Below are 110,981 nucleotides of genomic sequence, written 5' to 3' on the forward strand. Positions count from 1 at the left end.
GGAAATCGCGGCCGATGCCGGTCTTGGAGACCCGCTGGAGTTGCTGGCCTTCATCGATGAATCGAGTGCGCCCGCGATTCTGGCACGCATTGCAGTGCTGCGCGAGGAACGAGCAAAAGCATTGGACCGAGACATCCGAATCAAGGAATTGATGGCACGGGAAGCACCCAAGGCGCGGAGTCGGACCGGGTTGTCGGAAGTGCAGTTGGCGAAGAATTTCGGTGTGCAGCGCACCGTGTTGCGGAATTGGCTCGGCAAACCCGTCGTCTGGTAGCGCCGAATATCATTCCTGGACGGGCGATAGAACGCCCGCGGCTACGCGTCCAGGCTCAGTTGCCCAGAGCTGGGCGCAGTTCTCCGATGTCGCGGCCGTTTCACTCCGCGCCGACGATTTTCCATCAGGGCACGCCGTACGGCTCTCAACTCGTCACGCCTGTACATCCATACGCCTGCGCGCCGTTTGGCTTTCAGGAGACCTGCGAGACGCCAGTCTCGAAGGGTCCAGCGCGATCGATTGACGAGTTTGCACGCGTCGGGTTCATTCATCCATTCGGGAATGATGGACGGGCACGAATTGATAGTTGAGATGTCTTGGTCGGCTATTTCGCGGAGGCGCGTCAGCGCATCAAGCATTGTGGTCGCCCTTGGGTGGTCGAATCGCTAGTAATTCTATTTCTAGCTATTCCCTGAGCGCTTCCCTTCGGGGCGCTCCGGGTGTTCCTGCTCAGCGATGCCGCCGAGTGTTCGAGTGGAAAGCGTTGCCCCCTCCCCCTCGGTTCCCCCAAGTTAGCCGACAGGGCTTCACAAGACACCTGCGACTGTGAGTCGCAGTCCTGTGCTGATCAGCAGAAACACGTAATTTGTGATTTTCGTCACCATGGAGTGTCGGTGTGTGATCAGACGCGTTCGCGGTCGGGCATCGGCTCGTGCGCTTTGGCGTTGTGGCTCGCCAATCCGGCGCAGGCGTAGAGGATGATCGCAATCGCGGTCAGTGGCCAGGAGATGGCATCGTGAGTGTCTGCGAGGAGTTCGGGCGCGAAGTGGTCCGATGCCCTGTGTGCGCCAACGACCAGGCCGACGAGCGCCCCCGCCATCAGTAGCGACATATCGATTTCCTTGCGGGCGAACGCAGTTGAGACGAGTACGGCGACGTTCGCCACGATCACCGCCAGTGCCGCGATGTAGGAGTACAGCTCGGCCCACCCTCCGAGGTGACCGATGTAGGTGGTGTCGGTGTATGGGGCCTCGGAGATCGCGTAGAGCGTCGCGAGGGTCGCGCCGAGCGCGAGAGTTGCCCGCGTGACGATCGGGGTGAGCCATCGCGCACCCCACGCCTGGGCGGCATGCGTGCAAAGTCCCCACGCCGCAACGCATCCGGAGAGATCGCCGAGCAGATCGGCCAGATTGTCGAGTCCGGTCAGAGCGCGGATTCCGTCGTTGATCCATACGTTGCCGATGCTCGGATGGCGCAGGACCGCATAGGTTGCCAGTGAGCCGAAGGTGATGGTCATCGGCCGGGATGCGGCGCGGACCCATGATGGTCGGCGCACTCGCACTACTGCCAGTGATGCCACTACGGCGATGGCGAACAGAGCATCGATCAGTGTCATTCTCGGAGCCCCCGCGTGAGTCGTTCTCGGCGTTGCCTTTTCGTGTTCTGCTTCGATGCCGCTGGGGCTTCCGACGCGACTTGCGTTGCCCCCCTGGCTGTCGTGGGACTCATAGTAGGGGCGGTCTGCGACGTACCGGACGCGTCATCGAAAGGGTCGTCTGCTTCTCCCGCGCTTTCGAGTTCACGCCGGTATATCTCGGCGGCGAGTTGCAGACTGGTTGCCAGCCGCAGTGCGCGCGGTACACGAATCGCGCTGGCCTCGTCGGCGGTCAGCAGACCGGCCTCCACCAGCCCCTCCAGCGGGTCGGCACCGTAGGCGCGCGCGAGGAGTATCACCGTTTCGGCCACCGGCGGCACCGAATACAGATGCCTGGCGACTTTCGTGTTGTCCATCCCGAGTCGTCTACCGATGCCGCGGTCGCTGTCGCCCCCTGATATGGCGTCTTTCCAGCGCTCGAATCTGTCGTCCATGCGGGGGATTGTGCCTCATTTCTGTGTCACCTTCAAACGTTTGACCAGGGTAGATGCTGGGTAAGTGACGCGATGATGTGACACGATTCTGTGTCACTCGTTGTATTTTCGCATCACCCCGTGGCAAGCTGCTCACCGCAGGGACGAAAAAGTAAGCGAGGGGAGGGGATACGGGGCATGGCGACGACACTGCGAATCAAGCGAGGTGTGCTCGACCAGGTGCGTACGCGCCTGAAGTGCACTTCCGATCGCCAGTTCGCCGATCTGCTCGGCGTCAGCCGGGAGACATTGCGGAGGATGCGCAGCGGCCAGCCGCCAAGTGCGGAGTTCATCACCGCACTCGCTGTGGCTTCCGGATGGCCACGCAACCTGAACAAGGTGATCGAGATCGTGGAGCAGCAACGAGCCGCATGAGCGCGGCCGCAGCGGTCTCGCACTCTCGAAGCCCCTGTATGACGCAGTACCGGCTCGAGTCGGGATAGGGGCACGACAGCCGAATATCGGGTCTGTCCAATCGCATTCGCCTCCTCAGCCCGCATTGGTGGGCCGGTCGAGCACGTCTCGAAATGGCCCCGCCGATTTCGGGGTGGGCGAAGCCTTGCCCAAATCGGGCGTAGTTGTTCTTTGAGAACTTCATAGTGTGGATCACTTTCAATAGAGAGGAGAACCATTTGGAAATGGTGGAACAGGCGCTCGCCTACGCGCGGGCCAATATTCCGGTGCTTCCGCTCTCCGGGAAGATCCCTCGTACCGAGCACGGGAAGGACGATGCGACCACCGATCCGCGCGTGATACGTGCGTGGTGGCGTCAGTTCCCGGATGCCAATATCGGGGTGCGTCCACCGACGGGCGTCGCGGTGTTGGATGTGGACCCGCGCAATGGCGGCACGTTGGATTCGTTGCGCCCGTATCCGGAAACGCGCATGGCGCGAACAGGTTCCGGCGGGTGGCATCTCTGGTTTCGGTTTGACGGCGAATCCCGCGGACGCCTCGGCGGTGGCCCCGGTGTGGATGTGAAGACCCATCGCGGCTACCTGGTCGCACCGCCCTCCGTCCACCCGGAGACGCACCAACGCTATACCTGGTCGAATTCCGCGCCGATTCAACCACTACCGGCACATCTTCGGGCGCGCATCCGCCCGGTCCACCACCCAATACGAGTCGCAGCCGTCCCGGGTGGCGACGGATCGGGGCTGGTGAAAGTTGTTGCGGCAGCGCGTGAAGGGGAGCGCAACAACCTTTTGTTCTGGTCATTCGTGACCGCGATGGAGGAAGGCGCGGACCCACAACTACTCGCGGATATCGCGGGCGCAGCGCGTTCCATCGGGCTATCGGAATACGAAATCGAACGCACATTGCGGAGCGCTGAGCGCCACCGCATCTAGAAGGGGAAAGAATGGACGACACCCAGATCAATCCAGTCGTGGTCAAGTTGATCGACATCCTGAACGATGTGACCGCACTTCATAATTCCCTGTGGGCCGAGATTCAAGCGGCGAGAAGGTCTGTCATTGTGCTTCACCTACCGCAGCTTTCGGATACACAGGATCACACGCCCACCGTCGAACCCGAGCCTGCCCCAGAGGCCGAACCACATATCGGCAAACGCATGTTCGTCACTGGTGCCGACGAGCCCGAAGACGTGCGCTGGGTCTCCACCGAAGACGGAGACCTGTACGTCCGTCGAGAGGCGGGCGATTGGCGCTACTACGTCACCGACGACCAGGGCGAACGGTGGGGGATACTGCCGCACACCTGGTATTCGCTGTTGAACGAGTACCAAAATCTTTGGGAGCACGAACCAGCGGAACCGGAGGAAACAGCGGACCGGCCATTGTCGCTGTCGGATACCGCAGGCATATTGCGTCAGTACGGATTCCGGACCGGGCAACGGAGACTGAAAGCCCACCTTGCGGCAATCGGGTGGACGGACGAATTCAACACCCCCACCGAGCAGGGCACTTCCTTTCTGATGGAGGTCGAGCCGGCGAATTCGGAGACCATGCGGAGCGCGGTGGTCCGGGTTACCCCGGCCGGTATCTCTCGACTGATCGAGCTGCACAAGCGGGGTGTTCGATGACCGACTATCGCGTCCAGCGCGACCGGTGGGGACGCCCGCTGTTGATCCCGAAGGGCGAGACCGAGCGCGAACCCTACACGCGAGCATCAACGTTGGCGAAAGCCCTGGACGACGGGGCGGGGCTGATGAACTGGAAAGCCGCCATGGTCGCGCTCGGCGTGGTGCAGGACCGCCCGCTATCGGCCCGAGTAGCTGCGCTGCTGTCCCGAGACGGTCACCACGCCTACGCCAACAACAAGAGCGCGATGCGCGATATCACCGAAAGGGCCATGGTCGCAGCGGGTTCGGGGCGTGCCGCCGACAGCGGGACCGCGCTGCACGAGCTGGCCGAGGTCGTGGATGCCGGGCGCTGGCCCGCAGTCATGCCGCCTGAAGCGGAAGGGCCGATGCGCGCCTACGCCGAGACCATGACCGCCGCCGGAGTCACGGTCCTGGATTCCGAACCCTTTCTAGCAGTCGATGACATCCGCTCCGCCGGGTCCATGGATCGACTGATCAAACTGGACGGCAAGGTGATGTGCGCCGACATCAAATCAGGTACCAACAACAGCAAGTACCCGTTGGGCGTGACGTGTCAGACCGCGATCTACGCCCACGGCGAGCGATACCACATCGAGGACGACAGCCGGACTCCATTGCACCCGGATATCGAACTCGCTACGGCGGTGCTGATCGAAATACCCAGGGAACCCAACAAATACGGCAAGTACGAGGTGCCGCTGTACGCACTCGACATCGAATACGGTTGGGACGCCGTACAACTCGCGCTGCGTCTGCGCGAGGTCCGCAAAATTCCCGCGCTGAGGCGGATCGCCTGATGGTGGTCGAAATCGTCGTGTGGGTCTGTCTCGCGCCATGCATCGCGGCCGGTCTCGTACTCCACATCGCGTTGTTGATGGCTGTATTCGACTGCGCACGTACATATTTCATTCCACAGAGTTTCGTTCGACCGGGGAGGGGATAGCCCGATGGGTTACGAGAAGAACAACGACTACGTCGAAGTCAACGAACGACTTCTCAGTTTCCGCACCAAACATCCGGAAGGCTCGCTACAGCCACGGAATCCGGACCGCCCCTACACGGTGGAAGAGATCGGCGGCCAGATCTTCATCGTGTATGTGGCTGCCGCGTATCGGACGCCAGACGATCCACGGCCCGGTATCGGCGTTGCCCAGGAGTCTTTTCCCGGCAAGACGCCCTATACGCGCGGCTCGGAGATCCAGAACGCCGAGACATCCGCATGGGGGCGCGCCATGGTCGCCGCATTGGCCGCTGATACGAAACGCGGCGTCGCCTCCGCTGCCGAGGTCCGCAACCGCCAGGCCGAACAAGACGCGCTCGAACAGCTTCAAGCCGATGTGTTCGAGGCATACAAGGAATCCGGTTTGAACCGGGACCGACTGATGGCCCTTTTCGGCCAGTGCGGTGGGGAGGGCAAAGTGTCGGACTGCACCGATCACGCGGTCCTGACAGCCCTGCTGTCCGCAATCAAGTCCGCGGATGCGACGGGGGCCGTGTGAGCGCCGATGAAACCCGCCGATAGCGGCTGGCGCGATCGTGCGGCGTGCGCGGGCCAGGATCCGCGTCGCTGGGATGTGGAGAACCTACCGGCCGATGATCCGGACGGCGCGGCGGCCCGACTGTGCGCGAACTGTCGCGTACAGGTCCAGTGCGCCCGCGATGCGCTCGTGCCGGTGGACATCACCCGCATCGTGGGCACCGGGCATCTGGAGGCCCCCGACCTTGTGGAGCTATCTGGCACGGTCCGGGCAGGGATCATCACATGACCGCGTTCGACCGGCTCGCGGCCATCGCGGGCGTGGGGCCGGAAGCGGCCGAATCGGTGGCTGGTGGGCGGCTCTGCCGGGATTGCCGCCGCCGGACCGAACGCTACCGTTCGGCGCGATGGCACCCCGGTATGCCGGTCTATCGCGGACGGGGGCTGTGCGACTGCTGCACCAAACGCAGGACCCGCCGTGGCGTTCCACTACCCGACCTGATCGAGCCGGCGAAATCGTTCACATACCACCGAGATTCGCGCCTTCCCGGCTTCCGGTTCAAACCACTGGGTGACTGCGCGGTGTGCCATGAGCAGATGGCGACCAAGCGGGCGGTGGCGACCGGACATCCGGGACGGATTCATGCCGCGCACGGGATTTGTCGGCGATGCGCGGCAAACACCTACAACAAGACCAAGAGACGGAAACGGGCGAAGGATGGCAGCAAACGACCCCAGTGACCCCTACGCAGAAAGGCAACTGATCGGGCTCGCCCTCGTACATGCCGACCAGGCGCGGGTGCGAGAGGCGTTCCAGAGCGTGCGGTCCGGGGACTGGACGATCACACGTCACACAGATATCGCGGCCGTGCTGTCGGACATGCTGCGCGACGGGATTCCGGTCTCCGCGGTCACGGTCCACGGGGAACTCGTACGCCGTGGCACGACAACGGTTCCGCAGGACTGGTTGACCGATATCGCCCAGGAAGCGTGGCAGCCGGAAACGGCCCCGAAGATCGCGGAGACGATTCTGCGGCATTCAGCCAACCGGACACTCGTGAAGGGACTGCGCGCCGCGCTGGCCGACCTCGAATCCCCCGAAGGCACGACCGTCCACAAAGTCAGCGCCCAACTCCGCGCCTGGTGCGAACGCGCGGAATCGACGGCCGCACCCGCGTCGCCCGCCGGGCCGACCCCGATGGGTGAATTCCTTTCCGTCGCCACCCGATACGACTGGCTTGTAGCCGGACTGCTCGAACGCGGCGAGCGCCTGGTCCTCACCGGCTCCGAAGGCGGCGGAAAAAGTGTGCTGTGCTCACAGATAGCCGCGTGCATCGCGGGCGGAATCCATCCCTTCACCGCCGAAATCTTTTCCGGCACACCAGAACATCGAGTACTGGTGATCGACTGCGAGAACTCTGCGGCGCAGTCACGCAGACGGTACGGGTGGATCACCCGCCGAGTGGACCAGGCACGCCAACAAGTCGGCGCCGACCGGGTGCCGTGGTCGCAACGCACTGCGATCGAGGTCCGACCCGCCGGTATCGACCTGCTGAACGGTGCGGATGTGGCCTGGTTGGAAAGCCACATCTCCGCATGGCAACCGGACGTTCTGGTACTCGGTCCGCTGTACAAACTGCACCATCAAGACCCATCGAGCGAACCGGCCGCACGTGAAATCGCCTGGGTGATAGACGGATTGAGAGAACGCTACCAATTCGCGGTGATCACCGAAGCGCACTCCGGCAACGGGACCGATACCACCGGGCGGCGCAATATGCGCCCGATCGGAAGTTCTCTTTGGCGCAGATGGCCCGAATACGGGTTCGGGCTCGCACCGAAACAGGGTGCGGCGCAAACGAATGGCCGCGATCAGGATGTGGATGTGGTGGCCTGGCGCGGCAGCCGCGAAGAACGCTGCTGGCCGAACGAATTGCGCTGGGGCGAAACCCTGCCCTGGCGACCCGAAGACGAATACTTCGACAGAGCAAGCGAATGGAGCAACAATCAATGACAACCACATTGGACACCACCGGCACCGGTTTCATCATCGCCGAAATAGAACTTAAATTCACCCCGGCCGGTCAAGCCGTTGCCAACTTCCCGATCTCGTTCGGGCGCAACGTGAAAGACCTTGCTGGCGAATGGGAGAAACGCGACACTATCCTTGTGCGGGCCACCGCATGGGGATTGCTCGCCGAATTCATCGCCGAGAACTTCCAGGCGAAAGCCGAGATCGAGGTATCCGGACCGATTTTCGAGCAGTCGTGGACCGACAAGGACGGCAACGAACGCAAGAGCCTGGCCATGCGGGTACGGCAGGCATCCGGACCGATCCAGAAACGCGAATACAGCAACTCCGGTAGCGACGCGGCAAAGCCCTCGAAGCGCGGCAATGGCAAGAAGGCGTCACCTTGGGATAGCGACGACATCTAGCCCGGCAACACCATATCGCTGGCAGGGCATCCAATTCGACCGATGCTCTGCCTTTTTCATACCCGAAAGAGAAGCCTATGAAGATCAGCGAGCTAATCGATCACCTCCGCGATATCCAGAGTCGTGACGGCAACCTAGACGTCCGATTGCCTGACCCCGGCTGCGGATGCTGCTCGTCGAGCACACATGCCGTAGCCATCGTCGACGTTCTCACAGTGGGCGGTGACGACTACGAGTACGTGCGAATTCTCGACCAGGAGGCCGAGCCCCATCATGTCCCGCACGAAATCGGCGCGTATTCCCAGATCCAAAAGAAGTGGATCAAGTCGAGAAGCTGAGCACACCACCAGCCAGAGTGATTCGAAACCGGAAGAGGTACAGCGTGTTTCAACTCCTGGTCGCACTGTCGACCAGTGGTTGCGGTCCGGTGAGTTCCTGACCCCCTCCACAGCCGAGACGATCGCACGCCTGCATGAAATACCCTGCGACCAAACGGATTAGAGGCATCCACCGATGAATACTCCATACTCCACCAATCATAATGAGTTTCAACACCCGTGGCGCAAAGAGCTGGCCACAGACGACGAACTGACGGCGATCGGAACAACCATCAGTTTCGCGGAACGTCGCGGCTTGACCACGCTCGCGACCATCCTCACCGATCTCCGCCCCCATATGCGGGCCGAGCGCCGCATGGTCGAACAGGACCCACGAGCGGAGCGGGAAAGGGCTGAGTTGGCCGCGTTGGGTGGTGTCGAAGCCGCGCGCCGAGGCTGGTCGGCCCTTCGCTCCGCGAATCCCAACCACTACAGCACCACAGGCACGAAGAAGGTGGACAAGTTCGAAGACCTCCCACTTCGCCTCCAAGTCCAGTACGCGCAATTCGCCCACGGCGTTCTGACCGACGTATACACCGCATACATCGGCGACAACGGGCTGCGAGTGATCTACCGCGACGGCAAGGTCTGGAGCGCACCCGATGCCTAGCCCGCAGAAACGCAAGGGTGATGAGTTCGAGCGCACCGTATGTGATTACCTGCGTCACAACGGATTCCCGTACGCCGAACGCACCAGAGCGGGCTACCAACGTGATACCGCCGATATCCACTTGGACCCGACAGTTGGTCTCGCTCCTGGCGCGATCGGGCAAGCGAAGAAAGTTCGGACCCCTCGATGGCGCGAATGGATTACCGATCTCCGAGAACAGATCAACAACGCCCGCGCCGATGTTGGATTCCTGATCTGGAAACTCTGGGGCGTCGGCGACCCCGGCGAACAACTCGCGATCATGCCGCTCCGCGAATACGTCGTGCTGCTGCGCCGCGCTGGATACGGGACACCCTTGCAATGGCATGAGCAGTGCGAGAACTGCGGTGCCTCGATCACCTGGATAGCCTGCCCGACAGGCGGTTGGTGGACGCACGACAACCACCCTGCCGACAACCACGACGCGATCACTCAAGTACAGCCGCCGGAGGACGTAGACGACCGTGGCCATTGGATTACGCCACGCAACCTGAAAGGTGTGGTTGCCCACCGAGCGGAGCAAGTGTGAAACCTTACGCACCTGCCACCCTGCGATGCGGTATGCACCCCACCAGCTCGGACCCCATCCTGGTCCGGGCTGCCGGGGTGTGGCTGTGCCGGCAATGCCGGGAACGACTCGAAACCCTCATCGCAACCACACCCCACGTCATCGATTGGGTACGCGCCAACGTGATTCGCGGAACCGCGGTCCGACGCGAAGGATCGAACCCGAACCGTACCGGCTCGGTCGCACCCTGCGATCTGGACGCGATCGACCAGGCCGACAACGAGGTAGCCGTATTGGCTCGCTGGTGCGCCCACGCCGGACTGCGGACCCTTCCCGGACCGGTCCATCGTGACTACTACGGCGTCGCCCGCGCCATCGCACAGGGCGACACGGCAACCGTCCACCACGCGGCACGCTGGCTGCTGGACAATCTGACCGCCCTCGAAAGACAGGCGTGGGTGGTGGACATGCTGGCCGATCTCGACACGGTACGAGGTGAAACGCTGCGCCGATTCCCGCTCCGTGAACTTGTTGAGCACGAAAGCGCTGAACCGGTCCAAACGGCGCTGTTCGGATAGGGTGGCCGCAGCGAGGGGTCGGCACCGCCAGACACCAGAACTGGCCCGACACCCCGGTTACCCCCAAACGATGTAGCCCCCAGAACTTCTGGGGGCTACTCGTGTTTCTGGCTGGACATCGGATGGGATACTGCACGGCGAGGGGCCGGGACGAATACGCCTCGTCCCGACCCCTCACCATACTCACGCCACCAGCGTGGAAGTGTCGCCCATCTCGGGGCCTACCGGGTGCGGTTCCAGCCACGCGTTCCACTTCCGCGTCGGCTCGACCGGCGTAGCGGGCATCTTCCGCCGCCACCGGCCCACAGTCACCGCAGTAACCCCCAACCGTTCGGCGAGAGCCTTGTCCGTCGCGCCAGGGTCATCGGTGATCGCCTGCCACACCCGACCCGACTGCGAACGACTATCGGACTTTCGACGTTCCATCTCCACCGAGAAATACGGGATACCGTCACGCTCCGAAGGATCATCCACCCGAACAATCAACGGGTAGGTACCTTCAATGATCAGTCGGATACCGGCATCGGTGATCGCCTTCTGTACCACCGCCCAATCCTCGGACTCCCGGAAAAGATCACCCCACGTTTTACCGGTGTCCTCGGTGACATATTGGCCCTTGGCCACGATCCCTTCGGATTCGATTTGTTCCCGCTTCGCGATGAGAGCATCCATTTTCGCCTCGTACTCGGCTTCATCACCCTTGTAGTACCCCTTCTCAGAATTTCTTCGCATGGCCCGGATGCTCTCCTGCACCTGCTCGTATTCTTCGCTGCGGTCGCTACCCGGAACCCACCTACGATGCGTGACGGCTCTGCTCGCCAAGTGGCCTTCCAAGAAGAAATCCCGAACGGCCGAGTCCAAGATGTCGTTGCGGACCGTGCGGCCCTTGCACGCATGCCCACGCCCTCTCGAGCAGCGGTAGTAGTAATAGTCCTCACCCCCACCGGGCGAGCGGCTGAAAGCGGCACCACAGTCACAGGCCACGATGCCCGCGATACGATTCGTCCACTCGGTTCTGCGCCTCGGCGCAATCGTCCGCTCGGCTACACGGGCTTGGATCTTGGCCCAGGTCTCCGCATCGAACGTGGCATCGGCCATGCGGATCGGCTCACCCGTGGTCGGGTCCGTCGCGACCTGATAGTCGGTATCAACCCACTTCTGCCGCTTCTCCGGGTCGGGCTGCATGTTGACCACTTTCAGGCCCTGAGTCGCCGGAGAGGTCAGGAGCCTTTTCACCGTCACGTCCTGCCAAGGCCGCGTCGAAACAGATTTGCCGCCCTTCTGTCGAGCCGCAGCCTGATTGGAAAGCACCCCGCTGTCGTTCAACCAACCCGCGAGCCGACTGTACGACCAACCGTTATTGACGAACAATCCCGCGAGCTTGTGCAACACCTCTTGCTGATCGGCATCCTTCGCCAACCGTCGCCCCCCGGAAGGATGATCAACAATCGCGAAACCGAACGGCGCAGCTCCACCCGCCCAACGATCGGTATTCTTCAACACCCCGTGCGCATCCAACGATCGCTGTATGAACCGCTCGCCCTCGATCTGCGCGAACATACTCAACAGGAGCATGAACATATCGCTGACCGCCGATTGAAAATCGCCCTTCTTCCGACCATTGCGGTAATCGAATTCCAGGCCGTCATCAACGAAGACCACCCTTTTGCGGTGATCCTCCGCCCAATGCATGAAATTCAGACCATCCCGCATCGAGCGCCAAGCTCTATCCACTTTGGCCCAGGCAATCGTGTCCCACTCTTCGGCGCGGTCCTCGGTCAGCCAGCTACCCAGGTCGGGCCTGTCGAAGGTGTTGACCTTGATAGCCGACACGCCCAGATCCTCGAAGTCGGCCACCACGTCGGCATCGGCCCGCTTGCACCAGTCGTGTGTAGTCACTCCCTGCGCGTCGTGGGACACCTTGCGGTCGGTGTAGACGCTAACCCGCTTGCCCACCAGGGCTTTTGATCGCATGACCCAAATCTAACCGACTTGTGTAGGTATGCTTTTCCCTGCAAGGCGGAGGAGTTCCCGATACCGGTGTTGTATCGGGGACGACGACAACGCGGCCAGGCGGCGAGCTGGGCCGCGGAGGCGCCGGATGAGACTCCGACACAGGCCCAAGGGCCTATGCCTCGAGGCGACTCAGTGTTATCGGCAGTCCGTCGGCCGGGGTCGGACCGGTGGTGGAGATCAACGGCACCCGATAGTCCGCGGGCACCGACCAGCGGTAGCGCAGCAGCATCTGATGCAGTACCGCCTTCACCGTCATACCGCCGAAGTACATCCCGATGCACTTGTGCGCGCCACCGCCGAACGCGGCCCACGCGAAGCGCGCCGATTTGTCCTCGCGGCGCGGCTCGGCGAACCGCTCCGGATCGAATTCGGCGGCGGCGGGCCAGAATTCGTCCATCCGCATCATGGGATAGGCGCCGACCAGGATCAACGTTCCCGCGGGCAGGTAGTGGCCGAGCAGGTCGGTGTCGGCGGTGGTCTCGCGAACCTGCTGCGCCACTGGCGAATACAGTCGCAGCACCTCCCGGAAGGCCAGATCCAGCGACGGCAGCCGGTCAAGATCCGCATAGTCGAGTCGATCCTTGCCCAGTGCGCGCGATTCCGCGCGCAACCGCTCCTGCCACTGCGGATGGCGGGCCAGCTCGTAGCAGAGCATGGCGGTGGCGATGGTGCTGGTGTCGTGCGCGGCCATCATGACGAAGATCATGTGCTCGACGATCTCCGCATCCGAGAACGTATGTCCCGCCTCGGATTCGGCCCGGCACAGCACACTGAACAAATCCGCGCCCGACCCGGCCCGCTTGGCGGGCAACTCGCGGCGGAAGTACTCCTCGAGCACCCGCCGCCCGCGCAGTCCGCGCGCCCACACCCCGCCGGGCACATTCGTCCGGACCAGCGCCTGCCCACCGCGCACCGCATCCTCGAAGGCACGCTCCAACCGCGCGCCGTCCCGCCCGAGATCCGCACCCGCGAACACCTCGGTGGCCTGTTCGAGCAGCAACTGTTTGATGGCGCGGTAGACGCGGAAGTTCGGACCGGGTCGCCAACCGGCCACACCGGCGACGACACGCGGCGTCGTCAGCTCCAGGTAGCCGATCAGGCGCGTCCTGGTGAACGCCTGCTGCATGATCCGCCGATGGAACAGGTGCTCGTCGAAATCGCGCAGCAGCAGACCGCCGCGGAAGAACGGACCGATCAGGAACTCCCAACCGCGCCGCGCGGAGAGCACCTTCTTCCGGTCGAGATAGACCGCCTCCAGCGCCTCAGGACTCGCGACCACGACCACCCGCCGACCGAGCACACCCATCCAATGCACCGGACCGTAGCGGGCGACCCGCTCGCGACCGAAGGGCACCGGATCGGTGAGCGCGTGCAGGGTGTAGCCGATACCGGGCGGCCCGAAATCGCCGAGAACCGGTCGCAAACCACTGCCCGGCGGCGGTTCGGCCAAAGCCCGAGTCAGTACCGGATAGTGCCCGGCCGCCGCGGCCCCCACCCGCTGCACCTCCCAGGCGAGCCTCGCGCGGGCGGCCCTCGCGGTGCCCGCCAACTCATCGATCGACTGCGGCACTGTTCCGCCTCTCCGTGATTCTTGCTGGTCCGCCTCTCCGGGGATCTTGCCGGTCGTGGCTGCCTCGGCTGTTGGCAATCGGACCTGCGGTTTGGGTGTTTCCGGGGTTTGGGCGTCCCCGATAAGTTACCCGGATCTTGCGAGATCAGTCATCGCGTCTTTCACTGCCGCGCAAGCACTCTGACACACAGGCTGAACGCTGCGCTCATTCCGGCTGAACGCCCAGCACCTCGCGCCCGATCTCGCCCGCCAGCACCTCGGTGGAGTACGCCATGAGTTGCCCGGCCTCGGCATCGCGCAGATGGCGCTGAATCGGTGATCGCTTGAGGTATCCCGAGGCGCCACCCACCCGCACGCCCAACTGCGCCACTTCTACCGCCACCTTGTTGGCCAGATACTTGGCTCGCACCAGCGTGGGAAAGGAGGCGGGCAAACCCGCGTCGGCCTGGGTGAGGCCGCGTTCGTAGAGTGCGTGCGCGGCGGCGAGTTTGGTCTGCACGTCGGCCACCTCGTGCTGCACCCACTGCTGATGCGTGAGCGGCTTGCCCAAGATGACGCGCGAACGGGCGTGCGCCACCAGAGCGTCCAGTGCGGCGTCCGCGATGCCGAGCGAGATCGCGGGCAATCCGGCCGGAATCACGGCGAAATCGCCGGGACCCGGTGCGCGACCGCGGAATTCGGTGCGCAGCACCGTGTCGTCGAAATCCAGCAACTGGCTGCGGGTGGCGCGCAGGCCGAGGGTGTCCCAGATCGGGACGACAATGACCGAATCGTCGGGCACCACGCCGAAGAAGGTCGGCACACCGTCCACCAGCGCATTCACCAACAGATAGTCGGCGATCTCGGCCCCGGAGACGAAGCGCTTAGCCCCCTTCAGCGTCCAACCCCCCTCGACGGCGTGCGCCTCCTGCTGCGGATTCAGGAACCGATTGCCGCTCGCCGGTTCGGACAGCGCGTTCGCGAAGCGCCGTCCTGCCAGGAATTCCGCCGCGAAGAACGGGCCGAGGGTATCGGCGGTGAGTTCGGCCAGCGCCACACCGGCGCCGACGTGCATGGTCCAGATTGTCGCGATCGACGGATCCGCCTTGGCAAGCATGCGCACGAGTTCACCGAAGGCCCGGTAGCCGAGCCCCCCACCGCCCACCCGCTCCGGCAGCGCCGCGCGATCGGCCCCCGCCGCGTGCAGCGCCTCGAGATGGCCGACCGCTATTTCGGCGCGCTCGTCGTATTCGGCGGCAGCCGCAGCGAAATCGGGGAGTAATTCCGCTACCCGCGCCATCAGCGCGCCCTCGGCCGTACGATCCGAGATCGAGAACTCGGTTCCAGTCACGAAATACCCTCCACTCGAATGGGATTCGAAACCTCACTCGGTTCCGACCAGCCTACGGACCCGGCCGGCTGCCCTGCATCAGTATTGGGAAAGCAGGCGGCAAAGTCGCGGCGGACCGCGGCGAGCCTCATTCGTAGCGTGCGCGGGCGGCGGCGAGTAACGTGACCACTGATTTCGCGAGATCCGGGTAACTCATCGGGCACGTCCAAAACTTCAGAAGAACCTAACCGCAGGCCCGATTGCCGAGAGTAGAGGCACCCACGACCGGCAAAATCGCGGAGAGGCGGAAAAGCCTACCTAATCCAGGAAGGACACACCATGCCCACTCGTGACACCGCTTGGCCGCAGGGCACACCCTGCTGGGTCGACTGTCAGGTCGACGACACCGGCAAGGCCCGCGAGTTCTACGCGAACCTCTTCGGCTGGGAGATCATGGACAGCCCGCCGGAAGCGGGCGGATATCTGATGGCCATGCGCAACGGCAAGGCCGTGGCGGGCATCGGCCCCAAGCCCGAGGGCATGCCCATGCCTTCGGCGTGGACCACCTACCTCGCGGCGGAGAAGGCCGATGACATCGCGGGCAAGGTGAGCGCGTCGGGCGGCCAGACGTTCATGCCGCCTTTCGACGTGATGGATGTGGGCCGGATGTTCGTGGCCGCCGATCCCACCGGCGGCGTCTTCGGCGTGTGGGAGGCCAGGGCGCATACCGGTGTGGGCGTGTTCAACGAGCACGGCACCATCTGCTGGAACGAACTGCACACCGTCGGCTACCAGCCCGCGCAGGAGTTCTATCGCAAGGTGTACGGCTGGTCCTATACCGAAATCGGCGACGAGAACATGGGCTACAGCGTCTTCACCCCGCCCGACGTCGATCACCCGGTCGGCGGCGTGATGGATTCCAGCAAGATGCCGGGTGAGGAGATGTCCTACTGGATGACCTGGTTCCAGTACGACGGTGTCGACTCCGGCGGCACCCGCGCCGCCGAACTCGGCGCGTCGACCCTGATGGGTCCCAGCGACAGCCCCTTCGGCCGCATGATCGTGGTGCGCGCACCGCAGGGCGAGGTGTTCGGCCTGATCGACACCAATGTGAAGGTCGGCGAACCGCCCACGGGCGCATAGCGTTTCATTGCAGGGCGGCGCGGATCCGCTTCCGCGCCGCCCTTGCGCGTCAGCGACCCGAGGTCCAGCCCGCGAAGAATTCGCGCACCTCCAGCGGGGAAGCGGCGATAGCACCAACGTCGGGTGTGGCGGCCGTCATCGTCGGCAGATGGATAAGGGCGTCGTAGGCCGCGAGCGCATCCACCTGCACATAGTGGAAGCCGACACGCTGCTCACCGGCACCCTGGACGGCGGCGCGGTCCGCTGCGGACAATCCGCGCAGGTTCACGCCGAACAGTCCGTCGTGGGTGGCGGTCATGAGCGCGTCCAGGCAATCCGGCCGCGCCGGTTCGAGGTCGAAGAAGATCTCGCCCGCACCACAGGGGCGGCCATTGGCGAAGGTGCGTCCGGAGCCCATGGTGGTGCCAATGGGCACATAGTCCGCACCGAACCGGTCGACCAGGTGTAGGCCGAGCATGGTACTCGACGGGGTATCGGCAATGGCCGCCCGACCGCGCAAGATGTGCGCATTGTGCGCGGCGACGGCAACGCGCCGCCGGTCCTTCAGGATCAGTTCGACCGTATCGGCCATGGCGGCGTCGCGTGCGAACAGCACACTCGTCAGCCCACCTCCGCGCGCCGAGTCACGGAAGATGGCGTCCACGGTCAGCGCCTGAGCCAGCGCGCGTCGGGCGCGGTCGAACGCCGGGACGGAGGTGCGCTCGACATAGTTCAGGCGCAGGCTCGTGAACCGGATCGTCAACTCCGCGAGCCCGGCGGTGAGGGCATCGCGCCGCTCGGTCGGTAGCTCCGCATAAGTGGTCAACGCCGCAGCCAAGGAGAGCACCGAGGGTGCGCCGAAGGCGGTGGCGATCTCACGCAGGGCCGGGTCGACCTGGTAGTCCGGATCGGCGACCGCCAGATAGGCGAGTGCGGCATCGAGCGCGGGCAGCGCCGAGACATTCGACCCGCCCAGATCGATCCCGTCGAAGCTGACACCTGAACGCTCGCGCAACCATTCGATCAGGCCGCGCGTCTCGGTCCACAGACCCATGAACGATGAAATGCCCTGAGCCAACAGCTCATCGAGCCGCGCCGTGCCGCCGCGGACCCAGTCGTCCACGGATCGCCCGTCGGCGAAACCGCTTTCGATGGCCACCGCGTCGAATCCGTGCCGCTCGACCAGGTAGCGCACCAACCGGTGCCGCCAGAGCAACGCCTCGCGATTGAGGTGGGAGCTCTCGCCGATCCCGACGATGCGCGCCTGCCCCACCACCTCGTCCAGCCATGCCAGATCCGTCAGTGGCGCGGTCGGGTCCAGGGTGGTCAGCGGATGTACCGCCGCTGCGCTCAACCCCGACACCACAGTGTGTCCAGCCAAGGTAAATCCCTCTCGCTCAGTGCGATCCGGTCAACGCCGAACTGTTCGTACGGCACCGGACTCCTCGGTTCCGACCAGTATTTTTCAAACCGATCGGTACTATTTTGGAACAGGTTCCAAATGTCCGAATCATAGGAGCGCGGAGGTCGCGTAGGGAACTCCTGACCCAAAACTGGCTGAATCACGGCTGCGTCCGGTGCGGCTTCGCCTTGTGCACGCCGTAGGCCGACGGTCAGCGAACCACGTACGGACGCATAGCGTTTCATCGCGTGGCGACGCGGATCCGATCCGCGCCGCCACGCACGTCAGCGACCGGACCAGGCCGCGAAGAATTCGCGCACTTCCGGCGGGGCAGCGGCGATCGCGCCCGCGTCGGGAGTCGCGGCCGTCAGCGTCGGCAGATGGATAACGGCGTCGTAGGCCGCGGCAGCGTCCACCTCGGCGTAAACGTTGCCGAAACGCTGCTCACCCGCCGCCCGGACTGCGGCGAGGTCCGCCGCAGACAGTCCGCGCAGGTTCACACCGAACAGACCATCGTGGGTGGCGGTCATGAGCGCGTCCAGGCAATCCGGCCGCGCCGGGTCCATATCGGTGAAGATCTCGCCCCTATAGAACCCCTCGCCCGCGGTGAGGGTGCGGCCGGAGCCGATGGTCGTGCCGATGGGCACGTAGTCGGCACCGAACCGGTCGGCCAGGTGCAGACCGAGCATGGTGCTCGGCGGCATTCCGGGAAACGACAGCCGGGCGCGCAGAATGTGACCGTTGTGCGCGGCAACGGCGATGCGCCGCCGGTCCTTCAGGATCAGCTCGACCGTATCGGCCATGGCGGCGTCGCGGGCGAACAGCGCGCCCGCGATATTCCCCCGCGCCGTATCACGGAAGACGGCGTCCATGGTCAATGCCTGGGCCAGTGCGCGGCGGGCACGGTCGAAGGCGGCGACGGAGGTGCGTGCGACATAGTCCAGACGCATGCTGGTCAACCGGACCGTCAGCTCGCCCAGCCCTGCCGTCAGGGCGTCGCGCCGCTCGGTGGGCAACTCCGCGTAGCCGGTCATCGCCGCGAGCTGCGACAGCGCCGAAGGCGCCGCGAAAGCGGCGGCAGTCTCGCGCAGGGCCGAATCGACCTGGTAGTCCGGATCGGCCACCGCCAGATATCCGAGCGCGACATCGAGCGCGGGCAGCAGCGAGACATTCGACCCGCCCAGATCGATCCCGCCGAAGCCGACGCCCGACCGCTCACGCAGCCATTCGATCAGGCCGCGCGTCTCGGTCCACAAACCCATGAGCGACGAAATCCCTTGGGCTAGTATGTCATCCAGCCGCGCCGCGCCGCCGCGCACCCAATCGTCGACGGATCGCCCCTCGGCGAATCCGCTCTCGATGGCCAGCCCGTCGAATCCGTGCCGCTCGACCAGGTAGCGCACCAGACGGTGCCGCAAGAGCAGTGCCTCGCGGTTGTAGTGGGCGCTCTCGCCGATCGCGACGATCCGCGCCTGCCCTACCACCTCGTCCAGCCAAGCCAGATCCGTCAGCGATGCGTTCGCGTCCAGGGTGGTCAGGGGGTGGGCCGCCGCCGCGCTCAACCCCGGCACCACAGTCTGTCCAGCCACGGTAAATCCCTCTCGATCAGTGCGATTTCGTCGGACCGAGCCGTTCGCCCGGCATCGGTCTCAGTGGTTCCAGCAATTGATTCCATTTTTGGAAACAATACCAACTATGGGACCATAGGAGCATGGCCGCCGCAAAGGGAACCTCCGCATCCAGCCCAATCGAACTGCTGCTGCACCCGGTGCGGCTGCGGATCGTGCATGCCATGGCCGACGGTCAACCGAGCAGCACCGCCGAACTGTGCGCGACCCTGCCGGAAATCCCCAAGACCACGGTCTATCGCCAGGTCGGCCTACTGGCCGACGGGGGCATCCTCGACGTGGTGGACGAGCGTCGGGTGCGCGGCGCGGTCGAGCGCTTCTACCGACTGAGCCGCGCCTCGGCACGCATCGATGCACGAGCGGGCGCGGACATGTCCATCGAGGACCACCGCCAAGCCTTCGCCGCCGCCATGCTCACCCTGCTCGGCGAGTTCAACGCCTATCTCGATCGCCCCGGCGCGAACCCATACGCCGACCGCGTCGGCTACCGACAGGGCGTGCTGTGGCTCGACCAAGCCGAGCACGGCGCACTGGGCGCGGAACTGCGCGCCGTCTTGGCCCGCTACCTGGACAACACCCCCACCGCAGCGCGCACCCCGTATCTCACGAGCCTGATCTCGTTCCCGAATGCCCGTGTCGCCGAGACGGATTCGGCACAGGATCAGGCCCCCAGCTGATCGGCCAGATCCAGGAAGTCGCGGGCGTTGATATCGAATTCGTCGGAGAATTCCGTATCGGCCAGCGCGGGATCACCGAATTCGCGCGGGCGCGCGACGAACGCGGTGCGCAGTCCCAGGCTCGCGGCGGCCCGAATATCGTATTTGTGACTGGCCACCATCATGATTCGGTCCGGCGCGAGCCCGAGATAGCGGGCGGCCAGCAGATAGCAGGCCGGATCGGGTTTGAAGGCCCCGACCATCTCGGCGGTGAAGACCGCGTGCCACGGCAGATCACCGCGCGCGGTGATATTCACGACCGAGGACACATCGGCATTGGACAGCGTCGCGAGCACGAAATGCTCGCGCAGCCGATGCAATCCGGGCACGGTATCCGGCCAGGGCGCGAGCTCGCGCCATGATGCCGTCAGTTCCTCGCGACTCGCCTCGGTCAACTCGATACCGTATTCGCCCAGCAGTTCGTCCAACCCGGCACGATAGATGGAATGCACGGTGCACCTGAGGCGCCCGGATCCATCGGACAGTTCTGCGGTCAAGGTCCGGCGTGGATTGCGGTGGTGTCGCGTTCGATGCGGTATCCGATCTCGACGCGGTCGGCGGGCAGGCTGATGGCATTGACCTCGCAGACGAGTCCGCCGGGGTCGGTGCTGGTGCGGATGAGCCTTTGCACGGGCACTCCGGCTCGGAGCCCGAACGCCTCGGTTTCGTGCGCGCTCGCCGCGCGGGCGGTCAGATACTCGTGCCAGGTCAGGGGTCCGTGGCCGGCTTCTTCGAGGCGGTCGTAGATGCCACCAGGGCCGGTGTCGGTGGCTTCGAGAATCGGGAGTTCAGCGACCAGGGCCAGGGGCAGATAGCTGGCGGTGAGTTGATGAACGGTGCCGGTGCCGGGGTCACCGATGACGCGGTCGCGAATGAGCACTTCGGTTCCGGGTTCGATGCCGAGCAGTGGCGCGACGTCCCAGGGGGCCGGGACGCGGGCGATGCGTACGGGGCCGAGGGCGCGCCAGTTCTGGGCGGCGGTATCGAAGAAGTATCCGATTTCGTCGCGGTATGCCTTGCGATCGCGGGTGATAAGGCGGCGGGGCGGGTTGATGCGTACGCGGGTGCCGCCGCGTCGTACGGCGTCAGCGAGCCCTTCCTGGGCGAGCAGCCGGTGGACCTTGGAGGCGGTTTCCCTCGAGATGCCGTGGCGGCGGGACAGTTCCTCGCCGGAGGGCAGTAGATCGCCGGGCCGGTAGTCGCCCCGGTAGATGGCCTCGCGCAGTTCGTCGGCGATCTCACGGTATCGGGGTGCCACTGGAGGGCTCCTCCTTTCCTGGAGTCTGTCGGCCTGCCGTATGCCGACAACATTATTCCTAGGTCTATTTCTTAGTGCCTGCGGCAACGAATCTGCGATAATAATCCTAGTATTATTCGATGTTCGTGGCGGGGGTCGCCACGGATGAGGGGAGTCCGTCCATGAGCCTTCTCGCTATCGGCGCCCATCCCGATGATGTCGAACTCGGTTGTGGAGCCACCCTGCTGCTCGCCCGCCGGGCGGGACTGCCCGTCACGGTCGTCGTGATGACCGACGGCTCGCGCGGTCCCGGCGGCGTCGGCGTCCGCGCGGCCGAACAACGGTGCGCGGCAACGCGACTCGGGGCGACGCTGATCATGCTCGGGTATCCGGACGGGCGGTTGGCGGCCACCACCGAGGTGATCGGCCGATTGGAGGCGATCATCGCGGTCGCCGCCGCGCGGATCGTGCTCACGCACGCCCGTGAGGATTCACACCAGGACCACCGTGCCGCGGCGGAAGCGACGGTCGCGGCGGCCCGCGCGCATTCGCAGGTGCTGCACTACGAGTCGCCCACCACGCTCGGATTCGCGCCAACACTCTTCGCCGAGGTGACCGGTGTGGTGGCCGACAAGCTGGATCTGTTGCGGGAGCACCGATCTCAGGTGCTCGGGTCGGCGCGCGTGGATCTGGCGGCGATATCCGCGCTGGCCACGGTGCGAGGCGCGCAGGGTCGTGTCGGGGCGGCCGAGGCGTTCGTGCCCACCCGCGCCCGGCTGGCGCTGCCGGACATCGCGGACCTGACCGATATCGCTGGTGCCCGCGTCGCGCTGCCGGTGGTAGGACCGCATCTCGATCAGGAGGCCGCCCGATGAATGCTCTCTCTTTCCGGCACCGCTCGGTCCTGTGCACGCCCGCCACGGCTACGGGCCGATTTGCGCGAGCGGCGCGCGTGGGAGCCGATATCGGGCTGGTCGATCTGGAGGACTCGGTGCCCGCTGTGAGCAAAGCGTGCGCCCGTGCGAGCGCCGCCCGCTTTTTCGCCGCAGACACGGCGGACGGCGCCGGTCGGGCGATCCGCATCAACGCGCCGACCAGCCGCGACGGCTTGCGGGATCTGCTGGCGGTGGCGGCCTACGCCCCGCGCCCCGATATCGTGCTGGTCCCCAAAACCGAATCACGCGCGGATCTGGCGCTGGTAGCGGCGGTATTGGCGGAAACAGGTCCACCGGTTCAGCTATGGGCGCTGGTCGAGACACCGCGTGGCCTGGCGGCCCTGGCCCGGATCGCCGACCACCCGCAGGTGACCGCATTGTGCTTCGGCGCGGCCGACTACGCCCGTGCGACCGGCTGCGCCCGGACGTGGGAGCCGCTGCTGTTCGCCCGATCACAGATCGTGACCGCCGCTGCCGCGCGCGGGATCGTGGCCCTGGACTCGCCGTTCTTCGACCTGCCCGACATCGACGGCCTTCGCGCCGAGGCGCACGCGGCGCGAGTGCTCGGATTCGGCGGCAAGATCGCGGTCCACCCGACCCAGGTACCGGTGATCAATACCGTGTTCTCCCCAACAGCGGAGGAACTGGCCCACGCGCGCACCGTCGCAGAGGCCGCGGACGCTGGTGGCGACCGGATTGCCGTGGTGGATGGGCAGATGGTGGGTCCGCCGTTCTTCGCCGCCGCCCGCGCGCTGCTGGCTTCCTTCGCCGAGCCAGCAGCAACATCCGCGCCCGACTCCACATCCCGCGACACCACGACCGCCGACACAGGAACCGCCCGATGAACGATCCTGCCTCCGCACGCCCCGTAGAGATCGCGGCCCCGCCCGCGTTCCGTCGGCTGAGCTCGAACCGGTTCCGGGAGAACATCGGTGGTGGTGTCACCGATTTCATGCCGGGGATGATCCTCGAGCATCGCCCCGCCCGCACCGTCACCGACGCCGATGTCGTGCTGATGGGCACGTTCATCGGCAACCAGGTGCCCATACACCTCGATCACGAATTCGCGCGGTCCTCCCAATGGGGCCAACCGCTGGTGTGCAGCCTGATCACGCTGTGCCTGATCGGAGGCATGTCCACCCGATTCACCTCGGGGCTCACCGTCGCGAATCTGGAATGGCGGCACATCACCCTGCCCGCCCCCGTCTTCGTAGGCGACACCCTGCACGCGGAGTCGGAGATCCTGAGCGCACGCCTGTCCGGTTCCCGCCCGCACCTGGGCGTGATCACATGCGCGACACGAGGATTCAAACAGACCGGTGACTGCGTGCTGCGCTACGAGCGCAGCTTCCTCGTCCCCGCCGACCCCGGTGCCGTGCGCGCGGCCGCCGACTATTGAACCGAAGGACACTGCCACCATGAGCGATGTCGAGTTCACAGCCCCCAGCGACACTCAGCGCCGCGACTACACCACGCTGGTGATCCGCTGCTTCGGGCACCCCGTGCCGGATATGGCAATGTCCGCGCGCCACGCGGTGACCCGCGTCGCGGTGCGAGACGGTCGAGTGATCGCGGGCGGGCTCGGATGGGCGGTCCCCCAGTTCTTCGGCGGACGACCTGTTCCCGCAGCCTGTCTGGGCGTGGGCTGTGTCGCTCCCGAGGAACGCGGCACCCGGCTCGCCGCCGAACTGATGTCCGCACGCCTGGACGCCGTGCGGGCGATCAACACCGCCGCTGTCGCGACGATCTGGACGACATCCAACCGCTACGCGCGCCACTTGGGCTGGCAAGCGCCCACCGAGGTCACCGCCCACCAGGTCGCCACCGACGACCTGCGCGCCTCCTACACCTCGGGCAACGGCTACGACATCGTCCACGCCACACCCGTCACCGCTGCCGCGACCCAGGCACAGCACCGACTGGCCGCCGCATGGAACGGTCCCGTATGCCGGCCCGGCTGGTGGTGGGAATGGAAACACACCCACCTCGACCTGATCAGCTACCAGTTCCATCGCCACGACAGCACCCCGCACGGGCTGTTGTCACTCGCCTTCGACCAGCACTCACAACGCGGATCCGTAGCGGTGGTCCACGAATTCTGGGCTGCCGACACCTCGGCCGCGCACGCGATGCTCGCCTTCCTGGGCAGCCATCACAGCCGCTGCGACACTGTCGTCTTCAGGCGAGGAGTACTCCCGCACCACCGGCTGCTACTGCACGGACTGCACCGCTACCGCGTCGACCTCACCTGCGCCCCTCCCTGGATGCTGCGCTTGCTAGACCCGGTCGCCGCCGTCTCCCAACGCGGATGGCCCCACAATCACGAACTCGACGTCGTGCTCGCGCTTCCGGATCACCCGCACCAGCAGGGAGACCGGTACCGGCTGGAAGTCGCGGGCGGCACGGCCGTGCTCACCCCCACCGAGGACCCCGCCCACCTGTGTCTCGACGCCCGGCAGATGGCAATCTGGTACGCAGGTGGCTACCGCAGCGTGACCACCGCCCGCTTCGACGGTCTGCACACCGACGACCCGCCGCTGCTGGCGGCCGTGCTCGCGATCACCGCCGACCATGAACCCTGGCTCCCCGACCTGTTCTGACCATCCCGCTCCCGAGCCGAAGCCGGGCGTTCACGCGATCGTCGCCACCGGACCGAGCACATCGTCGATGCGCTTGCGCATCACCGGATGCAGATCCAGACCCGCCAGGTCACCGGGGTCCACCCACCGCACCTCGGAAGTCTCCTCGCCGTCGGCATGGGCGCTACCGGAAACGTGGCGAGCATGCAGGCACACCGAGAACTCCTGCAACGCGACCATCCCTGCCGGGCCGTTGTCGTAAACGATGACATGCCCCGGGTCGGTGTAGATTCCGGCGAACCCGGTCACCGTGACCCGCACCCCGGCCTCCTCCCACACCTCCCGCACCGCTGCCTCGGCGATCGTCTCCCCCAACTCGAGCTTGCCGCCGGGCAGCACCCACAGACCGTTGTCACAGCGGCGAGTCAGCAACAACCGTCCCACAGCGTCCCGCACCGCCGCCACAACGCCGGGGCTGCGCCCGGTCGCGGCGGGCGCGTTCTCGTCATCGAAGTAGTCGACTCTCGGCACCCGCACGATTGTGGTCCCACCTCGCCCGCAATGCGACACCTTTCGTCGGAAATCGACTATCAGTGCACGTTGAGCAAAATGCTCTGCCGCCACGGCACGGGCCACCTTGCCCGGCCCTTTGGTGGCCGGTCGCGGAGCCGGAACATCGCGTTCATTCAGATCAGTCAGGATTTGCCCGTGTCGCCGACGCGGATTCGGCGCAGGATCAGGCCCCCAGCTGATCGGCCAGATCCAGGAAGTCGCGGGCGTTGATATCGAACTCGTCGCTGAATTCCGTATCGGCCAGCGCGGGATCACCGAATTCGCGCGGGCGCGCGACGAACGCGGTGCGCAGTCCCAGGCTCGCGGCGGCCCGAATATCGTATTTGTGACTGGCCACCATCATGATTCGGTCCGGCGCGAGCCCGAGATAGCGGGCGGCCAGCAGATAGCAGGCCGGATCGGGTTTGAAGGCCCCGCCCATCTCGGCGGTGAAGACCGCGTGCCACGGCAGATCACCGCGCGCGGTGATATTCACGACCGAGGACACATCGGCATTGGACAGCGTCGCGAGCACGAAATGCTCGCGCATCCGATGCAATCCGGGCACGGTATCCGGCCAGGGCGCGAGCTCGCGCCATGATGCCGTCAGTTCCTCGCGACTCGCCTCGGTCAACTCGATACCGTATTCGCCCAGCAGTTCGTCCAACCCGGCACGATAGATGGAATGCACGGTGCGCCATCCCGACTCCGGCACCGGCTCGCGCAGCGCGGCGGAATAGGCGCTCCGCCAACGGTTTACGAACTCCGCGCGATCGAATCCGGCCCGGTCGCCGATGATCCGAGCCGTCGCCTCCCCTACCGTGCCGAAGAAATCCGTCGCCGTTCCCTGTACATCGAACAGCAGTGCCGCAGGCCGCATCCACGGATTATCGCCGAACCGCGCCCGTCCCGCCGAACAGGTCTTCGTCACAGGACTTCGCTCAGATTCACGGCGTCATCGCTACCGCCCTTCGCGTGATTCAAGTCACGAACCTGGCTCGCCACCTCCCCTGCCGGTTGGACTATGCTCACCAATAGATGCGTACATGCGCATATATTGAGACCGGGACGCGGCACACGAGGACAGGAGCAGGCGCGCCATGGGACACGACCACGGGCACGATGAGCACGGGCACGACCACGGCCACAGCCACGGCGTCTCCGCCGATGCGGACAAGCGCTGGCTGACCATCGGCCTGGTGCTCATCACCGGGTTCATGGCGGTCGAGGTGGTCATCGGCATCCTGGCCAATTCGCTGGCGTTGATCTCCGACGCCGCGCATATGCTCACCGACGCGGCCTCGATCGTGCTCGCGCTGACCGCCATCCGTCTCGCCGCCCGCCCGGCCAGGGGCAAGTACACCTACGGCTACAAGCGGGCCGAGATCCTGTCGGCCCAAGCCAACGGGCTGACGCTGCTGCTGCTCGCCGCCTGGCTGACCTACGAGTCGGTGCGCAGGCTGATCTCCCCGCCCGAGGTCACCGGCGGGCTGGTGGTGATCACCGCGCTCGCGGGCATCGTGATCAATGTGCTGGCCAGTTGGGCATTGAGCAAGGCCAATCGGTCCAGCCTGAATGTGGAGGGCGCGTTCCAGCACGTGCTCAATGACCTGTACGGCTTCATCGCCACCGCCGTGGCGGGCGTCGTCGTCCTGCTCACCGGATTCGCCAGGGCCGACGCCATCGCCTCGCTGATCGTGGTGGTGCTCATGGTGAAGGCGGGCTACGGTCTGGTCCGCGAATCCGGTCGAATCTTCCTGGAGGCCGCGCCCGCGGGCGTCGACCCGGACGCCGTCGGCCGCAAGCTGGCCGGTATCGAGGGTGTGGACGAGGTGCACGACCTGCACATCTGGCAGATCACCTCGGGCAGCCCGGCCCTGTCGGCCCATGTGCTGGTGCGCAGCCACGCCGACTGCCACGGTCTGCGGCAGCGCTTCGAGGACATTCTCGAGCACGAATTCGGCATCACCCACACGACACTTCAGGTCGACCACACCGACGAGGCGGCGACCGAACACGAGCGCGACGAGCACTGCGCCGAGGCGCACGGGCCGGTGCACCGCATCGGGCAGCACTGAACCAACGCCATTCGTCGGCCAGGCGGGCAACCGGCGGGGCGGCACCGGATTCCGGCGCCGCCCCGTCGGCGTTCAGGCTTGCGCCACATCCGGAAATGCCTGCTGCTGATAGCCGCCGCGCAGCGTGCCCTCCAGATACGCGGCCCGGCACGCGCGGCGGGCGATCTTGCCGCTCGAGGTGCGCGGAATCGATCCGGCGGGGACCAGCAGCAGGTCGCGCACGGTGACCCCGTGGCGCACCGCGATGGCCGCGCGCACCGTGTCGGCGATCGGTCCCGGATCCAATTTGCCCGCGCCCGTGCCCCGTTCGGCCACCATCACCAGTTGTTCGGAGGTGTCGCGCGGATCGAAGCGCAGCCCGGAGTGGCTGCCCTGTTCGAAGACCGAGGACGGCAACTGGTTGGCGGGCACCGAGAAGGCCGCCACGAAACCGGGCCGCAGCGCGGTGCTCGATTCCTGTGCCGACAGCTCCAGATCCTGCGGATAGTGATTGCGGCCGTCCACGATCACCAGATCCTTGACCCGACCGGTGATGTACAGCTCGCCGTCGAGATAGCAGCCGTAGTCGCCGGTGCGCATCCAATTCGCCTGCGGATCGGCGCCCTCGGCGTGGCTGTGTTCCTGACGGGTCCGCAATTTCGCCCGGAAGGTGGCCTCGGAATCGACCGACCTGCCCCAATATCCGCGGCCGATATTCTTGCCGTGCAACCAGATCTCGCCGACCTGCCCGTCGGGTCGCTCGACCCCGGTGGCCGGATCGACGATGGCGGCCCACTGCGACAGCGACACGTATCCGCACGACACCTGCGCCACCGCGGCTTCCGCGTGCTGATCGACCTCGACCATGCGCCCGGCATTGAGCCGGTTCCGGTCGACGTAGACGAATTTCGCCTCGTCGTCGCGTTTCGTGGCGGAGACGAACAGCGTCGCCTCGGCCATGCCGTAGCAGGGCTTGATGGCCGTCTTGGGCAGACCGTAGGGTGCGAACGCCTCGTTGAACTTCTTCATCGAGGCCACCGACACCGGCTCGCTGCCATTGATCAACCCGATCACATTGGACAGGTCCAGGGTGGCCCCCGCCTTGGGCATTCCGCGCGCCGCCGCATGCTCGTAGGCGAAATTCGGTGCGGCCGAGTAGATCTCGGCACCGTCGGCCTGCGCCGCCAACTCCCGGATCCAGCGCGAGGGCCTGCGCACGAAGGCGCTCGGCGACATGATGGTGATGAATTTGCCGCCCATCATGGGCAGGATCACGCACAGCAGACCCATATCGTGGAACATCGGCAACCAGGTGACCCCGCGCGCCTTCTCGGTGATGCCGATGGCGTCGATCATCTGCAGCAGGTTGGTGCCCACCGCGCGGTGGGTGATCTCCACCCCGGCCGGAACCCTGGTGGATCCGGAGGTGTACTGCAGATAGGCCACGTCATCGATGTCGATGTGCGGGCGCACGTACCCGGCGCTGACGCTGTCGGGCAGCGCGTCGACCGCGATGATGCGCGGCCTGCGCGTGGCAGGTAGCTGCCGGAACAGGTCCCGTACGCCACCGGCCGCAGTGCCCACCGTGAGGATGGCCGTCGGGGTGCAGTCGCCGAGCACCGCGTGCAGCCGGTCGGTGTGGCCCGCCTCGTCCGGATCGAACAGCGGGACCGCGATATTGCCCGCGGCCACCGCCGCGAAGATGGACACGACGTAGTCCAGGCCCTGTGGCGCGAGGATCGCCACCCTGTCGCCCGGTGCCGCCACCTGCTGCAACCGGGCCGCGACCGCGCGCAGCCTGGTGCTGAACTGATTCCAGGTGAGGTCGAGGTATTCGCCGTCGCGCTCGCGGGAGTAGTCGATGTAGCGGTACGCGAGCTCGTCACCGTTTTCCGCGGTGTGCTTGTCCAGGAAGTCGATCAGGGTTTGACCACCAGGGATCCTGATGTTGCCCGTCTCGTCAAGATAGTCATCGAAGGTCTCGCCGATCATTCCTTATCCCTTTTCAAGGCATTCCAGATGTAGCGGCCGAAGTGTCCGCGGGCTTCTCGGGTTCTCGCGCGGCGGTCCGCTGGGTAGCGGCCGAAGGCGATTCAGTACCGGCCGAAGGCGATGGCGACATTATGGCCGCCGAAGCCGAATGAATTGTTGATGGCGTAGTCGATCCGGCCGGGTCGCGCGCTGCCGTGCACGACGTCGAGTTCTATTCCGGGATCCTGTTCTTCCAGATTCAGTGTCGGTGGGACGATTCCGTCCCGGATGCTCAGCACCGTGAGCACCGATTCCAGCGCGCCGACCGCGCCGATGGAGTGGCCCAACGCCGATTTGGGCGCGTAGACCGAGGGGTGGGTGCCCACCGCCGCCCGGATGGCCAAAGCCTCGGCGGTATCGCCGATGGAGGTGGAGGTGGCATGGGCGTTGATATGGGCGATATCGGATTTCGCCAGGCCCGATTTCTGCATGGCCCTGGTCATGGCGCGGGCCGCGCCCTTGCCCTCCGGATCCGGCGCCACCAGGTGGAATCCGTCGGAGGTGACGGCCGCGCCGAGCAGCCTGGCGTGGATGGTCGCGCCGCGCGCCTTGGCATGCTCCTCGGTCTCGATGGTCATCAGCGCGCCCGCCTCGCCGAAGACGAAGCCGTCGCGGTTCTTGTCGAACGGGCGCGAGGCCGATTTCGGATCGTCGTTGCGGGTGCTCATGGCGCGCATCATGGTGAACGCGGCGATGGGCAGCGCCTGGATGGTGCCCTCCACGCCGCCGGTGACCACCATGTCGGCATCGCCCATGACGATCATCCGCCAGGCATTGGCGATCGCCTCCGAACCCGACGAGCACGCCGAAACCGGGGTGTGCACACCGGCCTTCGCGCCGAGTTCGATACCGACCAGGGCCGCCGCGCCATTGGGCATGATGGCCTGCACGGCCAGCGGCGAGACCTTGCGGTAGCCACCGTTCTCCATTTTGAAGCGCGAGTCGACGATCATCTCCGCGCCACCGAGTCCGGTGCCGATGGATACGGCGAGCCGGTTGCGGTCGACGGTCGGGCTGCCCGCGTTCTTCCAGGACTCGCGGGCCAGGACCAGCGCCATCTGCTGCACGTAGGCCAGGCGGCGCACCTCCTCCTTGGGCAGGCCCACCGAGGGGCTCACCTTCAGGTGCCCGCCGATGCGCACCGGCAGCTCGTATTGGTCGAGGAACGGGTCATCGATGGCATCGATGCCGCTCTCCCCGTTCAGCAGACCCTTCCAGGTCGAGTCGACATCACCCGAGATCGAGGTCGTTGCCGCGACACTGGTGACGACGACATCGGGAAAGCTCCCGTTCCGCTGGCCAGAACTCGCCATTCTTCGCTCACTTTCCGTTATGTGGGTACATCCGGAAACACTGATCGAGATCGCGCGCAGGAGTCGGGCCGTTCGAACGGACCCGGCGTGACCGGCAAAAGCTACATTATCGAAGCGGTCCGGGTGCCGCCGGTCGGGTGGCACCCGGTGGAAGTGAGAATAGCGAGCGTTGCGCGAATATCACTATTCCCGTCCGCGGCGGGCATTCCGCGACGACCAGAGCCCTTGTCGGCCAGCAGTTTTACCATGGGGGCGCAGCCTGTCCGATTCGTCCCTTGGGATAGCCGTTCGGCTGCTGATACCCGCGCGACCGTCGTGCGGCCCCCTCCAAAGTCCGCACGACGGCCACCGGTTGGTGTCCGTCGCGGCCGCCTCGTTGCGGGTCGCGTCGAACCGGCAATCGAAACACGGATTCCATTGTGGCGCAACCCCGGACGACGATTCGGGGGCGCGGACCCCAATTCCGGCGGCTGTCGCATCGCGTCCGGCGCCACTAGCCTGGGCGCGGGGTCCGCTTCATCGACCCCCGGTGCTCGCGGGAGTGCCCGCCGGCACGCACGGGGCGCACCTGATGTTCCGCATGGCATGGGAGCGCCCGCCGGTGCGCGGCATCCCGCCCGATGCCGGGACCGCGCCCGCCGCCCGGCCTCCACCGGCCGGCGGGCGTCGGCATCGCGCTGCGAGCCTGCCGATCAAGCCGTTGACACGCCGCGCCGTGCCAACGCGGGCATGCCGCCGACCTGTGGTGGAATCGAGCGGCTCGGTCCACCATCGGCGCGGAGGGAGACGGCTTGTTGCGGTCGCTGATTCGATGGGCCGTCGTCGCCACCGTCGCGGTCGGCTCGATCGGATGCGCGCGAGACGACCGGCACGTCGATGCGGCGACGGCGGGTATCGCGGTGCGAGCGGGCGTCGATGGTCTGCTGCTGCACGGGCAGCGGTGGTGGCCTTCGGGATTCAATGCGCCGCAGTTGGGCACCCGCTACTCGATCAATGTCGGCTGCGGCGCGGAGACCGATGCGGACGCCTATTTCGAACGGCTGCCACCGAATTCGCTGACCAGGTTCAATCTCTTCCAGGCCCTCGCCGTCGACAAGACCAACAACACCATGAACTTCCAAGCGGTCGACGCCGTATTCCGGGCCGCCGAACGAAGCAGGCAGTTGGTGCTGCCGGTGCTCGCCCCGCAGGACGGTGGCTGCGACGACGACCGATTCAAACAGCACGACTGGTACATCGATGGCTGGACCGCCACCGAGCCGGTGCCGGGCCGGGCGGTGCTGAGCTTCCGCGACTGGGTCGCCACGGCCGTGGACCGCTGGAAAGACGTTCCGGTTCTGGCAGGCTGGGAATTGATGGGTGAGGCCGAGGCCAGTGTGTGCGGCGATGCCGAATGCAGCGCGGCGCGGCGGACCTGCCCCGCCGACGCAGCCAGGGTGCTGCGTCAATTCATGGACCGGGCGGGCGGCCTGGTGCGCGAGCGCGATCCGGGCCGAATCATCTTCGCCGGGTTCGCCGGCGGGGGCCAGTGCGGAACGGCGGGCGAGGACTACCGCTATGTCGGGGCCTCACCGAAACTGGATGTGCTCGACTACCACGACTATTCGCCGGATCTGACCACACTGCCCGGCAATAGCTGGGACGGGCTCGCGGTGCGGCTGCGGCAGGCGCGCGAACTCGGCAAACCGCTGCTCATCGGCGAGGTGGGCGTGAAGGCCGGTGGCTGCGAGAGTTTGGCGGCCCGACGCGTCGATCTGGGGCGCAAACTCACCACTCAGCGCGATGCGGGCGCGGCGGGTGCGCTGCTGTGGGCGTTCGTTCCGGATCCACGTTCGAGCGAGTGCACCTGGGATATCGGACCGGAAGATCCGCTGTGGGGGCTTGTCGCCGAACGGATCACGCTGACGCCGCAGTAGTCAATTCGCGCCGAGGACATGGTAGAGACGCCAATTCGGCTGCCCCGCACCATCATTTGGTACTTCCAACGCCAATGTCGCCACACCGGCACCGTTCTCGTAGATGGTGGGGTATCGCCGATTCACCGCGTCGGAGGTCCCGCGCCCCTCGTTCGGCACGGCCAGAATGTATTTCACGCCCCGTTCCGCGGGCCGGTTCAGCACCCGGACGAAATCGCGATCGGACGGAATGACGAATTGATCGGGTCGGCGCGAGGCCGCCGAGACCGCGAATCCGTAGACGGTGTCCATCAGGATCGCCCCGCGCGGCAGGCGCAGATCGTCGAGGTAGTCGGCCAGTTTGCGCTCGGTGGAGAAGGTGGCCGCGATACGGCGCTGATCGGCGTTGTAGGGCGTGGCATTGTCGGGTTCGGGAAACAGCACCTCTTTGAGCGCGTACTCCTGCACTGCCATGGTCTGGCTGGTCATCCCCCAACCGGTGAGCGGGACCGAAGCCGCGATCAGCAGCAAGGCCAGTGCCATCACGGCCGCCGCGGGTCCCATCATCGGTCGGGCGGCATGTCGGCCCGAGGGGAAAGCCCGTGCGGGAGCGGACAATACGGCGTTCTTGCCCGGACGACGACTCGGCGGCAGCGCCCGCGCCGCGGTCAGCTGCATGGCCAGGACCACCGCCAAGGGGATGGCCGCCACATAGAACCGCAGGAAGGCGAAGGTCGACCCGCTCGCGTAGCTGAACGCCTGGAACGCGAGCACCGCACCGCACAGCAGCAGCGGCACCAGCACCGCAGCGTCGCGCCTGCGCCAGCCCAACGCGGCGGCGATGGGCACCAGGATCGGCAGTGCCGGACCAAGAATCAGCGTCGCGGCGAGCGCGTACTCCAGCGCCGGGCCGAACTGCGATTGGGTCTGCCCGCCTTCCTGAGCCAGGATCGCGGTATTGCCGTACTGGGAGGTGAACTGCTGGAACGCCTGTCCGGTGATGAGCCAACTGGTGAGCGCCCAGACGAAGAAGGCCAGCGCACCCGGCACGCCGATCAGCACCAGATCCATGATCGCCGAGTACCAGCGGTTGCGCTGCCCCCGACCGCGCCGGTAGGTGATGACGAAGACGAGCACACCCGCCGCGACGGCAGGCGCCACCGCGTCGTAGCGGGTCAGGTAGGCCAGCCCGAAGGCGACCCCGCAGGCGGTGAGGTCGTGCGCGTCATCGGTGCGCACCCAGCGGATCAGTCTGCGGATCGCCCAGCACAGGCAGAACAGGAATGGCGCCTCGCTCATCCCGTTCGCGCCGTAGAACACCACCATCGGGTTGAGCGCGAAAGCGGCGGTGACGCCCGCGATCATCCACCACGGCAGTCCGCGATCGGTGCCGATACCGAAGATCATCAGCACCGCGCCGCCCATGAACAGCGCCGACATGATCACGCCCGACAAACCCCAGTGCGTCAGCCAGGGCAGCCACGGCGAGAACGCGACGAAGGGCAGTTGGGCCAGTGAGGTGAGCGGGGTGAAGACGAATCCGATGGCCGACAGGTGCGGGTCGCGACTGAACAGCGCGGACTCGGTGGCCTGTACCCGGCTCAGCGCATCGCCCATCAGGAAGCCGTGGCCCACGCTGAGCAGGACACCGAAGGCCAGGTACAGCAGTGTCGCCGCGCCGAAGACCGCCCAGCGCATCCGCACGGGCGGCTCCGCCGCGCGTCTCGACGACGCCTCGGCGGCGAACCGACGGGTCGGTGGCGCGGGTTCGATCAGTGCGGTCACTTCTCCCCCTCGGTCGCCGCGGCCGTGCCGAGGCCGTGAAAGGTCTTCTCCCAGTAGGAAGGTTGGCGAATGAGCTGATAGCAGCCCTTGGTCGAGGCGATACTCATCATCACCCAGTACAGCGGCACCGTCAGGCAGGCCCAGATCAGGTCGGGGCGGTTGTTCTCCCGGCAGGCCAGCAGATTCATGTAGATCGTCGCGGAATTGCCGAGGATCAGGGCGATCAGCGCCGGGAAGTAGACGACCGACGGGAAGAGATGCCCGATCACGCTGGGCTGCCCCAGAATCCAGGACAGCGAGATGAACCAGAACACCAGGTTCAGGCAGGCGATGACGGGCGTCCCCGCCAGGAACAGGGTGAATCGGATGAAGCTGACCGGTCCGATCCGCCGCCACAGCTGGATCGGCCGCCGGGTGTGCACCAGCCAGGATTGCAGATAGCCCTTGTACCACCGTGATCGCTGCCGCACCCAGTTGATCGGATCCGGATTGGCCTCCTCCAGGGTGGTCGAATCCAGTACGGCCGTCGAATATCCCACCGCCGCCAGCCGCACGCCGAGGTCGGCGTCCTCGGTGACGTTGTACGGGTCCCAGGCCCCGATATCCTCCAGGATGCGCCGCTGGAAGTGATTGGAGGTGCCGCCCAAGGGAATCGGCGCCGCGCTGCGCATCAGCCCCGGCAGCAGATAGCCGAACCACAGGCCGTAGTCCATGGTGAACCACGCGGTCAGCAGGTTCTGGCGGGCATTGTGGAAGGAGAGTTTGGCCTGCACGCAGGCGACCGTGTCGGGCAGATCCGCGAAAGCCGCGACGACCCTGCGCAATTGGAGCGGATCGGGAATGTCCTCGGCGTCGTAGATGGTGACGATATCCCCGGTGGCCAGGTGCATACCGTAGTTGCATGCCTTGGGTTTGGTGCGCGGTTGCGCCTCGGGCACCAGAACCATCGTCACGTAGTCGATCTCGCCGCCGATCCCGGCAGCGCGGGCGGCCTCGATGGTGGGTTCGTCGTCCTCCTCGAGCAACAGCAGCACCTGCATTCTGTCCCTCGGGTAATTCAGCCCGCTCAGTGCGCCGATCAGGTCGCCGACGACCTCCGGTTCGCCGTAGGCGGGCACCAGGATGGTGTAGGGCGGCAGATCGGCGTCGCCGAGGGCGAGGGCGCGCTCGTCGGAGACCGTCATGATGGCGTCGCGGGGCAGTCCGCGCTTGAAGATCAAGACCCGGTCCAGCATGCCCGCCAGGTAGATCAGCGTGCACAGGCCGACGAGCACCGTGCAGGTGCCCATCGGGCGTATCGCCGCGCACACCGCGATCAGCAGCACGCAGCCGATGGCGGTATTGCGCTGCCACGGCAGGAAGGCCACCGACGCCGACATCATCGGATCCTGCTCGCGCAGACCGTCCACCGCGAAGTGCAACGCGCGAGCGGAGGCGGGATCGAGTTCGCGGCTCATGCCGGACTCACCCCCGCGCGAATGATCTCCTTCGCCAGCATGGTGACCAGTTCCCGGTCCTTGGGTTTGGTGTCGTCGTCGAGCGCCTTGGGGTCGGAGTCGAGCACCACGGCACTGCCGCGGAAGAAGATGTTGACCACATTGTCGAAGACACCGACCAAACTTGGCTGCGACAGCGGGAATTCGGCGGTGGGCAGGTGATTGTCGGCCGCGATGACGCTGATGCGCTCGGCCCGATTCCCATCGCGCCAGTTCCAACTCAGCCAAGTCCAGCTCAACAGTTTGCGATCGTCGAGCACCACATTGAGTCGGGCGGTGACGCCATTGCCCAGATCCAACCAGGTGGCCGGGCCGATGCGCGGCTGGCTCAGGTTGTAGATGACGAATTCGGGCAGCCGGTCGATGGCGTAGCCGTCGGGGGCGTCGACGACGTCGATGACCACGCGGCGACGGCGGGATTCCTTGTCCCACATCGGATTCGGCTCGTCGGCGCGAATCGTGCTGCGGCGCAGCGTGCTCGCGCTGCCGAAAAGTCGATGCGCCCATGGGTTGTCCTGCTCGTCGAGCAGGGTCCAGCCCGGCGGGACGACGTGCGAGCGAGTCAGATCCAACCCGGCGATGAGCGGGAACTGCGTGTCGTAGCCCGGCGGAATCGTCAGCAAGACCTGCGCGAGGCCGACCACCATCACCAGCGCCGCCGCATTCCGAACCTGCTGGGCCTTCAAGGTTTCCAGCGATCTGTCGATCGGCCGATAGGAACCGCCGCGCCGCCGCACATCGAAATACATCACCAGACCCATCACGAACACCGCGAGCACCGCGGGGATGGCCTGATAGGCGAACACCGGCGCACCCGGCGCGAAGAAACGGATCGCCACCAGCACCACCGCGCCGAGCACGAGCGCGCCGACCGCACCGATCAGCGCGCGAATTCTGGTGCGCCCCATCGCGATCGCGGCCGCGAAGGCCGCCAGGGGCAGCATGGCGATCCCCGCGTCGATGCTGTCGCCGCCGACGGCCGTGCGCAACATCCGGTACGGCACCGGGAACGCGGCGAGCAGCAGCAGCCACGTCGGCCAGAACCGGGCCGTCGGCCGCAGCCCGAACAGCAGCACGCACGAACCGAACAGGAACAGCCACACCGCGATCAGATCCAGGTGCAGCATCTCGTACAGGTACCGGTAGCGCGGCAGCAGCAGCCCCTGCACCGAAAGCGCCGCCGCCAGCGCCATGATCCCGACGATGATATCGGTCTGCCGGTCGTGGATCGGCAGCTCCCGGCGCGGCCGCAGCATGGTGCCGGTCGCGGCCAGCATGGCCAGCACGAACACCACGTACACCTGTCCGATATCCGAACCGTGGCTCGCATCGCGCACCAGCCGCAGCCAGGTGTCCCACCAGCCCACGCCGGCCGCCGCCACGATCAGCAGCAGGCGCACGGAGATGCGCAGGATGGTCCCGCGGGCGTGGCTGCGGGTTTTGGCGGGCGTCGCGGCGGGCGCGGACACGGCTACCGGTTGCCGCGCCGTCGCAGCAGCAGGACGACACCGGCCAGCACGGCGACGGCGGCCACCACCGATCCTGCGATGACCAGCTTGTGCGCGACCGATATCTCGTGCGCGGACTTGCCCGGCACCGGTGCGCCGAGGGCAGCGGTCGGATCGAAGAACTCCGGCTCGCGCTCCCCCGCCTGATACAGCGCCGCGCCGTGCAGTTGCTGCCAGCGGTCGAGATCGGCGTTGAGCCAGCCGAGGGCGCGGTCCAGATGGCCGGGCGCGTTAGTCGAGGTGGCCACGACCACGGTGCGCCCGCCCGCGTAGGTGGTCTGCAACGAGCCGAACGGGGTGGTCGGATCGATCTTCACGATGGCGGTGCGTCCGTCCGGCGCCGTCTCGGTGACGGTCAGTTCGTCATTGTTCGGATCAAGCGGCAGGGCGATATCCCTGGGCACCTCACCCGTCGCGGCGATCAATACCGCGGGCGATTTACTCTTGGCCGCGGTGTCGAAGGGCACCACCTCCGGCCGCATCGGCACCACCGAAAGGCGTTGCAGGCCGGTCAGAATGGTCACCGCGCGCACGGTGTCGGCGAGGCCCGGCTGCTTCATACCGACCTGCACCCGAGGTTGCAGCGCCTGCGGCAGCGCGTCGAAACCGCCCGGAATCGGCGGGACGGCGGATTTGCTGGTGACCTCGGTGCCGGGATCGATGGTCAGCGTGACCGGACGCTCCAGACCGCAGCCCTGGGTCAGGCCGGTCTGGTGCAGGCTGACCGAAATGGTGCTGAAGCGGGTCAGCGCGTCGTTGGGGATATCGATCCAGCGGTCGATGCGACCACCGGAGTCCACCGGCCAACCATCCACGTATTTCCCGTTGACCTCCACGATGATCGAGCCGCTCATGGTGTCCGGCAACGGGGTGTAGGTGCCGAGCAGGCGCGCCCGCACATCGCGGGCGGGACGGCCGATGCGCGACTGGTCGACACCGAAGTCGACCCGCACCTGACCGATCGAGGTGGCACTGAGCTGGGTCTGCCCCAGTTGGGACAGGGTCACGCTCTCGGGAGCGATGCGCGGGGCCTCGGGCAGTGCCACCGCGACCGCGCCGGAGGAGATGGCAATGCGCGACAGGTCGCTCACCAGCAACCGGATCTGATCCGGGAGGGTTTTGCGGTCTCCGCTGACCCGCAGCACGGGGGACGGTCCCGGATTGACCAGCCGCAGACCGGCTTCCGCGGCTTCGGCAATCACCACCTGCCGCTCGAGGAAGGCTGGTGGGTGATCCGGCGCCTGCGCGTCGCCTGTCAGGCCGCGGACATCCACGACCACCGGTTGGCCGCTGTAGCGGGCCACGACGGCGGTGCCGAGGGACAGGGCCGCCGCGCTCTCGGTATCGGTCGGCTTCGCGGGGAGGTACATGGTGAATCGGTGCAGCACCGGTGGCAGGAAGTCGGCGACGGTGCTCGGCTGCGCCTCCTCCCCGCTGTAGACCGCGGCGGCGTCGGCCAGCGTCAGCGGGCGGCCCCACCAGTCGGTCACGCACCAGCCGGGTTCCGGCAGCAGCGACGAGGTCAGGGTGAGGGAGACGGCATTGTTGCGGACCGGAGCGCCCGCCAGCGATAGTCGGATCGGGGCGGGTGCGCCGATGGGTAGCTCCACCCGATCGATCAGTCGGTCACCCGAGGCCACTTCCAGGACGCCGCGCGCGACATGCGGCGGCAATTGGATGGTGCCGGTGAGCGCGGTGGGCGCCAGACCGGGCAGGACCGGCAGCACCAGCGAAACCTGATGCTGCCCACCCGGAAAGCTCAGCGATTTGCCCATGCCCAGCGTGGGCAGCGCCATCGAGACATCGCCCGCCGCCGCCACGACCGGCCCCGGCGCCACCGCGCCCGGCAGGGCGGCGACTACGAGCGCCGCGCCGAGCGCGAGGACCATCCGCAGCGGCGCGGCGCGATGCCGACCGGCCGCCGTCCCGGATAAGCGACGCGAGCGCAAGGTCATGGCAGTCTCCTGGTGTGTGCCGCAGCGAAGGCCCGAGCACGGGGTCCGACCAGCACCGCGCATATGGAATTACCTGACGTACCGGCGCGATGCTATAGCGAACACGAATTGTTTCTCCGCAAGACACGCCCGGCATCCGGCAGGGTCGGCAATGGATTCGAGTCGAATTCGCAATAACGCCGTGTTTAACAAACGGGCCGACCGGAACGAAAAATCCGGCGGAGGACCAACATGACGACTGCTACCGTCATTCGCCCGCTCGCGCCCAGTGAGGAGATCTTCGCTCCCAGTGCGGTGTATGTGGGTTACGGCATGCGAATCTCGGGCCGACCGCAATGGGCTGCGCTGGCACAGGCGTTCGAGGCGCTGGTGCGCGCCCATCCCGTGCTCGGCGCGCACATCGCCGATACCGAACTCGGCCACGTGCTACTCGAATCAAGCTGTACAACACCGGAATTCACACTCACCGACGGCGATCCGGAGCGGCTGCTGACCGGGGCTTCGATCGATCAGCGCGCGGCACTTGGCACCCTGTGCGCCGTGCGCGACGGCGAACGAGCGAGTATCACCCTGGCGACCCACCACAGCATCGCCGACGCCACCCATTCGCTGGCATTGCTGCGCGAATTATGGGAGTACTACCGGGATTTGGTTTCGGGCCGCCCGATCGAGGCGCGTCCGCACGAATATCCGCGTCCGGTGGAGGATCTGCTCGAAGAACGCGGTATCGAGAAGATCCCCAATCCCGATCCGGTTCCGCGCGCGACCATTCCCGAATCCGATCAATGCGAGGCCGCCGAATACGTGCTGCCACGCGCGACCCGCATTCATCTCACCCCCGCGCGGACCGCGGCGCTGCGCGAGGTCGGCCACCGCGCGGGCGTCACCATCAATTCCCTCGTCGCCGCGGCCGTCCTCGCCACCGAATCCGTGCTGCGCGAACTTCCCCTCAATGAGCTGATCCACTCCTATTCGGTGGATCTGCGCACCCGCCTCACACCGCGGGTCGGCCCGACCGAGGGCAGCAACGTACTCGGATTCACCAGCTATGCACCGGCTTTCGCGCAGCCGCCGACGCTGCTCGGACTCGCCCGCGATATCCACCACCACCTGCGCGCCGAACTCGCGGCCGGAGTGGTTCAGCAGAGTCCCCTGCACCTTCCGGATATCGCCGCCGCCGGACCACCCCGCATACCCGGCGTCGTACTGACCACCAATTGGGGCCGGATTCCGGTGCCGCCCACCCCACCGGGCCTGCGCTGCACCGACTTTCGCTCCACCATGATCGCCAAACCCGACCGCACCGGACGCAGGCCCGACAAACCCGACGAGGGCACCTGCATCATCAGCACCTTTCGCGACCGACTCAGCATCGAACTGCACCACCCGGAGTCGACCACGCCGCGACATCTGCGGCGGGCGCAACTGCTCGAGAGCCACCTATTGGGACTGCTCTGAGCCTCAGCGCGGCCGATTGCGGTGCCGAGACTTGTCGCGATACATGGCCGTATCGACCGCGTGCAGCAGCTCGTCCACCGCCGTCGGCCGATCGGTGACGTAGGTGGTGCCGATACTGGCGCCCACCGCGACCAGCACCGAGGACACCGCCATCGGCGGAGCGATGGCCGCGCAGAGTTCGTCGGCGATGGCGGTCAATTGATCCGGACCCGAACACTTCTCGATCAGCACGATGAACTCGTCACCACCGAGCCGCGCCACCAGCCCGGTGTACGGGTCGACGGCCGCCCGCAACCGCTCGGCCACCACGCGCAGCACCCGATCGCCGACCGCGTGCCCCCAAACGTCATTGATCTCCTTGAACCCGTCCAGGTCCAGGTAGCACACCCCAACGGGCGGAACGGCATTGGCGAGCCGATCGAAGAACAGTCCGCGATTGGGCAATCCGGTCAGCGAATCGTGGTTCGCGTCGTGCCAGAGCCGATCGGCCAACTGTTTGCGCTCGGTGACATCGACCGCGATCCCGATCAGGAAGCGGACCTCCCCATCCGCGTCGCGCACCGCCGACATGGACAGGTCGATGCTGGCCATACCCCCGTCCGGGCGCAGATGGTCTGTCTCCAAACGGAATTGCTCGATCTGCCCCGCCAACAACTGCTCCAGTTGCGAGAAGGCGCGACCGATATTGGCCGGGCCGAGCAGTTCGGCCACCAGCCGACCCGGCATGTAATCCTGTGGGATGCCGAGCATTCGGGCCATGGCGGCATTCACATCGAGCACATGCCCGGTGATGTCGACGGTCCCGATCCCCACCGAGGCCCCGGCGAAGACCGCCGCGAAACGGGCCTCCGAGAGTTGGCGACGCGCCTCGGCCTGCTGGGCGGCGACCAGCGTCGCCGCCAGGGTCGCCTCCTGCTCGGAAAGAGCGACGCGGCGCAGGTAGTAGGTGAATGCCACCGCGAATTCCGCGGCCAACGCCAGCGCTCGCTCGCGCAGCGGCCCCGCGTACTCTTCGTCGGCATGCGCCGCGGTGCCTCGCGGCTGTTCGCTGCGGATATCCGCGACGACCTCCCCGCAGATCACGCCGATCGTGCGGCCCACGGCGATCGGATCGCGATAGTTCGCGCGGACCAGAGCCGCGGCCGTGCGGCGCGCGACCGCGGTGTAGTCGGTGCCGTCCGAGCCGCTCGACGCGGCGGTGCCGTCCTGGCCGCTCGACGCGACAGTGCGATCTGAGCCGCTTGACGCGACAGTGCCGTCCTGGCCGCTTGACGCGGCGGTACCGTTCGAGCCGCGCACGGCGGCAAGCAGATCCGCCGCGAGGTCGGTGAGCAGATCCTCGATCCGATCCCGCGTCAGCGTGGGCGCGACGACACCGTCGAGCGCATCGGCCCAGCGCACCGCGACCTCGCGGGCTCCCACCTTGTCAGCCACCCCCTGCAGGCGCCGGACTCGATTCGGGTCGGTCCGGGGTCAGCTCTTGCGGCCGACACCCGCGAGCCCGAGCGAGCGGCCCGGTTGTTCGTGCCGGTCGCGCTCGGATTCGGGCCGCCACAGCGGCAACTCGACGACCCCCGGCTCGACCAGGTCCCATCCCTCGAACATAGCCGTGATGCCGCGCCGGTCCCGGAAGTGGATGCCGACACGGCTGACATTGGCGGCGTTGGCGCCGAGGCGGGCCGCGTCCTCGGGCCGCGAAGCCGAGGACAGGTGCGAGATGGCGACATGGCTGCCTGCGGCGAGTTCGGCGCGCAACTCGGCGACGCGTTCGGCGGGGGAGTCCGCATCGGAGAGCAGATGCAGCACCGCGACCAGCAGCAGACCCACCGGCCGGGTGAAATCGATCAGTCCGGTCGCACCCACCTCGGCGAGCAGTTCGCTCGGCCTGCGCAGATCGGCCTCCAGCGCGGCCGCGTTGGCATTGCCGCGCAGGATGATCGCCGAATGCGCGACGGCCACCGGATCGATATCCACGTAGAGCACCCGGATATCCGGGTCGATGGCCTGGGCCACCTCGTGCACATTGCCTGCCGTCGGAATGCCGGAACCGATATCGAGGAACTGCCGAATACCCTGATCGGCCAGGTAGCGCACGGCCCGACGCAGGAAGGCCCGGTTGCTCAGGGCCAGGCGCGGTAGATCGGGCACCAGTTTCTTGCCCATTTCGGCGGCCTTGCGATCGATCTCGAAATTGTGCGAGCCGCCGAGCAGCGCGTCGTACATGCGGGCCGGGCTCGCGTGCCGCATATCGACGCCCTCTGGCGCCCAAGGCGGTCTGTTCATCCACACCCCTTACCCCTAGGTCCTGCGATACTAGGCGCTGACCGGTCGCCGACGCGGGCCAGGGTCTGCAGCGGATCGGTGAGAACTTCCGCGAAAGCCAACTCCGCCGCCCCGATCAGGGTGGCGTCACCGGCAAGCGCCGAGGTGCGCAGCCGCACCCGCTCGCGCACCGCCTGTAAGCCCTCCAGGGCGACCCGGCTGCGGACCTGCGCCGCGGCCGCCAGATAGACCTGACGCAGCACGCCGCCGAACACCACCATCGACGGATTGAAGATATTCACCAGGTTGGCCACGCCGCGCCCGAGCCAGTCACCCACCTGATGCAGCGCGTCGCGCGCGGTGACATCGCCGTAGGCCGCCGCCTGCACGATCGCCGCCACCGCGGCCCGACCCGAGAGGTCGGCGCGGCCCGCCGCCGCGATCAGCGCCAACTCCCCCGCCTCGGCCTCGAGACACCCGCGCGAACCACACGCGCACGCCCGCCCATTCGGGTTGACGATCATGTGCCCGATCTCGCCGCCGTATCCGCCCTCGCCACCCAACAGGTGCCCCCCGACGACGATCCCGCCACCGATTCCCACATCGCCGTGCAGATAGATCAGATCTCGCAGGCCGAGGGCGACCCCGCGCTCGCATTCGGCCAGCGCGCCGAGGTTGGCATTGTTGCCCACCGAGACCCGCAGTTCCCCACCGAGTCTCGCCGCCAGCTCGGCCCCGAACGGCACATCCACCCAACCGATATTCGGACCGAAGCGGACCACGCCGTCGCTCTGGCGCACCATGCCGCAGAATGCGACGCCGACGCCCAAGCAGTGGGCGGCATCATCGGAAACCTCCGCCGCCATCGCGGCCAACATCGCGATCACCTCCGCCGGGTCGAAAGTATCGCCGCTGCGGGCGGTCTCGACCCGATCCAGGACCACACCGCCCAATCCGACACGGGCCGCCGCCAATCTGTCCGCCCCGACATCCAGGGCCAACACATGGAACCGCTGCGACTGCGGACGCACCACCAGCGAGGGCCGCCCCGCCCGACCCGTCTGGCCCGGCAATTCCTCCCGGACCAGTCCGGCGGCCACCAGATCGGCGGTCAGGGCCAGAATCGTGCTGCGGTTCACGCCCATCCGCTCGGCCAGCGTGGTGCGCGAGACCGCACCGCCGCGGTGCACGTGACGCAACAGGACGGCCAGGTTCTGCCTGCGGATCTCCTCGGGCGACGGTGCGGCGCGCATGACATCCCCTCTCGGCGCGATGGTCGAATCCGTTGCCGCACCGGCGAATTCGGTGGGGCGCTCTAGCCTTGCTGCCGGGTCCGCCTGCGCGAGAGGGCGTCGACTCCGGCGGCCAGCAGCAGAACGAATCCTGTCACAACGAATTTCGTGCCCGCGCTGTAGCCCATCAGGCCCATTCCGTTGTTGATCACCGCGACCACCGCCGCACCCAGCACCGCGTCGCGCATCCGGCCGCGCCCGCCGAACAGGCTGGTGCCGCCGATGACCGCCGCGCCGACCGCCGTCAGCAGCACATCGCTGCCACCGGTATTCGGATCCACCGAGTTCGCGCGCGAGGCCGCGATCAATCCGCCCACCGCGGCCATGGTCGAGCACAGAACGAACGCGGTGATCCGGATCCGGTCCACCGCGATACCGGCCCGGCGCGCGGCCTCGGCATTGCCGCCGACGGCATAGATATGTCGGCCGAATTCGGTGCGGTTCAGCACGAATGTCCCCACCAGCAGCAGCACCGCGATAAGCGGCACCACGATCGGCATCCCCTTCAGCGAATGCAGTTCCGGATTGCGGCTGCGCTCCCCATTGAGGACCAATACCGCCACCGCGGTGACCGCGGCGACAATGGCGACGCGGGCGATCACCACCGCGCCCGTCTCGCCGACGAGCCCGAGTCTGGTGCGTGCCAAGTACTTTCGATACTGGATCGCCGCGAATCCGGCGACCAGCACCGCCCACAGCACCCAGCCGAGCGCGGGCGGGACATTCTTGTTCGCGATGGCCAGGATCGTGCCGTCGTGGATGGAGATATTGCGACCGTTGTCCATGATCTTCAGCGCCACACCCTGCAGGGCCAGGAAGGCGGCCAGGGTGACCACGAACGACGGGATGCCGATCTTCACCACCACCGCACCGACGCACAGACCGATCCCGACCCCCACCAGCAGCGAAACCCCCACCGCCGCATACCAGGGCCAGCCCTGATCGGTGAGCAGCACGGCCAGCACCGCCGCGCAGACACCGCTGGTGAATCCGGCCGACAGATCGATCTCGCCCAGCAGCAGCACGAAGATCAGCCCCATGGCGATCACCGCGATGGCCGCGCCCTGAGTGAACAGATTCGCGAAATTGCCCTGTGAGATGAACACCGGACGGGCCACCCAGAACACCGCCGACAGCGCGATCAGCGCCAGCACCGAGGGCAGCGCGCCCATATCGCCGCTGCGCAGCCTGCCCAGGTAGTCGTGCAGCACATCCGAAGCGGGGGTGGACTTCTCGGTCGCGGTGGCGGTCATCGCTCGACTCCATTCCCGCTGCGGCCCGCCGTGATCAGTTCCACCACTTGGGCATAGGTCACGTCGGCGGTGCGGACCTGCGCCGCCATCCGTCCCAGATACAGGGCGGCGATGCGGTCCGACACCGCGAAAACATCGTTCATGTTGTGCGAGATCAACACCACCGCCAGCCCTTTGTCCGCGAGGGTGCGCACCAGTTCGAGCACCTGCTGGGTCTGGGCCACCCCGAGCGCGGCGGTCGGTTCGTCGAGGATCACCACCTTGCTGTTCCACAGCACGGCCTTGGCGATGGCCACCGTCTGGCGCTGACCGCCCGACAGGCTCGAAACCAGTTGCCGCACCGATTTGAGGGTGCGAACCGATAAGCCCGCCAAGGTCTTTCCGGCCAACTCCTCCATGGCGTACTCGTCGAGCACCAGGCCGCGCCTGCGCTCGCGGCCGAGGAACATGTTCTGCACGATATCGAGGTTGTCGCACAGCGCCAGGTCCTGATAGACGATCTCGATGCCGAGATCGGCCGCCTCGCGCGGATTGCGGATCTGCACCGGATTTCCCTCGAACACGATCTCGCCCCCATCCACCGGATGGGTGCCGCCGATACACTTCACCAACGTCGACTTGCCCGCGCCATTGTCGCCGACCAGCGCCGTCACCTCCCCCCGATACGCGGCGAAATCCACGTGGTGCAGCACCTGTACCGGGCCGAAACTCTTTTCGATACCGCGTAATTCGATGACGGGCCGATCAGTCATCACACGCTCAGTTCACGCCGTTGTCCGCGCAGAGCTTGGCGAATTCGCCCGCGCACAGCTCCGCCTTGGCCACGAAACCATCCGCGACGACCTCCTTGACGTTGTCCTTGTAGATGGCTTTGGGTTCCAGAAGCACCGAGGGCACATCCGCTTTGGATACGGGATCATTCACCGTGCCATTGGTCTGACCCTGCTGCCCTTTCACCAAGCCGATGGCCAGTTGCGTCGCCGCCTCGGCTTCCTTCTTGATCGCCTTGTACACGGTGACGCACTGATCGCCCGCCAGCACATTCTGCAAACCCTGCACCGTGGCGTCCTGACCCGTCACCGGGACTTGACCGTTGAGCTTCTGCTTCTTCAGCACCGCGATGGCCGCGTTGCCGAGTCCGTCATTGGCCGCTACCACGCCGCCGATATTCGGTGTGCCCGTCAACATCTGCTCGAAGATGGTGCCCGCCTTGGTGTTGTCCCACTCCGGCACCGCCTGATCGGGTCCCTTGACGTACTCGCCCGCGTCGAACTTGGGTTTGAGCACCGAGTCGTATCCGGCCTTGAACATGGCGGCATTGTTGTCGGTCGGGCCGCCATTCAGATATGCCACAGTGGGTTTCGGAATGTTCTTGTCCGCCAAACACTTCGACACCCCCTCCCCCATCAACTTGCCGACCTTCACGTTGTCGAAGGACACGTAGTACTGCGCGCCGCCACCCAAAGTCAGCCTGTCGTAGTCGACTACGGTCACCCCCTGCGACTTCGCCTTCTCGATGACCGCCTTGCCGGTCCCCGAATCCAGATTCGTGATCATCAGCACCTTCACGCCGCTGGTGATCATCTGATCCGCGATCGTCTGAAACGCCTGCTTATCCCCCTGCGCGTTCTGAATATCCGCCTTCACCCCCGCCCCGTCGAAAGCGGCCTGCAAATACTTCCGGTCCGCGGTCTCCCACCGCGCCGAAGTCTTGCTGTCCGGCAGGATCACCCCCACATCGGCCTTCCCCCCACTCCCTTTGGTCTCGCCGCCGCATCCGGCGACCGAGGCCACCACCCCGACCGCCACCACAACCCCGACCACGCCCTTGCGCATAACTGGGCCTTTCGAACTACCACCCCGGCCGAGCCGGAGCCGGATCAATTGTTGTTCGCCACAACATACGTCAGCTCCGGTGCTGCCACACCGGTTTCGGATTTATTTTGTTGTCCGGCATAACAATCGGCTCCCAGCATCGAAAATCCCTGTTCATCAACGGTTTCGGTGCCACTACTCAGCGGTGAATGCGCCCGAGAGCACACGGGCGGGCGCGGTCGAGGTCGGTGATGTGGATGATGTAGCGCAGGAAGATCGCACCGAACGTGTCGGGCGCGCGAGTGAAGATGGTGATGGCGCGGTCGACAGTCCAGGAGGAACCTCACTCCTGGCCTGCCCAACCGATGCTGGTAGGGGACGATACAGCCGCATCTATCGCAGCCGAGTCATCACGTGTCAACGACAGATCGATGGCTGCAATGTTCTCGTAAATGTGTGCGCTGCAACGACTTCCTGGGATTGCGGCTATCGCATGGGAGTGGTGCAGTAGCCACGCCAGCACCAATTGGGCCGGTGTCGTCCCGTAGCGGACGGCCAACTTGCCGAGCGCACGAGAGCTGGTGAGTGCGCCTGTCGCTAGCGGAGCGTACGGCACAAAGGTTATGTCGTTCGATTCGCAGTGTCGGAGAATATTTTCGGAGTGCCGGTCGGCGATGCTGTATTTGTTTTGGACGGCCGCGACGGTGACGAGGCGGCTGGCTACGCGGAGCTGCTCAGCGTTCACTTTGGATACTCCGATGTGCCCGATTTTTCCCTCGGTTTGCATGTCGGAGAGCACGCCGAGCTGGTCCGCGACTGGTACAGCAGGGTCTATTCGGTGCAGGTAGTACAAGCCGATCCGGTCTATCTGTAGCCGTCGCAGGCTCATTTCCACGCACTGACGCAAGTACTCGGGTCGCCCGCACGGTGCCCACTTGTTCGGGCCTTGGCGGGTGAGACCGCCTTTCGTGGCGATGAGCAGGTCATCGGGGTAGGGGTGCAGGGCTTTGCGGATGTACTTCTCTGCGGTGAAAGGCCCGTAGGCGTCGGCGGTGTCGATATGCCGCACGCCCGCGCTCACCGCGTCCCGGAGTACCCGGATAGAGTTTTCCGGGTCGTCCGCCGCTCCCCAGTGACCGGATCCTGTGAGCTGCATCGACCCAAAGCCGATGCGGCCCAACGTTTTCAGTATCATGACTGTTCCTGTGCAGTCAGGCACGCCAGGGCGGGGCCGGTGACGGTTTCGGTAAGTTCCCGCGCCGACACCCCGATCGGCCCGTTGGACGGTTCAGCCCTGGCGGACCCGGTTTCCCCTGCTGCGACGAGCATTTGCGCGAGGTGTCGCACGATGGTGGATTTACCGGCGGTGCTCGGCCCGTTCACCGAAAGGAACAGGCTGCGCTCGTGCTCAGAAAAGGGCCGCAGTGCCATTGCCGTCATCCCTTGCCGCTGGGGTGTTGCGGAGTTCTTCGAGTGTCAGCGGGCGCGTGTCCGACCCTTCCACGAGCCGGACGAACAGTCGCGCGGTGACCAGCGCGTCATAGGTGGCGCGGTGCAGGGTGAGACCGTCGGGAAGGCCGTCGGCCAGTTTCAGAGTTGTCACGAGCCCGCCGAGTTTGTAGCTGTCGGCACCCGGCAGGAGGCGGCGGGCGAGTTTGAGAGTGTCCAATACTTCCGGACATTCCCATTCGCCGAGCTTGCGCTGCAATACCCCGACATCGACATGCGCGTTGTGCGCGATCAGACAGTCCATGTCCAGCGCGTCGCGTACCTCCGCGGCGATCGTGCCGAAATCGGGCGCGCTGGACACCATCGCGTTGGTGATGCCGTGTATCCGCAGGGCGATAGGCGTGATCGGTGTTTCCGGCTGCACGAGCCAGCTGACAGGGCTGCCGATGACGCCGTCGGTGATCGGCACCGCCGCGAGCTCCACCAGGTCGGGTGGTTGTTGCCCGTTGCCTTCCACGTCCACTACGACGTAGTTCAGGTTTGTCCAGTCACTCATTGCCGGGTGCGTCCTTCCATCCGATATCGGCGCGTCCGTGCCGGTTGGCGTGGTGCGGGTGCGCTGCGTCGTGGACCTGAAAACCGAGAGCGTGTTGCAGGTAGTAGCGCGGCTGTTCGGTGTCGAGCCCGGCCACCACGGCGGCCTGCTCGCTGACCTGCACCACGTTCAGCCCGGCCGCTTCCGGCAGTGGCGCGGCGGCGGCGCGGAGCTGGTCAGGTGTCGGCATACGATGTGCGCCCGCGCAGAGCTCCAGCTGACTCAGTGGACAAATATCGCACAGTTCCCGGATGCCGTAGTGCCCGTTGTAATCCGGGAGCCCGTGCGCGTAGGACACCGCGCACGAGGTCTTGCGAAACAGTGCGGCTGATGTCGAGAACACTGACAGCACACGCTGTTCCAGCGTTTCGGGAACGATCTTGCGACGTGCGGTCTCGCCGTAGGGTTCGGGCAGCCCGTTCGCCTTGTAGTAGGCGGCGATCTCGTCGCGGTAGAACAGGCCGGTGAACACGGTGGCGTCCGCGAGCTGCCCCAGCTCGAACGCCCGCACCAGATGCTCGTCCGAGTCGTTCAGTCCGGGCACCAGCGGACGCCAGTACAGGATCGTCCGGTACCGGCGCGGCGCGGGAGCGCTCATCAACTCCAGCGACGCGGCGGCTACAGGTGAGGGGTAGGGCTCGATCTGCTTGTTGTCGATACCCGAAAAGGTGAACAGCAGAGTGAGTTTGATGTGCCGAAGCTGGTTGAGCCTAGCCACGTCATCCGGCTTCATCTGATGCCGGGTGATGACCAAAACATGATTGGTCAACCCGCGCCCGTCGAGGTCTTCCAGGACCGCGAACGTGTGCGGTCGGACAGCGGGCAGGAACGGATCGGTAGCCCGGTTGAACACCTGAACCGGAGTTGTGTGCGGCTGGAAGTAGCGGTGTCCCACCAGCGCGTTCACCGCGTCGGCGTTGGACATCAGGGCGCGGGGCCTGCGCTGGTCCCACAACCCGTAGGTGTGTCGGATGCAGTACGCGCAATCGAGCGGGCAGCCCTGAATATGGTTCAGGCTCAGCCCGCTTTTGCGGTACTCCACCACGTCGCGCGCCCGCTCGGGCAGCCGCTGAAGCTGTCCACTGGTCAGCAACGGAACGAATGTAGCCATGTGATCCTCCCCTGGACTCAGCCGCCGAAACGGCAGTGAAAGGGAGGGTAGGCACCAGAAAACCCCAGCGCAAGAATTATTCTCGAATATTCTCGAAAATTCCGAGCGATTCTAGGGCCGAGAATCCTGTTTGTTCGCGGAATCTTCCTCGCTCGCGAGGGCTTCGGCTGCTCGCGCGATGATCGCCCTTGCGGATCGCCCGTAACTTGCGATCGCCGCGAACTGCTCGAACACCTTGCCGTAGAGGGCGATTTCGTGAGCCTGTACGAGGTTCAACTCTGCGGAATATGTCTCGACCAATACTCGTTCGGTGTCTCTGATGGAGAATCCATGCCACGGCCCAATAACGTATTGCGCTGTAGAGTCTATTATTCCCAGCCGGATGTTCGGAAGCGTCGAAAGCGACATCAGCCGGTCGAGCTGGCCGAGCATGACCTCCGGACCGGATAAGCGAAGCCCCAACACGGACTCGGGGACAACGAAATGGAATCGCTTATCCGGGCGGTAAAGCAATTCTTGCCGTTGCAACCGGGAGCGCACGGCGTCGTCGATGTCGTTGTTGGCGTTGAACAAGATCACACCCTGCGCGAGCCGGCTCCTCGCGTACTCGCCGGTCTGGAGAAGTCCAGGAATGACGGTGGATTCGAATATTCGGAAGACCTTCGTCTTCGAATCGAGCTCGGCGAGCTTCCGCTGATGGGGTTGCAAGCCGGGATGCAGGACGCGCTGCCATTCCGCGTGCTGCGCTTCAAGTGTGCGCAGCGCTGTCAGCAATTCGTCGGTGTGCGCCTCGCCGCCCGTGGCGCGGGTCCAGGCCCGAATGTCGCCCTCGCTGGGGGATTGCCGAGCGGTCTCGATCTTCGAGACTTTGGATTGCGGCCACGACAACGACTCCGCGAGCTGCGTGCCGGTCAGTCCGGCTTGCCTGCGCAGCTCACGGAGTCGGACGCCCATCGCCGCCCGCGCCTCGTGGACGTCAACAGCGATGGGGCTGTTCCTTGGTGGCAAAGCTATCCCGCCTTAGGGCGTAGTGCCAAGCAACATCGCGCCAATAATTGTGCTGAACGATTTCCGAGTTGTCGTCGATGATATCGCCGCCCGCGAAACGGTCCTCCTCGTCGTAGTTCATTATCACGAGTTTCCGCGAGTCGAACAGCCAGTAGTCACGGTGTGGTAGTCCGGCGTCTTGCGCCCCCTCGCGGACAAGATATCGAATATCTTCACCGGCCGCGATATTGTGCCGCGCAACAGCAAGCCCCCAGCGGTTGTAGTCGCTGAGCGGAGTATCCACAACACGCACCCGCTCGTACCGCAGACCGTTGCTCGTGGCTTCGCGAACCATCGAAAACCATTCCTGCGCCCACGGCAGATCATCCGGCTCGCCGGCCAGAAACTTCTTGAACGACTCCAACTCATATGATGGCGCGTAAGAGGCTCTGACTTCCAAACGGAATGCGGTGTGCTCGAATGTACGAAAGAGCCGACCGAAGTCGGTGCCGGGCTCAATTCGCTGATTCAGCGCTCTCCCTCCTGATACCGGCGGGCATAGAACTTCAAGACTTCTTCGGGAATCTCGATGATCGCTTCGCCGTCGGGGATCGGCCCGACATCAGCGAGAACTTGCGAGTCCGTAACTTTCCAACCCTGGGCTATGTAGGTTATACGGTCCGCACGATCCGTCGCGAACAGGGTGGGTGATTCCCCCACATTGGATGCGGGGTCTTTTCCGAGAAACCGAGCGCGCATGACAGCTCCTAGAATATTCGAGAGTATTCCTACAGGCCATCGTGACCCATGCTTCACGGCACGTCAACAGGCGCGCGGCCGCCCGCAGGCCGCCTGATCGGTATGACAGGAATGTGTCACTTTGGTACTGCCGAGCAACCGCCCAGGCTCGACGGTGATGACCCCAGGTGGTCACTGGCACCACAGGTGCCGCAACATCCTGTTCGACAGCAACGACTACCACGCAGCATCGTCGTGCTCCACACTCGCCGCATCGTTCGGCAAAGACGCCGCAGCCCATGACCTCTGGGCCTGCGCACTCACCAGACACCCCTACTCTCCGCATCCACAACCACGAATACGGGCAGTGCTCGCCCTCCTGGAATCCGGCAACCGGATTGCTCGACTGGGCGATCCTCAATCGACTATCCGTTATTGGGTGAAAGCCGTTGAAGCGCAGGCCCTCGCCGGGCTCGGCGACGGCTACGGTTGGGCCTCGCAGCGGAATCAGCCGAATCGGTCCAGACACTGAGCCAACCGATCACCCGTTCGCGCACTCGATCAGCAGATCGCAGCGCTATCGTCATCAACGACAACCATGAGGAGAGACGTTGCTCAACAACAGTGACCGCGGCCGGATCTTCCGTGATGCCTGGATCGAAGGCGTTCGCACCCACTTCCCTGGCGAACCGAAACCCGGATATGTCGCCGTCTGGGAGGACATGCCGGAATGGGAGCGGGCCGCAGCGGTCGCAGTGTACGACCAGGTTGCGCAGTTCCTCACGGTCACGGGCGGCAACGCGGCCCGACTGACCCGCGAGCAGAAGGGCCGCTGGGTCGCGCTGTGCTGGATCGGCCAGATCTACAAGCACATTCCAGATCCGAAACCGTCCTATGTGGCCGACTGGAACGATCTGCCCGACTGGCAGCGGCAGACCGACGCGCACATCTTCGAAGCAATCGAAACGAACCTCACCGCCATCGAGCGATAGCCGGATCGACGCACCCGGCGGTCTACGACGCGGCGACTTCTTCGATGCGTTGATCTGTCGGCTATCGCTTCAAGGAAGTTGTCCTGCGGAATCCGACCATCCACATACTCCGAACTGTATTCCCGCACAGAACATTTCGATGGCCGCAGCGGTGTAGGGGACGATGGGGTCGGGGAGTTCGTTCATGGGGAACCAGTCCAGGGCGGAGCATTTCTCCGGCTCCTGATTGACGGGGTTCATGTTCTGTCCGTCGGCGTGGAAGACGAATCCGATGCGGGCGTGACCTTCGGGGGCGCGGTAGTGGATCGAGGTGACCATTCGGATGTCGTTGGGAGACAGGGAAAGTCCGATCTCTTCCCTGGTTTCGCGGAGCATGGCGTCGATGACGTGTTCGTGCTGCTCGAGTTTGCCCGATGGGAGGTTCCATTGGCCGTCGGCGTAGCCGGTGTTCCGGCGACGCGCGAGTAGGACGGTGTCGTCGCGGGTCAGCAGGAGCAGGACGTCTACGACGGTGGCGTGGGGCACGGGAGCAGATTACCGACTGCGGTCCTTGACCTTCGGGTTGGTTGAGGCTCGATGATGGGGTGGTGCCGGAAGATGATGACGAACTGTTGGTGACCATTGGGGTGTTCGGGCGCGAGTGTGGGATTACCCCCAGTGCGCTGCGGTTTTATGACGATTGCGGGTTGCTGCGGCCGGTGCGGGTGGATTCGGTCACGGGGTATCGGTATTACGGGGAGGGGCAGCGGGAAAGAGGGGTGTTGATAAGGCGGTTGCGGGAGATGGGGATGCCGTTGGAGCGGGTGGGGGAAGTGGTGGATGGGGAGCGTGGGGTGGCGGGGCGGGTGCTGGATGAGTTTGTGGCGGAGACGGGGCGGCGGGCCGAGGCGGCGGTGGAGGGCGCCGCAGCGGTGAAGCGGATGCTGGGGGTTGGGGCGGATGCGGCGGTGGTCGCGGGGAGCGAGTTGGCGGCGGCGGTGGATCAGGTGTGGCCCGCGGCTGATCTCGGGGGCGAGATACCGGTATTGGCAGGGGTTTTCGTGGAGGTCACGGCGGAGGCGGTGACTTTGACGGCGACGGATCGGTTTCGGCTCTCGACGCGGGGGCTGGTGCCGAAGCGGGTGGTGGGAGCCTGGGCGGCGGTGGTGGACGCGGGTGAACTGGCGGCGGCGGGGAGTTGGTTGCGTGGGGCCGGGGAGGTCACTGTTACGCGTGTGGAGGGGCACCTGGTCCTGACGGCGGCGGGCCGGTCCCGGCGGTGTCGGGTGATCGATGAGCGGTTTCCGGACTATCGGATCGTGCTCGCGGAGTTGGCGGCGGTGCGCACCCGCATTGTCATTGGCAAGGATGCGCTACTCGCCGCTACGGAAACTGTTGGTCCCATCAGCTTTTCGATCGAGAACCAGATGATGCGGGTCGGTGACCAAAGGGTTGCCGCAGAGGTAAACGGTGGCGATATCGAACTCGCCTTCGCCGCCGCAAAACTGCGGTCCGCACTGCGGACGGCGCTGGGACCGGAAGTGATGCTCGATATTTCGGCCGCTGACCGGCCGGTTGTGGTGCGTTCGGCTACGGATGGCGATCTCACCACGTTGGTAATGCCCGTATTTCACAAGTAGGAGTGCTATGAATGCCGATGGGACAATGACCGCCATCATCGAGGCGGTCGAACGGGGCCGGTCGGGTGCGGCGGACGAGGCGCGCGACAGACTCGAGGGGATCTGGAAATCTCTTGGTCCACAGGGTGATTCACTGCACCGCTGCTCACTGGCGCACTATCTGGCCGATCTGTACGACGATCCCGCGCTCGCCCTGACCTGGGATCTGCGTGCCTTGGACGCAGCGGACAGCCGCACCGACGGCCGTGCCAAGCGATTCCACGCCGAACTCGATGTCGCCGGCTTCTTCCCATCGCTGCACCTGAATCTGGCCGACGACTACCGCCGCCTGTCCAGTTTCGACACCGCCCGCGACCATCTCGCCGCCGCCCGCACAAACCTGCACCTGCTCCCCGACAACGAGTACGGCACTCAGATCCGCACCGCGCTGGAAGAAGTCGCCGAGGCGATCGACCGCGGTGACACCGCACCTCGCGCCTCGGCTCCCACGGGTCGGCCGGCTTGAGGCCGCGAAGACGATCTACCGATCGATATCGAGCACCACAACGGGAATGATCCGACTGGTCTTGGCCTGATATTCGGCGAATCCGGGCATCTTGGCCGCCATGGCGGCATAGAGCCGATCATGTTCCGGGCCATCGGGCAGCGCCGTGGCCGTCGCGGTATGTGTCTCGGTGCCGATCTCGAGGGTGACCTTCGGATTGGCCAGCACGTTGTGGTACCAGTTCGGATGGGTGGGGGCGCCGCCCTGGGAGGCGATGATGACCAGCCGGTCGCCGTCGCGGTTGAAGGCGACCGGGCTGATGCGGGGCAGACCGGATTTGGCGCCGGTGGTGGTCAGCAGCAGCAGGTCGGCTCCGGCGAACATGCCGCCGACCTTGCCGCTGTTGGCCCGGAATTCCGCGATGATCTGCGCATTGAAATCACCAGTCATGGTCCGCTCCTCAGAGTCGATGCCCCACCCACCCTAGTACCCGCAACCGTCCGAAGACCGCACACGGCCGCGGGTACGCCTCGTTCAGGCCACCGGCACGGGCTTCGCCACCGCCGACCGGGGTGTCGCCCGCAGCGTGCGCCCCAGATCGGTGTTCATGGTGGCGAGGGTGTCGAGCAGGTAGTTCTGCCGCATCCGCCACGGGGTGCGGGTGCCCTGCCGGGGGAACTGGTCGATGGCCCGCTGGATGTAGCCGGAGGCGAGGTCGAGCAGCGGCCGCTCGGTGATGGGACCTTCGGGCTGGGGGACGACGGCGGCGATTCCGTTGTGGTCCATGTAGTTCAGCACCCGGCACACCATCCGCGAGGTGAGATCCGAACGCAGCGTCCACGAGGCGTTGGTGTAGCCGACGCAGATGCCGAAGTTCGGCACGCCGGTGAGCATCGTGCCCTCCCAGACATATTGGTCGGACACCTTGACCGGGTCGCCGTCGACCCGCAGGGTGATCCCGCCGAAGGCGAGCATATCCAGACCGGTCGCGGTGATGATGACATCGGCCTCGAGGACCCGGCCCGACTTCAGTCGAATCCCTTCCGGCACAAAGGTTTCGATCTGATCGGTGACGACCTGCGCCTTGCCCTTCTTGATAGCCTTGAAGAAATCGGCGCCCGGAGCGGCGCACAGCCGCTGATCCCAGGGGTTGTATCGGGGTGTGAAGTGCTCGGCCACCAGCTTCTCATCGCCGAGGATGCGGGTTGTCTGCGCGGTCAACATTTTTCGCGCCGCCGCGGGCCAGTGTCGGCAGTACTGGTAGATGGCGATATTGGTCAGGATGTTCTTGCCGCGGATGAGCCGGTGCGCGAGGTTGGCGGGCAGTAGTTCGCGCAGTTTGTCGGCGGTCTTGTCCCGGCTGGGCACGGCGCTGATCCAGGTCGGCGAGCGTTGCAGCATGGTGACCATCGACGTGTCCTCGGCCATGGAGGGGAGCAGGGTGACGGCGGTGGCGCCGCTGCCGATCACCACGACCCGCTTGCCGGTGTAGTCCAGGTCCTCGGGCCAGAACTGGGGGTGCACGATCTGTCCGGAGAATGTTGCGGCGCCGGGAAATTCCGGTGTGTGACCGTGCTCGTAGTTGTAGTAGCCCGCGCAGGTGTAGAGGAATCCGCATTCGATTTCGCGGCGCTCGACCGCCCCTGACTCGTCGCCGACCTCCAAAGTCAGTGTCCAGCGGGCGGTTTCGCCGGACCAGTCGGCCGCGATGACCTTGGTCCGGTAGCGGATACTGCGGTCGATACCGTTCTCGGCGGCGGTCTCCTCGATATAGCGCAGGATCGCCGATCCGTCCGCGATGGCTTTTGCGTCGCGCCAGGGTTTGAAGGGGTAGCCGAGGGTGAACATATCGGAGTCCGAGCGAATGCCCGGATAGCGGAACAGATCCCAGGTGCCGCCCATATCCGGGCGATTCTCGAGTATGGCGTAGGACTTGCCGGGGCAGGTGGTTTGCAGGCGATAGGCGGCCCCGATCCCCGAGAGCCCCGCGCCGACGATCACCACATCGAGATATTCGGTCATGGCTCCAGTGTGCGAGGCGCGCGACCCGCATTCTTGACTTCACGCGACAACTATTTGATCCTGGACGACATGAGTGTCATCAGGTCGGCCGGACTGCGCGGATTCCGCGCGACCGTCGCGGAGCTCGGCGGCGACGCGGAGATGCTGGCCGCCGCGTGCGGACTCCCGGTGGCCGCCCTCGACGCCGACGACCTGCTGGTTCCCGACGCGCGAGTCGACGATGTCCTGGAATTGGCGGCCCGCACCCTGGACTGCCCGGATCTCGGCCTGCGCATCGCCCAGCGTCAGGATCTGGATATGCTCGGCCCGCTGGCGCTGGCCATCCGCAACTCCCCGACACTCGACGATGTCCTGGAATGCTCCACCCGCTACCTCTACCTGCACGCACGCTCCCTGCGCGTCACGGTCGAACCCGATCCCTATGGCGATCGCGGCGTGATCGCCATCCGGTACGGACTCACCCCCGGCCTGCGGCCGGAGGTTCAGAGTATGGATCTGGGAATCGCCTTCGTACACCACATGATTCAGCGTCTGGCGGGCGCACAGTACGGCTTGCGCTCGGTGGAATTGTCCTATCGCCCCTTGGCCCCGCTCGAACGCTATGAACAGTTCTACGGCGTCCCGGTGCGTATCGAACGCCCGAACACCGCGCTGCGTGTCCCGAAAACCCTGTCCAACCGCCCGCTCTCGGGTGGCAATGAGAAACTGCACCGACTGGCCATGGCCTTCCTCGCCCAGCAGGGCGGCGGCCCCGACGCCTCGCTCGCCCCGCAGGTGCGCGCCGCCGTGCAGCACCTCATCGGTACGGCGGCATCCGGAATCGACGCCGTGGCACGGCTTTTGAATCTGCACCCGCGCACCATGCAGCGCCGCTTGGCCGCCGAGGGCGCGAGCTTCGCCAATATCCTCAATGATGTGCGCCGCGACGCCGCGCACCGCTACCTCACCACCACCGACCTTCCCGTCAGCCAGATCGCCTCGCTGCTGGGTCTGTCCGAACAGGCGACCCTCACCCGCTCCTGTCGCCGCTGGTGGGGCGAGCCCCCCTCCGCCATCCGCCGCAAGTACGCATCGAACCAGGACTGAGGCTGCGCCGCATCTCCCAGCGAGGACCCTTCGACCCCGCTGGGAGATCACACGAGACATCTCGCGGCCGCGGCGCTCATCGCAGTGTCGCTCGCCCTCACCGCGTGCGCGGGCCAGATGCTGACCGAACTCGACACTGCGCATATCTTCACGGTGCCCGGCGAGCACGACTCCATCGATGACGCCGGGCAGAAGTATCGGGCCGCGTTCGGCGCGGGCACCCGCGGCGACGGCTGGTACAGCTTCGATATCGCGGGTATGCACCTCATCGGGTTGGTCAATACGCTGCCCGCCGGAAAGCTGCACGACGCCTTGGGTATTCGTGAGGTCACGTTCGTGCGCGGCACCGAGCCGCCGGCCGTCAAGGATTCGCCGCTGAAATAGTCGAGCGCACTCGCAGCAACCAGGGCCGTGGCACCGCGGGTGGCACGGCCCCAGTTATGTGACACCTCAACAGAATTTGCCTCGCACCGTGACGATTCGATCTACTGTCCAACCTTCCAACGCTGTCGGGACCGAATCATCATCGGATAGTCGGTGAATGAACGAGCCGGATAAACCGACACGACGTAGACTGCCGTTGTCCGGGAGGTCGGTGAGTTGCGATTCGTAGTTCTTGGCGAGGTGCGCGGTTGGCGCGGCGAGGCGCCGCTGGATCTCGGGCCGCCACAGCGGCGCGCGGTGTTGGCCGTGCTGTTGCTGCGCGTCGGAAAGACGGTCACCGCAGCCGAACTGGTCGAGGCCATCTGGGGTGAGCAACCGGTGCCGCGCGCGGTCGCCGCGCTGCGCACCCACGTCGCCCAGTTGCGTCGGGCACTCGAACCCGAGCGGGCCTCCCGTGGCCGCTCCGCCCTGCTGGTCTCCGTCGGCGACGGATACGCGCTGCGCATACCACCGGAATCGGTGGACCTCGCCGAGGTGGACCGACTGGTCGCCGCCGCGACCCAGTTGCGCGCCGAGGATCCGGACGCCGCCAGAAATGCGCTGGCCGAGGCGCTTTCGCTCTGGCGCGGCCCGGCACTGAGCGGCCTGCCCGGCCCCTTCGCCGAACGGCAGCGCTCCCGCCTCGAACAGTCGCGGCTGGCCATCACCGAGGATAGGCTCGCCCTCGATATCGAAATCGGCAGGGCCGCCGTCGCGGTCGCCGAACTCGGCCCGCTCATCGACGAACATCCGCTGCGGGAACGCTTTCGCGCCCTGCTCATGACCGCGCTCTACCACTGCGGGCGCCAAGCCGAGGCGCTGGAGGCCTACGCCGAGGCACGCCGCGCGCTGGTCGAGGGCATCGGCGTGGAACCCGGCCCGGAACTGGCCGCCGTGCACGAACAGATCCTGCGCGCCGAAATGCCGACACCCACGGCGCCACACCGGATCAGCACCCCGCCGCCCGCCCAATTGCCCCCCGATATCGCGGATTTCACCGGCCGCGAGGGCATGGTGCGCGCGCTGGCCGCCCAGCTCACCGATGGTGGTGGCGCGGTGGCCATCTCGGCCGTCGGCGGGATGGGCGGCGTCGGCAAGACCACACTGGCCCTGCACGTCGCGCATCGGGTGCGGCCGCACTTCCCGGACGGGCAACTGTATGTGAACCTGCACGGCGTCGATTCCGCGCCGACACCACCGCTGGACGCGGTCGGCGGGTTCCTGCGCGCGCTCGGGGTACCGGAGGGCGATATCCCGCCCACCGTCGACGAACGCACCGCCCAACTGCGCACCCGACTCTCGGGCAAGCGCATGCTGATGGTGCTCGACAATGCCCGTGACAGTGCGCAATTGACGCCCCTGCTGGCAGGCACGCCCGGCACGGCCGTACTCATCACCAGCCGCTCGGCCCTCATCGAGATGCCCGCCGTGCGGCGCACCCGCCTCGATGTGCTGGCCGCCGACGAGGCCCTCACCCTGCTGCGCCACATTCTCGGCGCGGAGCGCGTCGCCGCCGAGGCGCGGGCGGCGCGTGAGGTGGTCGAGCACTGCGGGTACCTGCCGCTCGCGGTGCGGATCGTCGGCGCGCGACTGGCGGTGCGCCCGCAGTGGACCATCGGTTCGTTCGCCGAACGACTCGCCGACGAGAAGAGTCGCCTCGCGCTGCTGCGGACCGGCGAGATCGGGGTCGAGGCCGCCTTTCACCTCGGCTACGGACAACTGAATCCCGAGCAGGCCAGGGCTTTTCGCACGCTTGCCATGGCCGATGTGCCGGATCTGCCCGTGGACGGTATCGCCGCCATGCTCGGCAGCCCGGTCGACGAGGCCGAGCAGGTCTGCGAATCCCTCGTTGATCTCAGTCTTTTGGAGACGCCCGCGCCGGGGCGCTACCGATTCCACGATCTGCTGCGGCTTTTCGCGCGCGGTCTGGCCGAGGAGGACGAATCCGACGTCCTGGTGCGGTTACTCGGGTACTACCTGGCCAGTGTGAAGAATCTGCTGAGCGTCATCGATTTCAGCAACACCACGCGGCTGCTGGTGGCGACACCGGTGCCGGGGCGGGCGTTCGCGAATGGTTCGGCGGGGCAGGCGTGGAACGACACCGAGCGGCCGGTGGTCATCGCGCTGCACAAGCAGGCGGCGCGGCTCGGCGGGCAGCCACTGGCGGTGGCGGCGGATATGGCCTGGGTGATGGCCGAACTGATGGATGTCGGCACCGCGGCACGCGAGTTGTCGCAGGCGCTGGAATCGCTGCTGCGCACCGCGATTCGCATCGGCAATCCGGCGGCCGAACGGAAGATCAGGGTGTCGGTCGCGGCCATTCTCCAAGTCGGGCTGGGTGAGGTCGCGCCCAGTGTGCGGCACCTGCGCGGGGTGGCCCAGCTACCGGTGCGCGACGATGCGGATCGGCGACTGTCCGTACTCACCGACATCCTCCTCGGCATCGCCGAACGCAGGCTCGGCCGGGTCGATGTCTCGCGCGCGCACTTCGACGCCGCGCTGCGCCTGGCACAGGTGCTCGGCGACCGATCGATGGAGGCGCTGCTGCTCGCACTGGTCACCCGAACCCATTGCGAGGCAGGCATGTACGACGATGCGGTCGATACCGCCGAGCGGGCCATCGCACTGGCCCGCGAGACCTCCAACCCGATCGCGCTCGGGTGGGCGCTGCACGAGTACGCCGCCACCATGTCCATGCGCGGCGAGCACGAACGCGCCATCGAACTCGGCGTCGAGGCGGTGCGAACGGCCGAGCACAACGGTGTTCGACTGTGGGAGGGGTGGGCGCGCACCCGACTGGCCCAGGTCCAGTTGCAGGCGGGCAATCTCGTCGCGGCCGAGGCGCAGGCCGCGCACGCCCTGGGATTGCTCACCAAGGCGGCCGACCCGATCGACCGCGCCCGCGCCATGGCGCTGCGCGCGGTGGTGCTCTCCCGCCGCGGTCTCATCGGCCCCGCCGAACGCGAATTCCGGGAGGCCGCCGAGATCTTCCAGCGCGCGGGTCTCACCCCACCCCACATCGGCAGCCTCTTCACCGCCGAACGCAAGACGGGCGTCTAAGCCCCGTCTACCCCCCTTCCGTTTATCCAACGATTATCGAACGCCGATTCACCCTGGACACCATGCAGACTCGGTGTGAGCGGTTGCACACCGAGGCGGGACAGGAGATCGGCCACAGGCGGACCCGAGACACGACGCGGAGCCGCCCGCGCGGTGCGTTCGAGGGGTGCGCAAACCGGCAGGCAATCTCCTGCCCACCCCAACTTCTGCGCCAAAAGTGCGTTCCGCCAGGCGGAACCGTCGAGCCCGGACCATCCCCTTCGGACCGGGCTCGACCGCCCTCGGCGGCTGACACTGCCGCGAGAATCGACCGCTCGCGGCGATTTCCGAACTCGGGTGAATCCTTCGGTGGGGTGAACACCTCTTGTCTATGTGCCGATGACAAGGTCGGCAGGCAACCCGGAGGTGGAAATGGTTACTGTTGGTATCGGCGTCGTCGTGGTCGCGCTGCTCGTGTGCACCTGCACGGTCGTCATGCGGCGGAGGCGTTCGCGTGAGTGAATCGACGTGGGCGAGCGAGCAATTGGTAGCGGCGGCGGTGGAGGGCGACGCGGGGTCCATCGCCGCACTGGTATCGGGCTCGTATCCGCATGTGCGGCGCTTCGCGCGCACCCTGTGCGCCTCACCGGAGGACGCCGAGGATGCCGCGCAGGAGGCGCTGATCGTGCTGTATCGCAAGATCGGCACGTTGCGCGCCACGGGGGCCTTGGCGGCGTGGATGTTCCGCATCGTCCGGCACGAATGTCTGCGGCGCGCGAAACTGCTGCGGGCGCCGCTGCAGGTAGCGCAGGCGCCGGCGACGCGCTCGGCCGAGGACGACGCACTGGGCCGGTGGGAGGCCGAGCGGATCGCGGCGGCCATCGCGACCCTGCCCACCGATCAGCGACAGGTGCTGATCATGCGGGATATCCAGGGTCTCGGCGGGCGCGTGGTCGCCGATGCCCTCGGTCTGAGCCTGGCCGCCATGAAGTCGCGGCTGCATCGCGCTCGCGCCGCCGTGCGCGGGTGCCTTCCCGAGATTTCCGAAAGGGATATGCCATGAACGATTTCGCGAGTGCTTCGCTGCCGCGCCATTTGGTGCGCGGCGTACTGGGATTCGGCGCGCTCATCGGGTCGGTCGCGCTGATACCGGTCGTGGGTCCGCTCAGCCTGCTGTTCGCGCCCGCGGGGATGGTCGCGTTGCGCGGCTGTCCGACCTGCTGGATCGTGGGTCTGCGGGCGACACTTTCGGCCGGTCGCCTGCGCCGCGAATGTGTGGACGGCCAATGCCGATTGGTCCGCACCGAGGCCGGTCGCCACTGAAACGGGCGCGGGATTCACGGCGAATGTGTCACCTCAGGCCGGCTGGGTGTAGGCGCTGGGACTGACGCCGCGCACCCGCTTGAACGCGGCGCTGAAGCCGAAGGCATCGGCGTAGCCGACCCTGGTGGCGACGGCCGATACGGTGGCGCCGGGCCTGGTGAGCAGGTCGGCGGCGATGGTCATGCGCCAATCGGTCAGGTAGGACAGCGGCGGTTCGCCGACCACGTCGGTGAACCGCTTGGCCAAGGTTGTCCGCGAAACTCCGGCCCGCGCGGCCAACGTGGCCAATGTCCATGGGGCATCGGGTGATTCGTGCATGGCCTGCAGCACGGGGCCGACCACCTCGTCGCCGAGCGCCCGGTACCAAGCCGGATCCTCGGCGTCGAACCAGGCCCGCAGCGTGCATACCAGCAACCAGTCGAGCAGCCGGTCCAGCACGATCTGACGGCCCGGATGCAGGCCCGCCAGTTGGGATTCCAGGAAATCGCGCATGGGGGCGCAGTCGCCGTTGTCGGGCACCACGAGCAGTGGCGGCAGCACCCGCGACAGTCTGCCCGGCACCTGCTGCCCGTAGCTGCCGACGAGCAGCACCGTATCCCCCTGCGGCATTTCGGCTTCCTCGCATACCGCATCGATGACGGGTCCCGCGCGATCCGGATCGTCGGTGAAGACGAAGGGTTGCGGCCCGAGCACCACGGCCGCCTCCCCCACCCGCAGCCGACGTCGTTCGTCGCCGGCCACCACCCACCCCTCGCCGCGCAGCGGCACGCAGAGCGTCAGCGCCGACTGCGCCCCGAGCCGCAGCGCGAAGGGCGCGGTCAGCGCGGATTTGCCGAATACCGCGCCCGCGGCGCGCACCCGGCTGAGCAGGTCGTCGAAGGGATCCACTCCAGCCACCTTAGGGGCTGCCTCGGAGTCCAATCAGGCGCCTACCCTTGCGGATCAACGGACATGCTTCGCGGACGCTCGTCGATGGTTCGGCGCGTTCCGGCGCGGTTGGCTGAAGGTATGACGATTCTGGTACTCGGTAGCACTGGCAAGACCGGACGGCGCGTGGTCGAGCGACTGCGCGAGAGCGGCGAGAAAGTGTTGGCCGCCTCTCGTTCCGGTGAGGTTCACTTCGACTGGTCCGATCCCGACACCTGGACCGCGCCGCTGGAGCAGGCCGACGCCGTCTATCTCGTCGCCCCCGAGGATCCGGCTCCGGTCGCCGATTTCGTGGCGCGAGCGAGCCGGATCCGCCGGTTCGTCGTACTGTCCGGACGCGGGATCGAGCAGGTGAGCGACCGATTCGGCCTGGCGATGACGGCCGCCGAAGTGGCGGTGCGCGAGAGCGACGCGGAGTGGACGATCCTGCGCGCCTCCAACTTCAATCAGAATTTCGACGAGTACGTATGGCATGAGGAGCTGCTGGCGGGCCGCTTCGCGCTGCCGATCGGCGCGGCCGGTGAGGCATTCGTCGATGTGAACGATGTCGCGGCGGTGGCGGCGGCGCTGCTCACCCGCGACGGGCATGCCGGGCAGATCTACGAGATCTCGGGTCCGCGCACGATGACCTTCCCCGGTGCGGTGGCCGATATCGCCGCCGCCTCCGGACGCGAGATCGCCTATGTCGAATTGACCCCCGACGCCTACCGGGCCGAATTGCTCGCCGCCGGTTGGCCGCAGGCCGCGGCCGAGGAGGTAATTGTCATGTTCGAGTTGCTGCGCACGGGCCGCAATGCCCCGCCCACCGATACCGTCGAGCGCGTATTGGGCCGTCCCGCCACGGATTTCGCCGACTATGTGGAAAGGGTCTGGCGCGCCCGGTAGTCACCAGCCGCGAGCGAGTCCACGCCGCTGCTGTTTGGTGAGCAGCGGCCGGACCGGCTGCCACCAGGTGACGCAGCGCAGCACCCATTCGAGCGGACCGTAGCGGAACCAGCGCAGCCACCAGTAGCTGAACGTCGTTTGCAACGCCACGATGGCGGCGGCCAAGCCGAGCAGCACCGCGTAGTGGGTCGAATCGCCCAGGCGCAGATAGGGTTCCGCCACGAGAATGAGTGCGGTGGCGGCGAGATAGTTGGTCAGGGCCATTCGACCGAGCGGGGCCAACAGATCGGTGAGCAGAGCGCCGAATTCGGTGCGCAGCAGTAGCGCCATTCCGGTGAGGTAGGCCAGTGCGCCGAGCAGCCCGGCGATAGCAGGCGCGGGGCTGCCCAACTGGAGGTACGGCGTGCGGTACTCCCAGACCGCCGCGGCGACGGCGGCGGGCAGGGCCAGCGCGAAAATCAGTCCGATGGGCCAGCGGCGCACGCCGAGATCATTGCTCAGGCCATAGCGTTCGGCGGCGAGTCCGAGCAGGAACAATCCGGGCACCAGGTCCAGCCCACCACTGAGAAGTAGTGGCACGCCGAGGGTGCCGAGCAGCCCGGCGACGAGCACAGCCCAGCGCGGCAGCCAGGTGGCGGGCAGCAGGATCACCAGGCCGACGATCGCGTACGGCAGCAACGCCTCACCGGGCTGGAACTGGTGGTGCGCGATACCGAGGACACCCAGCGCGGCCAAGCGCCGAGCGGCCACCAGCTTCGGGCGGTCGGTGCGCTGTCGCGCGTGTTCGAGGAACAGCGCGAAACTCAGCCCGAAAAGGAAGGAGAAGATCGGGAAGAAGCGCCCCTCGAACAGCAGCGACAGCGTCTGCCGCCAGGTGTCGAGCACGCCGGGCGCGCGGGTCGCGCGCATGGCAGTGATCTGCCAGATATTGACGACCAGGATCCCGCACAGCGCGAACCCCCGAACCGCGTCGAGTTCGTGGATGCGCGGGCGGTCCGCGACCAGGGGTCTCATGATCAACTACGGTAGGCGGCCGCGACCCCATTGATTCGCGGCGCGCGAGACTATTGGCGCGGCAGGCAAACCCAGCGCCCATCCGGGGCCACGGCCCATTCGGCGGGAACGTCGTCGTGCGAACAGTCGTCGCCGAGTTCGTGATCGCCGGGCGCGCCCGCGATCAGGCAGGCCCATTCGCCGCCGCGCAGCTCCCATTGGGCGGGCAGACCGTCGTGGGAGCAGTCGTCGCCGATACGGCGGGCGGGCACCGGCGGCGGAGCGAAACGGTTGGTCCACTGGGGCGAAACGGTGGTGCGGACGACGCGATTCGGGCTCGACGCGGGAGCGGCGCCGGGCGGATAGGTGCTCGCGATGACGGGTGCGGTGTCCTGACGCGCGCGCAGGGTCAGACCGATCGCGACCACCGCCGCAAGCACGGCGACGAGCACGGCCGCGATGGTCAGCATGCGGGTCGTGCCCGGATCGTCGGTCGCGCGCTGTTCGGTCATCGACTGCACCGCACAGCTGACACAGCAAGTTTGCCAATCACCTCGACAACTTAACCGCATCTCCGTCGCGACTGGTAATAGCGACAATCAGTTGATGGCTAAAAGTTTGCCAACTCGTTGTCTCTGCCCTGGTCGGCGCTACTTGACGGTGACCCGCACCTTCACCGCATCCTCGCCCGTCTGGGCCAGGGCCTGCGCGATCAGCGCGCTGATATCGATCTCCGGTCCGGTGGCGGTGAGCGAGTCGGTCAGCGGACGCAGACCCGGCAGCATCGACCTGACCTCGGGACCGACCTTGTCGAGCCGCTCGTTGACCTGCTGCAGGAAGGGCACCAACCCGTTCCCCTCCAGATACATCTGCGGGGTGTTGGGCTGATTCACCAAACGCCCGACGGCCTCGACCAACTCCTCGAGCGACGCGCCGAACCGCACCAGGTTGGGTGCGGCGGCCGAGGTGGCGGGTCCGGCCCAGGCGATATCGCCCGCCGCGTATTGAAAGCTGTTGAGCAGTTCCGCGATCCGAGGTGAGCGACTCATGATGGTGGCGGCCAGCAGATCGCCCGAGCGGGCCAGCCCCGGAATGGTGGACTGCGTGCCCGACAGCGCGCCACTGGCCGTATTCAGCAGCGAGCCGACCACTTTCGGATCGAGCTGATTCATGGTCCTGGTGACCAGCCGCGCCGCCTGCGGAATGGACAGCGGCGCGGTCACGGATCTGGTGTCGAGCCGCTGACCGTCCCGCAGATACGGCCCGCCTTGGGTTTTCGGCACGAACTGCACGTACGGCTCGCCGAGGGCGGACAGGTGCTCGATGGTGATGGTGGAGTCGGTCGGCAGGTGCTGCGCACCGTCGACCCGGAAACGCACCTCGACGCCCGCCGCGCTGTTGTCCACGGCGGTCACCTTGCCGACCGGGATACCGGTGAGCAGGATGGGCGAGCCGACGCCGAGTCCGCCCGAATCCTTCAGCACCATGGACGCATTGGTGTATTCGGCGAATGGGTCGGCGCGCACCACCCCGAAGGTGAGGTAGCTCGCGCCGAGCGCGGTGATGGCCGCGATCCCGCCCAGCGAGGCCAGTGAACCCAGTTTCATCGCACCGCTCCGATCATGCGCAGGGTCCGGACGATCTGCTCGATCCGGTCCGAATCCGAGAGTGAATCCGATTTGATCCCGGTGAGATTCACCTTCGGTCCGTGCTCGGTGAAGGGAATGATCTTGTCGCGCAAGAGTGCGACGAGCAGCGCCAGATTCGAGGGCTGCCGCAGGTCGATCTGCCCGCCGGTGACCAGGGGTCCGAAGGCCTGCAACGCACCGTCCCCGGACTGCAGCAGCGGCGCGAGCCAGGCCAGCGAGTCGCCGACCGGGCCGAGCGCGCCGAAGATCTTGGTGACGCCCTCGATGGAGTGCACCGCGCCGGTCACCTGCGCCACCGACCGGTCGCTCAGGATGCGATCCAGCTCGGGCCGAAGGTCGTGCAGCACTTCGGCATTGGTGCCCAGACCATCGAGCAGCCTGTCCACCTCGTCGAGGTGTGCCGCCAGATCCGCCGCGTCCGCGCCCATGACGCCCGCGATGCGGGCGGTCTCCTTGGGGTCCTGCGGCAGCACCGAATTGAATCGGGCCATGATGTCCTGGATCTGCCCGACCGCGCCGCCCTGGACGAACAGGGCCAGCGCCGACATCGTATCCTCCAGTTGCACCGGCGGTTTGGTGTGATCGATGCCGATGGTCGCGCCGGGCGCGAGCAACGATCCGAAGCCGCTGGGCGGGGTGCTCAGCGCGAGGTGGATATCGCCGAGCACCGTGTTCTGCCGCAACTCGGCCAGGGTGTTGGCGGGTAGACGCACCGAATCGGCGATCTCGACCTCCACCACCACATAGCCGCCGCGACCCGCCGGGGCCTGCGCGGCGGGGACTACTGTCACTTTGTCGACAGTGCCGACCTGCGCGCCATTGGCGATCACCTTCGCTCTGGCGGGCAGGTTGAGCACATTGGCGAATTCGATCCGCAGCTTGTAGGTCGATCCGGACACCGAGGTGCCCGGCACCGGGACCTCGGACGGGTCGAAGGCGCAACCGCCCGCCACCAGCCCACCCGCCACGGTCAGCGCGAGCAGCGTGTGCCGCAACGGTTTTCCAGCCATGGGAACTCTCCTCATCGCGCACCCGTCATTCCCAGCACCAACTGCGTGAGTTCGAGATCGACCATCCCGTCGGCGGATCCGACGCACCGCCCCGGTGCGGCGAGGTTCACCGCGGCGCAGACCGCGGCGGCGTTCTGCTCCGGAACCCGTACCCGCGGCGGGGAATAGGTCAGGCCGGGCGCACCGGTGCCCGGATCGGTGACGGTGCGGAAGGCATCGGTGAGCACCGGTGTCATGAGCACGATCTCGCGCAGCGATCCGACATTGGCGCGCAACAGCTTCACCAGCGGCACCGTGGCATCGAGCCCTTTGAGGATGGTGTCGCCGAACATCGTGGTCAGATCATTGAGCACCGGAAGCACCTGCCGCAGCGCGTCGAACAGTTCGGCGCCGGGGCCGAGCAGTTCGGTACTGGCCTGGTTCAGGGCCGGACCCATCCGCACCAGCATGGATTGCAGATCGCCCCAGTGCGCGGTCACCTTCTTCGAGACCTCGGAGAAGGTATCGAATATGCCCGCCAGATGGCCGATATCGGCATCGGGCTGATTCAGGGCCGAGCCGAGTTTCTGGATCAGGGCATTGATCTGCGGCCCGGTGCCCACTGTCGCCCGATCCAGCGAGTTCAGTCCCTTGGCCAGCGAATTGTCTTCCGCCGCACCGGATCCATTGAGCTGATCGGCCAATTGAGACAGGGCGGTGAGGGTTTCGGTGAGGCTCTTGGGCGTGAGCGTGTTGGTGATGCATTCGGCGCCGTCCCACGTCTTGCGTTCTTTACCGCTGGACAGCACGGCCAGACTGCGATCCGCCACCACGGTGTCGGAGACGGTGGTGGCCCCGGCATCGGCGTAGACGCGATATTTCGCGTCGACCTCGAAATCCACCCGCACCTCGCGGCCCTGGTTGCGCACCGAGGTCACACTGCCGACCGGGATTCCGCGCATGGTGACCTGATTGCCCGGATACAACCCGATGCTGTCGGACATCATCGCGCAATACGCCTGCGTCTTCTTCCACGGATCGAACACCACGAAATAGCCCGCCACCGCGAGCGCGACGATCACCGCCGCCCCGGCCAGTGACATGAACGCCTGCGAACCCAGCATTCGCTTGAGCATCAGCACGCCTTTCCGGGCAGCGGCACGCACACGCCCGCCGGAGCGGGCACGGTCTGTGCCGACTGATCGATCACCACGCCGCCGTCGGGAATCACCCACTGGCGCAACTTGTCCTGGAGGCCGTGCACCGAACCGACGAGGGATTCCAGTTGCTGCCCGAGGTCGTCGAGGCGCGGCAGTTGACCGGCGAGCTGCTGGGCCAGCGGCTTCAACTTGGCGTCCCAGGCGGGCGCGAGCGCGGCCACCCGCTGCACCACGCTGCTGAGCAGACCGACGGCCTCCCGCATTTCGGCGCGCTTGTCCAGCAGGACGGTCTCGAGCAGGTTGGCGTTGTCCATCAGTCGGCCGAGATCGGTCTTCGCGCCGTTGTAGAGGGCGATGTACTCATCGGCGACCGAGAGGGCATTGGAGACCTGGGTCCGCTGACGATTGATGGCGTCAACGTAGCGATCGAGGGTGTCCAGTGTGGTGCGCAGACTCTCCGGGGCCTTGGTCAGCGAATCGTCCAGCGCGGCCAGGTTTTTGCGCAGCGTCGCGCCGTCGGTGGCGGCGATGGGCGCGGTGGCGTCCTGGAAGGTCTGGATCAGGCTGTAGGGCAGGCGCACCCGGTCCGGCGGAATCGCCTTGCGGCCCAGCGGTTTCGTCCCCGCCGGGAACAGTGCGACATAGTGTCCGCCGACGATGGTGAGCATCCGCACGTCCAACGAGGTCTGATCGCCGAGGAACACATCGGAGTCCACGGTGAAGGTCATCAGCACCCGATCCGGTTTCAGATCGAGCGATTTCACCGATCCCACCGAGACGCCCGCCAGGCGCACATCGTCGCCGGAGCGCACCGACTGCGCCTCGGACAGTTCGGCTGTGTAGGTCTTCTTGCCGAAAGGCACCACGTAAACCACGGCGGCGGCGGTCAATCCGAGCACCACCAGCACCGCGCCGACAATGCCGAGCCGAATCTCCCTGCGGCGCTTGGTCGGCTCGTCCATGACCGGCCGATCGCCGAACCAGTTGCGCACTCTCAGCCCCCTCACGCGTTGCACAGCGTCACCTGCTGACCGGCGATCAGCACCCGCAGCGGCGCGGGCGCGTTCGCTGTTCCCTTGCCGCACTCCGGTTTCCAGCCCGCCACCGCGCGCGGCACCGAGGCGTCGATCGCGCTCAACAAACCGGGCAGCCGCCCGAACACCTCGACGGCCTGTTTGGGATCCGGGAAAAGCGCGCGAATCGCGGCATCAACGTCCTGGCCGCCGTCGGTGTCCAGTCCGATGGTGCTCAGCAACCGATCGAGGGGACCGAGCACCGAGGGCGCGCTCATGGCGAATTCGGCCAGGCCGCCGATATTCTGTTGCAGCGCCTGGAAGACGTCGGTGAGCCGGGCCAGCAGCGGCACCAGATAGTGCACCCGCCCGCCGACCCGATCGGCGATCTCCGACATATTCCGCACCAGCGTGCCGATGACGGCCTGCCGGTCGCCGACATAGGCGCTGAGCTTCCCGATGGCGTCCAGCGCCGGACCGAGTCCGGTGCCATCGCCCTCCAACACCGCGAGCATGCTCTGGGTGAACTGGTTCACCGTCTCCGGCGAGAGGGTGGCCAGCACCGGCCGCAACCCGTTGAACAGGCTCGTCACATCGAAGGACGGCACGGTCATCTTGGCCTCGACCCTGGCATTCGCCGCGAGGCGGGTGCCCGGATTCGGCTGCTGCTGCAGGTCGATATACCGCTGGCCCGTGAGGTTCTGGTACCGGATGGCCAGGGTGCTGTTGTCGTAGATCGGCGTCGCGGTCTTGACGGTGAGATGCACCTTCGCCTTGTCGCCTTCGAGCGAGACGCCCTCGACCTTGCCGACCTGCACCCCGAACATGCGCACATCGTCGCCGACCTTCAAACCGTTGGCGTCGGTGAAGATCGCGTCGTGCGCCTCGGTATCGCCGGAGACGGGCCGTTTGATCGCGGTGAGCACCAGCGCCAGCACCACCAGCATGACCGCGGCGAACAGTCCCAGCCGCCAGGCCGCGCCACGCACCGTCATCGCTCACCTCCCGCAGGGGCAGGACCCGACGGCGCCCCGCGCACATCCGCCTCGACATTGAGCATCGGACCGTTCGGCGTATCCGGCATGGCCGCCCGCAGCCGCTCCAGCAGGGCGCGCAGTTCGGCCGCCGTCTGCTGCGGGTGCGGCACCATCGGCGCGAGCGCGCTCAGCACGGGGGCCAACTCGTTCGCGCCGTCGCCGAAGTACTTGCCCGCCGTGCCCGCGGTATCGGCCAGACCGGGCAACAACTGGTCGGTCACCGCCGAGACACCCGAATCGTAGTGTGCCCGATCGCCTTTCAGGACGGCGATGGAGTTGATCCGATCGAGGATCTGGATCACCGCGCCCGCGAACTTACCGCCGCCGTCGAAGGCGGGGCCGAGCCGCCCGACCAGTTCCGAAGCGGGCATGTTCTGGTTGTCGGCGACGGTGCGCGCCACCGTGATCAGCGCCTGCACCAGCGGGGTGAACGCCTGGAAATCCGCCGACACCTGGGCGATCACCTGCGCCATCTGCGGCGACAGCACCGAAGCACCCACCTGGGACAGGCTGCGCAGGATGCTGCCCATGGTGGCGTCGTAGATATCGCCCGCCCGCGGGCCGGTCAGATCGATGACCTGGTCGGCCTGCAGCGGTCGACCGCCGGGGCCGCGCCGCAGTTCCAGTTCGCTGATGCCGAACAGGTTGGCGGGCGCGTAGTCGACCCGCAGGCTGTCATCGATGCCGAACAGCCGGGCCGGGTCCAGCCGCAGCGTGATTCGCTGCGTGCCGCGCTCGTCGGGCGCGATATCGGCCACCGACCCCACCAGCACACCGTCCAGGCGCACCTGCGTCCCGCTCACCACACCGTCACCGATCTCCTCGGTGTGCAGGGCGATGGACAGACCGTCCTCCCCGCGCACCGTGCGGTAGAGCAGTGTCGCCGCCGCCACGGCGAGGACGAGAAGAACGATGAGCCCGCCGGTCAGCCGCGCACCGCGGCGGTCGGCGGCGACTCCGGGCAATCCGTAATTCGGCATCCGCTACCCCGTGAAACTGATTGCCGCGTTGAAGCCCCACAGGGCGATGGACAGCACCATATCGATGGCGATGATGGCGACGAAGCTGGTGCGCACCGCGCGCCCCGAGGCGATACCGACGCCCTCGGGACCGCCGGTGGCGAAGAACCCGTAATAGCTGTGCACGAGGATGACGACGGTGCCGAAGATGGCCACCTTGATCACCGACGCCACCACGTCGAAGCTGGTGACGAACTGGAAGAAGTAGTGGTCGTAGACGCCCGCCGACTGCGCGTGCACCAGCGTGATCAGCCCGCGACATGCCGCGTAGCTGAGGATCAGCGCGATGAGGAAGGTCGGCACGATGGCCAGCGCCCCCGCCACCACCCTGGTGGTCACCACGAACGGCACCGAGCGCAGGCCCAGTGCCTCGATGGCGTCGATCTCCTCGGAGATGCGCATGGAGCCGATCTCGGCGGTGATCCGGCAGCCCGCCTGGGCGGCGAAGCCCACGGCCGCCGCGATCGGCGCGAGTTCGCGCGTGGTCGCGTAGGCGGAGACGATGCCGGTGACCGGCCCCATGCCGAGCATGCTCAGGGTGGCGAAGGACTCCACCGCCACCGACGCGCCCATCACCAGACCGAGCACGATCATCATCGGCACCGTGCCGCCGCCGACCACCACCGAGCCGCGACCCCAGGTCATATCGGTGATGGCGCGCATCGTCTCGGCGCGATACCGCTCGAGCGTCAACGGGATCGCCGCGAGCACCTGCCAGACGAACAGCGCGACGAATCCGAACGCCTCGACGGCGCGCACCACCCGGCTGCCCCGCTGGAAATAGCGGCGAATCCAGTGAAACCCCTTGGGGGCGTACGAGGTCGCCATCAGGCCAGCCTGGTGGGCAGGAACATGGCGGTGATCTGCGTGGCGACCAGATTGACCACGACGATCGAGACCACCGAGAGCACCACCGCCGCGTTCACCGCGTCGGCCACCCCGCGCGGACCGCCCTTGGCCTCCAACCCGCGCTGGCAGGCGATGACCACCACCAGGAATCCGAAGACCAGCGCCTTCAGCAGCGACACCCACACATCGGCGGTGGTGGTGAACGAACCGAAAGTCGCCCAGTAGCTACCGGGTGTCACCCCTTGCCCACCGATCGCCACGAGATAACCCGCCAGCACGCCGACAAAGATGACGAGCACATTGAGCAGCGGCGCGATGAGCAGCATGGCCGCCATGCGCGGGATGACCAGCCGGTGCACCGGGCTGATGCCCATGGTGTTGAGCGCGTCGATCTCCTCGCGAATGGTGCGCGCGCCCAGGTCGGCGGCGATGGCCGCCGCGCCCGCACCGCCGAGCAGGAAGCCGGTGGCCATGGGCGCGCCCTGTTTGATCACGCCGAGTCCGCCGGTGGCGCCGAGCAGCGAATCCGCGCCCAGTGTGTGGATCAGGTTGCCCACCTGGACCGAGACGATCACGCCGAACGGGATGGCCATCAGAATCGCGGGGACGGTGGTGACCGTGACCAGCCGCCATGCCTGCAACAGCGCCTCGCGCCATTGGAATTTCCCGCGCACGATATCGGCGATACCGCCCGTGAGGGCCTCCTGCGCCAATCCGACCGCGCGCCCGAAGGTGCGCAGCGAGGAGACGGCGGTATCGGAGAAGTTCTTGCGGACCACATCCACCGCGGTCGGTGCGCCGACCCGCTCCGGAGCCTGCGTCCCGCTGCTCATCGACCAAATCCCTGTGCCGTGCCGAGGGCACGCGCTGTGTCGAAAATCATCACGCACTCTCCGAATCCGGCAGCACTGCCTGTTTTCGCCAAGCTAACGGTTACCGACAGTCACGACAAAATCGGCCAGACGTGATGCTGGCCACAGAAATACCGGATCGATCATGCGAACTCGTCATACGTGAGGTGCATCACGACGACTACGGACTTGCGGCGAGGAACACAAATGCCGAGAACACCGCCAGATGCACCCCGCCTTGCAACAAAGTGGCGCGCCCCGGCACGACGGTGAGCACACCGACCACAACTGTCAGGGCGAGAAGCACCATCTGCGTCGCACCGAGCCCCAACACCAGCGGACCCTTTAGCCAAATAGTTGCCAGCGCGATGGACGGGATGGTCAGACCGATGCTGGCCATAGCCGAACCCAGCGCCAGATTCAAGCTGATCTGCACCTGATCGCGTCGCGCCGCGCGCACTGCCGCCAGCGTCTCCGGCAGCAACACCAGCAGCGCGATCACCACACCGACCGCCGAATGCGGCAGGCCGGCCGACGCGATCCCGGATTCGATACTCGGCGAAAGGGTTTTGGCCAAGCCGACCACCGATACCAACGCCACCAGCAGCAGTCCGAGACTGCGCAGCGCCTCGCGGGTGGTCGGCGGCGCGGCGGGCTCGTCGGCCTGCGCGCCCGCCTCCTCGACCGGGAGGAAGTCGTCAGGGTGACGCACCGTCTGCACCATGACGAACAGACCGTAGAGCGCCAGCGAGCAGACGCCGGCGAAAGCCAACTGCCCGCTGGTGAACTCCGGTCCCGGCTTGGTCGTGGTGAAGGTCGGCAGCACCAGACACAGCGTGGCCAACGTGGCGACGGTGGCCAGCGCCGCACCCGTCCCCTCGGCATTGAAGAACGCCACCCGCCGCCGCAGCGCCCCGACCAGCAGCGAAAGCCCGAAGATCCCATTGCAGGTGATCATGACCGCCGCGAAGACGGTGTCACGTGCCAACGTCTCCGACCCCTCCCCGCCGGAGATCATCAGCGTCACGATGAGCCCCACCTCGATCACGGTCACCGCGACGGCCAGCACCAGCGCCCCCAGCGGCTCGCCGACCCGGTGCGCCACCACCTCGGCGTGATAGACCGCCGCCAGCACGGCACCGACCAGCGCCAACCCCACGACGGCCCCGACAACCCCTGGCAAACTCCGCCCCCAAGTCGCCGCGAGCGCGACAACGGCCAAGATCGGCACGACGGCGGTCCAGTGGGCTGTCAACGTCCTGATCATGTCTCCATCGTGTCAGCAAACCCGGAGCTCACCCGATCCAGACCCGCGGCGCGTCGGGAGAGCGGTCGATTCGCGTCCGAACTCGGAGCGGAGAACTATGCTGCGTGTCATGCGATCCGGCCGTTATGCGCTGCCGGTGGCGAGTATCGCGCTCGCCACACTGGTCGGCGGATGCTCGCACCCCGCGCCCGCCGAGCGGGCCACTGCCCCAACGTCTTCGGCGGTATCGCAGGCGGGCATCGACCTATGGGTCGGGCCGCGGCCCTGCGCGGACGAACCGACTTGCCTTCAGGTCAAACAAAATCCGGACAGCACCTGGGAACCGCTGCGCGAAGGCATCGCCGGATTCACCTACCAGCCGGGCTTCGTCTATCAGCTGAAGGTGGCGGCCGCGGCAGCGGGCTGGCGGCTCATCGCGATCGTGCGACGTGATCCGGCCGACTGAACAGCACGACCGGTATGCGGCGAAACGCATTTCACATCACGGGGCAATATCGAATCAGTGCCGGGAACGCGAACGCCACACATCTACGGCGAACATCTCACGATAGATCGACCGACACCCGGCGCATAGGCGAGAATCTGCCGGGTGCGGACTCAGTTCACTCGCGAGCTCATCGCGTTGACCGATGATTTGACGCGGATGTGTCGGCTCGCCCACGATGCCGCGGACCGCGTCACCGACGCGCTCGTCGACGCCGACCTCGCCGCCACCTACGAGGTCTTCGCCCTGGACGAGCAGCTACAGAAGATGTACGGGGCGTGCGAGGCGCGCACCGTGGTGCTGCTGGCGCTACAGGCGCCGGTGGCCAGGGATCTGCGGCACGTGGTCACCGCCATCCAGATCGCGGGCGAACTGTCGCGAATCGGCACGCTGATCAGCGGGGTCGCCGATCAGGTCTACCGCTCCCATCCGGGTCACGTTGCCCCGCAATCGATCATGAACCTGCTGGCCGCGATGTGCGGGCTCGCCGCCCGACGCACGGCCGCGGCGGCCGAGTCGGTGGCCATGGGTCGCCACCGCGCCGACACCGACTCCGCCTCGCACGCGATGCGGGACCTGCGCATCCGGTTGCGCACCGCACTCGACAACGGCACCGAGACCACTCCCGCGGCCATCGATCTCGCGCTGCTCGGCGGTCACCTGGAGCGCTGCATCGACCACACCGACCGCATCGATCGCCTGATTCGCTTCCTGGACACCGGAATTCCGCCCACCGCGCAGGAACCCGAGCGGTCCTAAGCCGCGCGTCGAGCGATGTCGTAGAGGGCGCGCGCCGCGCCCGTCGGCCGCCGACCGGTGGGCCACACCGCGCGCAAGGTGCGTTCCAGGTCCAGATCGGTGACGGTGGGTGAGATCAGGGTGCCCGAGGCGACCTCGACGGCCACCGCGAGCGAACTCAACACCGCCGCACCGGCTCCCGAGGCAACCGCGGTCTTGATCGCCGTGGTCGAGGACAACTCCAGTGCCACCCGCGGCCGCCAGTCCGGATCGCGCCGGGATACCGCGTGCTCGAACCAGGTTCGGGTGCCCGAATCCGGTTCTCGTTGAATGAGCGCGGTTTCGGCGAGCTCGGTGCCGGAAACCGTTCCCCGGCGCGCCCATTCGTGCTGCGGTGCAACCACAACCACCAACCGATCGCGCGCCACCGGATGACTCTCCAAACCGCGAAAGCCGCGCGGACCCTCGATGAATCCGATATCGGCGTGCCCCGCCAGCACCTGTTCGGCCACATGCACCGAATTCCCGGATTCGAGCGCGATGGCGGTTTCCGGCGCGGAGATCCGCAGCGTCATCAGCCAACCCGGAAACAGGTATTCGGCGACGGTCTGGCTGGCGGCCACCCGCAGGTGCGAGCGGCGTTCGGCCCGCAGCGCATCGATCCCCGCGTCCAGGTGCGCGGCGGCGTCCACCACCGCACGCGCCCATTCGGCGATGAGCGAACCGGCGGCGGTGGGCCGCGAACCCAGCGCGCTGCGCTCCAGCACCGGTACGCCGACGAGTTGCTCGAGATAGCGGATGCGGGAGGAGGCCGAGGGCTGAGAGATGCCGTGGGCGCGGGCCGCGCGGCCGAGGCTGCCCAGTTCCAGCACCGACAGCAGCAGATCGAGCGCCGCCAGGTCGGGTACGCGCGGCGATAGAGGCATAGAACGAGTCTATGCATACATAGAAAACCGACCGCTACCCACCGATCGGACCGGCCACGACGCTGGAGTCATGACCGCCACCCTGACCCGCCCCGCCGCGCCACCGGTTCGGGAACGGACGCAGCCGCTGCGTCACCTCGGTCCCAACTGGTTCGCGGCGGTCATGGGCACCGGCATCGTGGCCAACGCGGCGGCCGGACTCCCGGTGCGGTTTCCGGGGCTGCGCGGCGCGGCCCTCGTGGTCTGGGTGTTCGCCGCGATATTGCTGGTCGTCCTCACGGTGGCCTGGGTCGTGCAGTGGGTGCGCTATCCCGAGACCGCGCGCGAACATCGCGGTCACCCGGTGATGGCGCACTTCTTCGGCGCGCCGCCGATGGCGATGCTCACTGTCGGCGCGGGCGCGCTGCTGCTCGGCCGCGACCTCATCGGCTTGGACGCGGCCCTCGCCGTGGACTGGGTGCTGTGGTCGGCGGGCACCGCACTGGGTCTGCTCGCCGCCTTCGCCGTGCCCCTACGCATGTTCACCGGGCAGCCGAGCAAACCGGACGCGGCGTTCGGGGGCTGGCTCATGCCGGTGGTGCCCCCGATGGTCTCGGCGGCCATGGGCGCGCTGCTGGTGCCGCACACCCCCGCCGGACAGTGGCGGCTGACGCTGATCCTGCTCTGTCTGGCCATGTTCGGTGTGAGCCTGATCGCGGCCCTGGTCACCACCACCCTCATCTGGTCGCGGCTGATCCACTTCGGCCCGCCGCCCGCGGGAATGGCGCCGACGCTGTGGATCGTGCTCGGCCCGCTCGGTCAATCCATCACCGCCGCCGGGCTGCTCGCCACCGCCGCGCCCGCCGCGCTGCCCCCGCTGTATGCCAAGGGATTGGATGTCTTCTCGGTCATCTATGGCATCGCCGCCTGGGGTTTCGCCGTGCTGTGGCTGACCATCGCCGCCGCCGTCACGATAAAGGCCGCGCGCGCAGGGCAATTGGCCTTCAACATGACGTGGTGGGGTTTCACCTTCCCGGTGGGCACCTGTATCACCGGCAGCACGGTGCTCTACGCCCACACCGGCGCTTACCTTTTCGGTGGGGCGGCCGTCGTCCTGTATCTGCTGCTGTTCCTCGCCTGGCTCACCGTCGGCGCCCGCACGGTGCGCGGCATCGTCACCGGCTCGCTGTTCGGCCGCTGATCCACCCGGCGGTTCCCACCCGCCGCACCACTGTGTGCCGAATGTCATACGCGGCAATGACTTCACCGCCCCGCGCCACCCGGTACCTTGACGCCCTGTTCGATTCGCAGGCAAGGGTAGGCATTTCGATGAAGGTAGCGCCACGACGGCTCACGGTGCTCGGCGTGGTTCTCGCCGTGATCTTCGCCGCCGCGTACATCTATATCCGTGCGACACACTCGGATTCGAGTGCTTCGAGTTCGCAGTCCGGCCCCCCGGCGGCCGCACCCATTCCGGCCAAGCAGGCGCTGACCATGCTCAACGCGCTGAAGGTGGCCGACCGCGCCCCCAAAACCGGTTACAGCCGTGACCAATTCGGTCCGGCCTGGTCCGACGACGTATCCGTCGCGGGCGGCCACAACAACTGCGACACCCGCAACGACATCCTGACCAGGGATATGGTCGACCTGTCCTACAAGGACACCAAGAAGTGCATGGTCGACGCGGGCACCCTGCACGATGTCTACACCGGCAGGACCATCAAATTCGAGCGCGGCACCCGCACCTCCACCGATGTCCAGATCGACCACATCGTGGCGCTGTCCAATGCCTGGCAGACCGGCGCGCAGAAGCTGTCCGAGGACCGCCGCCGCGACCTGGCCAACGATCCGATCAACCTGCAGGCCGTCGACGGCCCCACCAACCAGGCCAAGAGCGATTCCGACGCCAACGACTGGCTGCCGCCCAACAAGGGCTACCGCTGCGCCTACGTCACCCGGCAGATCCAGGTGAAGACCACTTACTCGCTATGGGTCACCAAGGACGAAAAAGACGCCATGACACGGGAACTCACCTCCTGCCCGTAGCCGTTGCCGGCCCGCCGCGACCGGCGGGCCGGAATCCGGCTCAGGCTCGGGCCAATTCGCGCTGCACCGGCGCGGACCAGTCGATCCGGTAGCGCTGCTCGAAGTCGATGACCTTCTCGAAATTCATCAGCCTGGTGAACAGCGGCATGAGCACCGGCATCAATTTCTTGCCGACGGGACCGGGAGTCTTGCGGTGGTTGATCTTCGCCCCGCGCGCGGTGATGCGCTGCACCCGCTTGCGGCGCAGTCCCTCGTAGGCCGCGAAGGCCGCCGCCGGATCATCCAGATCCCGCAGGCAGCGTGCCAATTGGATCGAAGACTCGATCGCCTGCGATGCGCCCTGGCCGGTGCTGTTGGACGGACAGTGCACCGCATCGCCCACCAGCACCATGCGACCGCGATACCAGTGCGGGACCGACGGCATGATGTGCAGCGCGCCGACCATCTCCAGATCGGCCTCGGTCGTCGCGCGGGCCAGAATGCCACCGGGATGGTCGGCGCCGTAAGTCTCCCGGATGACCCGCAGCCAGTGCGCGGAACCGGCCTCCTTGGATTCGTTGAGCGAAAGATACTGCGCGCTGGGCAGATTGACACCCCACAGGACCTTGCCGTCGCCGACCGACCCGTAGAGGTAGTAGGCATTGCCGCCGAAGGCGAAGTACATGGTGTCCGGCGGCAGATCCAGTTCCGGCGCGTCGAGCAGCGCGCCGAAGCCGAGCATGCCGGTGTACTCGGCCTCGGGCGCGCGCGGGTCGATGAGCTTGCGCACCGTCGAGCGGATACCGTCCGCGCCGATGAGGATATCCGCGCTCGCACTGGCGCCATCGGCGAAATGCGCGGTGATCCCGGCGCCGTGCTCGTCCACGCCGACCAGTTTCCTGCGGTACTCGAAGGACACGCCCGCCGCGACGGCACGATCGTGCAGCACCCGATACAGGTCGGCCCGCTGGAGGAGTTGCCGCGGCTCCAGATCGGGCGCAGCGGGCATCGCGATGCTGCGCGCCCCGATCGTCATGTAGGAGTGGCGAATCGGGACAGACACCGCGCGGACCGCCGCCCCCGCGTCGATGATGTCCAGGGCCGCGACACCATTCGGCTCCAATGCCAAGGTGTTGCCGCGCCCGAAAGCCGGTCCCGGATAGGCTTCGTAGACTCGAGCTTCGATACCGGCTTTGCGCAGTGCGATCGCGGTGACCGGGCCTGCGATGCCGCCACCGATGACGAGGGCGGTTCTGACTGTGGACATGGGTGATTCCCCTCGGTTCGTAGATTCAACCCCAAACCTGTCTCGTACGAACCACCCGGTTATTCTGTGGTTGCCAGCCTTGTTTCCGGGTGCGCGCACGCGGTTCGAGACGGTTGCTGCGGGCTCGGCGGCGGTGTTGCCGCACTGTCGCCGGGTCCGTATTTCTGAAGGCCTCTCTTGGGCCTACTCTTGCACCCCCACCCCCTTTTCAATCTGGTGTGCGACTTCGGCCAGGTCCAGTCCCTCGGCGTGGATGCGCCGCCAGAACTCGACATCGGGAAAGGTGCCGTCCGCCAATTCGGTGCGCAGCGACTGCGCCCACTGGGCCTCCGCCGTCAGCATGGCGATCCGATATTCGGATTCCAGGAGCAACAACCGGGGCAGCGACCGTCGCAGGAGCGTATCGATCTCGCGCCTGCCCGCCGCCACTCGCTCACGAAGCGTCGCGACGCGCCGATCGAGCAACTCGACCACCTCATCGGGCGCCAGCGTCGCGACAATGGAAAGGCCCGCGACGAACCGGCTGCTCTCCGGCTCCGGGTTGGCGAGCAATTCCCTTGTCCAGTCGAAGAGTTCGGCGCGACCCGCCTCGGTGATCCGGTAGATCGTCCGTTCCGGCCGCGCCCCATCGCGCTCGCTGCCGACCACCTCGAGGAAGCCCGCCTTCTCCAGGTTCTGCACCACGGTGTACAGCGATCCCCATTTGATATCGAGATCGGCTTCCTTGCCGCGCTGTTTGAGTTTGGATGCGACCTCGTAGCGGTGCATGGGCTTTTCGAGGAGGGTCGCGAGCACCGCCAGGGCGGTCAGATTGTTGACCTTGCGCTTCTTGGTCATGCGCACCTCCTTTACTCGTCTACGAATATACGTTGACGAGTATTCGGGCGCAAGTATCCAGATCGGGCCTAGACGCGCACCGGCTCGCGCTCCTCGGTCTCCTCATCGAGGAGCTTCCCGGCGATATTGTCCAGCGCCTGATCCAGCAGACTCCGATCCGCGGGATCGGTGAGATCCCAGTCGTCGAGCCGCTCGTCGAGCCAACGCCGCCATGCCGCGTGCATCCGATCCACCTCGGCCCGACCGGATTCGGTGAGCACCAGCCGATCGTCCTCGCGCGCGACGTACCCCGCGTCGACCACCGAGTCGTAGACCGGTGCGATGACCTCGCCGGGCACCTTGTGCGCGCTCGCGATCCCGGCCACGGTGGCCGCCCCGCGAATCCTGTTGTGCAGGTATACCTGTCCGAGCGCCCACCCCTCGCCGTGGCTGAGCGCGGATCCGGCCGACTCCAGAATCCGCGGCGCGATCGGCCCCTCGTCGCGCGCGCGGCGCATCGTCGAGGCGATGGCACACTCCAACAGCACCACCCGATCCGGCGAGTTCGGCACCGAGAACCCGTCTCCCACATCGCCTGCCGCCGACCGTGTGCTGTCGCGCAGCGGCACCTGTTTGAGGAACCAGGCGACCACGAACCCGAGCAGCGCCACCGGCACCACCCACTGGAAGACGTGATTGATGGTGGTGGCGTAGGCGTCGATGATGGGATTGGCCAGCTGCGACGGAAGTTCCCGCAGCAGTTGCGGATTCGCGGCCGTGGCGGGCGGCACCACCTTCACCTCCAGCAGCGCCTCGGTCAGATTGGGTTTGAGCTGATTGCTGTAGAGCGTGCCGAAAATCGCGGTGCCGAACGTACTTCCGAGCGTACGGAAGAAGGTGACGCCCGAGGTGGCGGTGCCGAGTTGGGCATAGGGCACGGTGTTCTGCACGACGATCGTCAGCACCTGCATGGTCAAGCCGATACCCAGACCGAGAATCAGCATGTACAGCGATTCCAGCCAGAATCCCGTCGTGCGCCCCATGGTCGACATCAGATAGAGGCCCACCGCCATCACCGCGGTCCCCGCGACCGGAAAGTATTTGTAGCGCCCCGTGGATCCGACTATCTGCCCGGACAGGATCGAGGTGGTGAACAGCCCAACCACCAGCGGCAGCGTGCGCACCCCCGACGCGGTGGCCGAAACCCCGTCCACGTATTGCAGATAAGCGGGCAGATAGGTCATCGCGCCGAGCATGGCGAAGCCGACGATGAAACTCAGGATCGAGCAGACGGTGAACACATTGCTGCGGAACAACCCCATCGGCAGCATGGGTTCCTCGGCCCGCAGCTCCACCGCCACGAAGGCCGCGAACAACACCACAGCGGCCACGAAGAGCCCGATGATGGTGGCCGAACCCCACGGATACTCCTGGCCGCCCCATTCCAGCGCCAGGATCAGGCAGGTGGTGGCGATGGCGACCAGCGCGATTCCGGCGTAGTCGATGATCGGCCGGATGGTGGAGCGCACCGACGGAATGGCGCGCGCCGCGATGACGATCATGACGACCGCCAGCGGCACATTGACGTAGAAGCACCAGCGCCAACTCGCGTGATCGGTGAACAGTCCGCCCAGCGTCGGACCGATCACCGTGGTCACGCCGAAGACCGAACCGAGCGCGCCGGTGTAGCGGCCGCGCTCGCGCATCGGGATGACATCGGCGATGAGCGCCATCGAAGTGACCATGAGTCCGCCACCGCCGAAACCCTGGATGGCGCGGGCCACCACCAGCAGCGTCATCCCGTGCGCGAGTCCGGCGATCATCGAGCCGACGATGAAGATCACGCCGCTGAGCTGGAAGACCAGTTTGCGGCCGAACAGGTCGCCGAATTTGCCCGCCAGCGCGGTCGCGATGGCCTCGGCGAGCAGGTAGGAGGTGACCACCCAGGCCATATGCCCGGCCTCGCCGAGATCGGCGACGATGGTCGGCAGTGCCGTGGACACGATCGTCTGATCGAGCGCGGCCATCAGCATGCCCAGGGCGACGGTGAGGAAAACGATGTTGATCCTGGCCCGGCTCAGTGGCTCGGCAACCTTGTCGGCAACAGCGACGGCACTGGTCATCGCCCCAGTATGGGCCGTTGACCGCGTTCGCACCCGCCAGCGACACGGCGATCCGGTGCCCGCGTAGGGATATTGGCAATTTTGCAGCAACGAAAGCTCCGGAACACCCGGCGCGTCCCGGAGGCGGCGCGCGGGTGAACGCCGCGCGCCGAGCGAATGCGGCTCGCCCCTAGGAGAATTCGATCAGCGTCAGCGCGACCGGAACCAAGAGGTTCACCAGTTCCTCGATCGGCGGATGCGGATCGGCGACCAGCCACTCGTAGGCCAGCCCATTCGTGACGCCGATGAAGGCGCTTGTGGCCCATATAGTTCCGCCGCGCAGCCGACAGTTCGGCGCTATCGCGGGCAGCACGATCGTCTCCAATACCGCACCCCAGGCGCGTCTGCGCTCCCTGCGGTGGCGCTCCATCCGCTCGCTCACCCCGACCACCTCCACGAAGGCGAGCTTGGCGCGATGCGGATCCGACCCCATCGAGGACAGGAAGGCGGCGAACAGTTCGATGAGGGTGGTGCGCAGGTCCGGACCGGGTTCGAGCCTGGTCAGCGCGGTGTAGATGGCGGCGACGGCCTCGTCCTGGACGCGATCGTAGGCGGCGACGAGCACATCCTCGCGGGTGCGGAACTCCTCGTAGAACTGACGTTTGGACAGTCCGGCCGCGGCGCACACATCGGCGAGCGAGCATGCGGCGTAACCGCGTTCGGCGAAGATCCGGGTCGCCGCCGCCAGGAAGCGCAACCGGCGTTCGGCCTTGCGCTCGACCACGGCGCGTCCGCCATACTGCCTGCCCACGATCGTCACACGCATCACGGTATCGGAGTACCGGCGAGTTACCCCCCAGCGATTGCGATCCCGATCTCATCCGACGCCGGATGTGCGGGGAGTCATGGGCGGCGGCCGCGCTTTCGCTCGAACTTACTCAAGAGTAAGGTTGGGCGCATGGCGTGGAATCCAGCAGAAATCCCGGACCAGACCGGGCGCACCTATGTCATCACCGGCGCGAACGGCGGTCTGGGCACGGTGACCACCGAGATCCTGGCGGGCAAGGGCGCGACCGTGATCATGGCCTGCCGCAATACGAATAAAGCACAGCAGGTCGCCGACGGTATCGCGGGGGATGTCCGGGTCGCGGGCCTGGACCTGGCCGACCTGTCCTCGGTGCGCGAATTCGCCGAGAAGACCACCGATTTCGACGTACTGATCAACAATGCGGGCCTCATGTACGTTCCGTTCTCCCGCACCAAGGACGGCTTCGAAACCCAGTGGGGCGTCAACCATCTCGGCCACTTCGCACTCACCGGGCTGCTGTTGGACAAGATCCGGGACCGAGTGGTCACCCTGGCCAGCATCGCCCACAAGCAGACACCCCGATTCCGCATCGATGACCTCAACTACGAGCAGCGGCGCTATCAGCGCAATCTGGCCTACGCGCAATCCAAACTGTCCAATCTCATGTTCGCGCGCGAACTCCAGCGTCGACTCGACGAAGCCGGATCGACCAAGCGCTCCTACGCGGTCCATCCCGGCGTCTCCCCCACCGACCTGTTCGCCAAGACCGAGACGCCATTGGACTGGGTCAGCAAGCCGTTCATCGCGCTGATCGGACACTCCCCCGCCAAGGCCGCGCACTCCACGCTGTTCGCCGCCGCCATGCCCGATCCGGACCCACACACCTATTGGGGTCCGACCTGGCTGTTCGGAAGTCAGGGGCCGGTCAAAGCCTCGCCCTCGAACAAGCGGTCCAAGAATCAAGACCTGTGGCGCGGACTCTGGGAGATCTCGGAGACCATGACCGGGATCACCTACCGGTTCTGAGCACGGGCCTGACCCTACGGGCCGTGTAGTAGACGGGGTACCGTGGTAGTCGTGTCCGCGTCGCCCCGCCATAATCGCCCGGCCCTGATCGCGCTGGTCATGGTGGCCGCGCCGGCCTGCCTCGGGCTCGGCTGGTGGCAGTGGGAGCGCTTCGAATCCGCCAGCGGCACCGGACAGAACCTGGGCTACGCCCTGCAGTGGCCGCTGTTCGCGGCCTTCGCGGTCTTCGCGTACTTCCGGTTCGTCCGGTTGGAGACCGAAGCGACCGAGGATCAACCCGCCCCGCAGGCACGGCGCGCGAAAACCGCCGCGCCGCACGAAATTCCGGCGGGCATCCTGCCCGAACGTCCGAGCGCGACGCGCGAGCAGGATCCGGTGCTCGCCGAGTACAACCGCTACCTGGCCGAACTACATGCCGCCGATATCGACGAGAAGGTTCGCGCGGCGGGCCTCGATACCGGCACCACCGAGAGGAGCGCGGGTTGACCACTAGCGAGAACCCGACCGAGACCGCCGCACCGGCCCGCCCGACGGCCGACCGCGCCAAGATCGCGGGCGCACTGCTGCGCTACCGGGTGATGGCCTGGGCCACCGGCCTGTGGCTGCTGCTGCTCACGGTCGAGATCATCGCCAAGTACGGCTTCGGCGTGCACACTCCCAGTTGGATCGCGGTGGTGCACGGCTGGGTCTACTTCGTCTACCTGTTCACCGCCGCCGATCTGGGACTGAAGGTGCGTTGGCCCTACCCCCGCCTCATCGGCACCCTGCTGGCGGGCACCATCCCGCTGCTGTCGTTCTTCATCGAGCACCGCAACGCCCAGCAGGTCAAGCGGGATTTCCAGCTCTAAGCGCACCTCCGCCTCCGCTCCGGCCATGCGCGGATCTACCGGCGGCTTCGCCGGCAGCGCCCTACGTCAAGTCGCCCAGGGCGGGCAGCAGCAGGCGCAGGGCGCGGCCGCGATGGGAGGCCGCGTCCTTGTCCTGCGGGGTCAACTGGGCCGCGCTGAGCGCACCGCCGTCGGGGAAGAACAGCGGGTCGTAGCCGAATCCGCCCTCCCCCACCGGTTTCCGACCGATGACACCCGGCCACTCGCCGCGCACCACGACCGCCGCCGCACCCGGCGCCACCAGCGCGCAGGCGGAGACGAAGCGCGCGCCCCGACGCTCGTCCGGCACATCACCGAGCTGCCCCAGCAGCAGCGCGTTGTTCGCGCCGTCATCGCCGTGGCGGCCCGACCAGCGCGCCGAGAGCACACCGGGCATACCGTTCAGCGCGTCCACCTCGAGGCCGGAATCGTCGGCGACACAGGGCAATCCGGTGGCCGCCGCACCATCGCGGGCCTTGGCCAGCGCATTCTCCTCGAAGGTCGCGCCGGTCTCGGGGGCCTCGTCGTAGGCGGGCACATCGGCCAGGCCGACGATCTCGATCCCCGAAACCCCTGCCTCGTCCAGAATGCGGCGCAGTTCCTTCAGCTTCTTCGCATTGCGACTCGCGACGAGAACCCGCGCCATCACTTGCGCTTCGACTCGGCCGGATCCGGCAGCACACCCGGATAGGGCAGCGCCAGCGCCGCCTTCTGCACCTCGAACAGGCGCTCGCAGCCCGCCAACGCGGAATCGAGCAGCTTGTCCAGGGTGGAGCGCGGGAAGGTCGCACCCTCGCCGGTGCCCTGGATCTCGACCAGGGTTCCGGTGTCGGTGGCCACCACATTCATATCGACCTCGGCGCGCGAATCCTCTTCGTACGGTAGGTCGAGGCGGACCCGGCCGTCGACCACGCCGACGCTCACCGCGGCGATGGCGCACGAAATCGGTTGCGGGTCGGCCAGTCCACCGGCCGCCCCGAGATAGGTGACCGCATCGGCCAGCGCCACATAGGCCCCGGTGATGGCGGCCGTCCTGGTGCCGCCGTCGGCCTGCAGCACATCGCAGTCGATGGCGATGGTGTTCTCGCCGATCGCGGCCAGGTCGATGCAGGCGCGCAGCGAACGACCCACCAACCGGCTGATCTCCTGGGTGCGACCGCCGACCCTGCCTTTCACCGACTCCCGACCGCTGCGGGTATGGGTCGCGGCGGGCAGCATGGCGTATTCGGCGGTGAGCCAGCCCAATCCGGAATCGCGCCGCCACGGCGGCACCCCCTCGGTGACACTGGCGGTGCACATCACCCTGGTCTGACCGAATTCCACCAGCACGGAGCCTGCGGGATGGGTGGTGAATCCCCTGGTGACTCGGACCTCGCGGAGCTCATCGTCCGCCCTGCCATCGGCTCGTCTCGACACGGCCACAGCCTATGGCACCCGATCGCGGGCCTCCGAACAGGGGGTTCAGATGGTGAAGGTCTCGCCGGGGGCCACCGCGTGCACCGGACCGGAGAACTCCGCCTTGGCCTCGGCGATGACATCCTCGCGCGAGGTCCACGGCGGTATGTGGGTGAGCAGCAGTTCCTTGACCCCCGCCGTCGCGGCCAGCCGCCCGGCCTCGGTGCCCGAAAGGTGAATGCCCGGCGGACGATTGGCCGGATCGTGCGTCCAGGACGCCTCGGCCATCAAAATATCCGCGCCTGCGGCCAATTCACGCACCGCATCGCACTCGGCCGTATCGCCGGTATAAACGAAGGTGCGGCCCGAAGCCGACACGATACGCAACCCGTACGCCTCCGGCGGGTGATACATGCGCCGTGCCGTGATGGTGTGTCCGGGACCGAATCCCACCGGCTCGGACTCGATCCAGCGTCGGAAATCGATGACATCGGACCAGTCGTCGCATTCGCCGCCGACCTCGGCCGAGGCATTGCCGATGCGCAGCGGCGCGTCCGAGGGGCCGCGCACGATCGCCCGACCGACCGGCGGGATGGGGTGATAGCGCCGCCACACCAGCAGACCCGGCAGATCGAGACAGTGATCGGCGTGCAGATGGGTGAGGAAGATGTCGACCTCGCCGGGATCGGCGTAGCGCTGCAGCGCGCCGAGCACACCCGGACCGAACTCGATGACCACCGGCCGCATATCCGGCCCGGTCAGCAGGTAGCCCGACGCTGGAGAGTCCGGGCCGGACACACTGCCCGAGCACCCGAGGACGGTTAGGCGCATTTCCCTATGCTGCCACGGCGAAATCTCGCTCAAGAACCGATCCCCCAACTTGCTCGGCGGCGGCTGCGCTCAGCGAGTCGGCGCGGGGACTCCGGCTCCCTCGCCGCGACGGCGCGAACGTTCATTGCCAGAGAGTACCCAGCCGGCCAGAATTCCACCCACCGCACCGAAAAGATGTCCCTGCCAAGAGATTCCGGGTTGACCGGGCAGCACGCCCCACAGTAGCGAGCCGTAGATCGCGACAATGACCAACCCGAGCAGGATCTGACCGATATTGCGGGCGAACCAGCCGCGCACGATGAGGTAGGTCAACCAGCCGAACACCAGTGAGGACGCGCCCAGATGCACCGAGCCGCTGCCCGCGACGAGCCAGGTGCCCAGACCCGCCACCACCCAGATGATGGCGGTGGCCATCAGTCCGCGCCCGATACCCGAGAGCAGCGCCAGGAAGCCGAGCACCAGCACCGGCAGCGTATTGCCCAATAGGTGGGTCCAATTGGCGTGCAGCAGCGGGGCGAACAGAATGCCCCACAGCCCCTCCGCCGTGCGCGGCTGGATCCCAGCGGTGTCGAGGTCGTGACCGTCGAGGGTGTCCACACCCTCGATGCCGTAGAGCAAAACCACGAAACTCGCGATGACCACACCGGCTCGCAGCCAGAGCTGTTTGATCACGGCCACCCCGGCGGAGGACGCGGGCGAACCGGTCGACGCCGTCGGCATATTCGGTGCGAGAGCGCCACCCGGCGCACCGGAGCTGTCCAATTGGGCGCGCAGCGCGGCGATCCGCTCCGGATCGAACGACGGACCCACGCCCGTACCGCCGGTGGTCATCGCAACCTCCTCGTCGAGCGGATCCGATGAGCCCGACCCGCACCTCCGAGGGTACTCAGCGGGTATCGCTCAGGCCCAGAGCTGACCGTCGAGGCGTTCCTCGGCCTCTTCGAGCGTGCCGTCATAGGCGCCGGTGGACAGGTACTTCCACCCGCCGTCGGCCACCACGAACGCGATATCGGCCCGCTCGCCCGCCTTCGCGACCTTGCGCGCGATCCCGAGCGCGGCGTGCAGGATGGCCCCGGTCGAGATACCGGCGAAAATGCCCTCCTCCAGCACCAATTCGCGGGTCCGCCGGACCGCGTCGTACGGGCCGACCGAGAAGCGGGTGGTGAGCACCGACTCGTCGTAGAGCTCCGGAATGAAACCCTCGTCGATATTGCGCAGACCGTAGACCAATTCGCCGTAACGCGGTTCGGCCGCGACGATCTCGATGCTCGGCACCTTCTCGCGCAGGAAGCGCCCGGTGCCCATCAGGGTTCCGGTGGTGCCGAGGCCCGCGACGAAGTGGGTGATCTCCGGCAGGTCGGCCAGGATCTCCGGGCCGGTGCTCTCGTAGTGCGCCAGCGCGTTGGCCGGATTGCCGTACTGATAGAGCATCACCCAGTCGGGATGCTCCGCGGCGATCTGCTTGGCCAGCGCCACGGCCTGATTGGAGCCGCCCGCCGCCGGAGAATCGATGATCTGCGCGCCGAACATGGTCAACAGTTGCCGCCGCTCCACCGAGGTGTTCTCCGGCATGACACAGATCAGCCGGTAGCCCTTGAGCTTGGCGGCCATGGCCAGTGAGATCCCGGTATTGCCGCTGGTCGGCTCCAGAATCGTGCAGCCGGGCCGCAGTGTGCCCTCGGCCTCGGCCTGTTCGATCATCCGCAGGGCGGGGCGGTCCTTGATCGATCCGGTCGGGTTGCGGTCCTCCAGCTTGGCCCACAGCCGGACATGGTCGGCGCCGTCCCATTTCGGGGACAGGGTGCGCAATCCGACCAGCGGGGTGTTGCCGAGTGTCGCGATCAGCGACTCGTAGCGCGCCATCGGGCGACTAACCTCCGGCGACGGCGGGCAGGATGGTGACGCTCGCGTCGGAGGGCACCTCGGCCGCGAGCCCGCCCGCGAAGCGCACATCCTCGTCGTCGACATAGATGTTGACGTAGCGGTTGAGCTTGCCGTCCTTGAGGAGCCGCTCGGCCAGTCCGGGATGGTTCGACTCGAGATCCTTGATGAGATCGGACAGGGTCGCGCCGCCCTGTGCCTGCACGCGCTTCTCACCTCCGGTCAGCGCGCGCATGATGGTCGGAATGGACACGGTCACCGACATGGGGTACTCCTCATTTCGCGGGAAAACAACGGGCGGTCAGTCGATTTCGGCATAGTCGTCGACGATGCGCACCGGTTCCTCGGTGACCTCGCCGTCGACGATGCGATAGCTGCGCAGTTCGTGCCGCTCGGGATCGCGGGTGGACACCAGCACGTAGTGGGCGAAAGGTTCGCTGGCGTAGGAGATATCGGTGCGACTCGGGTACGCCTCGGTCGCGGTGTGCGAGTGGTAGATCACCACCGGGGTCTCCTCGGCTTCGTCCATGGCGCGCCAAACCTTCAGTTGCTCACCGGAATCGAAGCGATAGAAGGTGGGCGAGCGCTCGGCATTGACCATCGCGACGAAGCGCTGCGGACGGTCGCTGCCCTCCGGACCCGCGATCACCCCGCACGCCTCGTCGGGGTGGTCCGCGCGGGCATGTGCCACCATCGCCTCGACCAGGTCGGCTCTGATCACCAGCACGAGTCAAACCCTTCCGCCATCCGGCATTCGCCGCCTTCGACAACAAGTGAGACTATTCGGCTATTCCCGACCCACTACCGCACCGGTCGCCGAACAGTTCCCCGTAGCTGGGGATGCCCGCGACCGGGGTCGCACGGCGAATGGCGTCGACGATTGCCCGCTCCACGCAGACCGCCGCGGCCGTGCACACCGCGTCGAGCACGATCAGATCCGGCGGGAAGGCGGCGGGTAGGGGGCCGGTCTCCGGTCGCAGCGCACCGGTCGACACCGCGAAGAGGGTGTCGCCGTCCAGCGGCGAATGTGCCGGACGCACCGCGCGGGCCAGACCGTCGTGCGCGGTAGTGGCCATGCGCCGCAGGCTCACCGGATCCAGTGCGGCGTCGGTGGCGACGACGCCGATGGTGGTGTTGAGCACCGTGCCCTTCACCGCGAGCGCGTTGGCGCGGGCCAGCACCTCCGGTGCGGCACAACGCAATCCGAAGAACTCCGGACCGTCCGTGCCCGCGCCCCAAGGCAATCCGGTGCGCGGATCGAACACCGACCCCACCGGATTGGCCACCACCAGCGCCGCCACCGTCACCCCGGCGGCCGGCCCCTCGCCGAGAACCACACTCGCCGAACCTATTCCGCCCTTGATCGATCCGGCCCGCGCTCCGACACCCGCACCGACCGAGCCGCGCTCGAAATCCACCCCGGCGGCGGCCGCGGCCCGATACCCGAATTCGGCGGTCGGCCGAATTCCCCAGTCCCCCACCGGAAGATCGAAGATCACCGCGCCGGGCACGATCGGCACCACCCGCGTGGGATCGGCGGGATCCATCGGAACGCCCTCGCCCTGCTCCTCCAGCAGACGCATGACCCCGTCGGCCGCGGCCAGACCATAGGCGCTGCCGCCGGTGAGCAGGATGGCGTGCGCGTGCCGGACGGAGTTGCTCGGATCGAGGACATCGGTCTCGCGGGTGCCGGGGCCGCCGCCGCGCACATCGACCGCCGCGGTCGCGCCACCCGGTAACCGCACCACGGTGCAGCCGGTCGCCGCGCCGTTGCCCGGCGTGGCGTCGCGATCGAGCACATGATGGTGACCGACCAGCACGCCCGCCACGTCGGTCAGCGAATTCCGTTGTCCGGATTGTGTTCTCATAGCCCAGCGCTTTCTACGGCGCGAGCGCCTGCAGGAGCGAGTCCTGCATCCAGGTCAACCAGTGGTAGACGTCCAGATGTGGGCCGCGCGGATCATCGGGCGCGAACTGCTCGGGCGTCTCGTCATCGATCTCGAGAATGGTGCCCAGCGCCAGGCGCACGTCCGTGAGCGCGTTGAGCCAGGCGTCGGCCTGCTCGGGAGTGAGCACGATACGACCGCCCTCGACGGGCACGGTGCTCAGCACGACCGAACCCGCCGCCAACTTCGCGTCGATGATCTCCGGTTCGTGCAGACCGCGCAGGGCGCTGTTGAGTCCGGCGCGCTCGGCATCGGGCGAACCCGGTTCGCTGCGATGGAAATCCGGCAGCAACCGCAGCAACTGCGGATCCTCGGGAGTCGCCGTATTGCCGGTGCGCAGACCCGTCAGCGCGGCCAGTTCGTCATCGGGGGCGGAATTGGCGCGCTCGGTCAGCAAACCGGAGACCGCGCCCACCAGCGAACGCAGCACGTTCGCCTCGCGCGCGTCCATCTCCGAGCGCAGCTTCAACCCGCCCAGCGAATTCTTCCTGCTCCACTTTTGCACGTGGCTACGGTAACCGTCGCGGTCAGCTATCCCGCTGCATGGTCGCCCACAATCCTGCGGCGTGCAACCGCTGGACATCGTGTTCCATCCGATCGCGAGAGCCGGAGGACACGACGGCTTTGCCCTCGTTGTGCACCTGCAACATCAGCTCGGTGGCCTTGCCTTTGCTGTATCCGAACAGCTTCTGGAATATGTAGGTGACGTAGTGCATGAGATTGACCGGGTCGTCCCAGACGACCGTCACCCACGGGCGATCCTCCGCCTCCAGGATCTCGGTGTACTCCACGGCTTCCGGGGTCGCCTGTGCCGCCGACAGCTGTACCACCGGTAGCTCTACCACCGGCAACATGGCGTTCACGTCGCACAAACCCATAACTTCCAGGGTACGGCCCGACTCCGGATACACAACACCCAGCCTCGCGCCGCGAACGTCGGCTCGATGCGTGTGCGCGGGGTGGCGGCGCGACAGGCGAAGCAGGCCCCTACCACGTCGAAGGTTGCCCATTAGGGTGGCTGCGTGACGAGCGCAGCAACCGATACCTACCACGTCGAGTCGAACGGTTTCAGCACCGCGCTGCTGACCGACCGGTACGAGCTGACCATGCTCGCCGCGGCCCTGGCCGACGGTTCGGCGCGACGGCGCTGCACCTTCGAGGCGTTTGCCCGCAGGCTGCCCAACGGCCGCCGCTACGGCGTCGTCGGCGGCACCGGCCGACTGCTCGACGCGCTGGCGCACTTCCGTTTCGGCGAGCCGGAACTGGCGGCGGCCGCGGGCTTCCTGGACCCGGCCACCGTCGACTGGCTGCGCGGCTACCGGTTCACCGGCGATATCGACGGCTATGCCGAGGGCGAACTGTATTTTCCGGGCTCGCCGGTGCTTTCGGTGCGGGGCAGCTTCGCCGAATGCGTGGTGCTGGAGACGGTGATCCTGTCGATCCTCAATCACGACAGCGCCATCGCCTCGGCGGCGGCGCGCATGGTCACCGCCGCGGGCGGGCGGCGGCTGATCGAGATGGGGTCGCGGCGCACCCACGAACTGGCCGCGCCCGCCAGTGCCCGCGCGGCCTATCTCGCGGGCTTCGACGCCACCTCCAATCTGGAGGCCGCGCGACGCTTCGGGGTGCCCAGCGCGGGCACCAGTGCGCACGCGTTCACCCTGTTGCACAGCGGCGCGGACGGCCAACACGAGGCCGAGGCGTTCCGCAGTCAGATTGCGGCACTCGGCATCGGCACTACCCTGCTGGTCGACACCTTCGACATCACACGGGGCGTAGCCACCGCGATCGAGGTGGCGGGCACCGATCTGGGCGGTGTGCGCATCGATTCCGGTGATCTCGGCGTGCTGGCCCGGCAGGTGCGCGAGCAACTCGACGGATTGGGCGCGGCGAAGACCAGGATCGTGGTGTCCGGGGATCTGGACGAATACTCGATCGCCGCGCTGCGGGCCGAACCGGTCGACGCCTACGGGGTCGGCACCTCGCTGGTGACCGGGTCCGGCGCGCCGACAGCGGGCATGGTCTACAAGTTGGTCGAGGTGGACGGGTTGCCGGTGGCCAAGCGCAGCAGTCACAAGCAGTCGCGCGGCGGCACCAAGCGTGCGCTGCGCCTGGCCAGACGGACCGGCACCATCGTGGAGGAAATCGTGTACTCGGCGGCCGGGACTCGGCCCGCCACAGCGGGTTTCGAGGCGCGCGAACTGCTGGTCCCACTGGTGCGCGACGGCGTCGCGGCGCCGCAGCGGCCCACCCTCGTGGAAAGCCGCGACGTGGTGGCGCGCGGATTGGTCAGTCTGCCGTGGGAGGGCCTCAAACTCTCCGCGGGCGAACCGGCCATCACGACCAGTTTCGCGGATTGACCCGCCGACCCGCGCCACAATGGGATCCGACCAGTACGCAGCACCGAACGCCGGGAGGTCCACCGTGGGACGAGCACTGATCATCGTCGATATCCAGAACGATTTCTGCGAGGGCGGCTCGCTCGCGGTCGCGGGCGGGGCGGCCCTGGCCCGGCGCGTCAGCCAATTCGTCGCCGACGGGGACTATGACGCGGTGGTGGCCACCAGGGATTACCACGTCGATCCCGGTCCGCATTTCTCCGACCATCCCGACTATGTGGATTCCTGGCCGCCGCACTGCCGGGTCGGCACCCCCGGCGCGCAATTCCATCCGGACCTGGATACCGCGCCGATTCAGGAAGTGTTCTCCAAAGGCGAATACGCCGCCGCCTATTCGGGTTTCGAGGGCGCGGCCGCCGACGGGACGCGGCTCGCCGACTGGTTGCGCGAGCACGATATCGACGCGGTGGACGTGGTCGGCGTCGCCACCGACCACTGTGTGAAGGCCACCGCGCTCGACGCCGAAGCGGCGGGTTTCCGCACCGCGGTGCTGCTGGATCTCACCGCCGCCGTCTCCTCCGACACCCTCGGGGTCGCCCTCGCCGGGTTGCGCGCGGCCGGGGTCGAACTGAGCGGCGCGGTGGGCTGATCCGCCCCGACATGACTGTCGGCGACAGCTTGTAGGCTGCTGCGCGTGCCCGAACTGCCGCCACTCCCCGAACTCTTGGCCACCGCCGTCACGGCACTCGGCGGCAAGGAGCGCACCGGTCAGATGACGATGGCCGCGGCCGTGGATCAGGCCATCGACACCGGCGAGCATCTGGCGGTCCAGGCGGGCACCGGCACCGGTAAGTCGCTGGCCTACCTGGTGCCCAGCCTGCGCCACGCGGTGCGCACCGGGCGCACCGTGGTGGTGTCCACCGCCACCATCGCTCTGCAGCGTCAGCTCGTGGACAGGGACCTGCCCCGTTTGGCCGAGGCGCTGCGCGAACCGCTGGGCCGCACCGCCAAATTCGCGATCCTCAAGGGCCGCAACAACTATCTGTGCTTGAACAAGATCAATAGCGCCATTCCCGACGAGCCCGCCGAGGCCGAACTCTTCGACGCCTTCGCCATCTCCCGCCTCGGCCGCGAGGTGCAGCGGCTCAACGAGTGGGCCTCCGACACCGAATCCGGCGATCGGGACGAGTTGGTGCCCGGCGTCGGCGATCGCGCCTGGCGGCAGGTCAGCGTGTCCTCGCGCGAATGCCTCGGCAAGTCGCGCTGCCCCTTCGGTCAGGATTGCTACGCCGAACGCGCCCGCGCCGAATCCGCGCAGGCCGATGTGGTGGTCACCAATCACGCGCTGCTCGCCATCGACGCCATCAACGGCATCCAGGTGCTGCCCGAACACGATGTGGTGGTGATCGACGAGGCGCACGAACTGGTCGACCGGGTCACCGGCGTGGCCACCGCCGAACTCGCGCCCGCCGCCGTGAGCGCCGCCGCCCGCCGCTGCGCCAAACTCATCGACGAGCGCGAGGTCGACAGGTTGGAGTCCGCCGCGGAGGCGTGGCACACCGCCCTGGACGACCTGCCCGCCGCCCGCTGGGACGCGCTGCCCGAGGGCATCGCACCCGTACTGGCCCTGGTCCGCGATGCCGCGTGGAACGCGCGCACCGCGCTGGCCCCACAGGGCGGCGGCGCGGCCCAGGCCGATCCGGAGACCGCCGCCGCCCGCAATCAGGCCCTGGCCGCCATCGACGAGGTGCACGACGGCGCGGTGCGCGCGCTCACCGCCTTCGACGAACCGGACCCGGCCAAACGCCACGACGTGCTCTGGCTGGCCGCCGACGAGGTGCGCGGGGTCGTGCGGCGCACCCTGCACATGGCCCCGCTCGCGGTCGGCGGGCTGTTGCGCAGCAGGCTGTTCGGCATGTCGACGGTGGTGCTCACCTCGGCCACGCTGCAGGTGGGCGGCTCCTTCGACGGACTGGCGCTCACCTGGGGTTTGCCCCCGCGCTCGGGCGCGAAGGTCGATCCGGCGCTGGCCAATGGCGCGCAGGCTCCCGCCGACGCCGAATCGGTGCGCTGGTCGGCGCTGGATGTCGGCTCACCGTTCGACCATGCCAAATCCGGAATCCTCTATGTCGCCAAGCATCTGCCCGCCCCCGGCCGGGACGGCCTGAGTTCGGCCTACCTCGCGGAGATCGAGCGGCTGATTCGCGCGGCGGGCGGGCGCACCCTCGGCCTGTTCTCGTCCATGCGCGCGGCCAAGGCGGCCACGGAGGCGCTGCGGGGCAAGTTGGATACGCCGATCCTGTGCCAGGGCGAGGACGCGACAGGTCAGCTGGTGCGCCGCTTCGCCGAGGATCCGGCCACCTCGCTGTTCGGCACGCTGTCGCTGTGGCAGGGCGTCGATGTGCCCGGACCGTCGCTGAGTCTGGTCATCCTGGATCGGATCCCGTTCCCGCGCCCCGACGATCCGTTGCTCACCGCGCGGCAGCGCGCGGTGGAATCGCGCGGCGGCAATGGCTTTCTCACCGTGGCGGCCAATCACGCGGCGCTGCTGCTGGCGCAGGGCACGGGGCGGCTGCTGCGCAGCGTCGAGGATCGGGGCGTGGTGGCCATTCTGGATTCGCGGCTGGCCACCGCCCGCTACGGCGGGTATCTGCGCGCATCGCTGCCCCCCTACTGGGAGACCTCCGATCCGGAGGTCGTGGCGAAGGCGTTGCGGCGGCTCACCGGCACCGCGCCGTAATCGCCTGTGGCCCATGGCCATAACCCGCGTCTGTGACAACCCTCACAAGGCGCTGAATTTATTTTCGATAGGAAGTAAATTGGGGTTCGGTGCTTCGGTGAACCCCAATTCCCACACCGAACGCGCCAACAGTCCCCGCGCCAAGCCCTGCACGCGGCGCGGGGACAGACAAAACCTCCCCGGCATGAGACAGTGCCGCAATGACACACTCGGACACCGAAGTTCTCGGTGAATTTCTCATCAGCGCAAGATCATTGGCGGAATACCGGGCCATGTTCGGACTCACCGACGCCGAGTTGCGCACCGGCCGTATTCTCGACTGCCCCGGCGGCGCGGCCAGTTTCACCGCCGAAGCGAGCGAACTCGGCGCGGAAGTTCTCGCCGCCGACCCCATCTATTCGCGCGACGCCGATGATTTGCGCACCACCGCCATTCGCGAATCCGAACGCGCGAACCGCTGGGCGACAAGGGATATCGGTCGCCGCCGTTGGGACTGGTACGGCGGCCCGCAGGGACATCTGCGCATGCGGGCCGAATCCGCCGAGCGGTTCGGTCGCGATCTCGCCGAACATCGGCACCGCTACCGCGCGGCCCGCCTGCCGGCACTCCCCTTCGCGGACAACAGTTTCGGTCTGGTCCTCAGCTCGCACCTGCTGTTCAGCTACGCCGACCGCCTCGATGCCGAATTCCACGCGGCGGCCCTGAGCGAACTCGCCCGCGTCGCCACGGGCGAGACCCGCGTCTACCCCCTGGTCGACCACAATGGCAACCCGCTGCGCACCCTGCTGGACGATCTCCGGAAAGATCTGCACCACAAGGGAATCCACACCGAACTACGCAGGATCGACTTCGAGTTCCACCCCGGCGCGGACCGCACACTGGTGCTGTACTGAACATCGCGGCGACGCGTGGGTCCGACCACGACGGCCGGACCCGCGAACACCTAGAGAATCCACTTGAAGACGAGCGTCACGACGGCGGCGACGACGGCGAGCACGAATGCGCCGACACCCCACACGAGGCCGTGGCGCTGCCACGGACGGCCGTGATCGAGCGCGAACCGACCGGGTCCGGTGAAGGCGAGCGCCAGCGCCACGGCGGCGAACAGCAGCGGCGACTCCCAGCCGCCCTTGCCGAACAGTCCGGGAGCCCAGGTGGCATTGATCGCGTTGATCATGGTGCCGAGCACGATCGCGGCCGCCAGTGGCGTGACCAGACCCAGCGCGAGCAGCAGACCACCACCGAACTCACACAGTCCGGCGAGGGTTCCGAAGAATTTGCCGGGGTGGTACCCCATCGACTCGAATCCGGTTCCGGCCTGCGTCAGGCCCGGACCGTCGAACCAGCCGAACAATTTCTGAGCGCCGTGGGCCGCCAGTATCAGCCCGAAGACAATTCGAATTACCAGAATTCCGATATCACCGGCGAACTTGTCGGGGTTCGCGGTGAGATCGGCGGTGTGCCGTTCCGCCGTGTTGGTTGACATGGCTGTCCTCTTCCCCTGTTTATGCGATCGGGTGCGCGATGCCGGGCGCATCGCGCCTTCGAGCCCTCTCGGAAAACCACTTCGCCATTGAAGCGGACTGCGGTCCGAATCATTGCATGCGACCGCGTCAACTGTCCACCAACTGGGGATTATTCCAAGTCACTCCGCCAAGAAGAAGAAATAACCGAGGAATACCACCATCAGGATCCACATCGTCGGATGAACTTCCCGGAATCGACCGCGCGCCACCATGACCACCGGATAGAACACCATGCCCATGGCCAGACCGTAGGCAATGGAAAAGGTGAGCGGTGTCACCACCACGGTAATGAAGGCCGGAACGGAATACTCCAACTTGCCCCAGTCGATCTCACCGAGGGCGCGCGCCATCAGCACGCCGACCACGATCAGCGCGGGCGCGGTCACCGACTTCGCGCCCGCGATCACCGAGAACAGCGGGAAACAGAACATGGCCACCGCGAACCACCAGGCCGTGGCCACCGCCGTCAACCCGGTGCGCCCACCCGCCGACACACCCGCCGTCGACTCCACATACGCGGTGGTCGTCGAGGTGCCGATGACCGCGCCCGCCATGGTGCCGATCGAATCCGCCGCCAGCGCCTTGGACGCGCGCGGCAGCGTCCCGTCCTTCGCCAGCAGACCGGCCTGATTGGCCACGCCGATCAGCGTGCCCGAGGCATCGAAGAAGTCGACGAACAGCATGGTCAACACGACGACGAACATCTGACCGGTGAACGCGTGCGGCAGATTGATCACCGCCTGACCGAAGGTCTGATCCAGACCGTGCGGCATCGCGAACACGCCCTCCGGCAACTCCACCAGCCCGAACACCATGCCGACCACCGCGGTGAGCACCACGCCGTACAGCACCGCACCGTGCCAGCCGCGCACCAGGAAAACCACCGTCACCAGCAGACCGAACAGGGCCAGCAGCGTGGCGCCCTTGGTGAAATCACCGTGCGTGACGAAGGTGTCCTTGCTGGCCACGATGATGCCCGCATTCTTCAGACCCAGGAATGCGACGAAAATACCGATGCCCGCGCCGACCGCCAACTTCATCTGCAGGGGTATGGCATTGAGGATGCGTTCGCGAATCCTGGTGACCGCGAGCACCAAGAAGATGATGCCCGAGAGCAGCGTGCCCGACAGCGCCGTCTGCCACGGGATACCCATCTGCTTGACCACGGTGAAGGCGAAGAAGGCATTCAGGCCCATACCCGGCGCGAGCGCGATCGGATATCTGGCCCACAGGCCCATGACCAGGGTGCCGAAAATCGCGGCGACGGCGGTGGCGGTGAACACCGCCTGCATCGGAATCCCCTTGTCGCCCAAGTCGCCCTGGTCACCGAGCACCGAGGGATTCACGGCCAGAACATAGGACATGGCGAGGAAGGTGACCATACCTGCCATCACCTCGCGACGCATGGTGGAGCCGTGCGAACTGACGCCGAAGTACGCGTCGAGGCGGGCCCGTGTCCGGGCGAGCGCGTCGGTGGCCATGGAACTCTCCAGTGGATCAGAAGAAAGGGTGCTCAGGCACGGTAACCGACGGTTCGCCTTATACCGGAATCAATCCTGGAATCCACCGAGAATCTGGTGACCATTGTCACCTATTATGCGCTGGGCGCGGCCACCAACCCGAGTTCGGCGTCACAGGACAGCAGCGGGTGGTGCGGCAGGACCCGCACCGTGTACCCGACCGCGCCCGACACCGGGACCGGCATGCGGACACTGAACCGGTCCGTCACGTCGAAACCGGTGTGCGCCATCGCGATGACACTCACCTCCGACAGGTCGTCGGTGGGTGAGACGCGGCCGATGACGGCCTGCACCACCACATCCTCGGCCGACAGCCCACCGAGGTCGATGCGGGCGTGCAGCGACATCGGGGCTCCGATGATCGGCGTATCCGGCAGACCCTCGGTATCGACCTGGACGACTTTCACTGCGGGCCAGGCTGATTCGACACGACGACGATACTCGGCCAGCTCCCGCGCACCCGCGAAATCCGGACCGACCGCCCGATGGAAGGCCGCGGCGGCAGGCGCGTAGTACCGCTGCGTGTAGTCGCGAACCATCCTGGAGGCCAATACCTTCGGGCCGAGCGTCTGCAAGGTGTGCCGGACCATCTCCACCCAGCGCACCGGCATACCCGCCGCGTCGCGGTCGTAGAAGCGCGGCGCGACAGTGCGCTCGAACAGGTCGTAGAGCGCGTTGGCCTCCAGATCGTCGCGGCGGTGCTCATCGGCGACACCGTCGGCGGTCGGTATGGCCCAACCGTTCTCGCCGTCGAACATCTCGTCCCACCAGCCGTCCCTGATGGACAGGTTCAATCCGCCATTGAGAGCCGATTTCATCCCGGATGTGCCGCACGCCTCGAGCGGGCGCAGCGGATTGTTCAGCCACACATCGCATCCCCAGTACAGGAACCGGGCCATCGACATGTCGTAGTCCGGCAGGAAGACGATGCGATGACGCACCCCCGTGTCATCGGCGAAGCGAACCACCTGCTGGATCAACGCCTTTCCGCCGTCATCGGCCGGATGGCTCTTGCCCGCGACCACCAACTGCATCGGTCGCCGCGCATCGAGCAGCAGCGCGCGCAACCGCTGCGGGTCGCGCAGCATCAGGGTCAACCGCTTGTAGGTCGGCACCCGACGGGCGAAACCGACCGTCAGCACGTCCGGATCGAAAACGCCTTCGACCCAACCCAATTCGGCCTCGGCCGCGCCGCGCTCCAACCAGGAGGCACGCAGGCGGCGGCGCACCTCGACGACCAGGCCCGCGCGCAACGCATTGCGGGTCGACCACAGCTCGCCCGGATCGACCTCGTGCAACCGCTCCCAGCCGCGCGCCTCCTCGACCAGTTCCGCGCCGATATGCTCGCGGGCCTTGTCGAACCATTCGCGCGCGGCCCAGGTGGGGGCGTGCACGCCATTGGTCACCGACCCGATCGGCACCTCGTCGGCGTCGAAACCCGGCCACAGTGCGTTGAACATGGTGCGGCTCACCGCGCCGTGCAGCGCCGACACACCGTTGGCGCGCTGGGCCAGCCGCAACCCCATATGGGCCATATTGAATACCGACGGATCGGCCTCGCGTCCCAGCGCGACGATCCGATCGACGGAAAGGCCCGGCAGCAAAGCGGATTCGGCCTCACCGTGCGCGCCGCCGAAGTAGCGACGCACCATCGGCATCGGGAAGCGGTCGATCCCCGCGGGCACCGGGGTATGGGTGGTGAACACCGTGCCCGCCCGCACCGCCGCCAGCGCGGTGTCGAAATCCTGCCCCGCGGAGACGAATTCGCGGATCCGCTCCAGGCCGAGGAAACCCGCGTGCCCCTCGTTCATATGGAAGACATCGGGATCGGGCAGGCCCTCGGCCCCGGTATAGGCGCGCACCGCCCGCACCCCGCCGATCCCCGCCAGGATCTCCTGCCGGATGCGATGTTCCTGATCACCGCCGTAGAGCCGATCGGTGACCAGACGCAATTCCGGATCATTGGCGGCGATATCGGAATCGAGCAGCAGCAGCGGCACCCGACCGACCTGCGCGATCCACACCCGCGCCCGCAGCACCCGCCGATCCGGCATGGCGACGTGGATCAGCACCGGCGCGCCCTCGCTGCTGAGCAGCCGCAGCGGCAGGCCCTGCGGATCCAGCGCCGGATAGCGTTCGGTCTGCCAACCGTCCGCCGACAGTGACTGCCGGAAATACCCTGAGCGATACAGCAATCCGACACCGATGAGCGGCAACCCCAGATCCGATGCCGACTTCAGATGGTCGCCCGCCAGAATCCCCAAACCCCCGGAATAGTTCGGCAGCACCTCCGTGACACCGAATTCCATCGAGAAGTAGGCGATCCCGCGCACCCCGGCCGCATCCTGCCGCTGAAACCACCGCGGCCGCGTCAAATACTCCCGCAGCCCCGCCGCCGCCGCATCCACCCGCGCCACATAGGCCGCATCCCCCGCCAACTCGTCCAACCGCCCCGCGGGCACCTCCCCCAGCATCCGCACTGGATCATGCCCCAACTCCCCCCACCGACCGCGATCCAACTCCGCGAACAAATCCTGCGTGGCCCAATCCCAAGACCACCGCAAATTCGTAGCGAGCTCCCCCAACGCCCCCAATCGCTCGGGCAGGTGAGCCCGGACAGTGAACCGACGCAATGCCTTCACCCCCGCAGACCCTACCGGACCGTCCCGCGACGAACGCTCGGTGTACTAGGGTTTTGGGGGTATGAACCACGCGGGAGCTCGGAGTTGGCGCGAAAAGACTCTGCCGGGCTGAGAGGGCGTTCCAGAAGACGCCGACCGCTGAACCTGTCCGGGTAATTCCGGCGTAGGGAGTTTTTGGCGATGTCGTCCGGTGTTCGCGAGGCCCCACTCACTCTTGATCAGCCGACGCCGAAGGTCCTGTCGTTTTGGGATCAGAGTGCGTTCTGGGCCAACCTCGGGGTCAGCTTGTTGGCGTTCTCCGGGGCGTACACGGTGCTCGCGCCCGATACCGACGGCGCGCCCCGGATCTCGTTGGCGGCGGGGATGCTGGCGATGATCGTGGGGACGGTCATGGGTGGGGTAATGCTCGGGTTGGCGGCGGTGCCGGGGGCGCGGACCGGGCGACCGGCGATGGTGCTGCTGCGCGGACTGTTCGGGGCGAAGCTGAGCTATCTGCCGACGGTGCTGAATATCGCGCAGCTCATCGGGTGGGGCACCTTCGAGCTGATCGTCATCGGCGGCGCGGCCCGCGAACTGTTCGGCGGCGGTCCGCAGTGGCTGTATGTGGTGGCGGCGGGCCTGCTGACCACGGCGCTGACCATCTGGCCGCTGGGCTCGGTGCGCCTGCTGCGCCGGTTCGTCACCGCCGGGGTCGTACTGGCGCTGGTGTGGTTCTACGTGCAGTTCTTCCGCGCGGGCCTGCCGGATCCGACGGTGAATCCCGGTCCGAGCGGCAGCGGCCCCTTCGGCGCCGAGTGGAATCTGTTCTGGGTCGCCACCGATGCGGCACTGGCGGTCTCCATCTCCTGGGTGCCCGCCGCCGCCGACTACACCCGCCATTCGCGCAGCGAGCGCGCAGCGTTCGGCGCGGCGAGCGGCGCGTACGCGCTGACGCAGATCGTCGCCTACGTCCTGGGACTGTTCGCGCTGGCCAGAGCCACCGGCGCGGGAACATACGGACCGTTCCTCACCGTCACGGCGGGCGCGGTGTTCTTCTTCGTCTTCGTCCTGCGCGAGGCCGACCAGTCCTTCGCCAATGTCTACTCCACGGCCCTGTCCATCCAGAATCTGCTGCCGCGGGTGGACCGCCGCATCCTCACCATCGGTCTCGGCGCGGTCATCACCGTGCTGGCCCTGTGCCTGAACATGCAGAACTACTTCGGCTTCCTCGGCCTGATCGGCTCGGTATTCGTCCCGCTGCTCGGGGTGCTGGTCGCCGACTTCTTCCTGCGCCCCAAGACCGAATGGGATACGACCGAGAACGCGCCGTCGCGCTGGGGCATGGTCGCGGCCTGGCTGATCGGACTGGTCGTCTACCAGTTGATCAATCCGGGTGATGCCGGAGTGTGGACCAGATTCTGGGTGCGCGTCCAGGAACTGCTGCATTTCACCAAGCAGGCGTGGATGAGCGCCTCACTGCTGTCGTTCCTGGCCGCCCTCGCCGCCGCCTGGGTCATCGGCCGGGCAACCGACCTGCGCCACCGCACGTGAATCCGCGCCGCACCCGGTAGGTTGATCGTGTGACCGGCCGCATCGCCATCGATGACACCGCCCCGTGCCTGCCAGGCGGCTATCCGGCCAAGGCGGTGGTGGGCGAGGTGTTCCCGGTGCGCGCGGTGGTATGGCGCGAGGGGCACGACGCGGTCGCCGCCACCCTCGCGGTGCGCTCCCCCGATTCGGGACGGGTCGTCCGGATACGGATGACACCCGACTACGAACCCGATGTCTTCAACGCCGCCTTCGTCCCGGATCGACCCGGCGCGTGGACCTTTCGGATAGAAGGCTGGAGCGACCCGATCGCCACGTGGCGCGCCGCGGTCGAGGCCAAACTCGCCGTCGGACAGAGCGCCGCCGACCTGGCCAACGATCTCGAGATCGGCGCGACACTGTTCGAGCGTGCGGCACTGGCCTTTTCGAAGGCGAACTTCCAGCGGCTGCGCGCCGTCGCCGCCGCACTGCGCGACCGGGATCAGCAACTTCCCGCCAGGGTCGCGCCCGCCTTCGCGGGCGAGATCGCCGAGATCCTGCGCGAGACACCGCTGCGCGACCTGGTGACCCGAGGCCCCCAGCACACCGTCTCCGTCGAGCGGCAGCGCGCGCTCTACGGCTCCTGGTACGAATTCTTCCCCCGCTCCACCGGTGGCCGCGATGCCGAGGGCGCGCCGGTGCACGGCACCTTCGCCACCGCCGCGAAGGAACTCCCCCGCATAGCGGCCATGGGTTTCGACGTCGTCTACTTGCCGCCCATCCACCCCATCGGCGCGGTGAATCGCAAGGGTCCCAACAACTCCCTCACCGCCGCTCCCAAAGACGTCGGCTCGCCGTGGGCCATCGGCTCGGCCGATGGCGGCCACGACGCCATCCATCCGCGCCTGGGCACCGAACGCGATTTCACCGAATTCGTCGCCGCGGCAGCCGATCTCGGCCTGGAGGTGGCGCTGGATCTGGCCCTGCAGTGCGCGCCGGACCATCCCTGGGTGCGCGAACATCCTGAGTGGTTCACCACCCTGCCCGACGGCACGATCGCCTTCGCGGAGAATCCGCCGAAGAAGTATCAGGACATCTACCCGATCAATTTCGACAACGATCCGGACGGCGTGTACGCGGCGGTGCTGCACCTGGTGCGACACTGGATCACATTGGGCGTCACCATCTTCCGGGTGGACAACCCGCACACCAAACCGGCCGAATTCTGGGAATGGCTCATCGCGCGGGTGCGCCACACCAACCCGGAAGTCATCTTCCTCTCCGAGGCATTCACCGTCCCCGCCCGCCTCTACGGGCTGGCCAGACGCGGATTCAGCCAGTCCTACACATATTTCACCTGGCGCACCACCAAGTGGGAGCTGACCGAATTCGGAAACGAGTTGGCCGCCAAGGCCGATGAGGCCAGACCCAACCTCTTCGTCAACACCCCCGACATCCTGCACGAGAGCCTGCAGCACGGCGGGCCGGGTATGTTCGCCATCCGCGCCGTCCTCGCCGCCACGCTATCGCCGTCCTGGGGCGTCTATTCCGGCTTCGAACTGTTCGAACACCAGGCGGTGCGTCCCGGCAGCGAGGAATACCTCGATTCGGAGAAGTACGAACTGCGACCGCGCCCCTTCGCCGCCGCACTGGCCCGCGGCGAATCACTGGAACCCTGGATCACCCGCCTCAACGAGATCCGCCGCAATCATCCCGCCCTGCGACAACTTCGCTGCCTGCACTTCCATCACGTCGACAACGACGCCATGCTCGCCTACTCCAAATTCGATCCGAGCACCGGTGACGCCGTCCTGATCGTGGTGAACCTCAACCCCTTCGCCACCGAACACGGCATGATCTCACTGGATCTGCCCGCCCTCGGCCGTGAATGGCACGACCACCCGGTGGTCGTCGACGAGATCACCGGCGAGGAATACCACTGGGCGCAGACCAATTACCTGCGGCTCGACCCGACGAAGGCCGCCGCCCACATCCTCACACTGCCCCCGGTGCCGCAGGCCGCCCGCGCGGAACTGGCCCACCGCAGGACCTTTCGGTGAACAATCGCGACCTGATGCTGCTCGCGGCGGGCACCCACCGCGACCCGCACACCGTCCTCGGCGCACATCCGGATCCCGGCGGCACCGCCGTGCGGGTGCTGCGACCGCAGGCCGAATCGGTCCGCATTCGCCTCGGCACGGTGGAACATCCGCTGAAGTCGTTGGGACACGGCGTTTTCGCCGCTGTCGTCCCGCAGCCGAATCTGCCCGACTACCGTGTGGTCACCACCTACCCCGGCGGCCGAACCGTCATCGGAGCCGACGGCTATCGCTTCCTACCCACCCTCGGCGAACTGGATCTGCACCTCATCGGCGAGGGCCGCCACGAACGCCTCTGGGAGGTGCTGGGCGCGCACCCCCGCCGCTATCGGACCCCCGAGGGCGAGGTGCGCGGCGCCTCGTTCGCGGTGTGGGCGCCGAATGCCAGGGGTGTCAGCGTGATCGGCGATTTCGACGGCTGGAGCGGCGCCACCGCGCCCATGCGCGCGCTCGGCGGTTCCGGCGTCTGGGAGGTCTTCCTGCCCGATATCGGACCGGGCGAACTCTACAAGTACCGGGTGCACGGCGCGGACGGCCGCATCGTCGACCACGCCGATCCGCTGGCCTTCGCCACCGAGATCCCGCCCGCCACCGCATCCCTCGTCACCGAGAGCACCCACACCTGGAATGACCAGGGCTGGTTGACCTCTCGCGCCGACCGCGACCCCACACTGTCCCCGATGAGCATCTACGAGGTGCACCTCGGCTCATGGCGCCCCGGTCTGAGCTACCGCGAATTGGCCGAGCAACTGGCCGAATACGTGCGCGACGCCGGATTCACCCACATCGAACTGCTCCCCATCGCCGAACATCCGTTCGGCGGCTCCTGGGGCTATCAGGTCACCTCCTACTACGCCCCCACCGCGCGCTTCGGCACACCGGACGACTTGCGCGCCTTCGTCGACCGCATGCACGCCGCCAATATCGGCGTCATCCTCGACTGGGTGCCCGCGCACTTCCCGCGCGACGAATGGGCGCTCGCGCGCTTCGACGGCACCCCGCTCTACGAACACCCCGACCCCCGCCGCGGCGAACAACTCGACTGGGGCACCTACATTTTCGACTTCGGCCGCAATGAAGTGCGCAACTTCCTCATCGCCAACGCCCGCTACTGGATCGAGCAATTCCACCTCGACGGCCTGCGCGTCGACGCCGTCGCCTCCATGCTCTACCTGGATTACTCACGCCCCGAAGGGGATTGGGAGCCCAACGTGCACGGCGGCCGGGAGAATCTGGAGGCCGTCGAATTCCTGCGGGAACTCAATGACACCGTGCACCGCTACCCCGGCGTGATCACCATCGCCGAGGAGTCCACCACCTGGCCCGGCGTCACCCGAGGCACCGACGTCGGCGGGCTGGGCTTCACCATGAAGTGGAATATGGGCTGGATGCACGACACCCTCGGCTACCTGCGCCGCGACCCCATCCACCGGGCCTGGCACCACAACGAGATCACCTTCTCGATCGTGTACGCCTGGAGCGAGAACTATGTGCTGCCGATCAGCCACGACGAGGTGGTGCACGGCAAGGGCACGCTGTGGACCAGAATGCCCGGCGACGAATTCGCCAAAGCGGCGGGCGTGCGGGCGCTGCTGGCCTACATGTGGGCGCATCCCGGCAAACAACTGCTGTTCATGGGCCAGGAGTTCGGCCAGTTCCGGGAATGGTCGCACGAGCGGGGCCTGGACTGGTCGGAACTGGAAAACCCACTGCACGCAAGCATTTCGACGACGGTGCGCGACCTCAACGCGGTCTACCTGGCGCATCCGGCACTGTGGAGCCGCGACACCACCCCCGGCGGACACTCCTGGATCGAGGCCGACGACCGGGTCAACAATGTGCTGGCCTTCCTGCGCCACGGCGCGGACGGCTCGGTGGTGGCCTGCGTGCACAACTTCTCCGGCCTGACCCACCGCGAATACCGCGTCGGCCTACCGGAATCCGGCCCGTGGCACGAGATCCTGAACACCGACGCCATTGCCTACGGCGGTTCCGGCCTCGACAATTCCTCGATCGCCGCCACCGCGACACCGTGGCACGGCCGCCCCGCCTCGGCCGTACTCACCCTCGCACCCAATAGCGCCGTCTGGCTCGCCCTGAATCGTCAATGACGGTGGCGCGACTGGGGATTGTGACTCAGTACAGCGCGGTGGCCAATTTGCGCCGCGCCGCCACCACGAAAGGTTCGGCCTTGTCGAACAGGTCGAACAATTCCAGCAGCCGGGTGCGCACCTTGGTGCGGTCCTCGCCCGCGGTGCGCTTGACCGTCGCGATCAAGCGATCGAAGGCGGCCTCGGGCCGCTGACCGAGCAGTTCGAGATCGGCCGCGTCCAATGCCGCGTCCACATTCGCCGGATCGGCGTCGGCGGTGGCGAGCGCCGACTCGGGGACCTGCTGCGCCCTGGCAAGGAAACGCAGTTGGCGCAGCGCGGCTTTCGCGTCCTCATTATTCGGCTCAGCGGCCAGCACGGCCTCGTAGGCGGCCTCTGCGCCCGCCATATCGCCCCGATCGAGCGCCTCCTCGGCGGCCACGAAACGCGGATCCTCCACCGGCTGCTCCGCCGCGCCCTCGGCGCCCTCCAGCTTGCCCGCCACCGCGTCGACCACGGCGGTGAGCCACTGGCGCACCTGCGGTTCCGGTTGCGCCCCTTCGAAATCCGCGAGCGGCTGCCCACCCGCGATGGCGATGACGGTGGGGATGCCCTGCACCCGCAGCGCCTGCGCGATGCGCATATTGGCCTCGGCCTCGACCGTGGCCAACTCCCACGTACCGCCGTCGGCCTGCACCAGGCGCTCCAGGGTCCGCACCAACTCCACGCTGCCCGGACTGCGCTGCGAGTACAGCACCACCACCACGGGCACCTGCATGGAGCGCCGCAGCACCTTGGTCTCGAAATCGGCCTCGCCGACCGCATACCCGCCCGCGGGCGCGGACCCACCGGCAGGCGGCTGCTTGAGACTGGACAGGTCCACCGCACCGGACATGGCGGCGGCTACGGCGGGCGAAGGGCGGCGGGCAGCGGGTCGAGTCACGGTCTCCAGTCTGTCACGAGGCGACGGACGCGGTGGCCGCGGCATCGGCGCGAGCCCGGTCGCTCAATTCACCGAGCTTGCCCGTGCGCACCGCCCACAGCTCGAACAGCACCGTGAAGAACGGCGGAATGCTCGACAGCAGCGCCAGCGCGGTGGTCAGCGGGGACCACTTCAGCTGCCTGGCGGCCAGGATGCCGATCAGCACGAACAGGATGAAGATGATCCCGTGCGTCATGCCGAACACCTTGACCGGCCAGGTCACGGGCTCGGGCAGGCGTTTGAGCACCATGCCGACGATCAGGAAGACCCAGGAGATCGCCTCCAGCACCGCGATGAAACGGAACCGCTTGGCCACGGTGCTCAAGTCGAAGATATTGCCCATGGCCACCATTCTGCCGGATGCACTACAGAGGGTCGTAGTCGAACGGCTCACAGTGGCCCGGCAGGCGGCCTAAACCCAATGCCGCTCAGTTAGTGGGTTGGGCTGGGTGTCAAGTGGATCGTGTTGTCGTGCGCGTGGGGGCATGAGAGTAGGACAGCGGAACTACTGGTAGAGAGATCTTGTCCGCCAAGACAAACCGCTC

The 110,981-nt window shown here is 66.7% G+C and carries 110 protein-coding genes, 2 pseudogenes and 1 riboswitch (1 of these 113 cut by a window edge); of the genes and pseudogenes, 46 read left to right on the forward strand and 66 right to left on the reverse strand.

The features are described from left to right. Positions 1–274 carry the 3' portion of a hypothetical protein gene (locus D5S18_RS03060; RefSeq protein ID WP_147403835.1) on the forward strand. Its footprint begins 248 nt before the window's first position, so only the last 274 of its 522 coding nucleotides appear in the window; the start codon falls outside the window, past its left edge; the stop codon is at positions 272–274. A 41-nt stretch (positions 275–315) separates the two neighbouring features. On the opposite strand, the gene D5S18_RS36335 is transcribed toward D5S18_RS03060, so the two are convergent. The 3 genes from D5S18_RS36335 to D5S18_RS03070 all read right to left on the reverse strand — a co-directional run bounded on the left by D5S18_RS36335 (position 316) and on the right by D5S18_RS03070 (position 2,083). Beyond that, entirely contained in the window at positions 316–633 is a 318-nt protein-coding gene (locus tag D5S18_RS36335; protein WP_369410355.1) for a helix-turn-helix domain-containing protein, read from the reverse strand. 263 nt (positions 634–896) lie between these two features. After that, positions 897–1,610 carry a hypothetical protein gene (locus D5S18_RS03065; RefSeq protein ID WP_147403836.1) on the reverse strand — a complete coding sequence of 238 codons (714 nt, stop codon included), beginning with the start codon at positions 1,608–1,610 and terminating at the stop codon, positions 897–899. Beyond that, positions 1,607–2,083: a hypothetical protein gene (locus tag D5S18_RS03070; RefSeq protein WP_120037746.1), complete on the reverse strand. Its 477-nt coding sequence runs from the start codon at positions 2,081–2,083 to the stop codon at positions 1,607–1,609. Before D5S18_RS03070 ends, D5S18_RS03065 begins: the two co-directional genes overlap by 4 nt. Positions 2,084–2,260: 177 nt before the next feature. Here D5S18_RS03070 and D5S18_RS03075 point away from each other — a divergent pair, with 177 nt between their 5' ends. The 13 genes from D5S18_RS03075 (at position 2,261) to D5S18_RS03135 (ending at position 10,209) form a co-directional block, all read left to right on the forward strand. Then, entirely contained in the window at positions 2,261–2,497 is a 237-nt protein-coding gene (locus tag D5S18_RS03075) for a helix-turn-helix domain-containing protein (protein WP_120037748.1), read from the forward strand. Positions 2,498–2,760: 263 nt separating this feature from the next. Beyond that, positions 2,761–3,468 carry a bifunctional DNA primase/polymerase gene (locus D5S18_RS03080; protein WP_120037750.1) on the forward strand — a complete coding sequence of 236 codons (708 nt, stop codon included), beginning with the start codon at positions 2,761–2,763 and terminating at the stop codon, positions 3,466–3,468. Between the two features lie 11 nt (positions 3,469–3,479). Further along, a complete protein-coding gene (locus D5S18_RS03085; RefSeq protein WP_120037752.1) occupies positions 3,480–4,163 on the forward strand; it encodes a hypothetical protein in 684 nt (227 codons plus the stop codon). Next, positions 4,160–4,981: a hypothetical protein gene (locus D5S18_RS03090; RefSeq protein ID WP_120037754.1), complete on the forward strand. Its 822-nt coding sequence runs from the start codon at positions 4,160–4,162 to the stop codon at positions 4,979–4,981. The genes D5S18_RS03085 and D5S18_RS03090 overlap by 4 nt, the downstream gene beginning before the upstream one ends. Before the next feature lie 150 nt (positions 4,982–5,131). Beyond that, positions 5,132–5,683 carry a hypothetical protein gene (locus tag D5S18_RS03095; RefSeq protein ID WP_120037756.1) on the forward strand — a complete coding sequence of 184 codons (552 nt, stop codon included), beginning with the start codon at positions 5,132–5,134 and terminating at the stop codon, positions 5,681–5,683. Between the two features lie 6 nt (positions 5,684–5,689). Next, positions 5,690–5,950, forward strand: coding sequence for a WhiB family transcriptional regulator (locus tag D5S18_RS03100; protein WP_120037758.1), 261 nt, complete (start codon positions 5,690–5,692; stop codon positions 5,948–5,950). Beyond that, positions 5,947–6,402, forward strand: a complete 456-nt coding sequence (locus tag D5S18_RS03105; protein ID WP_120037760.1) for a hypothetical protein — start codon at positions 5,947–5,949, stop codon at positions 6,400–6,402. The genes D5S18_RS03100 and D5S18_RS03105 overlap by 4 nt, the downstream gene beginning before the upstream one ends. Then, a complete protein-coding gene (locus D5S18_RS03110) occupies positions 6,380–7,675 on the forward strand; it encodes an ATP-binding protein (protein ID WP_120037762.1) in 1,296 nt (431 codons plus the stop codon). Before D5S18_RS03105 ends, D5S18_RS03110 begins: the two co-directional genes overlap by 23 nt. Then, complete coding sequence (locus D5S18_RS03115; protein ID WP_158607784.1) at positions 7,672–8,097, forward strand: single-stranded DNA-binding protein; 426 nt, start codon at positions 7,672–7,674, stop codon at positions 8,095–8,097. Before D5S18_RS03110 ends, D5S18_RS03115 begins: the two co-directional genes overlap by 4 nt. A gap of 77 nt (positions 8,098–8,174) precedes the next feature. Continuing rightward, positions 8,175–8,435 carry a hypothetical protein gene (locus D5S18_RS03120; RefSeq protein ID WP_120037765.1) on the forward strand — a complete coding sequence of 87 codons (261 nt, stop codon included), beginning with the start codon at positions 8,175–8,177 and terminating at the stop codon, positions 8,433–8,435. Between the two features lie 295 nt (positions 8,436–8,730). Continuing rightward, positions 8,731–9,084 (forward strand): hypothetical protein, encoded by a 354-nt coding sequence (locus D5S18_RS03125; protein ID WP_147403837.1) that lies wholly within the window; start codon positions 8,731–8,733, stop codon positions 9,082–9,084. Beyond that, entirely contained in the window at positions 9,077–9,652 is a 576-nt protein-coding gene (locus D5S18_RS35220; RefSeq protein ID WP_203236553.1) for a hypothetical protein, read from the forward strand. The genes D5S18_RS03125 and D5S18_RS35220 overlap by 8 nt, the downstream gene beginning before the upstream one ends. Further along, positions 9,649–10,209 (forward strand): hypothetical protein, encoded by a 561-nt coding sequence (locus tag D5S18_RS03135; RefSeq protein WP_147403838.1) that lies wholly within the window; start codon positions 9,649–9,651, stop codon positions 10,207–10,209. Before D5S18_RS35220 ends, D5S18_RS03135 begins: the two co-directional genes overlap by 4 nt. A gap of 183 nt (positions 10,210–10,392) precedes the next feature. Here the strand turns inward: D5S18_RS03135 and D5S18_RS03140 are convergent, their stop codons facing one another. The 3 genes from D5S18_RS03140 to D5S18_RS03150 form a co-directional block, all read right to left on the reverse strand. After that, positions 10,393–12,183 carry a recombinase family protein gene (locus D5S18_RS03140; protein ID WP_120037770.1) on the reverse strand — a complete coding sequence of 597 codons (1,791 nt, stop codon included), beginning with the start codon at positions 12,181–12,183 and terminating at the stop codon, positions 10,393–10,395. Between the two features lie 154 nt (positions 12,184–12,337). After that, positions 12,338–13,795: a cytochrome P450 gene (locus D5S18_RS03145; protein WP_439651074.1), complete on the reverse strand. Its 1,458-nt coding sequence runs from the start codon at positions 13,793–13,795 to the stop codon at positions 12,338–12,340. A gap of 205 nt (positions 13,796–14,000) precedes the next feature. Further along, a complete protein-coding gene (locus D5S18_RS03150) occupies positions 14,001–15,125 on the reverse strand; it encodes an acyl-CoA dehydrogenase family protein (RefSeq protein WP_239003496.1) in 1,125 nt (374 codons plus the stop codon). A 318-nt stretch (positions 15,126–15,443) separates the two neighbouring features. On the opposite strand from D5S18_RS03150, the gene D5S18_RS03155 reads away from it, so the two are divergent. Next, entirely contained in the window at positions 15,444–16,247 is an 804-nt protein-coding gene (locus tag D5S18_RS03155; protein ID WP_120037772.1) for a VOC family protein, read from the forward strand. Positions 16,248–16,296: 49 nt separating this feature from the next. Here D5S18_RS03155 and D5S18_RS03160 read toward each other — a convergent pair whose 3' ends face one another. Further along, positions 16,297–17,607 carry an erythromycin esterase family protein gene (locus tag D5S18_RS03160; protein ID WP_120037774.1) on the reverse strand — a complete coding sequence of 437 codons (1,311 nt, stop codon included), beginning with the start codon at positions 17,605–17,607 and terminating at the stop codon, positions 16,297–16,299. A 305-nt stretch (positions 17,608–17,912) separates the two neighbouring features. Continuing rightward, a complete protein-coding gene (locus tag D5S18_RS03165; RefSeq protein ID WP_120037775.1) occupies positions 17,913–19,217 on the reverse strand; it encodes an erythromycin esterase family protein in 1,305 nt (434 codons plus the stop codon). Between the two features lie 122 nt (positions 19,218–19,339). On the opposite strand from D5S18_RS03165, the gene D5S18_RS03170 reads away from it, so the two are divergent. Further along, positions 19,340–19,933: a helix-turn-helix domain-containing protein gene (locus tag D5S18_RS03170; protein WP_120037777.1), complete on the forward strand. Its 594-nt coding sequence runs from the start codon at positions 19,340–19,342 to the stop codon at positions 19,931–19,933. Here the strand turns inward: D5S18_RS03170 and D5S18_RS03175 are convergent. After that, positions 19,918–20,427, reverse strand: a pseudogene (locus tag D5S18_RS03175) (haloacid dehalogenase type II); the annotation flags it as partial. The gene D5S18_RS03170 and the pseudogene D5S18_RS03175 sit on opposite strands and share 16 nt — an antisense overlap. A 38-nt stretch (positions 20,428–20,465) precedes the next feature. Further along, positions 20,466–21,230, reverse strand: a complete 765-nt coding sequence (locus D5S18_RS03180) for a GntR family transcriptional regulator (RefSeq protein ID WP_203236554.1) — start codon at positions 21,228–21,230, stop codon at positions 20,466–20,468. A 161-nt stretch (positions 21,231–21,391) separates the two neighbouring features. Between D5S18_RS03180 and D5S18_RS03185 the strand changes: the two genes are divergently transcribed. The 4 genes from D5S18_RS03185 to D5S18_RS03200 are packed head-to-tail and all read left to right on the forward strand — an operon-like array spanning position 21,392 to position 24,744. Continuing rightward, positions 21,392–22,084 (forward strand): PIG-L deacetylase family protein, encoded by a 693-nt coding sequence (locus D5S18_RS03185; RefSeq protein WP_158607785.1) that lies wholly within the window; start codon positions 21,392–21,394, stop codon positions 22,082–22,084. After that, positions 22,081–22,989 carry an HpcH/HpaI aldolase/citrate lyase family protein gene (locus D5S18_RS03190; protein WP_120037782.1) on the forward strand — a complete coding sequence of 303 codons (909 nt, stop codon included), beginning with the start codon at positions 22,081–22,083 and terminating at the stop codon, positions 22,987–22,989. The genes D5S18_RS03185 and D5S18_RS03190 overlap by 4 nt, the downstream gene beginning before the upstream one ends. Then, a complete protein-coding gene (locus tag D5S18_RS03195) occupies positions 22,986–23,543 on the forward strand; it encodes a MaoC family dehydratase (RefSeq protein ID WP_120037783.1) in 558 nt (185 codons plus the stop codon). The genes D5S18_RS03190 and D5S18_RS03195 overlap by 4 nt, the downstream gene beginning before the upstream one ends. Before the next feature lie 19 nt (positions 23,544–23,562). Beyond that, complete coding sequence (locus D5S18_RS03200; RefSeq protein ID WP_120037784.1) at positions 23,563–24,744, forward strand: GNAT family N-acetyltransferase; 1,182 nt, start codon at positions 23,563–23,565, stop codon at positions 24,742–24,744. 30 nt (positions 24,745–24,774) lie between these two features. Here D5S18_RS03200 and D5S18_RS03205 read toward each other — a convergent pair whose 3' ends face one another. Beyond that, a complete protein-coding gene (locus D5S18_RS03205; RefSeq protein WP_203236555.1) occupies positions 24,775–25,260 on the reverse strand; it encodes an NUDIX domain-containing protein in 486 nt (161 codons plus the stop codon). Positions 25,261–25,459: 199 nt separating this feature from the next. Beyond that, complete coding sequence (locus D5S18_RS03210) at positions 25,460–26,155, reverse strand: haloacid dehalogenase type II (RefSeq protein WP_120037962.1); 696 nt, start codon at positions 26,153–26,155, stop codon at positions 25,460–25,462. A gap of 220 nt (positions 26,156–26,375) precedes the next feature. Here D5S18_RS03210 and D5S18_RS03215 point away from each other — a divergent pair, with 220 nt between their 5' ends. Further along, positions 26,376–27,353 carry a cation diffusion facilitator family transporter gene (locus tag D5S18_RS03215; RefSeq protein ID WP_120037785.1) on the forward strand — a complete coding sequence of 326 codons (978 nt, stop codon included), beginning with the start codon at positions 26,376–26,378 and terminating at the stop codon, positions 27,351–27,353. A gap of 72 nt (positions 27,354–27,425) precedes the next feature. Here the strand turns inward: D5S18_RS03215 and fadD32 are convergent, their stop codons facing one another. Then, entirely contained in the window at positions 27,426–29,324 is a 1,899-nt protein-coding gene (gene fadD32, locus D5S18_RS03220) for a long-chain-fatty-acid--AMP ligase FadD32 (protein ID WP_203236556.1), read from the reverse strand. Positions 29,325–29,425: 101 nt separating this feature from the next. Further along, positions 29,426–30,676: a KasA/KasB family beta-ketoacyl-ACP synthase gene (locus D5S18_RS03225; protein WP_120037786.1), complete on the reverse strand. Its 1,251-nt coding sequence runs from the start codon at positions 30,674–30,676 to the stop codon at positions 29,426–29,428. A gap of 794 nt (positions 30,677–31,470) precedes the next feature. Between D5S18_RS03225 and D5S18_RS03230 the strand changes: the two genes are divergently transcribed. Further along, positions 31,471–32,592 (forward strand): glycoside hydrolase 5 family protein, encoded by a 1,122-nt coding sequence (locus D5S18_RS03230; protein WP_239003498.1) that lies wholly within the window; start codon positions 31,471–31,473, stop codon positions 32,590–32,592. Here the strand turns inward: D5S18_RS03230 and D5S18_RS03235 are convergent, their stop codons facing one another. The 4 genes from D5S18_RS03235 to D5S18_RS03250 all read right to left on the reverse strand — a co-directional run bounded on the left by D5S18_RS03235 (position 32,593) and on the right by D5S18_RS03250 (position 39,315). Then, a complete protein-coding gene (locus tag D5S18_RS03235; protein ID WP_120037967.1) occupies positions 32,593–34,269 on the reverse strand; it encodes an ArnT family glycosyltransferase in 1,677 nt (558 codons plus the stop codon). An 83-nt stretch (positions 34,270–34,352) separates the two neighbouring features. Further along, a complete protein-coding gene (locus D5S18_RS03240) occupies positions 34,353–35,813 on the reverse strand; it encodes a glycosyltransferase (RefSeq protein WP_120037787.1) in 1,461 nt (486 codons plus the stop codon). After that, positions 35,810–37,321, reverse strand: coding sequence for an exosortase/archaeosortase family protein (locus tag D5S18_RS03245; RefSeq protein ID WP_120037788.1), 1,512 nt, complete (start codon positions 37,319–37,321; stop codon positions 35,810–35,812). Before D5S18_RS03245 ends, D5S18_RS03240 begins: the two co-directional genes overlap by 4 nt. Positions 37,322–37,323: 2 nt before the next feature. Further along, positions 37,324–39,315 carry a cellulose biosynthesis cyclic di-GMP-binding regulatory protein BcsB gene (locus D5S18_RS03250; RefSeq protein ID WP_120037790.1) on the reverse strand — a complete coding sequence of 664 codons (1,992 nt, stop codon included), beginning with the start codon at positions 39,313–39,315 and terminating at the stop codon, positions 37,324–37,326. A gap of 231 nt (positions 39,316–39,546) precedes the next feature. Between D5S18_RS03250 and D5S18_RS03255 the strand changes: the two genes are divergently transcribed. Continuing rightward, entirely contained in the window at positions 39,547–40,773 is a 1,227-nt protein-coding gene (locus D5S18_RS03255; RefSeq protein ID WP_120037792.1) for a phthiocerol/phthiodiolone dimycocerosyl transferase family protein, read from the forward strand. A 3-nt stretch (positions 40,774–40,776) separates the two neighbouring features. On the opposite strand, the gene D5S18_RS03260 is transcribed toward D5S18_RS03255, so the two are convergent. The 13 genes from D5S18_RS03260 to D5S18_RS03320 all read right to left on the reverse strand — a co-directional run bounded on the left by D5S18_RS03260 (position 40,777) and on the right by D5S18_RS03320 (position 52,296). Next, entirely contained in the window at positions 40,777–42,207 is a 1,431-nt protein-coding gene (locus D5S18_RS03260; RefSeq protein ID WP_239003499.1) for a sensor domain-containing diguanylate cyclase, read from the reverse strand. Between the two features lie 39 nt (positions 42,208–42,246). Continuing rightward, positions 42,247–43,056 carry an SAM-dependent methyltransferase gene (locus tag D5S18_RS03265; protein WP_120037794.1) on the reverse strand — a complete coding sequence of 270 codons (810 nt, stop codon included), beginning with the start codon at positions 43,054–43,056 and terminating at the stop codon, positions 42,247–42,249. Next, positions 43,053–44,288 carry an ROK family transcriptional regulator gene (locus D5S18_RS03270; protein ID WP_120037796.1) on the reverse strand — a complete coding sequence of 412 codons (1,236 nt, stop codon included), beginning with the start codon at positions 44,286–44,288 and terminating at the stop codon, positions 43,053–43,055. Before D5S18_RS03270 ends, D5S18_RS03265 begins: the two co-directional genes overlap by 4 nt. Before the next feature lie 62 nt (positions 44,289–44,350). Continuing rightward, positions 44,351–45,580, reverse strand: a complete 1,230-nt coding sequence (locus tag D5S18_RS03275) for a sugar ABC transporter permease (RefSeq protein ID WP_120037798.1) — start codon at positions 45,578–45,580, stop codon at positions 44,351–44,353. After that, on the reverse strand, positions 45,577–46,332 hold the full coding sequence (locus D5S18_RS03280) for an ATP-binding cassette domain-containing protein (RefSeq protein ID WP_120037971.1): 756 nt from the start codon (positions 46,330–46,332) through the stop codon (positions 45,577–45,579). The genes D5S18_RS03275 and D5S18_RS03280 overlap by 4 nt, the downstream gene beginning before the upstream one ends. 7 nt (positions 46,333–46,339) lie before the next feature. Next, positions 46,340–47,416, reverse strand: coding sequence for a sugar ABC transporter substrate-binding protein (locus D5S18_RS03285; RefSeq protein WP_120037800.1), 1,077 nt, complete (start codon positions 47,414–47,416; stop codon positions 46,340–46,342). 322 nt (positions 47,417–47,738) lie between these two features. Continuing rightward, positions 47,739–48,590 (reverse strand): aldo/keto reductase, encoded by an 852-nt coding sequence (locus D5S18_RS03290; RefSeq protein WP_120037802.1) that lies wholly within the window; start codon positions 48,588–48,590, stop codon positions 47,739–47,741. Continuing rightward, on the reverse strand, positions 48,587–48,826 hold the full coding sequence (locus D5S18_RS03295; protein WP_203236557.1) for a hypothetical protein: 240 nt from the start codon (positions 48,824–48,826) through the stop codon (positions 48,587–48,589). Before D5S18_RS03295 ends, D5S18_RS03290 begins: the two co-directional genes overlap by 4 nt. After that, a complete protein-coding gene (locus D5S18_RS03300; RefSeq protein WP_120037804.1) occupies positions 48,804–49,400 on the reverse strand; it encodes a 3'-5' exonuclease in 597 nt (198 codons plus the stop codon). The genes D5S18_RS03295 and D5S18_RS03300 overlap by 23 nt, the downstream gene beginning before the upstream one ends. Further along, the gene (locus D5S18_RS03305; RefSeq protein WP_120037806.1) at positions 49,393–50,550 is read right to left on the reverse strand and encodes a radical SAM family protein; all 1,158 of its coding nucleotides are present in this window, start codon (positions 50,548–50,550) and stop codon (positions 49,393–49,395) included. Before D5S18_RS03305 ends, D5S18_RS03300 begins: the two co-directional genes overlap by 8 nt. 111 nt (positions 50,551–50,661) lie before the next feature. Next, entirely contained in the window at positions 50,662–51,504 is an 843-nt protein-coding gene (locus tag D5S18_RS03310; protein WP_120037808.1) for a helix-turn-helix domain-containing protein, read from the reverse strand. Positions 51,505–51,526: 22 nt separating this feature from the next. Next, positions 51,527–52,069 carry a DUF6879 family protein gene (locus tag D5S18_RS03315; RefSeq protein WP_120037810.1) on the reverse strand — a complete coding sequence of 181 codons (543 nt, stop codon included), beginning with the start codon at positions 52,067–52,069 and terminating at the stop codon, positions 51,527–51,529. Next, positions 52,066–52,296 carry a hypothetical protein gene (locus tag D5S18_RS03320; protein WP_120037812.1) on the reverse strand — a complete coding sequence of 77 codons (231 nt, stop codon included), beginning with the start codon at positions 52,294–52,296 and terminating at the stop codon, positions 52,066–52,068. Before D5S18_RS03320 ends, D5S18_RS03315 begins: the two co-directional genes overlap by 4 nt. A gap of 590 nt (positions 52,297–52,886) precedes the next feature. Here D5S18_RS03320 and D5S18_RS03325 point away from each other — a divergent pair. Next, positions 52,887–53,267 (forward strand): hypothetical protein, encoded by a 381-nt coding sequence (locus tag D5S18_RS03325; RefSeq protein ID WP_120037813.1) that lies wholly within the window; start codon positions 52,887–52,889, stop codon positions 53,265–53,267. A gap of 69 nt (positions 53,268–53,336) precedes the next feature. Here D5S18_RS03325 and D5S18_RS03330 read toward each other — a convergent pair whose 3' ends face one another. After that, positions 53,337–53,792: an NUDIX hydrolase gene (locus D5S18_RS03330; protein ID WP_120037815.1), complete on the reverse strand. Its 456-nt coding sequence runs from the start codon at positions 53,790–53,792 to the stop codon at positions 53,337–53,339. 62 nt (positions 53,793–53,854) lie between these two features. Between D5S18_RS03330 and D5S18_RS03335 the strand changes: the two genes are divergently transcribed. Continuing rightward, entirely contained in the window at positions 53,855–54,886 is a 1,032-nt protein-coding gene (locus tag D5S18_RS03335) for a DNA polymerase III subunit beta family protein (RefSeq protein ID WP_158607786.1), read from the forward strand. A gap of 7 nt (positions 54,887–54,893) precedes the next feature. Then, the gene (locus tag D5S18_RS03340) at positions 54,894–55,391 is read left to right on the forward strand and encodes a hypothetical protein (RefSeq protein ID WP_120037818.1); all 498 of its coding nucleotides are present in this window, start codon (positions 54,894–54,896) and stop codon (positions 55,389–55,391) included. Positions 55,392–55,406: 15 nt separating this feature from the next. Here D5S18_RS03340 and D5S18_RS03345 read toward each other — a convergent pair whose 3' ends face one another. Together D5S18_RS03345 and D5S18_RS03350 are read right to left on the reverse strand one after the other, a co-directional pair. Beyond that, positions 55,407–55,820 (reverse strand): nitroreductase family deazaflavin-dependent oxidoreductase, encoded by a 414-nt coding sequence (locus D5S18_RS03345; RefSeq protein ID WP_120037820.1) that lies wholly within the window; start codon positions 55,818–55,820, stop codon positions 55,407–55,409. Positions 55,821–55,904: 84 nt separating this feature from the next. Continuing rightward, positions 55,905–57,392, reverse strand: coding sequence for a flavin-containing monooxygenase (locus D5S18_RS03350; RefSeq protein ID WP_120037822.1), 1,488 nt, complete (start codon positions 57,390–57,392; stop codon positions 55,905–55,907). Between the two features lie 69 nt (positions 57,393–57,461). Between D5S18_RS03350 and D5S18_RS03355 the strand changes: the two genes are divergently transcribed. The 5 genes and pseudogenes from D5S18_RS03355 (at position 57,462) to D5S18_RS03375 (ending at position 63,263) form a co-directional block, all read left to right on the forward strand. Continuing rightward, complete coding sequence (locus D5S18_RS03355) at positions 57,462–58,478, forward strand: AraC family transcriptional regulator (protein WP_120037973.1); 1,017 nt, start codon at positions 57,462–57,464, stop codon at positions 58,476–58,478. A 108-nt stretch (positions 58,479–58,586) separates the two neighbouring features. Then, positions 58,587–58,856, forward strand: a pseudogene (locus D5S18_RS36550) (metallophosphoesterase); the annotation flags it as partial. A 222-nt stretch (positions 58,857–59,078) separates the two neighbouring features. Then, the gene (locus D5S18_RS03365; RefSeq protein WP_120037824.1) at positions 59,079–61,961 is read left to right on the forward strand and encodes an AfsR/SARP family transcriptional regulator; all 2,883 of its coding nucleotides are present in this window, start codon (positions 59,079–59,081) and stop codon (positions 61,959–61,961) included. Between the two features lie 493 nt (positions 61,962–62,454). Continuing rightward, positions 62,455–63,003: an RNA polymerase sigma factor gene (locus tag D5S18_RS03370; RefSeq protein WP_120037826.1), complete on the forward strand. Its 549-nt coding sequence runs from the start codon at positions 62,455–62,457 to the stop codon at positions 63,001–63,003. Beyond that, complete coding sequence (locus D5S18_RS03375; protein WP_120037828.1) at positions 63,000–63,263, forward strand: hypothetical protein; 264 nt, start codon at positions 63,000–63,002, stop codon at positions 63,261–63,263. Before D5S18_RS03370 ends, D5S18_RS03375 begins: the two co-directional genes overlap by 4 nt. Positions 63,264–63,296: 33 nt before the next feature. On the opposite strand, the gene D5S18_RS03380 is transcribed toward D5S18_RS03375, so the two are convergent. Continuing rightward, positions 63,297–64,151: an AraC family transcriptional regulator gene (locus D5S18_RS03380; protein WP_120037830.1), complete on the reverse strand. Its 855-nt coding sequence runs from the start codon at positions 64,149–64,151 to the stop codon at positions 63,297–63,299. 120 nt (positions 64,152–64,271) lie between these two features. On the opposite strand from D5S18_RS03380, the gene D5S18_RS03385 reads away from it, so the two are divergent. Then, positions 64,272–65,075: an NAD(P)H-binding protein gene (locus D5S18_RS03385; protein WP_203236559.1), complete on the forward strand. Its 804-nt coding sequence runs from the start codon at positions 64,272–64,274 to the stop codon at positions 65,073–65,075. Here D5S18_RS03385 and D5S18_RS03390 read toward each other — a convergent pair whose 3' ends face one another. The 11 genes from D5S18_RS03390 to D5S18_RS03440 all read right to left on the reverse strand — a co-directional run bounded on the left by D5S18_RS03390 (position 65,076) and on the right by D5S18_RS03440 (position 75,902). Beyond that, on the reverse strand, positions 65,076–66,089 hold the full coding sequence (locus D5S18_RS03390; protein WP_120037834.1) for a DUF418 domain-containing protein: 1,014 nt from the start codon (positions 66,087–66,089) through the stop codon (positions 65,076–65,078). Positions 66,090–66,139: 50 nt separating this feature from the next. After that, positions 66,140–66,580: a hypothetical protein gene (locus D5S18_RS03395; RefSeq protein WP_147403839.1), complete on the reverse strand. Its 441-nt coding sequence runs from the start codon at positions 66,578–66,580 to the stop codon at positions 66,140–66,142. A 138-nt stretch (positions 66,581–66,718) separates the two neighbouring features. After that, positions 66,719–67,675, reverse strand: coding sequence for an MlaD family protein (locus D5S18_RS03400; protein ID WP_120037838.1), 957 nt, complete (start codon positions 67,673–67,675; stop codon positions 66,719–66,721). Beyond that, positions 67,672–68,727, reverse strand: a complete 1,056-nt coding sequence (locus D5S18_RS03405; RefSeq protein ID WP_239003500.1) for an MlaD family protein — start codon at positions 68,725–68,727, stop codon at positions 67,672–67,674. The genes D5S18_RS03400 and D5S18_RS03405 overlap by 4 nt, the downstream gene beginning before the upstream one ends. 11 nt (positions 68,728–68,738) lie before the next feature. Continuing rightward, positions 68,739–69,842, reverse strand: coding sequence for an MlaD family protein (locus D5S18_RS03410; protein WP_120037977.1), 1,104 nt, complete (start codon positions 69,840–69,842; stop codon positions 68,739–68,741). Next, on the reverse strand, positions 69,842–70,873 hold the full coding sequence (locus tag D5S18_RS03415; protein WP_239003501.1) for an MlaD family protein: 1,032 nt from the start codon (positions 70,871–70,873) through the stop codon (positions 69,842–69,844). The genes D5S18_RS03410 and D5S18_RS03415 overlap by 1 nt, the downstream gene beginning before the upstream one ends. Then, entirely contained in the window at positions 70,870–71,874 is a 1,005-nt protein-coding gene (locus tag D5S18_RS03420; RefSeq protein ID WP_120037842.1) for an MlaD family protein, read from the reverse strand. Before D5S18_RS03420 ends, D5S18_RS03415 begins: the two co-directional genes overlap by 4 nt. Then, positions 71,871–72,896, reverse strand: coding sequence for an MlaD family protein (locus D5S18_RS03425; RefSeq protein WP_120037844.1), 1,026 nt, complete (start codon positions 72,894–72,896; stop codon positions 71,871–71,873). Before D5S18_RS03425 ends, D5S18_RS03420 begins: the two co-directional genes overlap by 4 nt. 3 nt (positions 72,897–72,899) lie before the next feature. Continuing rightward, positions 72,900–73,763 carry an MlaE family ABC transporter permease gene (locus D5S18_RS03430; protein WP_439651075.1) on the reverse strand — a complete coding sequence of 288 codons (864 nt, stop codon included), beginning with the start codon at positions 73,761–73,763 and terminating at the stop codon, positions 72,900–72,902. Then, complete coding sequence (locus tag D5S18_RS03435) at positions 73,763–74,617, reverse strand: MlaE family ABC transporter permease (RefSeq protein ID WP_120037846.1); 855 nt, start codon at positions 74,615–74,617, stop codon at positions 73,763–73,765. The genes D5S18_RS03430 and D5S18_RS03435 overlap by 1 nt, the downstream gene beginning before the upstream one ends. 199 nt (positions 74,618–74,816) lie before the next feature. After that, positions 74,817–75,902: a calcium:cation antiporter gene (locus D5S18_RS03440; protein ID WP_120037848.1), complete on the reverse strand. Its 1,086-nt coding sequence runs from the start codon at positions 75,900–75,902 to the stop codon at positions 74,817–74,819. A 109-nt stretch (positions 75,903–76,011) separates the two neighbouring features. Here D5S18_RS03440 and D5S18_RS03445 point away from each other — a divergent pair, with 109 nt between their 5' ends. Together D5S18_RS03445 and D5S18_RS03450 are read left to right on the forward strand one after the other, a co-directional pair. Beyond that, positions 76,012–76,347 (forward strand): DUF4377 domain-containing protein, encoded by a 336-nt coding sequence (locus tag D5S18_RS03445; RefSeq protein ID WP_158607787.1) that lies wholly within the window; start codon positions 76,012–76,014, stop codon positions 76,345–76,347. A gap of 144 nt (positions 76,348–76,491) precedes the next feature. After that, complete coding sequence (locus tag D5S18_RS03450; RefSeq protein WP_239003502.1) at positions 76,492–77,145, forward strand: phosphate signaling complex PhoU family protein; 654 nt, start codon at positions 76,492–76,494, stop codon at positions 77,143–77,145. Here the strand turns inward: D5S18_RS03450 and D5S18_RS03455 are convergent. Further along, entirely contained in the window at positions 77,142–78,050 is a 909-nt protein-coding gene (locus tag D5S18_RS03455; protein WP_120037851.1) for a LysR family transcriptional regulator, read from the reverse strand. The two genes, D5S18_RS03450 and D5S18_RS03455, sit on opposite strands and share 4 nt — an antisense overlap. Positions 78,051–78,120: 70 nt before the next feature. On the opposite strand from D5S18_RS03455, the gene D5S18_RS03460 reads away from it, so the two are divergent. Both D5S18_RS03460 and D5S18_RS03465 read left to right on the forward strand, forming a co-directional pair. Beyond that, positions 78,121–79,230 carry a TDT family transporter gene (locus tag D5S18_RS03460; RefSeq protein ID WP_120037853.1) on the forward strand — a complete coding sequence of 370 codons (1,110 nt, stop codon included), beginning with the start codon at positions 78,121–78,123 and terminating at the stop codon, positions 79,228–79,230. Positions 79,231–79,358: 128 nt separating this feature from the next. After that, a complete protein-coding gene (locus D5S18_RS03465; RefSeq protein ID WP_120037855.1) occupies positions 79,359–80,075 on the forward strand; it encodes an HNH endonuclease family protein in 717 nt (238 codons plus the stop codon). Positions 80,076–80,115: 40 nt separating this feature from the next. On the opposite strand, the gene D5S18_RS03470 is transcribed toward D5S18_RS03465, so the two are convergent. The 4 genes from D5S18_RS03470 to D5S18_RS03485 form a co-directional block, all read right to left on the reverse strand. Beyond that, on the reverse strand, positions 80,116–81,321 hold the full coding sequence (locus tag D5S18_RS03470; RefSeq protein WP_120037857.1) for an FAD-dependent monooxygenase: 1,206 nt from the start codon (positions 81,319–81,321) through the stop codon (positions 80,116–80,118). Positions 81,322–81,504: 183 nt separating this feature from the next. Beyond that, complete coding sequence (locus tag D5S18_RS03475) at positions 81,505–82,158, reverse strand: PadR family transcriptional regulator (protein ID WP_120037859.1); 654 nt, start codon at positions 82,156–82,158, stop codon at positions 81,505–81,507. A gap of 68 nt (positions 82,159–82,226) precedes the next feature. Next, positions 82,227–84,260, reverse strand: coding sequence for an MDR family MFS transporter (locus D5S18_RS03480; protein WP_120037861.1), 2,034 nt, complete (start codon positions 84,258–84,260; stop codon positions 82,227–82,229). Between the two features lie 169 nt (positions 84,261–84,429). Then, positions 84,430–85,065 (reverse strand): TetR/AcrR family transcriptional regulator, encoded by a 636-nt coding sequence (locus D5S18_RS03485; protein ID WP_239003503.1) that lies wholly within the window; start codon positions 85,063–85,065, stop codon positions 84,430–84,432. A 132-nt stretch (positions 85,066–85,197) separates the two neighbouring features. Between D5S18_RS03485 and D5S18_RS03490 the strand changes: the two genes are divergently transcribed. From D5S18_RS03490 to D5S18_RS03500, 3 genes are read left to right on the forward strand one after another with little or no spacing between them, the layout of a single operon-like run. Next, entirely contained in the window at positions 85,198–86,073 is an 876-nt protein-coding gene (locus D5S18_RS03490) for an oxidoreductase (protein ID WP_120037863.1), read from the forward strand. Positions 86,074–86,124: 51 nt separating this feature from the next. Next, on the forward strand, positions 86,125–86,559 hold the full coding sequence (locus D5S18_RS03495; RefSeq protein WP_239003504.1) for a transcriptional regulator: 435 nt from the start codon (positions 86,125–86,127) through the stop codon (positions 86,557–86,559). Then, positions 86,556–86,921, forward strand: coding sequence for a DUF3817 domain-containing protein (locus tag D5S18_RS03500; RefSeq protein ID WP_203236560.1), 366 nt, complete (start codon positions 86,556–86,558; stop codon positions 86,919–86,921). The genes D5S18_RS03495 and D5S18_RS03500 overlap by 4 nt, the downstream gene beginning before the upstream one ends. A 61-nt stretch (positions 86,922–86,982) precedes the next feature. On the opposite strand, the gene D5S18_RS03505 is transcribed toward D5S18_RS03500, so the two are convergent. The 10 genes from D5S18_RS03505 to clpS all read right to left on the reverse strand — a co-directional run bounded on the left by D5S18_RS03505 (position 86,983) and on the right by clpS (position 93,870). Then, complete coding sequence (locus tag D5S18_RS03505; protein WP_120037865.1) at positions 86,983–87,585, reverse strand: non-canonical purine NTP pyrophosphatase; 603 nt, start codon at positions 87,583–87,585, stop codon at positions 86,983–86,985. Beyond that, complete coding sequence (rph, locus tag D5S18_RS03510) at positions 87,585–88,355, reverse strand: ribonuclease PH (protein ID WP_120037989.1); 771 nt, start codon at positions 88,353–88,355, stop codon at positions 87,585–87,587. The genes D5S18_RS03505 and rph overlap by 1 nt, the downstream gene beginning before the upstream one ends. Before the next feature lie 45 nt (positions 88,356–88,400). Beyond that, a complete protein-coding gene (locus D5S18_RS03515; protein ID WP_120037867.1) occupies positions 88,401–89,165 on the reverse strand; it encodes a cyclic nucleotide-degrading phosphodiesterase in 765 nt (254 codons plus the stop codon). A 69-nt stretch (positions 89,166–89,234) separates the two neighbouring features. Further along, complete coding sequence (locus D5S18_RS03520; RefSeq protein ID WP_239003510.1) at positions 89,235–89,927, reverse strand: rhomboid family intramembrane serine protease; 693 nt, start codon at positions 89,925–89,927, stop codon at positions 89,235–89,237. 138 nt (positions 89,928–90,065) lie between these two features. Beyond that, positions 90,066–91,028 carry a PLP-dependent cysteine synthase family protein gene (locus D5S18_RS03525; protein WP_120037871.1) on the reverse strand — a complete coding sequence of 321 codons (963 nt, stop codon included), beginning with the start codon at positions 91,026–91,028 and terminating at the stop codon, positions 90,066–90,068. A gap of 7 nt (positions 91,029–91,035) precedes the next feature. After that, positions 91,036–91,311, reverse strand: a complete 276-nt coding sequence (locus tag D5S18_RS03530; RefSeq protein ID WP_120037873.1) for a MoaD/ThiS family protein — start codon at positions 91,309–91,311, stop codon at positions 91,036–91,038. A gap of 36 nt (positions 91,312–91,347) precedes the next feature. Next, positions 91,348–91,773: a M67 family metallopeptidase gene (locus D5S18_RS03535; RefSeq protein WP_120037875.1), complete on the reverse strand. Its 426-nt coding sequence runs from the start codon at positions 91,771–91,773 to the stop codon at positions 91,348–91,350. A 52-nt stretch (positions 91,774–91,825) separates the two neighbouring features. Further along, the gene (locus tag D5S18_RS03540) at positions 91,826–92,914 is read right to left on the reverse strand and encodes a P1 family peptidase (protein ID WP_120037877.1); all 1,089 of its coding nucleotides are present in this window, start codon (positions 92,912–92,914) and stop codon (positions 91,826–91,828) included. 13 nt (positions 92,915–92,927) lie between these two features. Next, a complete protein-coding gene (gene aosR, locus D5S18_RS03545; protein WP_120037880.1) occupies positions 92,928–93,497 on the reverse strand; it encodes an oxidative stress transcriptional regulator AosR in 570 nt (189 codons plus the stop codon). 22 nt (positions 93,498–93,519) lie between these two features. Then, positions 93,520–93,870 carry an ATP-dependent Clp protease adapter ClpS gene (clpS, locus tag D5S18_RS03550; protein ID WP_239003505.1) on the reverse strand — a complete coding sequence of 117 codons (351 nt, stop codon included), beginning with the start codon at positions 93,868–93,870 and terminating at the stop codon, positions 93,520–93,522. Positions 93,871–94,014: 144 nt separating this feature from the next. Between clpS and D5S18_RS03555 the strand changes: the two genes are divergently transcribed. From D5S18_RS03555 to D5S18_RS03570, 4 genes are all read left to right on the forward strand, one after another. Next, positions 94,015–95,352 carry a nicotinate phosphoribosyltransferase gene (locus tag D5S18_RS03555; RefSeq protein WP_120037881.1) on the forward strand — a complete coding sequence of 446 codons (1,338 nt, stop codon included), beginning with the start codon at positions 94,015–94,017 and terminating at the stop codon, positions 95,350–95,352. A 19-nt stretch (positions 95,353–95,371) separates the two neighbouring features. Continuing rightward, positions 95,372–95,980: an isochorismatase family protein gene (locus D5S18_RS03560; RefSeq protein WP_158607788.1), complete on the forward strand. Its 609-nt coding sequence runs from the start codon at positions 95,372–95,374 to the stop codon at positions 95,978–95,980. Positions 95,981–96,025: 45 nt separating this feature from the next. Further along, a complete protein-coding gene (locus tag D5S18_RS03565; protein ID WP_203236561.1) occupies positions 96,026–98,071 on the forward strand; it encodes an ATP-dependent DNA helicase in 2,046 nt (681 codons plus the stop codon). 200 nt (positions 98,072–98,271) lie between these two features. Continuing rightward, positions 98,272–98,964 carry a methyltransferase domain-containing protein gene (locus D5S18_RS03570; protein WP_239003506.1) on the forward strand — a complete coding sequence of 231 codons (693 nt, stop codon included), beginning with the start codon at positions 98,272–98,274 and terminating at the stop codon, positions 98,962–98,964. 50 nt (positions 98,965–99,014) lie between these two features. On the opposite strand, the gene D5S18_RS03575 is transcribed toward D5S18_RS03570, so the two are convergent. The 3 genes from D5S18_RS03575 to glgP all read right to left on the reverse strand — a co-directional run bounded on the left by D5S18_RS03575 (position 99,015) and on the right by glgP (position 103,759). Then, positions 99,015–99,557: a DoxX family protein gene (locus D5S18_RS03575; protein WP_120037888.1), complete on the reverse strand. Its 543-nt coding sequence runs from the start codon at positions 99,555–99,557 to the stop codon at positions 99,015–99,017. 159 nt (positions 99,558–99,716) lie between these two features. Then, positions 99,717–101,078, reverse strand: a complete 1,362-nt coding sequence (locus tag D5S18_RS03580; RefSeq protein ID WP_120037890.1) for an NCS2 family permease — start codon at positions 101,076–101,078, stop codon at positions 99,717–99,719. Between the two features lie 113 nt (positions 101,079–101,191). Next, the gene (glgP, locus tag D5S18_RS03585) at positions 101,192–103,759 is read right to left on the reverse strand and encodes an alpha-glucan family phosphorylase (protein ID WP_120037892.1); all 2,568 of its coding nucleotides are present in this window, start codon (positions 103,757–103,759) and stop codon (positions 101,192–101,194) included. Between the two features lie 60 nt (positions 103,760–103,819). Beyond that, positions 103,820–103,946, forward strand: a riboswitch (TPP riboswitch). Here glgP and D5S18_RS03590 point away from each other — a divergent pair. The 3 genes from D5S18_RS03590 (at position 103,940) to glgB (ending at position 109,475) form a co-directional block, all read left to right on the forward strand. Next, a complete protein-coding gene (locus D5S18_RS03590) occupies positions 103,940–105,289 on the forward strand; it encodes a purine-cytosine permease family protein (protein WP_120037993.1) in 1,350 nt (449 codons plus the stop codon). Its footprint overlaps the riboswitch before it by 7 nt. A 29-nt stretch (positions 105,290–105,318) precedes the next feature. Then, on the forward strand, positions 105,319–107,325 hold the full coding sequence (locus D5S18_RS03595; protein WP_120037894.1) for an alpha-1,4-glucan--maltose-1-phosphate maltosyltransferase: 2,007 nt from the start codon (positions 105,319–105,321) through the stop codon (positions 107,323–107,325). Between the two features lie 14 nt (positions 107,326–107,339). After that, positions 107,340–109,475 carry a 1,4-alpha-glucan branching protein GlgB gene (gene glgB, locus D5S18_RS03600; RefSeq protein WP_120037995.1) on the forward strand — a complete coding sequence of 712 codons (2,136 nt, stop codon included), beginning with the start codon at positions 107,340–107,342 and terminating at the stop codon, positions 109,473–109,475. A gap of 25 nt (positions 109,476–109,500) precedes the next feature. Here the strand turns inward: glgB and D5S18_RS03605 are convergent, their stop codons facing one another. After that, positions 109,501–110,349, reverse strand: a complete 849-nt coding sequence (locus tag D5S18_RS03605) for a tetratricopeptide repeat protein (protein WP_120037896.1) — start codon at positions 110,347–110,349, stop codon at positions 109,501–109,503. A 61-nt stretch (positions 110,350–110,410) separates the two neighbouring features. Then, positions 110,411–110,788 (reverse strand): DUF3817 domain-containing protein, encoded by a 378-nt coding sequence (locus D5S18_RS03610; protein WP_120037898.1) that lies wholly within the window; start codon positions 110,786–110,788, stop codon positions 110,411–110,413. Between the last annotated feature and the right edge of the window lie 193 nt (positions 110,789–110,981).

Source organism: Nocardia panacis (genome assembly GCF_003598715.1).
Classification (GTDB): domain Bacteria; phylum Actinomycetota; class Actinomycetes; order Mycobacteriales; family Mycobacteriaceae; genus Nocardia; species Nocardia panacis.

Bases quoted from the DNA above. Each gene is read 5' to 3' on its own strand.
- D5S18_RS36335 (WP_369410355.1), bottom strand. From the start codon at position 633: ATGCTTGATGCGCTGACGCGCCTCCGCGAAATAGCCGACCAAGACATC.
- D5S18_RS03065 (WP_147403836.1), bottom strand. From the start codon at position 1,610: ATGACACTGATCGATGCTCTGTTCGCCATCGCCGTAGTGGCATCACTG.
- D5S18_RS03070 (WP_120037746.1), bottom strand. From the start codon at position 2,083: ATGGACGACAGATTCGAGCGCTGGAAAGACGCCATATCAGGGGGCGAC.
- D5S18_RS03075 (WP_120037748.1), top strand. From the start codon at position 2,261: ATGGCGACGACACTGCGAATCAAGCGAGGTGTGCTCGACCAGGTGCGT.
- D5S18_RS03080 (WP_120037750.1), top strand. From the start codon at position 2,761: ATGGTGGAACAGGCGCTCGCCTACGCGCGGGCCAATATTCCGGTGCTT.
- D5S18_RS03085 (WP_120037752.1), top strand. From the start codon at position 3,480: ATGGACGACACCCAGATCAATCCAGTCGTGGTCAAGTTGATCGACATC.
- D5S18_RS03090 (WP_120037754.1), top strand. From the start codon at position 4,160: ATGACCGACTATCGCGTCCAGCGCGACCGGTGGGGACGCCCGCTGTTG.
- D5S18_RS03095 (WP_120037756.1), top strand. From the start codon at position 5,132: ATGGGTTACGAGAAGAACAACGACTACGTCGAAGTCAACGAACGACTT.
- D5S18_RS03100 (WP_120037758.1), top strand. From the start codon at position 5,690: ATGAAACCCGCCGATAGCGGCTGGCGCGATCGTGCGGCGTGCGCGGGC.
- D5S18_RS03105 (WP_120037760.1), top strand. From the start codon at position 5,947: ATGACCGCGTTCGACCGGCTCGCGGCCATCGCGGGCGTGGGGCCGGAA.
- D5S18_RS03110 (WP_120037762.1), top strand. From the start codon at position 6,380: ATGGCAGCAAACGACCCCAGTGACCCCTACGCAGAAAGGCAACTGATC.
- D5S18_RS03115 (WP_158607784.1), top strand. From the start codon at position 7,672: ATGACAACCACATTGGACACCACCGGCACCGGTTTCATCATCGCCGAA.
- D5S18_RS03120 (WP_120037765.1), top strand. From the start codon at position 8,175: ATGAAGATCAGCGAGCTAATCGATCACCTCCGCGATATCCAGAGTCGT.
- D5S18_RS35220 (WP_203236553.1), top strand. From the start codon at position 9,077: ATGCCTAGCCCGCAGAAACGCAAGGGTGATGAGTTCGAGCGCACCGTA.
- D5S18_RS03140 (WP_120037770.1), bottom strand. From the start codon at position 12,183: ATGCGATCAAAAGCCCTGGTGGGCAAGCGGGTTAGCGTCTACACCGAC.
- D5S18_RS03155 (WP_120037772.1), top strand. From the start codon at position 15,444: ATGCCCACTCGTGACACCGCTTGGCCGCAGGGCACACCCTGCTGGGTC.
- D5S18_RS03170 (WP_120037777.1), top strand. From the start codon at position 19,340: ATGGCCGCCGCAAAGGGAACCTCCGCATCCAGCCCAATCGAACTGCTG.
- D5S18_RS03185 (WP_158607785.1), top strand. From the start codon at position 21,392: ATGAGCCTTCTCGCTATCGGCGCCCATCCCGATGATGTCGAACTCGGT.
- D5S18_RS03190 (WP_120037782.1), top strand. From the start codon at position 22,081: ATGAATGCTCTCTCTTTCCGGCACCGCTCGGTCCTGTGCACGCCCGCC.
- D5S18_RS03195 (WP_120037783.1), top strand. From the start codon at position 22,986: ATGAACGATCCTGCCTCCGCACGCCCCGTAGAGATCGCGGCCCCGCCC.
- D5S18_RS03200 (WP_120037784.1), top strand. From the start codon at position 23,563: ATGAGCGATGTCGAGTTCACAGCCCCCAGCGACACTCAGCGCCGCGAC.
- D5S18_RS03210 (WP_120037962.1), bottom strand. From the start codon at position 26,155: ATGCGGCCTGCGGCACTGCTGTTCGATGTACAGGGAACGGCGACGGAT.
- D5S18_RS03215 (WP_120037785.1), top strand. From the start codon at position 26,376: ATGGGACACGACCACGGGCACGATGAGCACGGGCACGACCACGGCCAC.
- fadD32 (WP_203236556.1), bottom strand. From the start codon at position 29,324: ATGATCGGCGAGACCTTCGATGACTATCTTGACGAGACGGGCAACATC.
- D5S18_RS03225 (WP_120037786.1), bottom strand. From the start codon at position 30,676: ATGGCGAGTTCTGGCCAGCGGAACGGGAGCTTTCCCGATGTCGTCGTC.
- D5S18_RS03235 (WP_120037967.1), bottom strand. From the start codon at position 34,269: ATGCGCTGGGCGGTCTTCGGCGCGGCGACACTGCTGTACCTGGCCTTC.
- D5S18_RS03240 (WP_120037787.1), bottom strand. From the start codon at position 35,813: ATGAGCCGCGAACTCGATCCCGCCTCCGCTCGCGCGTTGCACTTCGCG.
- D5S18_RS03250 (WP_120037790.1), bottom strand. From the start codon at position 39,315: ATGACCTTGCGCTCGCGTCGCTTATCCGGGACGGCGGCCGGTCGGCAT.
- D5S18_RS03255 (WP_120037792.1), top strand. From the start codon at position 39,547: ATGACGACTGCTACCGTCATTCGCCCGCTCGCGCCCAGTGAGGAGATC.
- D5S18_RS03265 (WP_120037794.1), bottom strand. From the start codon at position 43,056: ATGAACAGACCGCCTTGGGCGCCAGAGGGCGTCGATATGCGGCACGCG.
- D5S18_RS03270 (WP_120037796.1), bottom strand. From the start codon at position 44,288: ATGCGCGCCGCACCGTCGCCCGAGGAGATCCGCAGGCAGAACCTGGCC.
- D5S18_RS03275 (WP_120037798.1), bottom strand. From the start codon at position 45,580: ATGACCGCCACCGCGACCGAGAAGTCCACCCCCGCTTCGGATGTGCTG.
- D5S18_RS03280 (WP_120037971.1), bottom strand. From the start codon at position 46,332: ATGACTGATCGGCCCGTCATCGAATTACGCGGTATCGAAAAGAGTTTC.
- D5S18_RS03285 (WP_120037800.1), bottom strand. From the start codon at position 47,416: ATGCGCAAGGGCGTGGTCGGGGTTGTGGTGGCGGTCGGGGTGGTGGCC.
- D5S18_RS03290 (WP_120037802.1), bottom strand. From the start codon at position 48,590: ATGATACTGAAAACGTTGGGCCGCATCGGCTTTGGGTCGATGCAGCTC.
- D5S18_RS03295 (WP_203236557.1), bottom strand. From the start codon at position 48,826: ATGGCACTGCGGCCCTTTTCTGAGCACGAGCGCAGCCTGTTCCTTTCG.
- D5S18_RS03300 (WP_120037804.1), bottom strand. From the start codon at position 49,400: ATGAGTGACTGGACAAACCTGAACTACGTCGTAGTGGACGTGGAAGGC.
- D5S18_RS03305 (WP_120037806.1), bottom strand. From the start codon at position 50,550: ATGGCTACATTCGTTCCGTTGCTGACCAGTGGACAGCTTCAGCGGCTG.
- D5S18_RS03310 (WP_120037808.1), bottom strand. From the start codon at position 51,504: ATGGGCGTCCGACTCCGTGAGCTGCGCAGGCAAGCCGGACTGACCGGC.
- D5S18_RS03320 (WP_120037812.1), bottom strand. From the start codon at position 52,296: ATGCGCGCTCGGTTTCTCGGAAAAGACCCCGCATCCAATGTGGGGGAA.
- D5S18_RS03340 (WP_120037818.1), top strand. From the start codon at position 54,894: ATGAATGCCGATGGGACAATGACCGCCATCATCGAGGCGGTCGAACGG.
- D5S18_RS03345 (WP_120037820.1), bottom strand. From the start codon at position 55,820: ATGACTGGTGATTTCAATGCGCAGATCATCGCGGAATTCCGGGCCAAC.
- D5S18_RS03350 (WP_120037822.1), bottom strand. From the start codon at position 57,392: ATGACCGAATATCTCGATGTGGTGATCGTCGGCGCGGGGCTCTCGGGG.
- D5S18_RS03355 (WP_120037973.1), top strand. From the start codon at position 57,462: ATGAGTGTCATCAGGTCGGCCGGACTGCGCGGATTCCGCGCGACCGTC.
- D5S18_RS03375 (WP_120037828.1), top strand. From the start codon at position 63,000: ATGAACGATTTCGCGAGTGCTTCGCTGCCGCGCCATTTGGTGCGCGGC.
- D5S18_RS03385 (WP_203236559.1), top strand. From the start codon at position 64,272: ATGACGATTCTGGTACTCGGTAGCACTGGCAAGACCGGACGGCGCGTG.
- D5S18_RS03390 (WP_120037834.1), bottom strand. From the start codon at position 66,089: ATGAGACCCCTGGTCGCGGACCGCCCGCGCATCCACGAACTCGACGCG.
- D5S18_RS03395 (WP_147403839.1), bottom strand. From the start codon at position 66,580: ATGACCGAACAGCGCGCGACCGACGATCCGGGCACGACCCGCATGCTG.
- D5S18_RS03400 (WP_120037838.1), bottom strand. From the start codon at position 67,675: ATGAAACTGGGTTCACTGGCCTCGCTGGGCGGGATCGCGGCCATCACC.
- D5S18_RS03405 (WP_239003500.1), bottom strand. From the start codon at position 68,727: ATGGCTGGAAAACCGTTGCGGCACACGCTGCTCGCGCTGACCGTGGCG.
- D5S18_RS03410 (WP_120037977.1), bottom strand. From the start codon at position 69,842: ATGCTCAAGCGAATGCTGGGTTCGCAGGCGTTCATGTCACTGGCCGGG.
- D5S18_RS03420 (WP_120037842.1), bottom strand. From the start codon at position 71,874: ATGACGGTGCGTGGCGCGGCCTGGCGGCTGGGACTGTTCGCCGCGGTC.
- D5S18_RS03425 (WP_120037844.1), bottom strand. From the start codon at position 72,896: ATGCCGAATTACGGATTGCCCGGAGTCGCCGCCGACCGCCGCGGTGCG.
- D5S18_RS03430 (WP_439651075.1), bottom strand. From the start codon at position 73,763: ATGGCGACCTCGTACGCCCCCAAGGGGTTTCACTGGATTCGCCGCTAT.
- D5S18_RS03435 (WP_120037846.1), bottom strand. From the start codon at position 74,617: ATGAGCAGCGGGACGCAGGCTCCGGAGCGGGTCGGCGCACCGACCGCG.
- D5S18_RS03440 (WP_120037848.1), bottom strand. From the start codon at position 75,902: ATGATCAGGACGTTGACAGCCCACTGGACCGCCGTCGTGCCGATCTTG.
- D5S18_RS03445 (WP_158607787.1), top strand. From the start codon at position 76,012: ATGCGATCCGGCCGTTATGCGCTGCCGGTGGCGAGTATCGCGCTCGCC.
- D5S18_RS03455 (WP_120037851.1), bottom strand. From the start codon at position 78,050: ATGCCTCTATCGCCGCGCGTACCCGACCTGGCGGCGCTCGATCTGCTG.
- D5S18_RS03460 (WP_120037853.1), top strand. From the start codon at position 78,121: ATGACCGCCACCCTGACCCGCCCCGCCGCGCCACCGGTTCGGGAACGG.
- D5S18_RS03465 (WP_120037855.1), top strand. From the start codon at position 79,359: ATGAAGGTAGCGCCACGACGGCTCACGGTGCTCGGCGTGGTTCTCGCC.
- D5S18_RS03470 (WP_120037857.1), bottom strand. From the start codon at position 81,321: ATGTCCACAGTCAGAACCGCCCTCGTCATCGGTGGCGGCATCGCAGGC.
- D5S18_RS03475 (WP_120037859.1), bottom strand. From the start codon at position 82,158: ATGACCAAGAAGCGCAAGGTCAACAATCTGACCGCCCTGGCGGTGCTC.
- D5S18_RS03480 (WP_120037861.1), bottom strand. From the start codon at position 84,260: ATGACCAGTGCCGTCGCTGTTGCCGACAAGGTTGCCGAGCCACTGAGC.
- D5S18_RS03485 (WP_239003503.1), bottom strand. From the start codon at position 85,065: ATGCGTGTGACGATCGTGGGCAGGCAGTATGGCGGACGCGCCGTGGTC.
- D5S18_RS03490 (WP_120037863.1), top strand. From the start codon at position 85,198: ATGGCGTGGAATCCAGCAGAAATCCCGGACCAGACCGGGCGCACCTAT.
- D5S18_RS03505 (WP_120037865.1), bottom strand. From the start codon at position 87,585: ATGGCGCGGGTTCTCGTCGCGAGTCGCAATGCGAAGAAGCTGAAGGAA.
- D5S18_RS03515 (WP_120037867.1), bottom strand. From the start codon at position 89,165: ATGCGCCTAACCGTCCTCGGGTGCTCGGGCAGTGTGTCCGGCCCGGAC.
- D5S18_RS03525 (WP_120037871.1), bottom strand. From the start codon at position 91,028: ATGGCGCGCTACGAGTCGCTGATCGCGACACTCGGCAACACCCCGCTG.
- D5S18_RS03530 (WP_120037873.1), bottom strand. From the start codon at position 91,311: ATGTCGGTGACCGTGTCCATTCCGACCATCATGCGCGCGCTGACCGGA.
- D5S18_RS03540 (WP_120037877.1), bottom strand. From the start codon at position 92,914: ATGAGAACACAATCCGGACAACGGAATTCGCTGACCGACGTGGCGGGC.
- clpS (WP_239003505.1), bottom strand. From the start codon at position 93,870: ATGGGTTTGTGCGACGTGAACGCCATGTTGCCGGTGGTAGAGCTACCG.
- D5S18_RS03560 (WP_158607788.1), top strand. From the start codon at position 95,372: ATGGGATCCGACCAGTACGCAGCACCGAACGCCGGGAGGTCCACCGTG.
- D5S18_RS03570 (WP_239003506.1), top strand. From the start codon at position 98,272: ATGACACACTCGGACACCGAAGTTCTCGGTGAATTTCTCATCAGCGCA.
- D5S18_RS03575 (WP_120037888.1), bottom strand. From the start codon at position 99,557: ATGTCAACCAACACGGCGGAACGGCACACCGCCGATCTCACCGCGAAC.
- D5S18_RS03580 (WP_120037890.1), bottom strand. From the start codon at position 101,078: ATGGCCACCGACGCGCTCGCCCGGACACGGGCCCGCCTCGACGCGTAC.
- D5S18_RS03590 (WP_120037993.1), top strand. From the start codon at position 103,940: ATGTCGTCCGGTGTTCGCGAGGCCCCACTCACTCTTGATCAGCCGACG.
- glgB (WP_120037995.1), top strand. From the start codon at position 107,340: ATGCTGCTCGCGGCGGGCACCCACCGCGACCCGCACACCGTCCTCGGC.
- D5S18_RS03605 (WP_120037896.1), bottom strand. From the start codon at position 110,349: ATGTCCGGTGCGGTGGACCTGTCCAGTCTCAAGCAGCCGCCTGCCGGT.
- D5S18_RS03610 (WP_120037898.1), bottom strand. From the start codon at position 110,788: ATGGTGGCCATGGGCAATATCTTCGACTTGAGCACCGTGGCCAAGCGG.